106 protein-coding genes, 4 pseudogenes and 1 riboswitch (2 of these 111 running past the window's edge) are annotated in these 115343 nt (G+C 57.1%); of the genes and pseudogenes, 80 read left to right on the top strand and 30 right to left on the bottom strand.

The genetic code is table 11. The features are described 5' to 3' along the window. The 20 genes from trpB to HMPREF9162_RS06550 form a co-directional block, all read left to right on the top strand. On the top strand, nucleotides 1–433 hold the end of the coding sequence (trpB, locus tag HMPREF9162_RS06645) for a tryptophan synthase subunit beta (RefSeq protein ID WP_009438829.1). The gene continues 755 nt to the left of window position 1, outside the view; 433 of the gene's 1188 nt are visible here — the last part of the coding sequence; its start codon lies beyond the left edge, outside the window; it ends in the stop codon at nucleotides 431–433. Continuing rightward, nucleotides 430–1215 carry a tryptophan synthase subunit alpha gene (trpA, locus tag HMPREF9162_RS06640; protein WP_009438840.1) on the top strand — a complete coding sequence of 262 codons (786 nt, stop codon included), beginning with the start codon at nucleotides 430–432 and terminating at the stop codon, nucleotides 1213–1215. Before trpB ends, trpA begins: the two co-directional genes overlap by 4 nt. A 546-nt stretch (nucleotides 1216–1761) precedes the next feature. Further along, a complete protein-coding gene (locus tag HMPREF9162_RS06635; protein WP_009438621.1) occupies nucleotides 1762–2115 on the top strand; it encodes an NADH-quinone oxidoreductase subunit A in 354 nt (117 codons plus the stop codon). Beyond that, nucleotides 2106–2642 carry an NADH-quinone oxidoreductase subunit B gene (locus HMPREF9162_RS06630; protein WP_009438716.1) on the top strand — a complete coding sequence of 179 codons (537 nt, stop codon included), beginning with the start codon at nucleotides 2106–2108 and terminating at the stop codon, nucleotides 2640–2642. The genes HMPREF9162_RS06635 and HMPREF9162_RS06630 overlap by 10 nt, the downstream gene beginning before the upstream one ends. Next, nucleotides 2639–3127, top strand: coding sequence for an NADH-quinone oxidoreductase subunit C (locus HMPREF9162_RS06625; RefSeq protein ID WP_009438615.1), 489 nt, complete (start codon nucleotides 2639–2641; stop codon nucleotides 3125–3127). Before HMPREF9162_RS06630 ends, HMPREF9162_RS06625 begins: the two co-directional genes overlap by 4 nt. Beyond that, nucleotides 3127–4224 (top strand): NADH-quinone oxidoreductase subunit D, encoded by a 1098-nt coding sequence (locus HMPREF9162_RS06620; RefSeq protein WP_009438774.1) that lies wholly within the window; start codon nucleotides 3127–3129, stop codon nucleotides 4222–4224. The genes HMPREF9162_RS06625 and HMPREF9162_RS06620 overlap by 1 nt, the downstream gene beginning before the upstream one ends. 12 nt (nucleotides 4225–4236) lie before the next feature. Then, complete coding sequence (gene nuoH, locus HMPREF9162_RS06615) at nucleotides 4237–5283, top strand: NADH-quinone oxidoreductase subunit NuoH (RefSeq protein ID WP_037350329.1); 1047 nt, start codon at nucleotides 4237–4239, stop codon at nucleotides 5281–5283. A 12-nt stretch (nucleotides 5284–5295) separates the two neighbouring features. Continuing rightward, nucleotides 5296–5952: a 4Fe-4S dicluster domain-containing protein gene (locus tag HMPREF9162_RS06610; protein ID WP_009438599.1), complete on the top strand. Its 657-nt coding sequence runs from the start codon at nucleotides 5296–5298 to the stop codon at nucleotides 5950–5952. Continuing rightward, nucleotides 5949–6443, top strand: coding sequence for an NADH-quinone oxidoreductase subunit J (locus HMPREF9162_RS06605; RefSeq protein ID WP_009349176.1), 495 nt, complete (start codon nucleotides 5949–5951; stop codon nucleotides 6441–6443). The genes HMPREF9162_RS06610 and HMPREF9162_RS06605 overlap by 4 nt, the downstream gene beginning before the upstream one ends. Continuing rightward, nucleotides 6440–6745, top strand: coding sequence for an NADH-quinone oxidoreductase subunit NuoK (nuoK, locus tag HMPREF9162_RS06600; protein WP_009438809.1), 306 nt, complete (start codon nucleotides 6440–6442; stop codon nucleotides 6743–6745). The genes HMPREF9162_RS06605 and nuoK overlap by 4 nt, the downstream gene beginning before the upstream one ends. 13 nt (nucleotides 6746–6758) lie before the next feature. After that, a complete protein-coding gene (gene nuoL / locus HMPREF9162_RS06595) occupies nucleotides 6759–8663 on the top strand; it encodes an NADH-quinone oxidoreductase subunit L (protein WP_009438717.1) in 1905 nt (634 codons plus the stop codon). After that, nucleotides 8660–10192 (top strand): NuoM family protein, encoded by a 1533-nt coding sequence (locus HMPREF9162_RS06590; RefSeq protein WP_009438744.1) that lies wholly within the window; start codon nucleotides 8660–8662, stop codon nucleotides 10190–10192. The genes nuoL and HMPREF9162_RS06590 overlap by 4 nt, the downstream gene beginning before the upstream one ends. After that, nucleotides 10192–11646, top strand: coding sequence for an NADH-quinone oxidoreductase subunit N (locus HMPREF9162_RS06585; protein WP_009438629.1), 1455 nt, complete (start codon nucleotides 10192–10194; stop codon nucleotides 11644–11646). Before HMPREF9162_RS06590 ends, HMPREF9162_RS06585 begins: the two co-directional genes overlap by 1 nt. A 226-nt stretch (nucleotides 11647–11872) precedes the next feature. Then, complete coding sequence (locus HMPREF9162_RS06580; protein WP_009438846.1) at nucleotides 11873–12571, top strand: DUF2225 domain-containing protein; 699 nt, start codon at nucleotides 11873–11875, stop codon at nucleotides 12569–12571. Continuing rightward, the gene (locus HMPREF9162_RS06575; protein ID WP_009438923.1) at nucleotides 12571–13290 is read left to right on the top strand and encodes a hypothetical protein; all 720 of its coding nucleotides are present in this window, start codon (nucleotides 12571–12573) and stop codon (nucleotides 13288–13290) included. Before HMPREF9162_RS06580 ends, HMPREF9162_RS06575 begins: the two co-directional genes overlap by 1 nt. Nucleotides 13291–13298: 8 nt before the next feature. After that, nucleotides 13299–14930 (top strand): DUF4127 family protein, encoded by a 1632-nt coding sequence (locus HMPREF9162_RS06570; RefSeq protein ID WP_009438628.1) that lies wholly within the window; start codon nucleotides 13299–13301, stop codon nucleotides 14928–14930. Between the two features lies 1 nt (nucleotide 14931). Continuing rightward, the gene (locus HMPREF9162_RS06565; RefSeq protein WP_009438824.1) at nucleotides 14932–15420 is read left to right on the top strand and encodes a flavodoxin; all 489 of its coding nucleotides are present in this window, start codon (nucleotides 14932–14934) and stop codon (nucleotides 15418–15420) included. A gap of 92 nt (nucleotides 15421–15512) precedes the next feature. Next, a complete protein-coding gene (locus HMPREF9162_RS06560) occupies nucleotides 15513–16643 on the top strand; it encodes an MBL fold metallo-hydrolase (RefSeq protein ID WP_009438606.1) in 1131 nt (376 codons plus the stop codon). 124 nt (nucleotides 16644–16767) lie between these two features. Further along, a complete protein-coding gene (locus tag HMPREF9162_RS06555) occupies nucleotides 16768–17403 on the top strand; it encodes a hypothetical protein (protein ID WP_009438635.1) in 636 nt (211 codons plus the stop codon). Further along, nucleotides 17403–18053, top strand: a complete 651-nt coding sequence (locus HMPREF9162_RS06550; RefSeq protein ID WP_009438690.1) for a class I SAM-dependent methyltransferase — start codon at nucleotides 17403–17405, stop codon at nucleotides 18051–18053. The genes HMPREF9162_RS06555 and HMPREF9162_RS06550 overlap by 1 nt, the downstream gene beginning before the upstream one ends. Before the next feature lie 50 nt (nucleotides 18054–18103). On the opposite strand, the gene HMPREF9162_RS06545 is transcribed toward HMPREF9162_RS06550, so the two are convergent. Then, nucleotides 18104–18988 (bottom strand): LysR family transcriptional regulator, encoded by an 885-nt coding sequence (locus HMPREF9162_RS06545; RefSeq protein ID WP_009438801.1) that lies wholly within the window; start codon nucleotides 18986–18988, stop codon nucleotides 18104–18106. 112 nt (nucleotides 18989–19100) lie between these two features. On the opposite strand from HMPREF9162_RS06545, the gene HMPREF9162_RS06540 reads away from it, so the two are divergent. The 4 genes from HMPREF9162_RS06540 (at nucleotide 19101) to HMPREF9162_RS06525 (ending at nucleotide 21889) form a co-directional block, all read left to right on the top strand. Continuing rightward, nucleotides 19101–19616 carry a flavodoxin gene (locus tag HMPREF9162_RS06540; protein WP_009438909.1) on the top strand — a complete coding sequence of 172 codons (516 nt, stop codon included), beginning with the start codon at nucleotides 19101–19103 and terminating at the stop codon, nucleotides 19614–19616. Nucleotides 19617–19648: 32 nt separating this feature from the next. Further along, nucleotides 19649–20092 carry a nuclear transport factor 2 family protein gene (locus HMPREF9162_RS06535; protein ID WP_009438648.1) on the top strand — a complete coding sequence of 148 codons (444 nt, stop codon included), beginning with the start codon at nucleotides 19649–19651 and terminating at the stop codon, nucleotides 20090–20092. 43 nt (nucleotides 20093–20135) lie between these two features. Continuing rightward, a complete protein-coding gene (locus HMPREF9162_RS06530; protein ID WP_009438815.1) occupies nucleotides 20136–20975 on the top strand; it encodes an SDR family oxidoreductase in 840 nt (279 codons plus the stop codon). 62 nt (nucleotides 20976–21037) lie between these two features. Next, the gene (locus tag HMPREF9162_RS06525) at nucleotides 21038–21889 is read left to right on the top strand and encodes an aldo/keto reductase (protein WP_009438729.1); all 852 of its coding nucleotides are present in this window, start codon (nucleotides 21038–21040) and stop codon (nucleotides 21887–21889) included. A gap of 176 nt (nucleotides 21890–22065) precedes the next feature. Here HMPREF9162_RS06525 and HMPREF9162_RS06520 read toward each other — a convergent pair whose 3' ends face one another. Together HMPREF9162_RS06520 and HMPREF9162_RS06515 are read right to left on the bottom strand one after the other, a co-directional pair. Further along, nucleotides 22066–23259 (bottom strand): acetyl-CoA carboxylase biotin carboxylase subunit family protein, encoded by a 1194-nt coding sequence (locus HMPREF9162_RS06520; RefSeq protein WP_009438834.1) that lies wholly within the window; start codon nucleotides 23257–23259, stop codon nucleotides 22066–22068. A gap of 22 nt (nucleotides 23260–23281) precedes the next feature. After that, nucleotides 23282–24037: an esterase family protein gene (locus HMPREF9162_RS06515; RefSeq protein WP_009438672.1), complete on the bottom strand. Its 756-nt coding sequence runs from the start codon at nucleotides 24035–24037 to the stop codon at nucleotides 23282–23284. A gap of 142 nt (nucleotides 24038–24179) precedes the next feature. On the opposite strand from HMPREF9162_RS06515, the gene HMPREF9162_RS06510 reads away from it, so the two are divergent. Then, nucleotides 24180–25142, top strand: coding sequence for a type I phosphomannose isomerase catalytic subunit (locus HMPREF9162_RS06510; RefSeq protein WP_009438859.1), 963 nt, complete (start codon nucleotides 24180–24182; stop codon nucleotides 25140–25142). A gap of 129 nt (nucleotides 25143–25271) precedes the next feature. Here the strand turns inward: HMPREF9162_RS06510 and mtnA are convergent, their stop codons facing one another. Then, nucleotides 25272–26354 carry an S-methyl-5-thioribose-1-phosphate isomerase gene (gene mtnA, locus HMPREF9162_RS06505; protein WP_009438653.1) on the bottom strand — a complete coding sequence of 361 codons (1083 nt, stop codon included), beginning with the start codon at nucleotides 26352–26354 and terminating at the stop codon, nucleotides 25272–25274. Between the two features lie 232 nt (nucleotides 26355–26586). On the opposite strand from mtnA, the gene gap reads away from it, so the two are divergent. From gap to HMPREF9162_RS06480, 5 genes are all read left to right on the top strand, one after another. Beyond that, on the top strand, nucleotides 26587–27600 hold the full coding sequence (gap, locus tag HMPREF9162_RS06500) for a type I glyceraldehyde-3-phosphate dehydrogenase (RefSeq protein WP_009438793.1): 1014 nt from the start codon (nucleotides 26587–26589) through the stop codon (nucleotides 27598–27600). 86 nt (nucleotides 27601–27686) lie between these two features. After that, entirely contained in the window at nucleotides 27687–28880 is a 1194-nt protein-coding gene (pgk, locus tag HMPREF9162_RS06495) for a phosphoglycerate kinase (RefSeq protein WP_009438934.1), read from the top strand. 35 nt (nucleotides 28881–28915) lie between these two features. Continuing rightward, complete coding sequence (gene tpiA / locus HMPREF9162_RS06490) at nucleotides 28916–29665, top strand: triose-phosphate isomerase (RefSeq protein ID WP_009438656.1); 750 nt, start codon at nucleotides 28916–28918, stop codon at nucleotides 29663–29665. A gap of 40 nt (nucleotides 29666–29705) precedes the next feature. Further along, nucleotides 29706–31262, top strand: a complete 1557-nt coding sequence (gpmI, locus tag HMPREF9162_RS06485; protein WP_009438718.1) for a 2,3-bisphosphoglycerate-independent phosphoglycerate mutase — start codon at nucleotides 29706–29708, stop codon at nucleotides 31260–31262. 91 nt (nucleotides 31263–31353) lie between these two features. Then, nucleotides 31354–31839: a DUF3601 domain-containing protein gene (locus HMPREF9162_RS06480; RefSeq protein ID WP_009438856.1), complete on the top strand. Its 486-nt coding sequence runs from the start codon at nucleotides 31354–31356 to the stop codon at nucleotides 31837–31839. Here HMPREF9162_RS06480 and HMPREF9162_RS06475 read toward each other — a convergent pair. Then, complete coding sequence (locus HMPREF9162_RS06475; protein WP_009350708.1) at nucleotides 31828–32667, bottom strand: zeta toxin family protein; 840 nt, start codon at nucleotides 32665–32667, stop codon at nucleotides 31828–31830. The two genes, HMPREF9162_RS06480 and HMPREF9162_RS06475, sit on opposite strands and share 12 nt — an antisense overlap. Before the next feature lie 4 nt (nucleotides 32668–32671). After that, nucleotides 32672–32935 carry a hypothetical protein gene (locus tag HMPREF9162_RS06470; RefSeq protein ID WP_009438764.1) on the bottom strand — a complete coding sequence of 88 codons (264 nt, stop codon included), beginning with the start codon at nucleotides 32933–32935 and terminating at the stop codon, nucleotides 32672–32674. Between the two features lie 213 nt (nucleotides 32936–33148). Here HMPREF9162_RS06470 and HMPREF9162_RS06465 point away from each other — a divergent pair, with 213 nt between their 5' ends. The 12 genes and pseudogenes from HMPREF9162_RS06465 to HMPREF9162_RS06415 all read left to right on the top strand — a co-directional run bounded on the left by HMPREF9162_RS06465 (nucleotide 33149) and on the right by HMPREF9162_RS06415 (nucleotide 46520). Continuing rightward, nucleotides 33149–33508, top strand: coding sequence for a YkvA family protein (locus HMPREF9162_RS06465; RefSeq protein ID WP_009438671.1), 360 nt, complete (start codon nucleotides 33149–33151; stop codon nucleotides 33506–33508). Then, nucleotides 33505–35690 (top strand): annotated as a pseudogene (locus HMPREF9162_RS06460) (DNA topoisomerase III). Before HMPREF9162_RS06465 ends, HMPREF9162_RS06460 begins: the two are co-directional and overlap by 4 nt. A 1-nt stretch (nucleotide 35691) precedes the next feature. Beyond that, on the top strand, nucleotides 35692–36795 hold the full coding sequence (locus HMPREF9162_RS11770) for a DEAD/DEAH box helicase (RefSeq protein WP_050782883.1): 1104 nt from the start codon (nucleotides 35692–35694) through the stop codon (nucleotides 36793–36795). A gap of 33 nt (nucleotides 36796–36828) precedes the next feature. Next, nucleotides 36829–38172 (top strand): hemolysin family protein, encoded by a 1344-nt coding sequence (locus HMPREF9162_RS06455; RefSeq protein ID WP_009438666.1) that lies wholly within the window; start codon nucleotides 36829–36831, stop codon nucleotides 38170–38172. Between the two features lie 3 nt (nucleotides 38173–38175). Further along, a complete protein-coding gene (locus tag HMPREF9162_RS06450) occupies nucleotides 38176–39477 on the top strand; it encodes a hexokinase (RefSeq protein ID WP_009438749.1) in 1302 nt (433 codons plus the stop codon). 97 nt (nucleotides 39478–39574) lie between these two features. Beyond that, complete coding sequence (secG, locus tag HMPREF9162_RS06445) at nucleotides 39575–39787, top strand: preprotein translocase subunit SecG (RefSeq protein WP_009350715.1); 213 nt, start codon at nucleotides 39575–39577, stop codon at nucleotides 39785–39787. Nucleotides 39788–39963: 176 nt separating this feature from the next. Beyond that, nucleotides 39964–40716, top strand: coding sequence for a carboxylesterase (locus HMPREF9162_RS06440; RefSeq protein ID WP_009438879.1), 753 nt, complete (start codon nucleotides 39964–39966; stop codon nucleotides 40714–40716). 34 nt (nucleotides 40717–40750) lie between these two features. Beyond that, nucleotides 40751–43474 (top strand): ribonuclease R, encoded by a 2724-nt coding sequence (gene rnr / locus HMPREF9162_RS06435; RefSeq protein WP_009438686.1) that lies wholly within the window; start codon nucleotides 40751–40753, stop codon nucleotides 43472–43474. 9 nt (nucleotides 43475–43483) lie between these two features. Next, a complete protein-coding gene (smpB, locus tag HMPREF9162_RS06430) occupies nucleotides 43484–43957 on the top strand; it encodes an SsrA-binding protein SmpB (RefSeq protein ID WP_009438796.1) in 474 nt (157 codons plus the stop codon). A 20-nt stretch (nucleotides 43958–43977) separates the two neighbouring features. Next, nucleotides 43978–45330: an amino acid permease gene (locus tag HMPREF9162_RS06425; protein WP_009438890.1), complete on the top strand. Its 1353-nt coding sequence runs from the start codon at nucleotides 43978–43980 to the stop codon at nucleotides 45328–45330. Between the two features lie 159 nt (nucleotides 45331–45489). Then, nucleotides 45490–46134, top strand: coding sequence for a hypothetical protein (locus tag HMPREF9162_RS06420; protein WP_009438726.1), 645 nt, complete (start codon nucleotides 45490–45492; stop codon nucleotides 46132–46134). 5 nt (nucleotides 46135–46139) lie between these two features. After that, nucleotides 46140–46520: a DUF488 domain-containing protein gene (locus HMPREF9162_RS06415; protein ID WP_009350721.1), complete on the top strand. Its 381-nt coding sequence runs from the start codon at nucleotides 46140–46142 to the stop codon at nucleotides 46518–46520. A gap of 62 nt (nucleotides 46521–46582) precedes the next feature. On the opposite strand, the gene HMPREF9162_RS06410 is transcribed toward HMPREF9162_RS06415, so the two are convergent. The 3 genes and pseudogenes from HMPREF9162_RS06410 to HMPREF9162_RS06400 form a co-directional block, all read right to left on the bottom strand. Next, on the bottom strand, nucleotides 46583–46918 hold the full coding sequence (locus HMPREF9162_RS06410; protein ID WP_009438711.1) for a YnfA family protein: 336 nt from the start codon (nucleotides 46916–46918) through the stop codon (nucleotides 46583–46585). Between the two features lie 7 nt (nucleotides 46919–46925). Next, nucleotides 46926–47633 (bottom strand): response regulator transcription factor, encoded by a 708-nt coding sequence (locus HMPREF9162_RS06405; protein WP_009438766.1) that lies wholly within the window; start codon nucleotides 47631–47633, stop codon nucleotides 46926–46928. Then, nucleotides 47630–49134 (bottom strand): annotated as a pseudogene (locus HMPREF9162_RS06400) (ATP-binding protein). Before HMPREF9162_RS06400 ends, HMPREF9162_RS06405 begins: the two are co-directional and overlap by 4 nt. A 123-nt stretch (nucleotides 49135–49257) precedes the next feature. Between HMPREF9162_RS06400 and HMPREF9162_RS06395 the strand changes: the two are divergent. The 4 genes from HMPREF9162_RS06395 to HMPREF9162_RS06380 all read left to right on the top strand — a co-directional run bounded on the left by HMPREF9162_RS06395 (nucleotide 49258) and on the right by HMPREF9162_RS06380 (nucleotide 55553). Further along, on the top strand, nucleotides 49258–49779 hold the full coding sequence (locus HMPREF9162_RS06395) for a PepSY domain-containing protein (protein ID WP_009438830.1): 522 nt from the start codon (nucleotides 49258–49260) through the stop codon (nucleotides 49777–49779). 162 nt (nucleotides 49780–49941) lie between these two features. Then, a complete protein-coding gene (locus HMPREF9162_RS06390; RefSeq protein WP_009438607.1) occupies nucleotides 49942–52152 on the top strand; it encodes a methyl-accepting chemotaxis protein in 2211 nt (736 codons plus the stop codon). Nucleotides 52153–52310: 158 nt separating this feature from the next. Then, nucleotides 52311–52442, top strand: a riboswitch (molybdenum cofactor riboswitch). A gap of 110 nt (nucleotides 52443–52552) precedes the next feature. Further along, the gene (locus tag HMPREF9162_RS06385) at nucleotides 52553–54565 is read left to right on the top strand and encodes a TonB-dependent siderophore receptor (RefSeq protein ID WP_009438708.1); all 2013 of its coding nucleotides are present in this window, start codon (nucleotides 52553–52555) and stop codon (nucleotides 54563–54565) included. 448 nt (nucleotides 54566–55013) lie between these two features. Next, nucleotides 55014–55553, top strand: coding sequence for a transposase (locus HMPREF9162_RS06380; protein WP_009438785.1), 540 nt, complete (start codon nucleotides 55014–55016; stop codon nucleotides 55551–55553). A gap of 351 nt (nucleotides 55554–55904) precedes the next feature. On the opposite strand, the gene HMPREF9162_RS06375 is transcribed toward HMPREF9162_RS06380, so the two are convergent. After that, nucleotides 55905–56699 (bottom strand): Rossmann-like domain-containing protein, encoded by a 795-nt coding sequence (locus HMPREF9162_RS06375; RefSeq protein WP_009438943.1) that lies wholly within the window; start codon nucleotides 56697–56699, stop codon nucleotides 55905–55907. A 110-nt stretch (nucleotides 56700–56809) separates the two neighbouring features. Between HMPREF9162_RS06375 and HMPREF9162_RS06370 the strand changes: the two genes are divergently transcribed. Continuing rightward, a complete protein-coding gene (locus HMPREF9162_RS06370) occupies nucleotides 56810–57862 on the top strand; it encodes an ABC transporter substrate-binding protein (RefSeq protein ID WP_254655368.1) in 1053 nt (350 codons plus the stop codon). After that, nucleotides 57859–58872: an iron ABC transporter permease gene (locus HMPREF9162_RS06365; protein WP_009438761.1), complete on the top strand. Its 1014-nt coding sequence runs from the start codon at nucleotides 57859–57861 to the stop codon at nucleotides 58870–58872. Before HMPREF9162_RS06370 ends, HMPREF9162_RS06365 begins: the two co-directional genes overlap by 4 nt. Nucleotides 58873–58944: 72 nt before the next feature. Here the strand turns inward: HMPREF9162_RS06365 and HMPREF9162_RS06360 are convergent, their stop codons facing one another. Next, nucleotides 58945–59898, bottom strand: a complete 954-nt coding sequence (locus HMPREF9162_RS06360; RefSeq protein WP_037350382.1) for an AEC family transporter — start codon at nucleotides 59896–59898, stop codon at nucleotides 58945–58947. A 264-nt stretch (nucleotides 59899–60162) separates the two neighbouring features. Here HMPREF9162_RS06360 and HMPREF9162_RS06355 point away from each other — a divergent pair, with 264 nt between their 5' ends. The 8 genes and pseudogenes from HMPREF9162_RS06355 (at nucleotide 60163) to HMPREF9162_RS06325 (ending at nucleotide 68557) form a co-directional block, all read left to right on the top strand. Then, nucleotides 60163–61518 carry a phosphomannomutase/phosphoglucomutase gene (locus HMPREF9162_RS06355; protein WP_009438858.1) on the top strand — a complete coding sequence of 452 codons (1356 nt, stop codon included), beginning with the start codon at nucleotides 60163–60165 and terminating at the stop codon, nucleotides 61516–61518. An 18-nt stretch (nucleotides 61519–61536) separates the two neighbouring features. Next, nucleotides 61537–62985 carry a hypothetical protein gene (locus HMPREF9162_RS06350; protein WP_009438630.1) on the top strand — a complete coding sequence of 483 codons (1449 nt, stop codon included), beginning with the start codon at nucleotides 61537–61539 and terminating at the stop codon, nucleotides 62983–62985. Nucleotides 62986–63210: 225 nt separating this feature from the next. Further along, nucleotides 63211–63435 (top strand): hypothetical protein, encoded by a 225-nt coding sequence (locus tag HMPREF9162_RS06345; protein ID WP_009438737.1) that lies wholly within the window; start codon nucleotides 63211–63213, stop codon nucleotides 63433–63435. Between the two features lie 132 nt (nucleotides 63436–63567). Further along, a pseudogene (locus HMPREF9162_RS06340) lies at nucleotides 63568–64807 on the top strand (IS256 family transposase). 541 nt (nucleotides 64808–65348) lie between these two features. Then, nucleotides 65349–65522 carry a hypothetical protein gene (locus HMPREF9162_RS12765; RefSeq protein WP_254655367.1) on the top strand — a complete coding sequence of 58 codons (174 nt, stop codon included), beginning with the start codon at nucleotides 65349–65351 and terminating at the stop codon, nucleotides 65520–65522. A gap of 912 nt (nucleotides 65523–66434) precedes the next feature. Next, a complete protein-coding gene (locus HMPREF9162_RS06335) occupies nucleotides 66435–66866 on the top strand; it encodes a hypothetical protein (protein ID WP_037350325.1) in 432 nt (143 codons plus the stop codon). 116 nt (nucleotides 66867–66982) lie between these two features. After that, complete coding sequence (locus HMPREF9162_RS06330) at nucleotides 66983–67414, top strand: hypothetical protein (protein WP_037350323.1); 432 nt, start codon at nucleotides 66983–66985, stop codon at nucleotides 67412–67414. A 693-nt stretch (nucleotides 67415–68107) separates the two neighbouring features. Continuing rightward, entirely contained in the window at nucleotides 68108–68557 is a 450-nt protein-coding gene (locus HMPREF9162_RS06325) for a hypothetical protein (RefSeq protein WP_037350320.1), read from the top strand. Nucleotides 68558–68771: 214 nt separating this feature from the next. On the opposite strand, the gene HMPREF9162_RS06320 is transcribed toward HMPREF9162_RS06325, so the two are convergent. From HMPREF9162_RS06320 to uraA, 7 genes are all read right to left on the bottom strand, one after another. Continuing rightward, the gene (locus HMPREF9162_RS06320; RefSeq protein ID WP_254655366.1) at nucleotides 68772–69473 is read right to left on the bottom strand and encodes a metal-dependent transcriptional regulator; all 702 of its coding nucleotides are present in this window, start codon (nucleotides 69471–69473) and stop codon (nucleotides 68772–68774) included. 16 nt (nucleotides 69474–69489) lie between these two features. After that, entirely contained in the window at nucleotides 69490–70590 is a 1101-nt protein-coding gene (locus tag HMPREF9162_RS06315) for a metal ABC transporter permease (RefSeq protein ID WP_009438640.1), read from the bottom strand. Then, nucleotides 70583–71458: a metal ABC transporter permease gene (locus HMPREF9162_RS06310; RefSeq protein WP_009350741.1), complete on the bottom strand. Its 876-nt coding sequence runs from the start codon at nucleotides 71456–71458 to the stop codon at nucleotides 70583–70585. Before HMPREF9162_RS06310 ends, HMPREF9162_RS06315 begins: the two co-directional genes overlap by 8 nt. Before the next feature lie 3 nt (nucleotides 71459–71461). Beyond that, nucleotides 71462–72184: a metal ABC transporter ATP-binding protein gene (locus HMPREF9162_RS06305; RefSeq protein WP_009438798.1), complete on the bottom strand. Its 723-nt coding sequence runs from the start codon at nucleotides 72182–72184 to the stop codon at nucleotides 71462–71464. Nucleotides 72185–72240: 56 nt separating this feature from the next. Then, entirely contained in the window at nucleotides 72241–73197 is a 957-nt protein-coding gene (locus tag HMPREF9162_RS06300) for a metal ABC transporter solute-binding protein, Zn/Mn family (RefSeq protein WP_037350380.1), read from the bottom strand. Nucleotides 73198–73382: 185 nt separating this feature from the next. Then, complete coding sequence (locus tag HMPREF9162_RS06295; RefSeq protein WP_009438878.1) at nucleotides 73383–74276, bottom strand: RluA family pseudouridine synthase; 894 nt, start codon at nucleotides 74274–74276, stop codon at nucleotides 73383–73385. Next, the gene (gene uraA / locus HMPREF9162_RS06290; protein WP_009438898.1) at nucleotides 74273–75532 is read right to left on the bottom strand and encodes a uracil permease; all 1260 of its coding nucleotides are present in this window, start codon (nucleotides 75530–75532) and stop codon (nucleotides 74273–74275) included. The genes HMPREF9162_RS06295 and uraA overlap by 4 nt, the downstream gene beginning before the upstream one ends. 233 nt (nucleotides 75533–75765) lie before the next feature. Here uraA and dapB point away from each other — a divergent pair, with 233 nt between their 5' ends. The 24 genes and pseudogenes from dapB (at nucleotide 75766) to HMPREF9162_RS06175 (ending at nucleotide 100815) form a co-directional block, all read left to right on the top strand. Beyond that, nucleotides 75766–76554, top strand: a complete 789-nt coding sequence (dapB, locus tag HMPREF9162_RS06285; RefSeq protein WP_009438813.1) for a 4-hydroxy-tetrahydrodipicolinate reductase — start codon at nucleotides 75766–75768, stop codon at nucleotides 76552–76554. A gap of 12 nt (nucleotides 76555–76566) precedes the next feature. Then, nucleotides 76567–77598, top strand: coding sequence for an aspartate-semialdehyde dehydrogenase (locus HMPREF9162_RS06280; RefSeq protein ID WP_009438872.1), 1032 nt, complete (start codon nucleotides 76567–76569; stop codon nucleotides 77596–77598). Between the two features lie 259 nt (nucleotides 77599–77857). Further along, nucleotides 77858–78301 (top strand): division/cell wall cluster transcriptional repressor MraZ, encoded by a 444-nt coding sequence (mraZ, locus tag HMPREF9162_RS06275; protein WP_009350750.1) that lies wholly within the window; start codon nucleotides 77858–77860, stop codon nucleotides 78299–78301. Between the two features lie 12 nt (nucleotides 78302–78313). After that, the gene (rsmH, locus tag HMPREF9162_RS06270) at nucleotides 78314–79246 is read left to right on the top strand and encodes a 16S rRNA (cytosine(1402)-N(4))-methyltransferase RsmH (protein WP_009438911.1); all 933 of its coding nucleotides are present in this window, start codon (nucleotides 78314–78316) and stop codon (nucleotides 79244–79246) included. 46 nt (nucleotides 79247–79292) lie between these two features. Then, on the top strand, nucleotides 79293–79667 hold the full coding sequence (locus HMPREF9162_RS06265; RefSeq protein WP_009438673.1) for a cell division protein FtsL: 375 nt from the start codon (nucleotides 79293–79295) through the stop codon (nucleotides 79665–79667). Nucleotides 79668–79670: 3 nt separating this feature from the next. Next, on the top strand, nucleotides 79671–81158 hold the full coding sequence (locus HMPREF9162_RS06260; protein WP_009438765.1) for a UDP-N-acetylmuramoyl-L-alanyl-D-glutamate--2,6-diaminopimelate ligase: 1488 nt from the start codon (nucleotides 79671–79673) through the stop codon (nucleotides 81156–81158). Continuing rightward, nucleotides 81158–82562, top strand: a pseudogene (murF, locus tag HMPREF9162_RS06255) (UDP-N-acetylmuramoyl-tripeptide--D-alanyl-D-alanine ligase). Before HMPREF9162_RS06260 ends, murF begins: the two are co-directional and overlap by 1 nt. Beyond that, complete coding sequence (locus tag HMPREF9162_RS12760; protein ID WP_254655365.1) at nucleotides 82562–82756, top strand: hypothetical protein; 195 nt, start codon at nucleotides 82562–82564, stop codon at nucleotides 82754–82756. The pseudogene murF and the gene HMPREF9162_RS12760 overlap by 1 nt, the downstream one beginning before the upstream one ends. Continuing rightward, on the top strand, nucleotides 82681–83550 hold the full coding sequence (gene mraY, locus HMPREF9162_RS06250) for a phospho-N-acetylmuramoyl-pentapeptide-transferase (RefSeq protein WP_254655372.1): 870 nt from the start codon (nucleotides 82681–82683) through the stop codon (nucleotides 83548–83550). Before HMPREF9162_RS12760 ends, mraY begins: the two co-directional genes overlap by 76 nt. 30 nt (nucleotides 83551–83580) lie before the next feature. Then, nucleotides 83581–84960, top strand: coding sequence for a UDP-N-acetylmuramoyl-L-alanine--D-glutamate ligase (gene murD, locus HMPREF9162_RS06245; protein WP_009438901.1), 1380 nt, complete (start codon nucleotides 83581–83583; stop codon nucleotides 84958–84960). Next, on the top strand, nucleotides 84957–86072 hold the full coding sequence (murG, locus tag HMPREF9162_RS06240) for an undecaprenyldiphospho-muramoylpentapeptide beta-N-acetylglucosaminyltransferase (RefSeq protein WP_009438747.1): 1116 nt from the start codon (nucleotides 84957–84959) through the stop codon (nucleotides 86070–86072). The genes murD and murG overlap by 4 nt, the downstream gene beginning before the upstream one ends. A 5-nt stretch (nucleotides 86073–86077) precedes the next feature. Beyond that, a complete protein-coding gene (gene murC, locus HMPREF9162_RS06235; RefSeq protein ID WP_009438800.1) occupies nucleotides 86078–88408 on the top strand; it encodes a UDP-N-acetylmuramate--L-alanine ligase in 2331 nt (776 codons plus the stop codon). Continuing rightward, the gene (locus HMPREF9162_RS06230; protein WP_009438888.1) at nucleotides 88405–89133 is read left to right on the top strand and encodes a cell division protein FtsQ/DivIB; all 729 of its coding nucleotides are present in this window, start codon (nucleotides 88405–88407) and stop codon (nucleotides 89131–89133) included. The genes murC and HMPREF9162_RS06230 overlap by 4 nt, the downstream gene beginning before the upstream one ends. After that, the gene (locus tag HMPREF9162_RS06225) at nucleotides 89134–89829 is read left to right on the top strand and encodes a DUF881 domain-containing protein (RefSeq protein ID WP_009658367.1); all 696 of its coding nucleotides are present in this window, start codon (nucleotides 89134–89136) and stop codon (nucleotides 89827–89829) included. 1 nt (nucleotide 89830) lies between these two features. Further along, a complete protein-coding gene (locus HMPREF9162_RS06220; RefSeq protein WP_009350761.1) occupies nucleotides 89831–90181 on the top strand; it encodes a small basic family protein in 351 nt (116 codons plus the stop codon). A gap of 201 nt (nucleotides 90182–90382) precedes the next feature. After that, the gene (locus HMPREF9162_RS06215; protein WP_009438706.1) at nucleotides 90383–91171 is read left to right on the top strand and encodes a DeoR/GlpR family DNA-binding transcription regulator; all 789 of its coding nucleotides are present in this window, start codon (nucleotides 90383–90385) and stop codon (nucleotides 91169–91171) included. 21 nt (nucleotides 91172–91192) lie between these two features. Then, nucleotides 91193–92764, top strand: a complete 1572-nt coding sequence (locus tag HMPREF9162_RS06210; protein ID WP_009438808.1) for a PTS sugar transporter — start codon at nucleotides 91193–91195, stop codon at nucleotides 92762–92764. 21 nt (nucleotides 92765–92785) lie between these two features. Next, the gene (locus tag HMPREF9162_RS06205) at nucleotides 92786–93631 is read left to right on the top strand and encodes a HisA/HisF-related TIM barrel protein (RefSeq protein WP_009438851.1); all 846 of its coding nucleotides are present in this window, start codon (nucleotides 92786–92788) and stop codon (nucleotides 93629–93631) included. A gap of 387 nt (nucleotides 93632–94018) precedes the next feature. Beyond that, the gene (ftsZ, locus tag HMPREF9162_RS06200) at nucleotides 94019–95266 is read left to right on the top strand and encodes a cell division protein FtsZ (RefSeq protein ID WP_175282251.1); all 1248 of its coding nucleotides are present in this window, start codon (nucleotides 94019–94021) and stop codon (nucleotides 95264–95266) included. A gap of 147 nt (nucleotides 95267–95413) precedes the next feature. Then, nucleotides 95414–97333 carry a BglG family transcription antiterminator gene (locus HMPREF9162_RS06195; protein WP_009438887.1) on the top strand — a complete coding sequence of 640 codons (1920 nt, stop codon included), beginning with the start codon at nucleotides 95414–95416 and terminating at the stop codon, nucleotides 97331–97333. A gap of 190 nt (nucleotides 97334–97523) precedes the next feature. Further along, nucleotides 97524–97994 carry a PTS sugar transporter subunit IIA gene (locus tag HMPREF9162_RS06190; RefSeq protein ID WP_009438679.1) on the top strand — a complete coding sequence of 157 codons (471 nt, stop codon included), beginning with the start codon at nucleotides 97524–97526 and terminating at the stop codon, nucleotides 97992–97994. 30 nt (nucleotides 97995–98024) lie between these two features. Continuing rightward, a complete protein-coding gene (locus HMPREF9162_RS06185; RefSeq protein WP_009438702.1) occupies nucleotides 98025–98315 on the top strand; it encodes a PTS sugar transporter subunit IIB in 291 nt (96 codons plus the stop codon). A 75-nt stretch (nucleotides 98316–98390) separates the two neighbouring features. Beyond that, complete coding sequence (locus HMPREF9162_RS06180) at nucleotides 98391–99665, top strand: PTS galactitol transporter subunit IIC (protein WP_009438789.1); 1275 nt, start codon at nucleotides 98391–98393, stop codon at nucleotides 99663–99665. Between the two features lie 112 nt (nucleotides 99666–99777). Further along, nucleotides 99778–100815, top strand: a complete 1038-nt coding sequence (locus HMPREF9162_RS06175) for a zinc-binding dehydrogenase (protein WP_009438646.1) — start codon at nucleotides 99778–99780, stop codon at nucleotides 100813–100815. A 126-nt stretch (nucleotides 100816–100941) separates the two neighbouring features. Here the strand turns inward: HMPREF9162_RS06175 and HMPREF9162_RS06170 are convergent, their stop codons facing one another. The 12 genes from HMPREF9162_RS06170 to HMPREF9162_RS06115 form a co-directional block, all read right to left on the bottom strand. Next, nucleotides 100942–101817, bottom strand: a complete 876-nt coding sequence (locus tag HMPREF9162_RS06170; RefSeq protein WP_009438753.1) for a uracil-DNA glycosylase family protein — start codon at nucleotides 101815–101817, stop codon at nucleotides 100942–100944. Then, nucleotides 101733–102074 carry a helix-turn-helix transcriptional regulator gene (locus HMPREF9162_RS12950; RefSeq protein WP_071586907.1) on the bottom strand — a complete coding sequence of 114 codons (342 nt, stop codon included), beginning with the start codon at nucleotides 102072–102074 and terminating at the stop codon, nucleotides 101733–101735. Before HMPREF9162_RS12950 ends, HMPREF9162_RS06170 begins: the two co-directional genes overlap by 85 nt. A gap of 196 nt (nucleotides 102075–102270) precedes the next feature. Beyond that, nucleotides 102271–102630 carry a chorismate mutase gene (aroH, locus tag HMPREF9162_RS06160; RefSeq protein ID WP_009438707.1) on the bottom strand — a complete coding sequence of 120 codons (360 nt, stop codon included), beginning with the start codon at nucleotides 102628–102630 and terminating at the stop codon, nucleotides 102271–102273. Between the two features lie 3 nt (nucleotides 102631–102633). Further along, nucleotides 102634–104229 (bottom strand): AarF/ABC1/UbiB kinase family protein, encoded by a 1596-nt coding sequence (locus tag HMPREF9162_RS06155; protein WP_009438915.1) that lies wholly within the window; start codon nucleotides 104227–104229, stop codon nucleotides 102634–102636. Between the two features lie 32 nt (nucleotides 104230–104261). Next, nucleotides 104262–105893, bottom strand: coding sequence for an ABC-F family ATP-binding cassette domain-containing protein (locus HMPREF9162_RS06150; protein ID WP_009349324.1), 1632 nt, complete (start codon nucleotides 105891–105893; stop codon nucleotides 104262–104264). Nucleotides 105894–105911: 18 nt separating this feature from the next. Further along, nucleotides 105912–106673 carry a glucosaminidase domain-containing protein gene (locus tag HMPREF9162_RS06145; protein ID WP_009438767.1) on the bottom strand — a complete coding sequence of 254 codons (762 nt, stop codon included), beginning with the start codon at nucleotides 106671–106673 and terminating at the stop codon, nucleotides 105912–105914. Between the two features lie 13 nt (nucleotides 106674–106686). Further along, the gene (locus HMPREF9162_RS06140) at nucleotides 106687–107964 is read right to left on the bottom strand and encodes a hypothetical protein (RefSeq protein WP_009438906.1); all 1278 of its coding nucleotides are present in this window, start codon (nucleotides 107962–107964) and stop codon (nucleotides 106687–106689) included. Between the two features lie 188 nt (nucleotides 107965–108152). Further along, nucleotides 108153–109259, bottom strand: coding sequence for an alanine racemase (gene alr / locus HMPREF9162_RS06135; protein WP_009438812.1), 1107 nt, complete (start codon nucleotides 109257–109259; stop codon nucleotides 108153–108155). A 232-nt stretch (nucleotides 109260–109491) separates the two neighbouring features. Next, a complete protein-coding gene (locus tag HMPREF9162_RS06130) occupies nucleotides 109492–110871 on the bottom strand; it encodes an amino acid permease (RefSeq protein ID WP_009438688.1) in 1380 nt (459 codons plus the stop codon). 93 nt (nucleotides 110872–110964) lie between these two features. Further along, nucleotides 110965–112083, bottom strand: a complete 1119-nt coding sequence (ald, locus tag HMPREF9162_RS06125; RefSeq protein ID WP_009349319.1) for an alanine dehydrogenase — start codon at nucleotides 112081–112083, stop codon at nucleotides 110965–110967. 215 nt (nucleotides 112084–112298) lie between these two features. After that, nucleotides 112299–113708, bottom strand: a complete 1410-nt coding sequence (locus tag HMPREF9162_RS06120; protein ID WP_009438823.1) for a DHA2 family efflux MFS transporter permease subunit — start codon at nucleotides 113706–113708, stop codon at nucleotides 112299–112301. Nucleotides 113709–113803: 95 nt separating this feature from the next. Beyond that, nucleotides 113804–115343 carry the 3' portion of a malolactic enzyme gene (locus HMPREF9162_RS06115; protein ID WP_009438709.1) on the bottom strand. 92 nt of this gene lie beyond the right edge of the window, so only the last 1540 of its 1632 coding nucleotides appear in the window; its start codon lies off the right edge, out of view; the stop codon is at nucleotides 113804–113806.

Below are 115343 nucleotides of genomic sequence, written 5' to 3'. Positions count from 1 at the left end.
CTGCGTGGAGGGCGGCGGACGCGGCGATGCGGACGGCGACAACGCTAAGACGCTCAGCGGCGCTGGCACACCCGGCATCCTGCACGGCGCATACAGCTACCTCCTCCAGGACGATGACGGACAGGTCGTTGAGGCGTACAGCATCTCGGCGGGGCTGGACTACCCGGGCGTCGGCCCCGAGCATTCCTTTTTCAAGGATCAAGGTATCGTGACCTACGTCTCCGTGACGGATGAACAGGCGCTCGCGGCGTTCCAAAGGCTCTCGCGCATCGAGGGCATCATCCCCGCGCTCGAGAGTTCGCACGCGCTTGCCTATCTCGAGACGCTGATGCCGCAGACGAAGGCGGGCGAGAACGTCGTCGTCTGTCTCTCGGGACGCGGCGATAAGGACGTCCAGATGGTCGCAAAGGAGCTGGGGGAGGACATCGCATGAGCAAGCGTCTGAATGAAAAACTGGCGAAGCTGCGCAAAGAGGGGCGCAAGGGACTCTATATCTACATCACGGCGGGCTGCCCGAATGCGGAAGAGACCGTCGATATTGTCCGCCGCGCAGAGGAAGCGGGCGCGGATGTGATTGAGCTCGGTCTGCCGTTCTCCGACCCGATGGCGGACGGCCCCGTCATCCAAGAGGCGAGCGTCATGGCGCTCAAACAGGGCATGACGCTGAAAAAGGCGCTCGATATTGTCAAGGAGATTCGGAAACACTCGGAGATCCCGCTCATCGGCATGGGCTACATCAATATGGTGCACCGGTATGGCTTTGAAAAGTTCGTTGCGGATTTCAGCGCGGCGGGCATGGACGGCGTGATTCTCCCCGACGTTCCGCACGAGGAGTCCGCCGAGATGCGCGCGGTCTGTGCGGCGCATGATTTCACGCTGACCGAGTTCATCACGCCCGGCACGACCGAGGAGCGCATGGAGGAGACGTGCAGGGACGCGGCGGGGTTCGTCTACTGCGTCTCGAACTACGGCGTCACGGGGGTCAAGGAGATCGATTACTCCGTCATCGGGCGCGTCTGCGCGGCGGCGCGCCGCTATACGAATGTGCCGCTCGCGATCGGGTTCGGCATCGGTACGCCTGACGCCGCGGTGCGCGCTGCCAGGCAGGCGGACGGCGTCATTGTCGGCAGCGCAGTCGTAAAGCGCATCATCGAGGGCGATATTGACGGCGGCATCCGTCTCATCGCCGAAATGCGAAAGGCATTGGATGCATAAATAAAAATTGAAGCGGGGCTGCCGTACGAATATGGTTTAACATATTCGTACGGTAAGCCTTTTTTATTGTAAGAGCTGCACGGCTTATGGGGAAATATATCCCCTCGGATATGTTTAATGCCGCTTCGGCATCCGCCTTGCCAAAAAAGCGGGGCTTAAAAATGGCTGCGGCGGATACCAAACGGCACATCGTTTGCGGCTCAACAAGTCGTTCCGTGCGGATTTGGCATGTACATCTTTGTGATTGTATCGACTTATGCACTCCTCTTAACGATTTATGACGAAATAACGTTTGTGAAGGAATATTTACACAGTTAATATACATGAATGAGATTCATTATAAATAATACTTTCCTCGTGAATTATCCTTGTCAATATAGCTTTTTTTCGGTATATTATACATAGACTTTATTGCTGTAGCCGCCTGTTATAAATTTGATTTAGAATGAACGGTTTCAGCATAATTTTTTTCTATTGTCTATTGTTTGTGATTATTTGTTTTTCCTATGTATTTATTCTATATCTTAATACAAGGAGGCTCTGTGTATGGGAGAGTATGGGAGTCTGTTGGTGTTCCTCTTGGTGGCGCTCGCGTTTCCCGTCATGGCGCTCGGGCCTGCGTTCCTCTTGCAGCCGCGCCGTCCGTCGCCGCAGAAGTACATTCCGTATGAGTGCGGCGTCGATCCGGTCGGGTCGCCGTATGTGCAGTTCCGCGCGGGATATTTCCTCTATGCGCTGCTGTTCATCGTGTTTGATATCGAGACGGTATTCCTCTATCCGTGGGCGGTTGAGTTCCGGATGATCGGGGCGTTTGCACTCGCAGAGATGTTCGTATTCGTCGGCATTCTTGCGCTTGGCCTCGGCTATGCGTGGCGAAAGGGGGATCTGACATGGAGATAGCGGAGCGTGTACCGGAATCGCTGCGGCACAATGTATTTGTTGTAAAAATCGATCAATTATTTCGCTGGGCGCACGCAAGCTCCATCTGGCCGCTGTCCTCGGGGCTTGCCTGCTGTGCGATCGAGATGATGAGCACGGCGACGGCGCGGTTCGACCTCGCGCGCTTCGGCTACGAGGTGTTCCGTCCCTGCCCGCGGCAGGCGGATCTGCTCATTGTGGCGGGGACGCTGACGTGGAAGATGGCGGAGCCGATCGTGCGGCTCTACGAGCAGATGCCCGAGCCGAAATACGTCATCGCGATGGGCGCGTGCACGATTGCGGGCGGCCCTTTCGCCGACTCGTATTCCGTCGTCCCGGGCATCGACGACATCCTGCCCGTGGACGTCTACATCCCGGGCTGTCCGCCGCGTCCAGAGGCGCTGATGGACGGGATGCTGAAGCTGCGGGAAAAGATTCTGCATCCCGAACGCGTCGCGGCAGAGCGCGCGGCATGGGCGGCGAAGGAGAAAGCGGCGGTGACGGCATGAGAAAAGAATATGCACCCGCCGAAATGCTTGCGGCAATCAAGGAGCAATTTCCTGCGGCGGAGTACGACGCGGAAGCGGCGCGTCCCGCCGTCTATATCGGCGCGGATGAACTCATATCGTTTTTGACCTATTTGCGCAGCGATGCGGCGCTCGCTTTTACGCGCCTTGAAAACCTGACGGCGGTCGATTGGAAGGATCGCTTCGAGACGGTCTATCATCTCTTTGCCCCCGCATCGGGGCATTGGCTGACGGTGAAGGTCACGCTCCCGCACGATGCGCCGCGCGTGCCGTCCGCGACGGCGGTGTTCCCGGGTGCGGAGTTCGAAGAGCGCGAGGTCTATGATCTCATGGGCATCGCCTTCACGGGGCATCCGGATCTCAGGCGCGTGTTCCTGCCCGAGAATTTCGCGGGACATCCGCTGCGCAAGGATTTCAAGGCCCCTCCGCCGCCCGAGATTCCGCGCATTCGAAAGGAGGCGCCGTGATGCCGAGAACGGAGACCTATACGCTCAACATGGGCCCGCAGCATCCCTCGACGCACGGCGTCCTGCAGGTGCAGCTCGAGCTCGACGGCGAGCGCATCCTAAAGGCGACGCCCGTCATGGGCTATCTCCACCGCGGGATTGAAAAACTGCTTGAGGACAGGACGTACATCCAAGGGCTGCCCTATACGGATCGGCTCGACTATGTGTCCTCGATGAACAATAATTTCGGCTATGCGCTCGCAGTTGAAGAGCTGGCGGGCATCGAGACGACGCGGCGCGCGGAGTACATCCGCGTCATTATGGCGGAGCTGAACCGCATCAACAGTCACCTCATCTTCATCGGGACGCTCGCGAACGATCTCGGCGCGTCGACGGGGATGCTCTACTGTTTCCGCGACCGCGAGAAGATCCTCGACATCTTTAACCTCGTCTGCGGCGCGCGTCAGACGTTTCATTACATCCGCATCGGCGGTGTGAAGGAAGATTTAACTCCTGAGGCGGAGACGATGATTCGCGCGTTCCTCGACGAAGTGCCGATGTTCCTCGACGAGTACAATAAACTCCTCACGGGCAACGAAATCTTTGTCCGCCGCATCGTGGGCACGTCCCCGATGACGACGGAGGAAGCCCTGCGTTACAACATGACGGGGCCGAACCTGCGCGCGACGGGGCTGCCGTTCGACCTGCGCAAGGTCGACGGCTACAGCGTCTACGACGAGTTCGAGTTTGACGTTCCCGTCGGCGTCCACGGCGACAATTGGGATCGCTACCAAGTGAAGCTCGGGGAGATCGCGCAGAGTGCGCGCATCATTCGACAGGCGATCGAGGGACTCCCCGCGGGCGACTTCATGGGCAAGGTGCCGAAAGTCGTGAAACCGCCCAAAGGCGAGGTCTTTAGCCGCACGGAGGGCACGCGCGGGGAGCTCGGGTTCTACATCGTCAGCGACGGCACGCCGAAGCCCTACCGCATCCACATCCGCCGCCCCTCGTTCGTCAACATGCAGGGGCTCGACGCGATGTGCCGCGGGATGCTCATCGGCGACTCGGTCGCCGCGTATTCGTCCATCGACCCCATCATGGGCGAAGTGGACTGCTGAGAAAGGAGGGGAATGATGGAACTTTCTCTGCTTGCCGCGCTGGCGGCGTGGATGCGATCGCTCATCTATACGGTCGTGCCCGTGCCGTTCGTTGTGGATTTCGTCATGACGGTCGTCGGCGTCGCGGCGCTCCTCGGCATCATCTCGATGGCGGCGATCGTCTTTACCTATGCGGAGCGCAAAATCTGTGCGTTCATTCAGGTGCGCCTCGGCCCCAACAGGGTCGGCGGTCGCTTTGGCCTCCTCCAGCCGATCGCGGACATGCTCAAACTCATGAGCAAGGAGGACATCATGCCCGCAGGTGCGGACAAGGTCGTGTGGGCGCTCTCGCCCGCGCTCCTCTTCGTGCCGGCGGCGCTCGTCTATGCCTTTTTCCCGTTCGACGCGGGCGCGGTACTCGCCGATGTGAACGTCGGCGTGTTCCTCCTCTTCGCCGTGTCGGGACAGGCGGTACTGCCGTTCCTCATGGGCGGCTATGCGTCCAATAATAAATATTCGTTCATCGGCGGAATGCGCATCGTGGGGCAGATGCTCAGCTACGAAGCGCCGCTGCTCTTTTCGCTGCTCGGCGTCGTCATGCTGACGGGATCGCTGCGGCTCGACGACATCGTGCAGATGCAGGCGCACAACGCGTGGTTCATCTTCGTACAGCCGCTCGCGTTCGTCATCTTTTTGATTGCGGCGGTCGCGGAGACGAATCGCACGCCGTTTGACCTTGTGGAGGGCGAGTCGGAGATCATCGCGGGTCCGTTTACCGAGTATTCGGGGATGCGCTGGGCGCTGTTCTTCCTCGCCGAGTATGCGAACCTTCTGACGGCGGCGATTCTCGCGACGACGTTCTTCCTCGGCGGCTACAGCGGTCCCTCCTTCCTGCCGGGCTTCGTGTGGTTCGGGCTCAAGGCGCTCGTCATGGTGTTCCTCATCATGTGGTTTCGCTGGACGTTCCCGCGCACACGCGTGGATCAGATTCTCACCTTCGGATGGAAGGTGCTCGTGCCGCTCTCGATGATCAACGTCTTTTTGACGGGCGTCGCGATGTATGTCTTTGGGATGGTCTAGGGAGGTGCTGACATGTTTGGAAAAGGTCTGCTGACCGGAATGAGCGTCACATGGAAGCATCTCTGGGGGAAAAAGGAGACGTTCTGCTACCCCGAAGAGAAGCTGCCGATGACGGAGAATTTCCGCGGGGGCAATCTCGCGATGGACTGGCGCGTCTGCATCGGCTGTTCCATGTGCGCGAACGCGTGCCCGAACAAGGCGCTCGATCTGACGATCGTGCAGGACGCGAAGAAAAAGCGTCACATGCAATACTATATTCATAAATCCGGCCGTTGTCTCTACTGCAACCTCTGCGTGGAGGTCTGTCCCGTCAAGACGCTCGTGTGGGATAAGGACTACGCGATCTCGACGTGGAGCAAGGAAACGATGACACACGACGCGATGACGGACACGGATCGCGCCGATCTCGCGGAGTTCCTCGCACGCGTTGAGGTCGAGGCGGCGGAGGAAAAGGCGAAGAAGGAAGCCGAAGCGGCGGCAAAGGCGGCGGCGAAAGCCAAAGCGGAAGCCGAGGCAAAAGCGGCGGAGCAGAATGCTCCCGCTGCGGAAGAACCAACGGCACAGGCGAATGCGGACGCGGCGAAACAGGCTGCGCCGGCGGAAAAGCCTGCCGCGGAAAAGCCCGCGGCGCGGCCTGAAACTGCGGCACAGGAAGGGGGCGCGTCATGAGTTTCATCTTCTATGTGCTCGCGGCGATTACCGTGATCGGGGCGCTCGGCGTCGTCCTTTCGCCGAACGTCGTGCACAGCGCGCTCTTCCTCGTCGTGTCGTTCATCGGCGTGGCGTCCATGTACTTCTATATCGGTGCGGAGTTCCTCGGCGCGGTGCAGCTCATGGTCTACAGCGGTGCGGTCGCCGTGCTCATCGTCATGGCGATCATGCTGACGCGGCGGGACTCGATGGCGCATTCGAATCCGTCGCAGAAACTCTTTCGGCGCGTTGTGACGGGGCTGCTCGCGGGCGGATTCTTCTTCCTCATGGGGCTCGGCATCGTGCTTGCCCCCATGCCGGACGGGATGCTCGGCGCGCCGACGGGGGCACATGAGATCGCCGCGCTGATGCTCGGCGCGTACGTTCTGCCGTTTGAGATCGGCGCAGTGCTCCTCCTCGCGGCGATGATCGGCGCGCTGCTGCTGGCGAGAGGAGGCGATGCCGCATGATCGGACTGACCGATTTGCTCTTTGTATCGGCGCTGCTCTTTTGCATCGGCCTCTACGGACTGCTCACGCGGCGCGGTCTCATCCCCATCCTCATGTGCGTGGAGCTCATGCTGAACGCGGTCAATATCAATCTCGTGGCGTTTGACCGCTTCTATGCGCACAACGCGGAGGGGCAGCTGATGGCGCTCTTTTCCATCGCGGTGGCGGCGTCCGAGATCGCCGTCGGGCTTGCGCTCGCGTTCCGTCTGTATCAAATCCGGTTCACGACCAATGTCGACGAACTCGATACGCTGAGAGATTAGGGGAGGGAAGAATATGTTCACATTCGTACTGACCCACGCCTATCTCATTCCGCTCTTTCCCGCGATCGCGTTTCTCATCATCGCGCCCTTTACACGGTCAAAGAAGAATCTCTCGGCGGCGATTGCGATCGCGCTGATGGCGGCGGCGTTCGTGTTCTCTGTCTGCATCGCGTTTGCGGTCGTGGATTATCAAATCACGATGTCCGACCCCTATGTGATGAAAACGCTGTGGGCAAAGGTCGGTAGCGTAGCACTCGAGATGGGCGTGCTCATCGACCCGCTCACGGCGATGATGCTCGTCATCGTGACGCTCGTCTCCCTGCTCGTCTACATCTACTCCGCCGGCTACATGGAACACGACGCGGGCATGGGGCGGTTCTTCGCCTTCATGTCGCTGTTCTCGGCGGCGATGCTCGGACTCGTGGTCGCGCTCAACTTCCTCCAGCTCTATGTGTTCTGGGAGGGCGTCGGGCTTTGCTCGTACCTCTTGATCGGCTTTTACTATCAAAAGGTAGCGGCGCGCGAGGCGGCGAAAAAGGCGTTCATCACAACGCGCATCGGCGACTTCGGAATGCTGCTCGGCATTCTGCTCGTGCAGATCACATTCGGCACGATGGATTTCGTCGAGCTGCGCATGATGGTGCCGCCCTATGCGATTGCCGCAGGGACGGGGATGCTCACGCTCATCGGATTCCTGCTCTTCATGGGCGCCATCGGCAAATCCGGGCAGTTCCCCCTCCATGTGTGGCTGCTCGACGCGATGGAAGGCCCCACGCCGACCTCAGCGCTCATCCACGCAGCGACGATGGTTGCGGCGGGCGTGTTCCTCGTGGCGCGTGCATTCTTCATCTTCAGCACGTCGCCCGTCGTGATGGACTTCATCGCGGGGCTCGGGGCGTTCACGGCGCTCTTCGCCGCGGTTATTGCCGTGACGCAGCGGCGGTTCAAGGCGGTGCTCGCGTACTCGACGATCAGTCAGCTCGGCTACATGATGATGGCGGTCGGCGTCGGCGCGTTCTCCGCCTCGATGTTCCACCTCATGACGCACGCCTTCTTCAAGGCGATGCTCTTCCTCTGCGCGGGTGCGGTCATGCACGCGCTGCACGACGAGACGGACATCACGAAGATGGGCGGGCTCTATCAAAAAATGCCGCTGACCTTCGCGGCAATGGTGATCGGCGTACTTGCCATTGCGGGCATTCCGCCGTTTTCGGGATTTTTCTCCAAAGACGAGATCCTCGCGGCGGTCATGCACGCGAGCACGCCGCTCTACGTCATGGCGACGGCGACGTCCTTCCTCACGGCGTTCTACATGGCGCGCCTCCTCATCCTCGCGTTCCTCGGAGAGAATCGGAGCGAACACGAGGCGCATGAGGTCGACGCCCGCATGTGGCTGCCGATGGCGGCGCTCGCCCTGCTTACGATCGGGAGCGGGCTGTGGGGCTATTTCGGCGGATTCTCGCTGTGGGTTCACGCGGGCACGCCGCATCACGAGGCGATCGATTGGACGGTGGCGGTGGCGAGCACCGCGCTTGCGCTCCTCGCCTTTGCTGCCGCGTATCAGATCTACGGACGGCACAGCTTCCGCGCATCGATGGAGCGCAAGCGTTTCGGATTCGTTTATCGCGTCATCTACAATAAATTTTACATCGACGAGCTCTATGCGCATATCCGCACGCGCTTCGTCTACGGGACGGCGGTCGTCCTGCGTTGGATCGACGAGAAGATCTTCGACGGCACGATGTACGGACTCGGCGGCTATGCGCTCGCGACGAGCGACCTCCTCACGGAGTCCGCGAACGGACAGGCGCAGCGCTACGTCGTGGTCTTTTACACGGGTGTGCTCATACTCCTGTGCTATGCGCTCTATTGGGCGGTGCAGGTGCTTGCGTATTGGGGAGGAGGTGTCACGCGATGACGGCGGTTCCCGTTCTTTCGATCATCCTATGGCTGCCGCTCGTGGCGGCGTGCATCATTGCGCTCCTGCCGGGCGGGCTGCACAGTGCGATTCGGCGGCTTTCGGCGGCGGCGATGGTACTCACGCTGCTGCTCATCCTCCACGTCTATGCGAATTATGACCTCATGCGGGGCGGGATGCAGTTCACGGAGTACGTTCCGTGGATCACCGACCTCGGCGTCGCCTATGCGCTCGGCGTGGACGGCATCTCGCTGCCTATGCTGCTCCTCACGGGCGTCGTCGGGCTTGCGGCGGTTTTTAGCTCGTGGCACGTCGAGAAACGCGTCAAGGAGTATTTCGTCCTCCTCCTCATCGTCATCGGGGGCGTCACGGGGGCGTTCCTCGTGCGCGACATGTTCCTCTTCCTCGTGCTCTGCGAGATGGTCGTCGTGCCCGCGTATCTGATGGTGCTCATCTGGGGATCCTCGGAGCGTGTCTCGAAGGAGCACGCGGCGATGAAGATGACGATCTTCCTCCTCGTCGGCTCCGCGTTCATGCTGCTCGGCGTGCTCCTCCTCTATGTGAGTGCGTATGAGACGGGGATGCGCACGTTCGACTTCGAGGCGCTCGCCATGGCGGCGACGTCGGGGCTCATCCCGTGGGAGGTGCAGGTCACCGCATTCCTCCTCCTGCTCGTCGGCTTCGGCTCGCATCTCTCGATGTTCCCGTTTCACATTTGGTCGCCCGACGGCTACGCGGGCGCGCCCACCGCGATCTCCATGATCAACGCGGGCGTGCTGAAAAAAATTGGCGGCTACGCGCTCATCCGCATCGGCATCTTCATCCTGCCGCTCGGCGCAAAATTTTGGGCGCCCGTCATCGCTGTGCTCGCGATGATCAACGTCATTTACGCCTCCTACATCGCGCTCGCACAGCGCGACATCAAGTATATGATCGCCTATTCGTCCGTCTCCCATATGGGCTATGTCCTGCTCGGCTTTGCGGCGCTGAACGCTGTGAGCGTCAGCGGTGCGGTTGCGTATATGGTGGCGCACGGCATCATGCTCGCGCTCTTCTTCTCGCAGATCGGCTATATCTACGACAAGACCGACCTGCGCAGCATCGGCGATCTCTGGGGGCTCGCGCATCACCGCCCGCACATCACGGTCGGATTCATGCTCGCAGGTCTGTGTTCGCTCGGACTGCCGGGACTGATCGGCTTCATCCCTGAGTTCACAATCTTCGTCGGCGTGATGGAGGTCTACCCCGTCATCGCCGTCATCTCCGTGAGCGGCATCGTATTTACCGCGTTCTACGTCCTGCGGATGCTCGCGCGCGTCCTCTTCGGGCCTCGCACGGAGCGGTTCACCGCGATCCCGGACACACAGAAAATCGACCTCGCGCCGCTCTTCGTGCTCGGTGTGTTCCTCGTCGGACTCGGCGTGTTCCCGGGGCTCTTGATGAACGTCGTTGACAGCGGCGTCGCGCCGCTCGTGCCGCTCTTTGAGCTGCTGAAAGATGCGCCGACGATACTCGGAGGGGGGATGTGATGATGGCGGACATGAATTTTGCAGCGCTCTCCGTTGAGATCGGCATCGCCGTACTCATGGCGGCGGTGCTCCTCCTCGATTTGATTCTCGAAAAAAATGCGCCGCGCCGGATTCTCGGCGGCGTGACCGCCGTCGGACTGCTTGCCGTGCTCGCGGGCGCGGTGGGGATGTATCCGCCGGACGGCGGCGCGATCGCGTTCTATGCCGGACATTACATCGTGGACGGCTATTCCGTATTCTTTAAGATGCTCTTCATCGTGGGGATGCTCTCCACCGTCCTATTCTCCATGGACTACGCCGAAGAGGTTCTGCCGCACCGCGGTGAATACTATGTGTTGCTCCTCGCAGCGCTCCTCGGCATGTGCGCGCTCGCCTCGGCGAACGATCTCATGACCGCGTTCGTCGGGCTGGAGCTCATGACCGTCTCGTTCTATGCGCTCGTCGCGCTGCGGACGGATGCGCCGCGTTCGGCGGAGGCGGGGATGAAATACCTCGTCTTTGGCGCGGGCTCGACGGCGGCGCTGCTCTACGGCATGAGCCTTGTCTACGGCATGACGGGGACGATGCTCTTTCAGGGGATCGCACAGGGCTACGGGATGCTCTTTCCGCTCGGGCTCATCGGCGTCGTGCTGATGCTCGCGGGATTCTTCTTCAAACTCTCGATCATCCCGTTCCACCTATGGGCGCCCGATGTTTACGAGGGCGCGCCCGCGCCCGTCACGGGACTGCTCGCCATGTGTTCGAAGGCGGCGGGCATCGCCGTCCTCCTGCGCGTCCTCTTCGTTGCGTTCCCCGTGCTCGCCGCATATTGGGCGCACCTGATTGCCGTGCTCGCGGCGGTCTCCGTGGTCGGCGGCAATCTCATGGCGTTCCGGCAGACGAATATCAAGCGGATGCTCGCGTACTCGTCCATCGCGCAGGCAGGATACATGATGAGCGCGCTTGTCGCCACGAATGCCGCGGGCATCAAGGCGGTGCTCTTCTACGCGATGGTCTACGTCTTCGCGAACGTCGCCGCGTTTGTCACCGTTACCTATCTCGAGATGAAGCGCGGCGCGGCGGACTTTGACACCGTGCGCGGGCTTGCAAAGGAGTCGCTGCTCCCCGCGGGGCTTCTCATGGTCGCCCTACTCACGATGGCGGGACTGCCGCCGACGGCAGGCTTCGTCGGGAAGATCTATATCTTCTCCGCCGTCATCGACGCGGGCTATCTCTGGCTCGCGGGCGTCGGGTTCGTCATGTCCATGGCGTCCGTCTACTACTACCTCCTCGTCATTAAGGAAATGTACCGCGACGTAGACCCGGGAGAGAAAGAGGTCAAAAGCAAACTCGCACTGCCCCTGCCCGCATCCGCCGTCGGCGTTCTCGCCGTCCTCTGCACACTCATCGTCGGCATCTGGGCGCAGCCCCTCTCAATCCTCAGTAATATCGCGGTCTATACCTTTATGCGGTGAAACTTCATACGAAAACGGAGTCGTGGTGCATTTGTACCTCGACTCCGTTTTTGCATCCATTTTGCTTTACATTGTAAATCAAAGAATGTAAAATCCGTGCGTCTCACTTTCAGGAGTCCGGCCAATTTAATGTGGCCGGGCGTGTTTTTATGTGGAAAAATTTTCTTTTTCCCACGTTTTATGGTATCCTACATATAGTCTTTTAGACAGGGAGGAAGGGTGCATTATGTCAGAGTATACATATACGGTGGAAAAACCGTGTCCGGTCTGTGGGGAAGAGACGCACGTGACGAAGATGAAAGCGCGCCTGATCACGCTTGAGACGGATGAGGATTACTGCGTTCACTATGAGGGGGTGAACCCTTACCGCTATCGTGTATGGATGTGCGAACACTGCGGCTTTGCCGCCGATGAAAAACAGTTCACGGGCGAGCCTCTGAAGGCGCGTGACAAGGATAAGATCAAGGAGCTTCTTGCGGGGCATAAGGTCAATCTTCCGTATAAAGAGGAGCGGACAGTAGAGGAGGCAATCCGCGCGTACAAGCTCGGCATCTACTTCGCTGAGCGGCTCGGCTGGCCGCTGCAAAAACAGGCGGGCTACTGCATGGGCATGGCGTGGGTCTACCGCGATACAGACGATCGCGATAAGGAAAACGAGGCGCTGCTGCGTGCGGCGGAACTCTACGAAAAATCTGTTATGACGGAGCACTACCCGATCAATGGTATGAGCGATATGATGGCAATCTATATGACGGGAGCGGCATACTACCGTCTTGAGAATTATGAAAAGGCGACGCAGATGCTTTCGCAGATCATGAGCGATCAGGAAGTGCGTAAGAACGATGCAAAACTCTTCGAGCGCACGCAGAACCTGTGGCTCGAACTGCGCGAGAAGAAGGCCGCGGCAGAGAAAGCGAACGGTTAATGGTTATTGATATTCCGGCGCATTTCATTGAGGATTTGCGCAGTTTCGATTGGAGCACGATCCGGGAGACGGTGCAGGACTATGCACCTGTATTGACCGCACTTCGCGATACTTGGGATCGCGAGACACTAACGGAAATCGCGGACGGGCATCTCTTCGTGCGCGATGCGACGATGAACGAGGCGATCGCAAAAAATCTCGGTACAGACGGGAGCATCACGGGCATCACACTCACATCGCACGCGAACGGAACACTCGACATCGTATGCACAACGGCAAAAAAATATAAGCGTATCGAGTTGTCCGGTACGATCGAGGAAATGGTGCATGACGGTGAGAAGTCGTACGCCGTCTACCGTGTACGTAAGAAGAAAGTTCCCAATCACGGGCTTGTCTCGTGGATTTTCGCGCGTGTTTCGCTCTCTATGGTGGAGCGCATGGTCGGGCATCTCGACGTCTCGGATCGCGTCCCCGTTGATGTGCACGGCAATACGGTGCGCGTTGATTTCCACGAGGTGTTGGCGGCGTCTCGTCTTGGGCAGACAGAGTTCCGCGGGCACAGACTCATCGATATGATTGAGATTGAGGGGGCGCAGGTGCGCGACGGCGGTATCATGTTTGATACAAAACTGAACGTGCCGGATGATGTGAAGGATGCACTGAGAAACATTTTGAAGGACAAGGTGCAGCCGGGGACACCGGAAGGAGGTACAGAGTGAGAAGGAATATGCTCATTCGTATACTTTGTTTTGTTTTGGTGCTGGGATTGTTCCCGCAGATAACGGAGGCGGCAAAGTCGGCTCCCGTGACCGAGAAAATTCTCTTCATCCCGCATGACAGCCGCCCCATCTCGAGCAAACAGACGGCGGATGTCGTGGCACAGCTCGGCTACGACATTGTCGTACCGCCGAATGACCTCCTCGGCAACCGCGAGGATCTCGGTCATCCCGATGAACTGTGGGCATGGGTGCGGACGAATATCGCGCAGCCCGGGGTGAAGGGGGTTGTCATCTCCTCCGACGCTGTGATCTACGGCAGCCTTGTCGGCTCGCGTAAGCATACGTATTCGCGCGACGAGGTCATGGCACGCGCCGCGCGGTTTGCAGAGCTTCAGAAGGAGCAGCCGAAGGTACCTCTCTATGTGTTCGGCTCGATCATGCGTACGCCGCGCACCGCCGAGGCATCAGGGCACGAGGAACCGGAGTACTACCGCCGCTACGGAGCCGACATCTTCCGCTACACGGTTCTGCGCGACAAGGACGAGGTCGAGGGGCTGACACGACGCGAGAAAAAGGAATATGCTTTTCTTGAGCGGCTGATCCCGAAAGAAGCGCTCGCCGACTGGATGGGGCGCCGCGAGAAGAATTATGCGGTGAACTCATACATGATTGAGCTCATGCGAAAAAAAGGGACATTCCGGTACCTTGCGCTCGGGCGCGACGATAATGCGCCGTTTTCGCAGACCCATCTCGAGAGCCGCCACCTTACGCAGGAGGGCGCGGATCTCGGAAAGACGCGCTTTCAGACGATGGCGGGCATCGACGAGATCGCCCTTCTCATGCTCACGCGTGCCGTTAATGAGCAGCGCCATGAAATTCCCTTTGTCTATCCGCGTTACAATTGGGGGCGCGGGGAAGAAACCGTACCCGCCTACTCGGATGAAAAAATCGGTACCTCCATCAACGATGCCGTCCTCGCCGCAGGCGGCATGGTCGTGCGTGCACCCGAAAAGGCAGACGTCGTGCTTACGGTGAACACAAATCCCGACGGGCGAACCTATGAGGCAAATGCCGCCCTGAATGACGGGACACCGCGTGAGGGAACAACATATTTTGCCGATATTGTCTCCGACTACGTGGGGAAGGGCTACCCCGTTGCGATTGCCGACGTTGCATTTGCCAACGGTTCGGATAACGCACTCATGGCGGAGCTGCAAAAGCGTGGTCTGCTCTATAAGATTCGCGCCTATGCGGGCTGGAATACGCCGACAAACAGCTCCGGCTTTGCCATCGGCGAGGGGATGCTCGTCCGTCATATGAGCGGCGACGCCGCCGATCGTCTGCTCACGACACGCTATCTCGACGACTGGGCGTATCAGGCGAACGTGCGCAACACCATCGCGCGCCAGCTCACATGGCTGCGCGGCGACGGCTTCTACGGCAGTCTTGGCTCGAAGAGGGATGCCGTCAGTGCCCGCTCTACACGTATGATGAACCGCTTCATTGAGGAGAATCTGCCGCCGCTTGCGGACATTGATACCGTAGAGGTCACATTCCCGTGGAACCGCATGTTTGAGTCCGATATTCTGCGCGGTGAACGCGGTTTTGCCTATGATTTTCTTGCAAAGAGGAGTCAGTAATATGCATCGAAAATATCTGATCGCTTACTTTTCTGCCTCTCCTTCACGGCGGACAGAGAAAATTTCCGAAAAAATTGCGGATGTGATAGGGGCAGACCTTTATGAGATTGTGCCCGCCGTTCCCTATACCGAGGACGATCTCAATTGGAATAATGAAAAGAGCCGTTCGAGCGTTGAGATGAACGACCCGGCAAGCCGCCCGGAGATCGCGGGTGAACTGCCCGATATTTCGCATTATGAGACCGTCTTTGTGGGATTCCCGATTTGGTGGTATATTGCACCGCATATTATCAATACGTTCCTTGAGAGCTGTGACTTGAAGGATAAGACCGTCGTTCCGTTTTCTACCTCCGGAGGCAGCCCTATGGGACAGACCACAGCACACCTGCGTCCTTCGGCGCCGGGCGCCCTCGTCAAAGAGGGGCGGCGGTTTGAGATGGGGGAGACGCCGATGGCGATTAATTCGTGGATTGCCTCCTTGGGCATTTAGGTGACGCGGGATTTTTGCGCCCGGCGTCGTCATCTCAAACAGATTCAATTCATGCGCGCCCTTGGGGCGCGCATTATACTTATGGGGGAACTATGAAACGCAGAAACTTCCTGCTCGGCACGCTCGCGGGGATTGGCGCACTTGCAGGCGGAGCGGGACTCTTCGTCTCGCAGGAAAAATTCGGCCGCGCCCCGCAGGGCGCGCGCCTCGAGCGCATCAAGCAGTCACCGCATTATGTGAACGGGCAATTCGTCTGCCTCGAACCCGTGGAATACATGAATGACAAGCTGCCCGACGAGGAGCGCCCCGGACGTATTGAGACCCTGTGGCGTGTTCTCTTTGACACGGATGACGGCCGCATTCCAAAGGAACTTATCCCGAGCAACAAAACCGATCTCGCCGCGATTCCGCGCGAGAAGGATATTGCCGTATGGATGGGGCACTCGACCTTTTACCTTCAGATTGCGGGACGGCGCATTCTTATCGATCCTGTCTTTTCCGCATACGGATCGCCCGTCTTTTTCATCAATCGCGCCTTCCGCGGAAGCAATGTCTATACGGCGGCAGATATTCCCGAACTTGACGTCCTCCTCATGACGCACGACCACTGGGATCATCTCGACTACGCGACGGTCATGGCGCTGAAGCCCAAAATCAAGGAGATTGTCTGTCCGCTTGGTGTCGGAGAATTCTTTGAGGCATGGGGATTTGACCTTTCACATCTGCACGAAGAGGATTGGGATACGGACATTGCGCTCGCCGATGATTTCCACATTCACATCCTGCCGTCGCAGCATTTTTCCGGGCGATTCCTTACGCGCAACAACACCGAGTGGTGTGGATTTGCGATTATTACGCCTGAGCGGCGCGTCTATATGAGCGGCGACGGCGGCTATGGAAAACATTTTCGAACCATCGGCGAGCACTTCGACGGATTTGATCTCGCGCTCATGGAGAACGGGCAGTACAACATGCAGTGGCACCCGATCCACATGCTGCCTGCCGAGACGGCGCAGGCGGCGGAGGACGTGCGCGCGCGCGCCGTCCTCCCCGCACACAGCGGAAAATTCGCCCTTGCTCTGCACAAATGGCAGGAACCCTATGCGGAGCTTCTGCATGAGAGTGCAGGGCGTCCCTATCGTGTTGTGACGCCGCGTATCGGTGAGGCGGTGGATATCGCTTCTCCGGCCGACTACCCGCACTGGTGGGAGGGGATGGCGTGATACGCGATTTTGGTGCATTGTAGTTCCCGGTCTGCATCCTTTACGTATTTGTAATGTTGCACGGGAGAAATTCGCTAAGTTCCTGTAAGATCCTTCCGATAAATTAAGCAGGAGGACTTTTGTTGTGAAAAATTCTAAAATTCGATTTCCAATGATTTTCGTTGGTATTTTTACGGCGGCGATCCTTGCGGCGCTCTATGTTTCGACAATTGGGCGTATGGAGAAGGCGAGCGCCGCCGAGAGCGTCAAGCTCTACTGTGACGCGCTCGTGCGGCAGGACGAGACGGCGCAGAAACGGCTTGCGTCCTACGGCGCGCCGATGGAGTCGTTCAATATGAAGTCGGCGTTCGAGAATGCTTTGCAGACGACGGGGGCGGTGCTCTCCCCCGAGGAGGCGGCGCAGCTCGGCGACGCATATATGGAGTCACTGCGCCGCGCGACGGTCGAAACGACGACCTCGGAAGAGGGGAAGGGCGTGGCGACGGTCGAGGTGACGGTGACGCGGTTCGATATGCAGGGGGCAAAGGAAAAGGCGTCCTCGCTCCTGCGAAAGCGCATGCGTCTTGACGCATCGCCCGAGGAGATCCGCCGGGTTGCCGTGGAGGCAACGGCGGAGGCGTATCGCGATCTGCAGCCCGTCGGCACGGTGACATTCTATGTACCCGTGCGCTATAACGAAAAGACGCGTATTTGGGATCCTGCCGACCCAATGCAGTTCGGCTTTGATCTATCGAAACAGACGATGGGAGTGGCGGAATAATGGCGGAAAAAGACTGGAAAGATCTCAATCGCGAGACGGCGGAGGGAAACCCGCGCCGTCCCGAGGGTGCGGCGGGGCGCGCGATGCTCACGCGCATGAACGAGAGCCATGCGAAGCTCACGGCGTGGGGGCTGAGCCTCCTCTCCTTCGTACCGAATGATACCGTGCTCGACGTCGGCTGCGGCGGCGGCAACACACTCGCACGCATGGCAGAGCGCGTGACGGCGGGGCATCTCGTCGGCATCGATTATTCCGAGACGTCGGTCGAGGCGTCGCGGGCATTCAACAGCGCGCTCGTGGCGTCGGGACGCATGGAAATTCTCTCCGGATCGGTAGAGTCTCTGCCGTTCCCGGACGCGCACTTTGATAAAGTTGTGACCGTTGAGAGTTTCTACTTTTGGCCGAATCCTGCGGAGAGCTTGAAGGAGGTCGCGCGCGTTGTAAAGCCGGGCGGGATGTTCCTCCTGCTTGCGGAGATCTACGAGCGCCCCGATCTCCCGGCAGGCATTCGGGAAAAGGTTGAGGCATACGAGCTGACGAATCCGACGCCCGCGGAATTTGAACGGCTCTTCCGTGCGGCGGGATTCCCCGAGGTCGAGACACATTTTATGGACGGCGAATATTGGATCGCCGTTCTTGGGAAAAGATAAATAGAGAGTCGGTATGCCGGTGCATCGTACGCATCGGCATACCGGCTCTTTTATCTATGCTGCGCGAGTGTGCGGACGAATCTCTCGATGTGCGCGGGCGGATGCTGCGCATAGAGGAGTCCGTAGGGGACGGCGTACGCCCAATCGACGGGAATCGTCACGAGCGCGGGATGCACATCCTTCCAACAAGAGAGCGTCAGCAGTACGCTGCCCGTTTCGGCACAGCGGTTGAACACCGAGATATCGTAAAAATGCGCCGTGTCCTCAATGCGGACATGCAGATCCCCTTCTAATGTGCGGCGCGCGGCGTCGTTGGTCGCGGAGTCGCCCGCGGCGACCATGAGCACCGTTTCGCCGCGGAGGTCGGACGGCGCGAGCAGTTTCTTTTGGGCAAGGCGATGTCCGCGGGGCACGGCACACATAATGTCATAGCGTCCCAGCGGCAGCATATTGCATTTTTCCAGCCATGTGTCGGACTCGCATGCGGCGACGAGGAAATCGTATTTCTCGCCAATGCGCGCAATCTCTGCAAGAATGCCGTTGTGATCGTCCTCGAAGGGAACGAGATTCAGCGCGTAGTCCGGGAACGTCTCGCTCATTTGGTACCAGAGATCCATGAACGGCTTTGCCGGATTGAGCATCGAGGTTCCCACGCGAAACACCTTCGGTTCTTCGGTCATGGCGCGGCGCGCGTTTTCTATCGACTGCGCGGCATAGTCCGTCAGAAACTGTGCGTCCTTGCAGATCACCTCGCCCGCAGGAGTCAGGCGGACGCCGTGCGAGCTGCGTGTGAGGAGAGGAAACCCAAGACGGCTCTCGAGCGTATTGATCTGTTTCATCACCGCCGTGGGAGAGATGAAGAGCCGTTCGGCTGCCTTGCTGAAACTGCCGCAGTCCGCGACCGTTAAAAATACCGATACCTGTGTGCTGATCATATGATGCCTCCGGTTTGAACTTTTGGTTAAAACGACTGTAACATATCGGAGATTCAGTGTCAACGAATCTTGCTGTATGATACATACAGAAACAAGAACGGAGGCACACAGAATGAAAGCGTTGATTGCGTATTTTTCCCGCGCACACGAGAACTATGTGAGCGGAACGCTCAAGGAACTGCCGGTAGGGAATACGGAAGTCGCCGCAGGCATCATCCGAAAGTTGACGGGGGCGGATATATTCAGGATCGATCCGGTTCGGGCATATGCCGCGGATTACAACACCTGCATCGAGGAGGCGCGCGCCGATCGGCGGCGCAATGCCCGTCCCGCGCTGAAGGAATATCCGGAGAGCCTCGACGGCTATGACGTCATATATCTCGGATACCCGAACTATTGGGGGACGATGCCGATGGCGGTGTTCACGTTCCTAGAGCATTTTGATTTCAAAGGAAAGGCGATCCGACCGTTCTGCACGCACGAGGGCAGCGGCATGGGTGCGAGCGAGAAGGACATCGCCCGTCTCTGTGCGGGCGCAAAGGTGGAAAAAGGGCTGCCGATCCACGGCGGAAGCGTCGCATCGGCGGAGCCGCTCATCCGCAGTTGGCTTGAAAGCGTTTCAAAATAAAACTTATTGACCATGAAAACGGGGGAATTACAATGACGATGATCGAAGAAATTGCTGCGCGTCAAGAGCTCAAACAGCTCGTTGATACCTATGCGAACGAGTCGGACAAGAATAATCAGGATTATTATGTCAATGTCTTTACCGAGGACTGCCGGGTGCGCGTTTACTTTAACGGCGAACTTGGGATGGATCTGAAGAATGTGCACGATCTGATTGCGGCGTACAAGGGATTCGGCGCGGCGAAGGCGGCGTTCCATATGAACGGACAGCAGACGGTCGCCTTCGAGGACGAGACGCATGCCACGGGAACCTGCTATGCGCTGGCACATCTCGTCAACGAGAAGGACGGTGCCGATATGCTGACGACGCACGCCGTGCGCTATGAGGATCGCTATGTGAGGACTGCGGCGGGGTGGCGCATTGCGGCACGGGAGCAGTATTTCATGTTCTCCGATACGCACGCACTTGGAAAATAAACCGGTGACGTTTTGAATCTATCATAGGAAACGGGGAGAACATATGAAAGACGTTATGATTGTGACGGGAGCCGGTCAGCTGAGCATGGCGATTGCGCGCCGCATGGGCTATGAGATGAAGATCGTCGTGGGCGATAAGAGCCGGAAGAACGCGGACAATATCGTGGGGATTATGACGAACGCGGGCTTTGATGCGGAGGCGATGGAGATGGATCTCTCCGACCGCACCTCCATCCGCACCCTCATCGAAAAGGCACAGGAATACGGAGAGGTCAAGATGCTCGTCAACGGCGCGGGGCTCTCGCCCAGTCAGGCAAGCATCGAAGCCATCCTGAAGGTCGATCTCTACGGTACGGCGGTACTCCTCGAGGAGGTCGGCAAGGTCATCGCGCGCGGCGGCACGGGCGTGACGATCTCCAGTCAGTCCGGGCACCGCATGGCACAGCTCACGGCGGAGCAGGACAAGGCGCTCGCCGTGACGCCGACTGAGGAACTGCTCGCGCTCGATTTTTTGCAGCCCGATCGGATCGAAAACAGTCTCCATGCTTATCAGCTCTCCAAACGCGCGAATGCGAAACGCGTCATGGGCGAGGCGGCGGGGCGCTGGAGCGATCGCGGCGCACGCATCAACTCGATCTCGCCGGGGATCGTCGTGACGCCGCTCGCTATCGACGAGTTCAACGGCATTCGCGGCGACTTCTACAAGAATATGTTTGCCAAATGCCCGGCGGGGCGTCCCGGCACGGCGGACGAGATCGCGAACGTCGCCGAGCTGCTGCTGAGTCCGCAGGGCGCGTTCATTACGGGCGCGGACTTCCTCATCGACGGAGGCGCGACGGCTTCCTATTTCTACGGGAAACTCAGCGAAGATCCGCGGAGCTGAGCAGGGGGATTACCAAAGCGGGAGGCACTACCGCGCGTGTTGGGAAGCAGGAGGATTATGCCATGGAATATGTAACATTGAAGAACGGCGTTCGGATGCCGATGGAAGGATTCGGCGTCTTTCAAGTAGAGGATGCGGCACAGTGCGAGCAGGCGGTGCTGGACGCGATTGCATCGGGCTATCGTCTGATCGATACGGCAGCGGCATATTTTAACGAGGAGGCCGTCGGCACAGCGATCCGCACATCCGGCATCCCGCGCGATGAACTCTTTATCACGACGAAACTGTGGGTGCAGGATACAAGTTATGAGGGCGCAAGGAAGGCGTTCGCCGTCTCTATGGAAAAACTGGGCTTGGATTATCTGGATCTCTATCTGATCCATCAGCCCTTTAACGACTATTACGGCGCGTGGCGCGCGATGGAGGAACTCTATAAGGCGGGCAAGATTCGCGCGATCGGCGTCTCCAATTTCTATCCGGATCGGCTTGTCGATCTTTGCCTCAATGCAAAGATTCCGCCGATGGTCAATCAAGTGGAGCTGCATCCCTTCTTTGCGCAGGAGAAGGCGATTGAAACAATGAAGGCGTTCGGCGTTGTGCCGCAGGCGTGGGGACCCCTCGCAGAGGGGAAGCACGGCATCTTCACAAATGAAAAGCTCGCCGCTGTTGCGAAAAAATATGAGAAAACCGTGGCGCAGGTTGTCCTGCGCTGGAATGTGCAGCGCGGCGTCGTGATCATTCCGAAATCCGTGCGGCGGGAGCGCATGGAAGAGAACATCGATATTTGGGATTTCTCGTTGACGGATGCCGAGATGGCGGAGGTTTCGCGTCTTGACATGGGACGCAGCGAGATCGTTGATCATCGTACTGCAGAGACCGTCAAGTGGCTGAGCGGTTGGCATATCCATGACTGAAAGGCGATAGATTGACATGGACGTCTTCCGGCAAATGCTTATTTTTACGCTGTTCGTGATGGCAGGATCCGCATGAAGCCCCATCCCGGGACATTTCGCATACCGTCAAAAAGCTCCCGCCGTGGCGGGAGCTTTTGCTGTGTCTCGCATATGATGTTTGATTCCCAGCGATGTTCCTATTCGACCTGTTCGTGGACGAATTTGATAAACTCGTCCGTTGCGGCTTGGTCTTTGAGTTTTGCCGTATACATGTGGTTGCCCATCTGCGGCCACATCATCTCGGGCATCCGCTCGCACATGACGATTTTGCCGGCATAGCGTTCGAGGATTTCCTCGTGACTGTGCACATAGCGGTGGAAATCGCGGCGGCTCGCATACGCGCAGAAGCAGTGCTCGTTTCGGTCGGGGAGCAGGCGGCGGTCGGCGGTGATCATGTCCGCCCAGATCTCATAGACGTCGGTGGAGTGGGCGAAGTTCATCATGTCGGTCGTATAGCCGCCCGCAGGGCGCATATTAACCTCGAGCCCGACGAAATCGCCGATGTCCCCAAGTCCTTTCTTTGCCTTCGTCAGGCGGAAGAACTCGAGATGGACGAAGCGGCTGCGCACGCCGAACGATTTGAGCGTGGCGCGCCCCGCTTTTTTGAGCGCATCCGGTACGCGATCCGCTGTGTAGTAGGACAGATCGAGCTGATAGAGCACGATGTCCATGACGGACGGCGGCCACACGGTCATGGATTCGAAGATGGGCACGGAGTTCGAATCGACGATGGCGTCGTAGGAACAGATGTCGCCCGTCACGAACTCCTCCATGACGTAGGGGACTTCGGGCTTTGACGCGTAGAAATGGCACAGTTCGTCGTGACTGTCGATGCGGTAGGTGTCCGTCGCGCCGACGCCCGTGTCGGGCTTGACGATGACGGGATAGCCGACCTCGGCAAGGAATGCCTCGGCATCCGCGAGCGTCGTGACAGGGCGCAGACGCGCGGTCGGGATGCCCGCTTTCTTATAAAAGGGCTTCATGGCGGATTTATTCTTGATGTGATCCATGTCGCCGAACTGCCAGCCCGTGCGGATGTTGAAATCCGTACGCAGACGCGCGTCGCTCTCGAGCCAGAACTCATTATTCGATTCGAGCCAGTCGATGCGCCCGTATTTGAACGTAAAGAACGCGACGGCGCGCAGCATTTGGTCGTAGTCGCCGAGCGAGGGGACGAAGTAGTATTCGGTGAGCGATTCGCGCACCTCGTCTGCGAGCGCCTCGTAGGGCGTGTCGCCGATGCCGAGGACGTTGACGCCCTTCTTTTTCAGACGATCGCAGAAATTCCAATAGACACGCGGGAACTGCGGCGAAATGAAGATAAAATTCATACAATCACCTCATTGTTCTTGGTCAGACCTGTTCACGCAGCACGAACGGGAGGAAATACGGGAACTGCTTTTTCCACCAGTCCCAATCGTGATCGACGTCGTAGCCCCAGAAATCCACCCACGCGTGAATCCCCTTGCTGTGGAGCACGTCGCCCATGAGCGCGGTCGTGCGCCGTCCCTCCTCCTCCCAGCTGCCCTGCCCGACGCAGAGTACGATCCGCCGGTCGTTGTAGAGGTCTATGTAGGGGTGATCGGCGGGCATATTCCCGAGGAAATCGAGCGGGGAGTTGTCGTAGAGCACGCCGTCCATCCATCCGTCGGTAAAGAACTTTGCATCATAGACGCCCGAGAGGGCGAGCACGCCGTCAAAGAGATCCGGGCGGCGAAAGAACACAATGGCGGCGTGGAGTCCGCCGAGACTGCACCCCGCGGCGATGGGGAGCCGCCCGCTCGTATTTTCGCCGCGGATGAAGGGGACGACCTCGTCGACGATGTAGGCGTAGTACTGCTCTTGGCGGCGCGCACGCCACGGCTTATTGCCCCAGATGTTCGACCACGTTTCCGTGTCGACGGTATCGACGCAGAAGAGCTGAATGCGCCCGCGAGCGATGTCACCTGCCATCGCTTCGATCATGCCAAAGTTCTCGAAGTTGTCACTCATCGCGTCCTGCGTCGGGAACACGAGGATGGGGGCGGCGTTCGGGCTGCCGTAGATGCGGATGTTCATCACACGGTCGAGGCGCGCGCTGTGCCAGTTGATTTCTTTGCAGTCTATCATAAAAACCTCCGTGCATTTGTAGTTTTCAATACAATGTTACTCTATCGAATCACGCCGATTTTGTCAAATGGAACGGGAAGCCTGCTTGCTTTTTTGGAGAATATTTAGGATAATGAGACAAACGAAAAGGAGTGTATGATATTTGTCTTATATGATGAAACTTTCGCCCGTGTTCAAGGACTATCTTTGGGGCGGGCATCGTCTGCATGACGAGCTGGGGAAAGACTGCGGCGCGGGCATCACGGCGGAGAGCTGGGAGCTCTCGACGCATCCGGACGGGCTCTGCCGCATTGCGAGCGGAGCGCCGGCGGGTGAAACACTCGCCGCGTGGCTTGCGGATCATCCGGCGGCGCTCGGCACACGCGCGGGCGGACGCACGGACATGCCGATCCTCATTAAGCTCATCGACGCCGCGCAGAACCTCTCCGTGCAGGTGCATCCGGACGACGATTATGCGCGCCGCGTGGAGGGCGACGCGGGCAAGACCGAGCTGTGGTACGTCCTCGACGCGACGGAGGGCGCGGAGGTGATCTGTGGCGTTGCGGAGGAACTCTCGCGGGAGGAACTCGCGGCAAAGGCGGCGGACGGCTCAATCGTCTCCGCGCTCCGCCGCGTGCCCGTGCACCGCGGCGACGCACTGCTCGTGCGCGCTGGGACGCTGCACGGCATCGGCGCGGGCGTCCTCATCTGCGAGATACAGCAGGCGTCGAATGTCACGTACCGCGTCTACGACTACGGACGCGTCGGCGCGGACGGCAAAACGCGCGATTTGCACATCGAAAAGGCGCAGGAGGTCGCCTCGCTCGTCCCGTCGGAGATCTCCCTCGGCGGTATGACACGGCTCGGGTTCCTGTGTGGAGGAGCGGGGCGCCTGCTCGCGGCAACGGAGTATTTTACCGTCTATGAATTTATGGTCAAAGAGAACCTCTCCTTTGCGGCGGACGATGTCTCGTTCCACGCACTGGTCGTCACGGACGGCATGTGCACGCTGACGCACGGCGCGCAGCGGATCAGCCTTGCGCGCGGCGAGACGGCGTTCATCCCCGCGGGACTTGGCGCGTATGAAGTACATGGTCACGGGACGCTGCTGCTTACGCACGTTTAATCGATAGAGGGAAATGCCATGAGGAGAAGTCCATCAAGACTTATTTATTTTCTATTGTAAGGTTCATACGGCGTATTCGCTCCGTTTCAATTTCCTGTAAAAGTTTATCGGCGGCATTTGGCGTTGCTTCTATCTCCTATGAATGGGGCTGTTCCGGTGCGCCGTCCGAAGCGATTCCGCATACGGTGCGCGCAGAACGCCGTGCTCTGTGACGAATGCGGTGATGAGGCTGTGGTCGGTGACGTCGAAGGCGGGATTGTAGACGTTGATGCCTTTCGGCGCCATGCGGCTGCTGTACCACATCTCCGTGACTTCTTCGGGCGCGCGCTGCTCGATCTCGATGTCCGCGCCCGTTGGCGTCGACAGATCGATGGTCGAACGCGGCGCGCAGACATAGAACGGGATGCCGTAATGGTTGGCGAGGATGGCGACGCCCGAGGTGCCGATCTTGTTTGCCGTGTCGCCGTTCGCGGCAACGCGGTCGCAGCCGACGAAGACGGCTTGGATTTTTCCGCGCGCCATAAGGGAGGATGCCATATTGTCGCAGAGCAGAGTGACGTCCATGCCCGCGGCGCTGAGCTCGTAGGCGGTGAGGCGCGCGCCTTGGAGCAGCGGGCGCGTCTCGTCGGCGTAGATTTTGAAGTTGTAGCCCTTTGCGTGACCGAGATACATGACGGCGGTGGCGGTGCCGTACTTTGCCGTCGCGAGCCTGCCCGCGTTGCAGTGCGTGAGGAGTCCGTCGCCGGGGCGGACGAGCGGCAGAGCGTTTTCACCGATGCGTCGACAGGTGTCAATGTCCTCCGCCACGATGGCGCATGCTTCGTCACGCAGGTGGACGCGCAGCTCCGGGACGGAGGCGCCGCGATGTTCCTCCACAACGCGCTCCATGCGAGCGAGCGCCCACGAGAGGTTGACGGCAGTCGGTCGCGATGTATTGAGATAGAGCGCGGCGTCGTGCAGGCGGCGCGCGAATTCCGCGCGGTCGTCCGTATCGATCCCGCACGCGGCGAGGTAAAGTCCGATGGCGGCGGTGTCGCCGATGGCGGGCGCGCCGCGCACCTTCAGCTCCTTGATCGCATCCCAAATCTCACGCTGCGTTTTTAGATGCAGATACTCCGCCCTGTCGGGGAGCTTCGTCTGGTCGATGATGACGAGCGTGTGCGCCGCGTCGTCGAGGGCGACGGTTTCCATATCGAGAATATTTTCCGCCACGATCCTGCCTCATTTCCTATGATAGACGTTTGTTCTAACCTTATTCTATCGAATCTCGTGTGCCTTTTGCAAGGGCTTTTTGCATCTGCGCAAAACTTTGCCAAACGGCGGTAGATACGAGATAAAAAAATTGACTTTTATTGCGAATGGTTTATAATATACTTTATAAAAAGGGTGCGGCGGGGATGACCCTGCGGTGCTGAAAATGAAGGCTTTTACAGGGGGTATTTTTATGGCAGTAAAGGTTGCTATCAACGGTTTTGGTCGTATCGGCCGTCTCGCGTTCCGTCAGATGTTCGATGCGCCCGGCTATGAGGTCGTCGCCATCAACGATTTGACGAGCCCGACGATGCTCGCACATCTCCTGAAGTACGATTCCACGCAGGGGCGTTATAAGTACGCGGACTCCGTGACCGCGGGCGAGGACTCCATCACGGTCAACGGCAAGAAGATCAACATCTATGCGCAGGCGGATGCCGCACAGATTCCGTGGGGCAAGCATGACGTCGACGTTGTGCTCGAGTGCACGGGCTTCTACACGGCAAAGGCAAAGGCTGAGGCGCACCTGAAGGCGGGCGCAAAGAAGGTCGTCATCTCGGCGCCTGCGGGCAATGATCTCCCGACGGTCGTATTCAACGTCAACCACAAGGTGCTGACGAAGAATGACAAGGTCATCTCCGCGGCTTCCTGCACGACGAACTGCCTTGCTCCGATGGCAAAGGCGCTGAATGACCTCGCACCGATCAAGAGCGGCATCATGCAGACGATCCATGCCTACACGGGCGACCAGATGGTGCTCGACGGTCCGCAGCGCAAGGGCGATCTGCGCCGCAGCCGCGCCGCCGCACTCAACATCGTTCCGAACTCGACGGGCGCGGCGAAGGCAATCGGTCTCGTCATCCCCGAACTCAACGGCAAGCTCATCGGCGCGGCACAGCGCGTCCCGACCCCGACGGGCTCCACGACGCTCCTCTATGCCGTTGTCGAGGGCAAGGTCACGGTTGATCAGGTCAACGCGCAGATGAAGAAGGAAGCGACGGAGTCGTTTGCCTACAACACAGACGAGATCGTCTCGAGCGACATCATCGGCACGACCTACGGCTCGATCTTCGATGCGACACAGACGATGGTCAGCGACACGGGCGACGGCAACACGCTCGTTCAGGTCGTTTCGTGGTACGACAACGAGAACAGCTACACGAGCCAGATGGTTCGCACGATCAAGTATTTTGCTGAGCTCGGCTAAAACTTCACAATGAAATAAGCACGATCTTTCGAGGTCCGGCCGAACGTTTGGGCCGAACCTCGATTTTCATTTACGGAGGGGACAATATGAACAAAAAGACCATTCGCGACATCGACGTTAAGGGCAAGAAAGTCTTTGTCCGCGTGGATTTCAACGTGCCGATGGACGAGAACCAGAACATCACGAACGACACGCGCATCCGCGCGACGCTGCCGACGATCAATTATCTCCTCGACGGCGGCGCGGCGGTTATCCTCGCCTGCCATGTCGGGCGTCCGACCGAGGCGCGCGAGCCGAAATTCTCGACGAAGCCCATTGTCGCACGTCTCTCCGAGCTCCTCGGCAAAGAGGTACAATGGGCGCCCGACTGCGTTGGTCCCGAAGCGGAGAAAGCCGCGGGCGCGCTGAAGCCGGGCGAAGTCCTGCTCCTCGAAAACCTCCGCTACCACAAGGAGGAGAAGAAGAACGATCCCGCCTTTGCAAAGCAGCTCGCTGCGCTGGCGGATGTTGCTGTGGACGACGCGTTCGGCGTCGCACACCGCGCACACGCATCGAACGTCGGCATCACCGCCGATCTCGAGACGGTCGCGGGCTTCCTCATGGAGAAGGAGATCAACTACATCGGCAAGACGCTCGAAGCGCCGCAGCGCCCGTTCGTCGCCATCCTCGGCGGTGCGAAGGTCTCGGACAAGATCGGCGTCATCGAGAACATGATCGACAAGGTTGACACCATCATCATCGGCGGAGGCATGGCACACACTTTTGACGCGTCGAAGGGCTATCCCATCGGCGACTCGCTTGTCGAGAAGGACAAGATCGAGCTTGCAAAGAAACTGCTCGAAAAGGCGGCGAAGAAGGGCGTGAAGGTCGTCCTGCCCGTCGATCTCGTCATCGCGGATAAGTTCGCGGCGGATGCCAAGACGCAGACGGTCGACGTAGACAAGGTGCCCGACGGCTGGCAGGCGCTCGACAGCGGCGCAAAGACGTCCGAAGAGTATGTGAAGGCACTCAAGGGCGCAAAGACCGTCATCTGGAACGGCCCCATGGGCGTCTTTGAGTTCGACGCGTTCGCAAAGGGGACGGAGGCGGTTGCCCGCGCGGTTGCGCAGGCGACGAAGGAGGGCGCGACGTCCATCGTCGGCGGCGGCGATTCCATCGCGGCACTCAAGAAGACCGGACTTTCCGATCAAATTTCGCACATCTCGACGGGCGGCGGCGCAACGCTGGAGCTGCTCGAAGGCAAGGTGCTCCCGGGCATTGACGCCATCGCGAATAAGTAATTTTTTGTTTTACACTTGGAAGAGGGGATTCAAATATGGCAAGAACACCGATTATTGCAGGCAACTGGAAGATGAACAACACGATTGCCGCAGGCACGGCGCTCGTGAAGGAACTCGCGCCGCTCGTGAAGGGGGCTAAGGCGACAGTCGTCGTCTGCCCAACAGCGACGGCGCTTGCCGCCGTGACCGAGGCGGTGAAGGGAACGAAAATCGCGGTCGGCGCGCAGAACGTGCATTGGGAAAAGAGCGGTGCCTACACGGGCGAGATCTCAACCGAGATGCTTAAAGAGATCGGCGTTTCCTACTGTATCCTCGGACACAGCGAGCGCCGTGACTACTTCGGCGAGACGAACGAGGGCGTCAACAAACGAGCGCACGCGGCGTATGCGGCAGGCATCACGCCGATCATCTGCTGCGGCGAATCGCTCGAGATCCGCGAAGCGGGGACGTATCTTGCCTACGTTGCGTATCAGATCGAGGCTGCGCTCGCGGGCTTTAAGTCGAAGGAGGTCGCGAAACTCGTCATCGCCTACGAGCCGATCTGGGCGATTGGTACGGGCAAGACCGCAACCTTTGAACAGGCGGAAGAAGTCTGCGCTCATATTCGTGCGACTGTCAAAGCGAAATACGGCGCAGCTGCGGCAAATGCGATCCGCATCCAGTACGGCGGCAGCGTTAAACCCGAGACGATCGCGGGACTCATGGAGAAGCCGAACGTCGACGGCGCGCTCGTCGGCGGCGCTGCGCTTAAGGCGAAGGATTTCGCCGCGATCGTCAATTTTTGATTACCCCTGCGAGCAATTTGCTCTTAGAAAAGAGTTCATCATGGCAAAACTGAAAAATGCCCCGGTTGCCCTCATCATCATGGACGGATTCGGCGACGGCGACCCGAACGACATGAAATACAACGCCATTGCGATGGCAAAGACGCCCGTCATCGACGGACTGCTCAAGAAGTATAAACACAATGAGATCAACGCCTCCGGCGAATACGTCGGACTGCCCGACGGACAGATGGGCAACTCCGAGGTCGGTCACACGAACATCGGCGCGGGGCGCATCGTCTATCAGCAGCTCACGCGCATCACGCGCGACATCAGGAACGGCGACTTCTTTAAGAACGAAGCGCTGCTCACGATCGTGCGCGGCGTCAAGGAGAACGGCGGTGCACTGCATGTGATGGGGCTTGTCTCCCCGGGCGGCGTACACAGCCACGAAGATCATCTCTTTGCGACGCTCGAACTCGCGCATCGCGAGGGGATCAAGACCGTCTGGATCCACGCGTTCCTCGACGGGCGCGACGTGCCGCCCAAGAGCGCGAAGGAATACCTCGAAGCCGTAGAGAAGAAGGCGGCGGAAATCGGCGAAGGAAAGATTGCGACCGTCGCAGGGCGTTACTACGCGATGGATCGCGATCACCGCTGGGAGCGCGAGCAGCTTGCCTATGAGGCGATCGCGCATGCCAAGGCGAAGACAGTCGCGTCCTCGGCGGTCGCAGGACTGCTTGCCTCCTATGCGGATACGAGTGAGAAGCCCGAGGGCGTCACGGACGAATTCGTCGTTCCGTTCGTTGTGAAAGGCTATCCCGGCATGAAGAACGGCGACGGCGCGATCTTCTATAATTTCCGCCCCGACCGCGCGCGTCAGCTCACCCATGCCTTTGTGGATAAGACCTTTGACGGGTTCAAGCGCGACGAATCGCTGAAGATCCCGTTTGCCACATTCTCCCAGTACGAGGCGGGCATGAACGCGCTCGTCGCGTTTCCGCCGGAGAGCATTTCCAACACCTTCGGACAATATGTGCAGGATCTTGGCATGACGCAGCTGCGTATCGCCGAGACGGAGAAGTACGCGCATGTCACGTTCTTCTTCAACGGCGGCGTCGAGACACCATACAAAGGCGAGGATCGCATCCTCGTGCACTCACCGAAGGTCGCGACGTATGACCTCCAGCCCGAGATGAGCGCGATTGAGGTCACGGATAAAGTCGTCGAGGCGATCAAATCGCGCAAGTATGACTTCATCATCCTCAACTATGCGAACTGCGACATGGTTGGTCACACGGGCGTTGTTCCCGCCGTCGTCAAGGCGGTCGAGACCGTCGACACCTGTGTTGGACGCTTCGTTGACGCCATCCACGAGGTTGGCGGAGAGGTCTGCATCACGGCGGATCACGGCAACGCGGACAAGATGTGGGACTACGAGACGAATCAGCCGTTTACGAAGCACACGACGAACCCCGTGCCGTTCATTGTCGTCTCCGACCGCGTGAAGGAAGTCCACACCGGCGCCCTCTGCGACATCGCGCCGACCCTGCTGACGCTCGCGGGACTGCCCATTCCCAAGGAAATGACGGGCAAACCGCTTGTTACGCTCAAATAAATAAATCACCGACCATGGGATCGCCGCGCTCCGTGCGCGGCGGTCTTTTGCATTGGCGGGATTTCGGTTTCTGTGATGTGGGAGGTGCGGTATGTTCGATTTCGGTCACGTTGTGTTGGGGATATTGAGCGCGGGCATCCTTCTTGCCGTGGGCTGCGTTATCGTCACCGTCATTTATCAATGCGTACGTGACAAGCTGCGCGAGAAACGCAATGCGAAGGCGCGTGCTGCAGAGCTGAAACGTCTGCGCGAAACACTGACGCCCTACGACTATGCGCGGACAGTCGATGATGCCGTCAATAAGAGCTTTGATTTTATGCATCTCCGTGCCGGCGACCGCGTGCGCGTCCGCAAGAGTTTTACGGACTATAACGGGAGTCTTTTTGAGGCGGGCGACACATGGTACTTTGCTTGCGCATATTATCTTCCCTACGACGGGGGATATACGCTGTATATTTCCCATGATCGGGTGACAATCGGCGGTATCTATTTGCAGGTGGAAGAGCAGTCGGACATCTGCGGACACGCGGAGAAATATTTTGAGATTGTTGAGGAGGGTGCAGCTTTAGAACGATAAGTTGTGCCGTTCTTCGATTTCCGCAATCGCTTGCCGAATGACAGAGACGGGCGTTTCCGCGAGTTCGGTCAGTCCACGCTCTTCCGCGCGGGCGAGGGAATTTTTTACAAAATTAATACGTTCCTTGAGCTGTGCTGTCTCATTTTGCGTGAGGGGGCGTGTTCGTTCCCGGTCAAATTGTTGGAGGAAGTCCGCGGCGGTATCGGCCGCCAGGACTTCACTTTCACGCGTATGCACATGGTAAGAGGAGAAGAGTCCGCTTTCGGCGAGTCCCGTGAGGTTCTTCGACAGAACCTTCACGACGAGATCATGATGCTCCTTGTTTACGGCACGGCCGATGTCCTCCATACAGCCGATGAAATAACGATCCAGTGTGCCGATGTAGCTCGCATCGCTTGACACAGCGATGACATGAATCTCGGAGGCGTAATCCTTTGCCGAGAGCGCTTGTGCGAGACGGAGCGGCACCTCAAGCGTGCGGAACGTCCCCTCGACCATGATGTTATAGTGCTGTTCCAAGAGCATATCAAGCAGGCGCTCGGTGACGGCGCCGGAGAATTTTCCTGTTTCCGCAACGGCGGCGGTACCGAGCGCGCGGCAGATTGCCTTGTATTGGGGATGATAGTTTCGGTAGGTGTCCGGATTGACAAAGAACGTATTGGGATGCGCGTTCTTGAGCCGTACGCTGATGATGCTCTTTCCGGCGCCCGGCTGACCGCCGAGGAAAAATGCCTTGGGATGTGCGGCAGGCGTATGTGAGGATACGAAATCTTTCCAAATGAAATCGGCGGCGGTCTCCACATCGCGCGCGGTAAATTCGTATGCCATATCGTTATTCCTCCTCGTCCCGCAGCAGTTCTTTGAATGCTCTCAGCCGTCCTTGTATCTGAAACAGCTCGACCGGGTCGGAGGTCACGGCGAGCCGATCGATGTCGCGGATGCATTGCGCATGTATGGATTTGAGAAACGGGGTCCGTGCAGCTTCTGCCGCACTGTAATCGCGCCGAATGTTTGCGACAATCGACCATGCGAGTTCATTGAGCACCTCTTGCTTGACCGACATGCTCCATGTGTTTTCTGCGTCGATTACGATCATAGGGAGAACCTCCTTCATTTTTGTGAAGTTTTATATTTAATAAATATACACGGCTTTTCTTGATATTGCGTTATAAAGAAAGTCTTACAATGCATTCATGTTGTGGGAATACGTGCGCGAAACGACCGCGTCTTGCGTACGGTTCTTTTATTTGAAAGCATTGCGCGGGGGTGGTATACTACAAGGACAAACGATGTGTGGATGGAGGTTCTTATGATACGGTTTGTGACACTTTTGCAGGCGCTGCGGCGCGATATTGCGGTGCTGCTCTTTGCGATGCTGCGGCGGGATACGCCGACGGCGGTGAAGGTACTTTTTCCGCTTGCTCTGCTCTATCTCATCAGTCCGATCGATATCATCCCTGACGCGATTCCTGTGTTTGGGGCGCTCGATGATGCGGTGATTCTCCCTGCGGCGACGGAGTTTCTTGTGCGGATGCTGCCGCCCGCTGTGCGCGAGGAGACGGAGCGGCGCGTTACGCGTTACGGAACGATAGTGTTTATCGCGTCCATCGTGGTGCTTGTCCTTTGGATTGCTATTCTCGTTTGGGCATTGTCGAAGGTGTTTGCATGAGGCTCTATATCGCGGAGAAACCGAGCGTCGGGCGCGCGCTTGCCGCCTGTCTGCCGCAACCGCACCGCAAGGGAAACGGCTGTATCGAAACGGGCGCGGGTGTGGTGACATGGCTTTTCGGTCATGTGCTGCGGCAGGCGGAGCCGGAGGAGTACGATGCACGGCTCAAACGCTGGCGTGCGGAGGATCTGCCGATCCTGCCCGAAGAGTGGCGGCTCGTTGTGAATGAGAGTGCGGCACAGCAGTTCGCCGTCGTGAAGGGGCTGATCGAGCGTGCGGACGAGATCGTGCACGGCGGCGATCCCGACCGCGAGGGGCAGCTGCTCGTAGACGAGGTGCTCGACTATCTCCACAATGAAAAGCCCGTGCGCCGCATCCTCATCAATGCGCTTGACGATAAGAGCATACATGATGCCCTCGGCGATCTGCGCGACAACGCGGACTTCCTCCCGCTGAAACTGTCGGCGCTTGCACGTGCCCGCGCGGACTGGCTCATCGGGATGAATCTCTCGCGCGCCTATACGCTCGCGGCGCGGCGTGCGGGACATGATCGGCTCGTGCTCCCCATCGGCAGGGTTAAGACGCCGACACTCGCGCTCGTCGTACGGCGGGAGCGGGAGATCGAGAACTTCAAACCCGCGACGTACTATCTTCTCGATGCGCTCTTTCAACATGCGGGGACGGGCGAGTCTTTTCGTGTGCGGTGGAAGCCGTCGGAGGAGCGCACGCCGCTCGATCCCGAGGGGCGGCTCGTCGATGAGACGGCGGCGCGCGCGGCGCTTGCAAGCTTTGGCGATGAACCGCAGGACGGAAAGGTCGTCAAATACGAGCGCAAGAAGGTGGAGGAGCCGCCGCCGCTGCCCTTTTCGCTCTCGGCGCTTCAGGTGCTCGCAGGCAAGCGGTACGGCTACGAGCCGCAGCAGGTGCTCGACACAGCGCAGAAACTCTACGAGGAGAAGCTGACGACTTATCCGCGTTCGGACGCGGAGTATCTGCCGAAGAGTCAGCATAAGAATGCGCCGAAGATCCTCTCCAACCTCGCGGGACTCTCGGATTCTCCGCTGGCGGCGTGGGCACAGGCGGCGGACGCGGAAAAGAAGTCGCGCGCGTGGAACGATGAGAAGATCACGGCGCATCACGCGATCATCCCGACGACGGTGGCGGCGAATCCCGCACGCCTGAGCGAAATCGAGCGGCGTATCTATGAGCTCATCGCGCGCGCCTATATCGCACAGTTTCATCCGAACTACGTCTATGACCGGACGAAGGTCGAACTTTCCTATCACGGGGAGACCTTCACCGCAAGTGGGCGCACGGAGCGTGCGGCGGGCTGGCGCGCGATGTATCGCACGGGAAAGACGGCGGAGACGGACGACGCGGAGAAAGACGACGAGGAGAGCGCCGTCCTGCCGCCGATGAAGAAAGGCGACCGGGCGGATTATGTCTCCGGTGAGCTCGGGACGCGGCAGACGAAGCCGCCCGCGCGGTTCACGCCGGCGACGCTCCTGCAGGGCATGAAGGAAATCCACAAATACGTCAAGGACGAGGCGGCGAAGAAGATGCTGCGCGACGTCTCGGGCATCGGGACGGAGGCGACACGCGCGAGCATCATCGAGGATCTGATCCGGCGCAGATTCCTGCATGCGGCGGGGAAGAAAAAGGTGCTGACGCCGACGGATGCCGCCTATCTGCTTATCGACGCGCTGCCCGATACGATGACCTATCCAGACGCAACGGCGATCTGGGAGGATCAACTGCACTCCATGGCGGCGGGCGTGGGAACCCCTGAGGAGTTCCTTGCGGGGCAAGCGAATTTTGCACGCGATCTCTGCGCGGCGGCGGCACGGTCGCAGATCGCGGGCGGCGGCGGTGTGCCGTGTCCCGCGTGCGGGCGTGGAGTGATGACCAAACGCAAGGGGAAGCACGGCGATTTTTGGGGCTGCTCCGCGTACCCGCAGTGCCGCATGACGGCGAACGACAAGGGCGGTGTCCCCGATTTCACAGGGAAACGTATTCCCACCGCACAGGGCAGTGTACCGCACGATACGAATGCACCGAACTCGGCCCCTTCGTTCACCGCCCCCGCCCCGATACGCCGGCTGCGGCGCCTGTTGCGCGCCGTTTCTATACGCCGACGGCGGATGAGCAGGCGGAGATGGACGCGTTGTTTTTTGGAGGATGATATGAGTACGTTCAGAGAGCTTGGCGTTCCGCAGCAACTTGCCGCAGCGCTCGAAAAGCGCGGCATCAAAGAGCCGACGCCGATACAGGAGGCATTCATCCCCGCTGCGGGGGGCGGCGAAAACCTCGTAGGCGCTGCGCCGACGGGAACGGGCAAGACGTTTGCCTATCTCCTGCCGTCCCTCACGCGCATTGATATGAACCTGCGCGCGGTGCAGCTGCTCATCCTCGCACCGACGCACGAGCTCGCCGTACAGATTGCGGACGCGGCACGCACGCTCGTGCAGGCGGCGGAGCTGCCGCTGACGGTGCAGGCGCTCATCGGCGGCGCGAATATCAAGCGGCAGATCGAGGGACTGAAGAAAAAGCCGCAGATCGTCGTGGGCTCCGCCGCACGCATTTTGGAGCTCAGCCGCATAGGGAAGCTGCGGCTCTCGGATGTGCAGATCCTCGTCCTCGACGAGTTCGACCGCCTGCTCGGCAAACAGCTCGCGGACGATGTGCGCGCCGTTATTCGCCTCCTCCCGCAGAACCGGCAGGCGCTCCTGCTCTCCGCGACTGCCCCGACGGCGGCGATTCGCGCGGCGGACGGACTCTTTGCACCGCGCATCATTCGGGTAGAGGACGCGCAGACAACCTGTGAAAACTACTATCATCGCGCCGCGTTTCGTGATAAGATAAAAGCGGTACAGAAGCTGACGCGGCGTCTGCCGATTCGGCGGGGGATCGTCTTTGTCGGGCGCGGATTTGACGCGGAACGCGCGGTGGAAAAACTGCGCTACGAGGGCATTCGCGCCGTGTCTCTCCTCGGGCAGGAACGCCGCGATCGGCGGCGCGCCGCGCTCGATTCCATCCGTGCGGGACGCGCCGATCTCCTCATTGCGACCGATCTTGCGGCGCGGGGGCTCGACATCGAGGACGTCGACTATGTGGTCAACGTCGATCTCCCCGAGGACGTGCGCACCTATCGCCACCGCGCCGGACGGACAGCGCGCGCGGGCAAGGCGGGCGCTGTCGTAACGCTTGCGGACGATAAGGAAATGGCGCGGCTGAAGGAACTCGCCGCGCGCATGGAACTGGAACTAAAGACGCTGCCGGCGAAATAACGCGCCGCGATTTCCTGAAGGAGGACTCATCCCGTGGACATAGTGCCCACAATACTCGATTTATTGCTAGTTGTCTTTTTGATCTTCATGAACGGCTTCTTCGTTGCGGCGGAGTTCTGCTGCGTGAAGATGCGTTCCTCGCGTCTTGAGACGATGATCGCCGAGGGCAGCAGCCGTGCGAAATACGCAAAGCAGCTCACGGATCATCTTGACTCTTCGCTCTCCGTAACGCAGCTCGGCATTACGCTCGCCTCACTCGGGCTCGGCTGGGTCGGCGAACCTGCGGTTGCGCAGCTCATCCTGCCGCTGACGCGCAGCGTAGGATTGTCCGACGATGTGGGGCATACGGTCGCGCTCGCAATTGCGTTTTCGCTCATCACATCACTGCACATCGTGCTCGGCGAGCTGACGCCGAAATCCATGGCGATCGCGAACGTGGAACGCATCATGCTCGCGATTGCGTTCCCGATGGTGCTCTTTGGCAAGGTCATGAAGCCCTTCGTCTGGATACTCAATACCGTCGCGAATCACATCAGCCGACATCTCGGCTATGAGGTGACGGGGGAGAACGAGGATGCGCACACGGAGGAGGAGATCCGCCTGCTCATGAAGGAGAGCTACCGGCAGGGTCTCATCAACAGCACAGAGGCGGATTTCGTCGACAATGTATTCTCGTTCACGGAGCTGAACGCACGTGAGATCATGGTACCGCGCACGGATATGATCTGCCTCTACCTCGACGATACGCCTGCCGAGCGCATCAAGACCATCCTTGAGGAACAGCAGACGCGTTATCCCGTTTGCTACGAGGACAAGGATCACATCATCGGATTTATCCATGTGAAGGATCTCCTCCCGCCGCTCGTGCGCGGGGAAACGCTCAATCTGCGCCGCTATATAAGGAAGGCTCTGATCGTGCCGGAGAGCATGGACGGCAGCGTTCTGCTCCGCACGATGCAGGCGCAGGGATCGCAGCTTGCCATCGTTGTTGACGAGTACGGCGGGACAGCGGGGATGGTGACGGTCGAGGATATTGTTGAACAAATCGTCGGCGATATCCGCGACGAGTTTGATGAGGAGCGTGAGAGCCTCGAATGGCGCGGCGAGGATCTCGGCTCCATCGACGCCAAACTGCTGCTCGAGGAGGTAAACGATCTCCTCGGCATCCGCATCGAGGACGAGGATGTCGACAGCATCGGCGGATGGATCTACGACCGCCTTGGGGAAGCGCCGCGCGTCGGGCATATGGCGGCGCATACGGGCACATTGTTCTTTGTCGAGGAGGTGGACGGCGTACGCATTACGCGTGTGCTGGTGCGTTTGCCGCATACGGAGGCGGAGCAGGGGGAAGCAGTCGCTGCCGGTAAGGAGGAATAGGGAATGTCTTTTGATCGCAGGCACTTTGCCGACATCATCGCACAGTTTACGGTTGATGCGGAGCATCTGCGTGGGGTGGCGGCGGATTTTCGCCACGATATGCGCCTTGGCCTTGCGGGGTCGCCCGATTCGTCGCTGCGGATGCTGCCGTCCTATCTTGGACTGCCGACGGGGGAGGAGCGCGGGGACTATCTCGCGCTCGATTTCGGCGGGACGAATGTGCGCGTGCTGCTCTATCGCCTGGAGGGCAGCGGACGCTATGAGGTATTGAGTCATGTTGCGAAACCGCTCAAGGTCAGCGGAGACTACGACTATGTCGGGGGAGACGCGACGGCCGAGCAGTTGTTTGACTTCCTCGCAGGACTCGTCGAGGAGGCGGTTGGCGGCGATCAAAAGACGCCGTATCTCCTCGGGCACACCTTTTCATTTCCGTCCACACAGACGAATATCAACGATGCGCGGCTCATCATTTGGACGAAGGAATTTGCCGTGCAGGGGGTTGAGGGCGCGATTGTCAATGATCTCTTGAAGGAGGCACTCGTACGTCGGGGGCTGGCGAACGTTACGCCGAATGCCGTCATCAACGATACGGTCGCCGTGCTGCTCTCCGCTGCCTATATCAACGGGGACACACAGATCGGCGCGATCTACGCCACGGGGCACAATACCTGCTACCTTGAGCCGTACGCAGGAAGTGCGCAGCAGCCGATGATCCTCAACATGGAGTCGGGCGGCTTTCAAAAGCTGACGCCGAACCGATTTGATATCGCGCTCGACGCCGCCTCGGAAAAGCCGGGCGAGCAGCGGCTCGAAAAGATGGTCGGGGGGCGCTACATGGGCACGCTTTTTGACATGGCGCTTGCCGAACTTCTCGGAGAACAGGGGCGCCTCTATGGATTCACGAGCGTTGACATCAGCCGTATCCTTGAGGATCAGAGCGACGCTGCGGATTGTGCGTCCGGTATTGTCGAGATGATGACAGGACGCAGGCTTTCGGAAGAGGATGCGCCGCGCGTGCGGGAGCTGGCGCATGCCATCGTCGTCCGCTCTGTGCGCCTCATGACGGCGACCTTTGCGGGGACGATGTGGCAGGTTGCGGGCGCAGGGAAAATCCGCCGCCAGCACATTGCCGTGGACGGCTCCGTCTATGAGAAAATGCCGCACGTTACGGAAAACATCATGCGTGCCTTCTCGGAACTGCTCGGTGAGGACGCGGCTCTCGTCGATACGCTGCTTGCGGGCGGCGGCTCGGGACTCGGCGCGGCGCTTGCAGCGGCGATGACGGCACACGAGGCGCAGGGGTGATACATTTCCCTTGCGCGCACGGCGTTCTTTATGGTATCATGAACGCTGTATGATAACATATTGACAAAGGAGGAGCTTTTTCTTGCTCACACTCTTAATGGTGCTTGACGCGATTGTCGCGATTATTCTCATTGCGTCCGTGCTCGGACAGGAAGCAAAGTCTGCCGGCATGGGCGGTCTCGACGGCGGCGGCGATACGGTATTCTCCGGCAAGGCGCGCGGGATGGATGCGCTGCTGGCACGTGTGACCGTGGTGTTTGCCGTGCTGTTTGCCGCGATTACGATTGTGATTGCGCGGATGTCGAGCTGACGAAAAATTTGTTGCGTCGTCTGAGTTCGATGATTTGAATAGGGAGCTTCCCTGTTGCCGCAGACGCGGTGCAGGGATTTTTTCAACATGCACGGGCGCGCCTTTGTTAGGATGCTGTACCCCTGCGAGGGGCGATTGCGTGCATCTAGGCGGATGCCGGAATGGGAGGGACAGACATGCATTTGCAAGGAGCGGAGCCTTTTTTGTTCCCGGGCGGACGGCATGGCGTGCTGCTCGTTCACGGCTTTACAGGGCTGCCGGCAGAGCTGCGCCTGCTCGGGGAGTATCTGAATGCGCGCGGCTTTACAGTGCTTGCGATTCGGCTGGCAGGGCACGGGACGACGGTCGAGGATCTGAGCCGCACGGATCACGAGGACTGGATGGATTCGGTGCGGGACGGCTATGCGATCCTCAGCGGACTCTGCACACATATCTCGGCGGTCGGTCACTCGATGGGTGCGGTCTTTGCGATGCTGCTCTCGGTGGAAAAAGAGATCGCGCGCGTCGTGAGTCTCTGTGCGCCTGTCATGATCGCCCCGGAGCAGGGGCTGGAGCATCTGCCGACGCGCGATATGTGCGGCATGCGCTGCGTACCGAAGGCGCGGCGTAAACTCCGCGATGTCCCCGCGGGGGCGAACAATACCTATCGGCGGATGCCGCTCGTTGCCGTGCACGAGGTGCTGGGCGTCATCGAGCGGGTACGCGCGGAGCTGGCGCGCGTCGATGTGCCGATCCTTATCATGCACGGGGCGCGCGACCATACGGCGGATCCGCGGAGTGCGGATTATCTCTATGAGCACGTTGTGAGTGCAGTCAAGGAGAAGGTTGTCCTGCCGGATGCAGGGCATCTCCTGCCGCTCGACACGCATGTGCGGGAACGCGTTTTTGCGCGGACGGCGGAGTTCCTATCCGCCGCAGGAGAATTTTGATAAGATCAGATAAGAACGGAAAAACGAGGAAATTATGGAACAGGAACAATTGGATATTGTGAAAGAACGCATCCGCGCCTTTATGCGGGAGGACGCCTATCGCCCGCTGAAGGAGGATGAACTGGCGGCAGGACTGCGCGGCGTCGGGGAGGACGTACCGGGCTTTGCCGAGGCTCTGGCGGCACTTGAGGCGGACGGCGCCGTCATCCGCAACCGCAGCGGGCTCTACGGCGTGCCGAGTCGCATGAACCTCGTCGTAGGGCGGCTCTCCATGTCGCCGAAGGGGTTCGGGTTCATCATCCCCGACGTACGCGATACGGAGGAAGAGACGGACGTGTTCGTGCCCGGCAGCGCTCTTGCGACCGCGATGCACGGCGACCGCGTCGTGGCGCGCGTCACGCCGTCCGAGCAGCCGGGGCGCGCGAGAGAGGGAGAGATCATCCGCATCCTCGAGCGCGTGAATACGCGGATTGTCGGCACGTTCGAGCGCAGCAAGGCGTTCGGCTTCGTCACGCCCGACAGCGCGAAGATCGGGCGCGACGTATTTGTCCTGAAAAAGGATTTTAACGGCGCGAAGACGGGCAGTAAGGTCGTCGTCGAGATTACGAAATGGCCGGAGCAGCGCCGCAGCGCCGAGGGGCGCGTGGTGGAGGTGCTCGGCGCAGCGGGCGATCCGGGCGTCGATGTGCTCGCCGTGATGCGCGCCTATGACCTCGATGAGAAATTCCCCATAGAGGTCGCGGCGGCTGCGATGCGCTGTCCGAAGAACCCGCTCCCCGAGGAGTATGAGGGGCGGCGCGATCGGCGCGATTTCCCCATCGTCACGATCGACGGCGAGGACACGAAGGACATCGACGACGGCATCTATGCGTATGAGAAGGACGGCGGATTCTTCCTCGGGGTCTACATCGCGGATGTCAGTCACTATGTTCGCGCGGGCGAGCCGCTCGATGTGGAGGCGGCGCGGCGCGGAACGAGCGTTTATCTCGTCGACCGTGTCATTCCGATGCTCCCGAAGGAACTCTCTAACGGCATATGCAGTCTCAACGAGGGCGTGGATCGTCTCTCGATGGCGTGCGAAATGGAGATTGGCGCGGACGGTGAGGTAAAGAGCTACGAGATCGTGCCGTGCGTCATTCACGTTGCGCGCCGGCTCACCTACACGCTCGTCAACAAGGTGCTCGCGGGCGAAGAGCCGTTCGTCGCGGACAATGCGGACATCCGACCCATGCTCGAGACGCTGCGCCGTCTGCGCGATACGCTGCGTGCAAAGCGTCACCGCCGAGGCTCTATCGACTTTGAACTCTCGGAGATCAAGGTCAAGCTCGACGCAGAGGGGCATCCCATCGCCATCGAGAAGCGCACCGGCTCCCTCGGCGAATCCATCATCGAGGAGTGTATGCTCATCGCGAACGAGACGGTCGCGCGCCATATGGAGCTGAAGGAAGAGCCGTTTGTCTACCGTGTGCACGAGCAGCCAAACAGCGAGAAAATCGAGCGGTTCCAAAGTCTCCTCACGGCGCTCGGTCTGCGCCTGCACATCGACGAGAACGGCAAGGTCAGCTCGCGCGACATTCAGAGCGTGCTCGATAAGGTCAAGGGGAAACCCGAGGAACGTATCATCGGGGCGGTTGCCCTGCGCTCCATGCAGCAGGCACGCTACAGTACGCAAAGCCTCGGGCATTTCGGTCTTGCGGCGCGCTACTACACGCATTTCACCTCTCCCATCCGCCGCTATCCCGATCTCATGGTACACCGTCTCTTGCGCGAGACGTTCGCCACGGGGCATATCTCTGCGGAGCGGCGTGAGAAGCTGCGCGCCATCCTGCCGGAGACGGCGGAGCACTCCTCGGCGCGTGAGCGCATCGCGGTCGAGGCGGAGCGCGAGACCACGGATATGAAGAAAATCGAGTACATGGCGCAGTTCGTCGGCGAGACCTACGAAGGTGTCATCAGCGGCGTGACCGCATTCGGCATCTTCGTCGAGCTCGACAACGGCGTCGAGGGGCTCGTGCACGTCTCGACGATGGTGAACGACTACTACAGCTACGTCGAGGAACAGTACGCGATGGTCGGCGAACGCACAGGCACGCGCTACCGCCTCGGTGACACCGTGACCATCATCATCACGCGCGCGGATATACAGGCGCGGACGCTCGACTTCGTGCTGAAGGATAACGGCGTCTACGAGCCGGGCGCGGTGAAGCAGCCCGCGCAGAAACCGGCGCAAAAGCCTGCGGCAAAGGACGGCGCAAAAAAAGGAAAGCGCTCGCAGAAGAAAAAGCCAAAGGGCTCGGCAGACATCATTGCGGCAGTCCCATCCGCTCCTGAGACACGACGCAAAAAGACGCGCGGCGCCCACGGTACGGGCGGCAGCAGCGCGCAGCGTAAAGATCGCGCGGCAAAGGCAGCCGCGGACAGCGTGCCCGCTCGCGCCGGCGCACCCGCCCGGCATGCAAAAAGCGGCAAAGCACCGGCCGGGGCACAGGAGGAACGTCCCGGACGCGGCAATAGGAACGAACGCCGCCGCAGCGACGCCCCGCGCGCCGGAGCGGGCAGCGGGCGCGGTGAGGAGCGCGGTCTGCGCGACTATCACCGCGTCACCGTCACAGGGCTCAACAGCGCCGTCTGGCCGGATCCGCCGGGCTACCGCACACAGAGACCGGATGCAGAGACCACAGAAAAACCACGGCGCGCCCCGCGTCCCGCACGCCGCATGAATCGTAAAACGGAGGGCGGCACGCGGAGCGCCGACTGAGGTACCGTTATGGGAAAGAAAAACGAAAGCGTGAAGATCGCCTGCGAGAACCGCAAGGCGCGCCACGACTACTTTATCCACGAGACCTATGAAGCGGGGATGGAGCTTGTGGGGACGGAGGTCAAGTCCCTGCGTGCCGGACGCGCGAACCTGCGCGACAGCTATGCCTACATCAAGAACGGGGAAGTATTCCTCGATCACATGCACATCAGCCCCTACGAACAGGGCAACCAATTCAACCACGACCCGCTGCGCGTGCGGCGTCTGCTCATGCACAAGGCAGAGATTCTAAAGCTCTTTGGCAAGACGCGCGAGAAGGGCATGACGCTCATTCCGCTGAAAGTTTACTTTAAGCACGGGCGGGCAAAGCTCGAGCTGGCGCTTGCGAGCGGCAAGCACAATTACGATAAGCGGCAGACACTGAAGGCAAAGACCGCAAAGCGCGAGGTGGAGCAGGCACTCAAGGAGCGGCAGAGAGGATAACAGAGGACACAGGAGAAAAGATGCAGGAACAGGAAAATACGCCCGCGCTGCGGCGCGGACTGAAGAACCGACATCTACAGATGATCGCGCTCGGCGGCGCCATCGGCACGGGGCTCTTTTATGGCTCAGCGTCGACGATTGCGCTCGCAGGGCCTGCGGTCATGCTTGCCTATCTCTTAGGCGGCGTTATGATTTTCTTCATCATGCGGATGCTTGGGGAGATGGCGGTGGACGAACCCGTCTCCGGTTCGTTCAGTCACTACGCGGGCAAATTCTGGGGCGACTTTCCGGGATTCCTCTCCGGCTGGAATTACTGGTTCAACTACGTCATTGTGTCGATGGCGGAGCTTGCGGCGGTGGGCATCTATATGAATTTTTGGCTGCCTGATCTGCCGCAGTGGATCTCCGCGCTCGTCTGTCTCGTCGTCATCACCGCGCTGAACCTCATCAACGTCCGCGCGTACGGTGAGATGGAGTTCTGGATGGCGCTCGTGAAGATCACGGCGATCGTCCTCATGATCGTGCTCGGCGGCTACCTGCTCGTCGGGGGCGTGCCATTCCCTGAGAACGTGAGCAACCTATGGGCGCACGGCGGCTTCCTGCCCAACGGATGGTGGGGATTCTTCCTCGGAACGGCGGTCGTCATGTTCTCCTTCGGCGGGATCGAACTCATCGGCATCACGGCGGGCGAGGCGGAGGATCCCGACCGCACGATTCCGCAGGCGATCAATCAGGTCATTTGGCGCATCCTCATTTTCTACGTCGGCACGATGGCTGTGCTCATGGCGCTCTGGCCCTGGAACGAGGTTGGAATGGAGGCAAGTCCCTTCGTGCAGATTTTCCAAAACGTCGGAATTCCTGCCGCTGCGCATATTTTGAACTTTGTCGTGCTGACGGCGGCGATCTCCGTCTACAACTCCGCGATTTACAGCAACAGCCGGATGCTCTACGGTCTGTCGCAGCGCGGCGATGCGCCGCCTATTTTGCAAAGTCTCTCGCGGCGCGGCGTCCCCGTGCTCGGCATCCTCATTTCGTCCGGTATCACGCTCATCGTCGTGTTCCTCAACTACTTCTTTCCGGGCGACGCCTTCCTCTATCTCATCTCGATCGCGACGTGCGCTGCCGTCATCAGCTGGACGACCATCGTTGTCACACATCTGAAATTCCGGGCAAAAATGCTGCGTGAAGGCACGGCGATTAAATTTCGCGCGCCGTTTTATCCGTGGATCAACTACATTTGCCTTGTGTTCCTCGCGGGTGTCGTCTTTATGATGGCGCAGATCCCGGGGATGCAGCTTGCCGTGCCAATCCTGCCCGTATGGCTGATCGTCCTTTGGCTCGGCTACCATGTGAAGTGGCGGCAGGATTCATAAACATACGGTCTCAAAATGGAATAACCGGCGGGTATATATGCAGGAATGCATGTATACCCGTAATTTTTCGTGTTTTCATTAGACAATGAGAATAATTTTTGCTAATATATGGAAATATATATCAACGGAACTGAAATGATGAAGAAAGGAGGCAACCGAATGATATGCAAAGAATGCGGAGAAAAAATATCGGGACTGACGCGTATCTGCCCGCACTGCGGGGGACGCGCGCTGATCGACGACGAACTCGAGACATGGAGCTTTATTGCGGATACGGCGGCAAAACACCGAATGAACATGCCGGATGCGGTTGTACCGAATACACCGACCGATGTGCCGGCAGATTTGAACGCACAGATCGAGGGACTTGAGCGGCTGAAAGAATATTTTACGAGACACAGCAATCTCTATCAAGTGGTTGAGGATCTGGAGTCCATGGAGGGCGGCAAGCGGCGTCCGTCCATCGGCCTATGGGCGCTTGGCGGCGGTCTTGCGGCGGCGCTCATTTACCTGCCGCTCTCGCCGTTTCTGCCGCACTTCGTATGGACGTATTTCTTCGTCGTATGGGGCGCGGTGACGACCGTCGGCTATTTGCGCGCCGCCCGCAAATACGAGCGGCGCAAGGCGGAACACGAGCTCTTCCGGCGCCTTGCGGAGAATGAGCTGTGTGTGATGTATAATTCCTGCCCGGACTGTTTCCTGCCGCTGGCGTGGACGATGCCGCCGCGTATCACGCGCATCATCGATGCGCTGCGTATGGGTGAGGCATACTCTGTGCAGGAGTTCTTAGTGAGAGGAGTGTAAATGTGATGGCTGAGATTCGGATCAAACGTGTTTATGAAGCGCCTGCAACGGACGACGGGTTTCGTGTGTTGGTGGATCGGCTCTGGCCGCGCGGGATTTCAAAGGAGCACGCGGCGCTCGGCGCATGGTGGAAGGACATCGCGCCCTCGCCGGAGCTGCGCAAATGGTTCGGGCATAAAGCGGAGAATTTTGCCGCGTTTACGGAAAAGTACCGTGCCGAACTTGAGGCGAGTGCGGAGCTGCCCGCGCGCATCGAAGAGATCGCAGCGCATCTCGCCGCGGGGGAGAATGTCACACTGCTCTACGGTGCAAAAGATCCGGAACTGAATCAGGCGCGCGTATTATGCGACTTTCTGCATAGCTTGCCACATACGAAAAATAAATAAGAAAATGATCCAATAAAAAAGTGCCTGCAAACAGGCACTTTTTCTATGCGTGAAATATGCTGCTAACCGCGCGGAGCGTACATGATGATACATACGCCGATCAGCGCGACGGCGCCGCCCGCAAGGTCAAATACATCAGGACGTATGCCGTCAACAATGCGCCCCCATAGAATCGAGAGCGCGATAAATATGCCGCCATATGCCGCGTAGACTCTGCCGAAACTCGCCCCCTCAGGCTGGAGCGTTGGAACGACCCCGTACAGGGCGAGTACGACGGCACCCGCAAGCCCCCACAGAAGACTTTTTTCGCCGCGGAGCCAAAGCCACATGAGGTAGCCGCCGCCGATTTCGAAGATACCGGCAAGCAAGAAATAGAAGAGCGATTTCACGATATCCATACGGATATTACTCGGCTTTCTGCGCTTCACTGTTGAAGCGGTAGCCCGAGCCCCACACCGTTTGGAGCCATTGGGGATTGGAGGGATCCTCTTCGATCTTCTCCCGCAGGCGGTTCATATGCACGGAGACGGTGGAGGTGCTGCCCATCGCCTCGAGATCCCACACGCGATCGTACAGCGTTTCTTTGCTGAACACGATCTGCGGATGCTCGGCGAGGAAGAGGAGTAGCTCGAACTCACGGCTCGCCAGATGCACCTCGCGTCCCGCGACGAAGACGCGATGCGTCCACGGCTGGATCTCGAGCGTGCCGAATCGCAGCGACATCGGCTCGGTAGGTTCGCCTCCTTTGAGACGGTTATAGCGCGTGATGTGCGCCTTTACCCGTGCAGCGAGCTCGCTCGGGCTGAACGGTTTGACGATGTAATCGTCCGCACCGAGACCGAGCGCACGGATCTTGTCGATGTCCTCGAGACGTGCGGATACCATGAGGATGGGGATATCCAGTTCCTTTCGCACGGCGCGGCAGATGGCAAAGCCGTCCGCACCCGGCAGCATCACGTCGAGCAATACCAGCTGATAATCGCCGGTGAGCGCCATGCGCTGCCCTTCGTCGCCGTCGGAGGAAATATCCACGGAAAACCCGCTTGCCTCCAAATAATCCCGCTCCAGTTCGGCGATGTCCGTATCGTCCTCCACAAGCAGAATCTTCGTCATCCTGAATCACCTTGGTCTTTCTGTTTCCCTACAATGGGCATTTCTATATGGATACGCAGCCCGCCAAGCGGCGAAGCTGCGGCACGAACTGTTCCGCCGGATGCCGTCACGATTTGACGCACGACGGCAAGTCCGAGTCCGCTGCCCGCCGCAACATTTGCGCGTGCGGGGTCGGTGCGGTAAAAACTGTCAAAGAGCCGCGGCAGCTCTTCGGGCGATGCACCCATGCCGTCATCGTCGATGTCGATCGCAAGGATGTCGCCTTCCTCCGCGAGGGAGATGCGCACATGCGCGCTGTCGCCGCGCCGGTATTTGCCGCTGTTCTCCCATAGATTCCGGAGGACGCGTGTAAACTCCATGCGGTCAATGCGTATGATTGCCCGACACGGCGCATCCGTCATGGAAAGGAACACGCCCTGTTCGGCAAAATCATCCGCAGCCTCGGCAACCGCGGCGTGCACATAGGCGCGGGCATCGACGTCCTCCCATGAGAAGGGGGACTGCCCGCTCTCGAGCCGCAGGAATGTGCGCAAACGTGTCGTGAGACCTTCCATCGTCTCCGCAGCGCGGATGATGCGCTCGGTGTATTTTCGCTGTTTTTCGGGGGTCGCAGCGATGCCCTCAAGGAGACCGCTTGCGTAGCCTTTGATTGCCGTCAGCGGCGTTGCGACATCGTGGAGCACGCCGATGAACAGCTCTCTGCGGCGCTCCTCCTCCTGCTGCTCACGCGTCCGCGCACGTTTCAAATCCCTGCGCATCGCGTCGAATGCACGACAGGTCATGCCGACCTCGTCGTCGCCCGTCTCCGGGAGCGCACGGTCAAAATCGCCCTGCTGCATAGCGGCGGCAGCCGCGCGCATCTCGGCGAGCGGCGTGAGGATCTGCGCGGAGAGAATATGCGCGAGATACCTGCCGAGCAGCAGGATGCCCGCGGAGGTCACGAGGAGGATGAGGATGAGCAGGGCATTCAAAATGAAATCTCGTTCATCGTGAGAAAAGAGCGCTTCCTCCGGACTCCCGGTCATCGGTACGTCGCCCGCGCCGATGATGAGCACGCCGCTGCGCGGATTCTCCCAGCGGAAGAAAAGACCGTCTTTGTCCCATATGAGCGACGAGCCCCTCCGGCCGTGTTTTTCGAGAGCCGTGCGCTGCAGATCGCCGGGATCTGTATCCGGTGACAGATAGAGCCGTTTGCCCTGCTGCTCGACCGAGATGCGGACGCCCGCGCCCTCGAGGAGATGCAGATCACTCTCAATATTATGGAGTTTAATCTTTTTTTCGCTGCCTCGGCATGCAGAGAGCTCAGCGCGAACTGCACGGAAAGAGAGGTACCCTTCTCCGGCCAGAGGAGCGTGAGTGCCTGTTGCTGGAGTGTGCCGGCATGCCGCAGACCGCCGAGCAGCACAGTCCCCGCGGCAAGCATGAGGACGATGGGGATGATCACCATGAGCGCGTTCGTGATCAGCAGTCTCTTTTTGAGCGAAATATCCCGCAGATGCACATCCGCCCCCCCCTTTTTTTTGACTGAATCTTTGCTCTTATCCAGTGCCATTATAACCGATACAACGTAAAAAATCTGCATGGAAGTGAAGAATTTCTAAAAAGTTTTTCCGGTGTTTACATTTTGTTTAATATTTTCGTCTATGATACAGACATCGACAAGAACAAAAAGAAATGTATGCCGAAAGGCAAGGAGGAAATGATTATGGAAATGAAGAGTATCAAGGCAGCGTTTGCAAACATATTCAGCCCCGCACACATGAGGAAGATGGCGGCGGCTGCCGTACTTTGCGCGACCGTGACCGCGGGCGGTGCATATATGCACATGCAGCAGGCGGAGGCGCAGGCGCGCGCCGAGATGGTACGTGCGCAGGCGGCGGAGCAGGGCGTCGAACTCATTGATGAAGCGCAGGTGCGCGCGATCACTGCGGCAACCGTCGGTAAGGAAGAGTCGGAGCTGAGCATGTGGGAGATCAAACTCAAGACGCGCGACCATGATAAGCGGTACCGCAATGACGGGCAGACTTTTAGCCCTGTTTATAAAGTCGAGTGCCACGCGGGAACGATGGAGTACGAGCTTCGCATCGACGCCGTGACGGGCGATGTGCTCTCGTATGAGGCGGAAGTCGACGACGATAGGTTTTGAAAATAGTATACAGTGACAAGGTTTGCTGCATGAGCGTGTCGAGCGCCGTGCAGCAAGCTTTTTTATTTTCGCCAAAAATAAAGAGGATAAAGAACATTTGCGGCGAATTTATTAAATTAAAATGGAATTTCATTTATAGAAGAAACGGCTTTTGGCGGACTGTTGACGCATATCGGGGCATCACAGCATCCGTGCGGGAACGGACGCATAGGGAAGGGAGAGAATATTTTGCAGGAACAAATGCAAAAACAAGGGAGAGGGATCGGCTTCCAGCTGAATGCAATCACGCTCATCGGGGTTGTCGTCATGGTGACAATTCTCATTTCATTTGTCGGCTATAAGGCATATAAGGAACTCTTGAACGCTGGTATGGCATCGAAGTATAATGAGCTGAGCGGCATGTCTCTGCCCATCCTCAGCCGCTATGACTCGGTGAAGCAGACGGGTGACGACATCAGCGCGCGAATCCAGACCATTTTACAACAGCCGCCTGAGCAGCGCAGCCGCGAGGCGATGCTCACGATCTTCGAAGAGGCGATGCGCGCCAACAGCAACCTCATCGGTGCAGGCGTCACCTTTGAGCCCAATGCGTTTGACGGGAAAGACGCAGAGTTTGTGAATGTGCTTTACTCCGATGAGACGGGGCGTGAAATGCCGTACGCAGGACGTACTGCAAACGGCGGTATCGAGTTCGAAGAGATGACCGGATACGATACGAGCACATGGTACAGCGTTCCAAAGAGTACGGGTAAGATGATGCTCTCGCAGCCCTATTATGATGATGTGAACGGAAAGAAAACCCTGCTTGTTTCGATCGGTATGCCGATTCTTGAAAACGGCAAATTCATTGGATCTATTACACTTGACTTTGATGTCTCGAAGTTCCAAGACGATCTTGCCGCAGTGAGTACACAAGATAATTTCTATGCACTCATTGATGATAAGGGAAATATGCTCGGCAACGGCATTGATGCAAACTCTGTCATGAAGAATGCCTTTGAACTCATGCAGAGTACAGATGCTGAAAAAAAAGATATTTATGAGACAAAAGGTATTCATACCAATGAACGTAAGTCGGCGACGACGGGGCGTGAGGCGGTTTATGTATTCCGTCAAATTCATTTCCAAGGGCTTGAGAACGCAACGCCGTGGGTGATCTACTCCATCACGGATGAGAACGTATTTGTTGGTGAAGCGCGCAACATGGTGATCTTTTCTGTTGTGTTGGCGATTATCTGCGCGGCCGCCCTTGTTGTTGTGTTGGCACTCTTTGTTAAAAAGCGTCTCATCACGCCGATCAGCGACGTATGTGAGGTACTGACGCGGTTTGCGGATCTTGATCTCGATAAGGACAAGGGAGCGAAGGTGCGTATACATGCTTCTCGCAGCGATGAGATCGGCATGATGGTAACGGCGCTCTCACGTATGGCAAACAGTTTGCGAGAGATCATTGGAAAGATCAACGGTGCGTCTCAGTCCGTCGCCGCGACGAGCGAAGAGCTGACTGCGACTGCGCAGAACACCTCGCATTCGGCGGAGGAAGTGCGCAAAGGCATTCACGGCATCGCCGAGAGTGCGCGCGTACAGGTCAAGGATACGCAGGATGCCGTGGATCACACCAACGAGATTTTGCAGCTCCTCGAAGCCAACGACAAGGTCATGGAGGAGATGAACGAGGCGACCGCGAACATCGCGAAGCGCCAGACCGAGGGCGCGGAGATCTTGACCGATCTCCTCAAGAAGTCTGCCGAGACTTCCGATGCGACGCAGGAAGTCTCGCGCGTCGTCGAGGAGACGAATCAGAGCGCGGAGCGCATCGAAGAGGCGAGCGCGATGATCCAGTCCATCTCCGAGCAGACGAACCTCCTCGCGCTCAACGCGGCCATCGAGGCTGCGCGCGCGGGTGAAGCGGGACGCGGGTTTGCCGTCGTCGCCGAGGAGATCCGCAAACTCGCCGAACAGTCGCGCGGCTTTACAGATGAGATCAGCGGCATCATCGGTGAGCTCAAGACCAAAGCGCAGCAGGCGGTCGATACCATGGAAGTCTCGAAGAAACTGGTTGAAGAGAGCAACGTCAACCTTGGACGCACACAGCGGCGCTTTGACATGATCGCAGAGGCAGTCGCAGGAGCGAACAGCGTCGTCACGAAGCTGAACGAGTCCTCCAAGCGCCTCAATGAGAAGAACCAAGCGATCGCCGCAGTCTCCGCGAAACTTATGGACATGGCGCACGAGAACGATGTCACGACTGACGAAGCTGAGGCATCCGTCGATACGCAGACGCAGGCGCTCGCCGACATCGCCGAGGCAAGCGAAAGCCTCGCACAGATCGCAACCGATCTGCAGAATGAGGTGGGGCGGTTTAACGTCTAAAAGGAAAGCAGCCATTTCATCAATAAAAAGGGCGGCACATCAACGTATATTTGTACCGATGTGCCGTCCTTTTGATGTAGTCGTTCATATATGGGGAAGGTGTGAAAAAAGTCATTGACACTTGTTAATTCTCTTTGATAAAATTAATTATAAATTGTAAAATAAACGAGTTCCGAGCAAAGATACCTACGGGGAGCACCTATGGTATCGCGCCTGAGCAATCTGCTCACAGGGGAACGGCGGAAACGCCGCGCCCTTCCGTACTGAAAAGGAAATCGGCAGCGACCGCTGTGACGGAGCATGAAACCGGCAGGGGAACTGTTTGCTGTGCCGACGGTACGGGAAACGGTTCTTTTTTATTATATGCGGTTCATAGCTGTAAAGAGAAAGGGAGATTGGTATGAAGAAAAAGAGCGCGTATCGGTTGGCTCTTGCCGCAGCGGTTACGGCGGGACTGGGCTTTGCGTTCCTGCCTCAGGCGCAGGCGGCGCCGACGGTCGAGCCGTATGAGACGAGCGACGTTGTCGTTGAGGCGGACGGCGTGGATAAGTACCTCGTCACGACGAATACCATCACGGCGGAGGAGATCAAGGATCGCGGCTACCGCGACCTCTCGGAGATCCTTTCACAGGTGCCGGGGCTTTACATGGCACCTGCCGACAAGAACAGCAAGATGGTGCGCATCCGCGGCGCGGAGGTCGGTCAGACAAAAGTTTTTATTGACGGAGTACCCGCATTCCCGCTGAACGGTATTGCCTCGAATGCGGCAGCTGATCTTTCTACAATTCCCGCAGACAGGATTGCGAAGGTTGAGATCGTTAAGGGTCCCGGACCCGTACGCTACGGGACGGATTATAAGGGCGGCGTGATCCTCGTCACAACGAAGGACGGCGAAGGCGCAGGAAGATTGCATTTGCATATTGGCGGAGGTTCTCATCATGCTTATGATATGCGTATCGGCTACAGCGGCAGCGATAGGAACGTCAGCTACGCCGTGAATGTCTCGCGCCGCCATACGAATGGCTATCAGCCGAATGAAGAGAATACGAAAACCTATTTCGACGGAAAGATCAAGGTCAAGACGGCGGAAAAATCTACGCTGACACTCAGCGGCTACTATTCCAATATGGATGCCGAGATTGCCAATAATATTGATCCGGTGACAGGAGCGGTGCTCAATAACGGAACAAACTGGTCTGTTGCAGCAGGGAACGGCATCACGAGGCCGATGAAACAGAATAACAAAACACGGGATTGGCATTATGACGGCTTTAAGCAGTCGAATATTGCCCTTCAGTTCGAGAGCCGCCCGAGTGATAAGTGGCAGTATGATGTGCAGTATTATCATTTGGTTGATGATAATAATTTATGGGTGCGGAACCTGTTGACCAGAGAAGGCGGGAGTCTCACACACTTTACCGCAGGCGCACCTCAGTGGTATCGCAGCGGGTGGTTTTCGAAGGGAAACGGTATTGAGACCAATGCCTCCGCGGCACTTGGAGCAAAACATCAGCTCGGCTTTGGTGCGAAATATATAAAGATTGACTGGCATACGGACGAGAATAATACCGGTTACAGCGAGCGTGGTGCGGATAAGAGGCAAGCGTTCTATGTGGAGGATGCATGGAGTTTTGACGCACGTACCCGCATGACGCTGGGGCTCCGTTATGAGAGCGTAGCGCAGGATCACGCGAGTTCAAGTGAAACAAAACAAGAAAGTAAAGAACACGCAACTGACCCTGTGCTTAATATTACACACGATCTGACGAAGGATGATACTGTTCGATTTTCAGCCGGGCGTACGCATTTCTTTGTTCAGGCAAAGAGTGCAGCGACGAATATCCGTCAAGGCATTCCTATACCGAAACCGGAACGCAACCGAAACTATGAGATCGGCTGGAAGCATCGGTTCGGATCGCAGGCATCGCTCGATCTTTCTATATTCCGGACGGACGTAACGGATCGCATCACGCGCATTGTTCGGGGAGGTCCATACTATAATGTCGACCGGACGCGTATCCATGGTCTGGAACTTGGCTATCGGCAAACCTTTAGCAGCCGTTGGCATGGTTTTGCCAACTATACATGGATGAAAGCTGAAGACATAACGGGCGGAAACACAACAGGTGCGACGGGGCTGCCGAAACAGATGTTCAATCTTGGTGCGACCTATCGTATGGGCAAATGGCGCTCGACACTTTTGGGGCGCGCTGTCAGCGGGTGGACAAACGGCAGCGGCAGACCGAACAGCAAGGGATACCTCACAATGGATCTCGACCTGCGATATCGCCCGCAGACCGATTTAGAGTGCTTCCTACGCGTGAATAATATCTTTAATACGGACTACCAAGACAAGCTCTATCATGATGCACAGGGCGCAAACGTCATGCTTGGCGTCGAGATGGATTTCTAAGCATTTAGGTCACAAAAGAAACGCAATCCTATCGTTCCGTGGTGGACGAGGGATTGCGTTCTTTCGTAGCATGAAGTATTTTTAGTATATGAACATGGGGACATAGAAGCGCGGAATGGTACGCCGTCGTCTATCGAAGGAAGGAGAATTTATCCATCTGTCTCGATGTTGTTCAGCCGCCATGCATCGGGGGAGGGCGGCATAATATGGGGGATGTTTATGTTCTAATGTCAATGGGCAGCTCTTCAAAACGACGGCATACAATTTTGTACCATCTTGGATAAATGGTTCGATTCGCGTGCACCTAACATCGTGTGCAAACATCATGATATACGCGCGCCCCGTAGGGGCACGGCGGTGCCGTGCCCTTGGACAACATACACGCGCCATGCAATAGGACGAAAGCCGATACACATACACTTTACATGATAGGAGCAGGAGGAAAGCCGTGTCGTATGATTCCTCCGTACATCATCGCCGCAGCATTCGCATAAAAGGATACGATTATACACAAAACGGCGCATATTTTATTACTGTATGCACCTACCGGCATCGTCCTTTGTTTGGAAAAATAAAACAGGGGGAAATGATATGCAACCCGTTTGGCGATATTGTGGTGGATGAATGGCTAAAGACCGGGCTTTTACGATCATATGTCCTGATAGACGAATGGGTTGTGATGCCAAATCACTTTCATGGGATATTGTTTTTGGATACGCGGCAACCACGTGCCGATAAGGAACATACCGGCAGAGTGGGAGAGCAGTTCGGTAAGCCGACAGTTGGTTCGTTGCCGACGATCGTACGCTCCTTTAAGGCGATTGTTACACGACGTATCAATGAGCTTCGTGGAACAAACGGTGCCGTACTCCGGCAGGAAAATTATTATGAACGTGTGATTCGCCAAGAGGAGGAATATCAAAATATTGTCGCATACATTCGAAATAATCCTGTAAAATGGGAGGAGGATGAGCTGTATATCAGATAAACAATTGTATCGGGAACGCAAGTGTCGCGCCGTATCGGAGGAAGGGGGAACTTGGTCGTCTGCATTGATGTTGTTCAGCCGCGATACATTGGAGGAGGGCACGGCAGCGCCGTGCCCCTACCGAGGCGGCATAAACGGGGGGGCGATTCCATGTCAACCGATGGAAGGCGTAGAACAGTTCGATATATGAGAACATGTTGATTGAATGTGCGACAGATTCGTTCGCCTCGTTGTGTGCAAACATCACGATATACACGCGTCCTGTAGGGGCACGGCGCTGCCGTGCCCTCAAACTCTTTATGCGTGCCATGCAATAGAAACGAGAATGCATCGATACACGCGACCCGCGTGTTATAAAAGCGTCCCCGGCGGCAACAGATCCGCCATCTTGCCGCAGGGGGAGATGCCCTGCCACGAGCTGCGATGTACGAGATCGGCGGCAAGGTCGGGCTCGGTGACGGTGAAGCCGGAGAGTGCGTCCGCGCCGTAGTCAAAGAGGCACGGGTGCATGGGGACGGAGGGACCGACGATGACGGTCACCGCGTTTTGCGACAGCTCCAAGAGGCGCGGCATGGTTTTATTCGTAAAGGTCGCGCCTGTCATAAAGACGAAATCCTGCCGCGGGATGACGTACTCGGCGGCCTCGGCGGGATAATCTCCGTCGTGCGGATTCTGCTCGAGGATGGAGAGCTCGCAGATGGGCGACCATTCCTTTTCAAAATTGGGGAAATGCCCGACGACGGCGACCTTCTTCCCGCGAATGCGCTCCTTGTAGAGTGCGAACGCTTCGAATTTGCGCCGCTCGGCGAGCGTCTCGGCGTGCTCGTCCTCGTTGTGGAACCCGCGCAGTGCGGCGACTTTCTTCGGACGGTTGATCCACGCGTTGATTGCCGCAGTTGCGATGGATGCCTCGTGTCCGTTCCACGACATGACGCATTCCGCCGCCTCGCGCAGCGAACACCCGATAAAGCTCTCGTCACGCATGTGAGGGCGCGTGTCGCTGCGGATCGTCATGGCGACGCCGGTAAAGCCGCCGGTGCGGACGAACGTCCAAGGGACGCCGACCGCGTAGTCGTCGATGCAGACGTCGTCCGGTATATCTGCGAGGATTTCGTCGTAGAGATGCCAATAGTTCAAGAAAAACACGCCCTTTCCGCTGAGGTGTTTATTTCATTATCAGGATAGCAGAAATTTGAAAAAACGCAACCACGGAAATTCGGAGATATGATACAATGAGGGAAAATGAGGTGAGCAATATGCCGTGTAAAAAGAATCTCTTCCTTGCCGTGCTGTTTCTCCTAACCTGTGTCCTCGTGGGATGCAGCACGGAGCGGCAGGAGAATGACGACACCTATCCGTTCACGGATTCCGCGGGGCGAACGGTAGAGCTGCCGAAGCACATTGAGCGCATCGCGCCGTCGGGCGGGCTCGCGCAGGTCGCGCTCTTTGCGGTTGCGCCGGATGCGCTCGTCGGCGTCGCGGGCAAATGGAAGGATGCCGCGCTCCCCTATATTGGGACGAAGTACGCCGATCTTCCCGTATTCGGACAGTTTTACGGGATGAAGAATCTGAATAAGGAGGCGATCCTTTCTGCGAATCCGCAGGTCATCATCGATGTCGGGGAGAAAAAGCCGACAATTGCGGAGGATATGGACGGGATCCAAGCGGCGCTCGGCATTCCTGTGATCTTTGTGGAGGCGCGGCTCGACAATACGGACGAGGCGTACCGCACGCTTGGCAAGGTGCTCGGGCGGGAGCAGGAAGGTCTTGAACTTGCGGGTTACTGCTCCGACATTTACCATCGGACGATGACGCTTGCCTCGCAGATCGAAAAAAAACCGCGTCTGCTCTACGTCGCGGGGGCAAATGGGAATATGGCAGTTGTCCGCGGCTCGTTCCACGCACAGGTGCTCGACCTGCTCGCGGATAACGTCGCGGATGCCGAGCAGCCGACGAACGGCGCGATGTCGCAGGTGTCCTATGAACAGATCCTCGCGTGGAACCCCGACGTCCTTCTCATTGGCGCGGAGACGGAGATTGATCCTGCGGCGCTCCCGTGGCGGGAGCTCTCCGCGGTGAAAAACGGGAAGGTACTGCGCGTTCCCGCCGAGCCCTATGACTGGATGGGACGCCCGCCGTCGGTCAATCGTTTTATGGGCATGATATGGCTCGCTGTACGGCTCTATCCGCAGGAGTCCGGTTTTGATCTGCGCGCAGAGACGAAGAGGTACTACCGGCTGTTCTATCACTATGAGCTCGACGATGCGGGCGTGGACGTACTGCTTGCAAAGGAGCGGGTACTGCGATGACGGGCGCGGCACTGCGCATTCGATTTGCTCTCCTCGTCGGTCTGCTCGCAGCAGTGTTTCTCTGCTCATTCCTCATCGGACGCTACGACCTTTTCGTGGGGGACATGCTGTATGCGCTTGCGGGGCAGATGGGGATCGTTCCCGTGACGCACAGCCCCGCCTCCACTGTGCTCGCGCTGCGGATGCCGCGCATCGTCGGGGCAATGCTCGTCGGAGCGGCGCTCTCGGTCTCGGGGGCAGCGTATCAGTTCATGTTCCGCAATCCGATGGTGTCGCCGGGGATCCTCGGCGTCTCGGCGGGCGCGGGATTCGGCGCGGCGATTGCGATCCTGTGGAGCGCGCCGATATGGCTGCTCCAAGGCGTGACCTTTGCGGGCGGCATGTGCGCGGTCGCGGTCACCTACATCGTTGGGGTGAAGCTCTGTCGGGGCGGGGATACGACGCTCTCGATCATTCTCGCCGGTATTATCGTCAGCACACTCTTTACCTCGCTGCTCTCCATGACGAAATACCTTGCCGATCCGTATGATAAGCTGCCCGTCATCGTCTACTGGCTGATGGGGAGTCTGGCGGCGATCCGCCCGGAGGATCTGCCCCTGCCCGCTGTGCTCATCGCGGGCGGGATGCTGCCGCTCGTGCTGCTGCGCCGCAGGATCAATCTGCTCTCGTTCGGCGACGAGACGGCGCAAACGCTCGGCATCGATGTGGAGCGCGTGCGGTTCATCGTTATTCTTTGTGCGACGCTCATGACGGCGACTGCCGTGTCGCTCAGCGGCATCATCGGCATGGTGGGGCTCGTTGTGCCGCATCTCGCGCGCTTCCTCGTGGGGGCGGATGCGCGCCGCCTGCTGCCCGCGTCGGCGCTCCTCGGCGCGCTGCTCCTCCTGCTTGCGGACGACTTTTCCCGGAGCCTTTGGACGATGGAACTGCCGATCGGCATTTTGACCTCGCTCGTCGGCGTGCCGTTTTTCCTGTATCTCTTGATACGGCATCACCGCAGATTACGTTGATTCATAAAAAATACGGCGGTAACGACATCGCGTTTTTGACGCGTTCGTTACCGCCTTTTTATGGATACGTTCCTATCGCAGGAAAAAGTACAGCGCTGGATAGACGACGAAGAAGAATGCGACGCTCGTGGTGAGGAAGCCCGCGATGGTATAGTCGACATTGAGCCTATAGAGCTTTGCCGCGGTGACGGAGTTGATCGCACCCGGCGTCACGGAGAATACGAGGATGGCACCGAGGAGAACAGGATCGCGGACGAATGGATAGCTGATTGCCATCATAAAGGCGGGCAGGATGAAAAAACGCAGCGGGAAGAGGTCGAGCGTATATCGTGCATAACGGCGCGTACGGTGGAGGTTGACGAGCGCCCCGACGGGCAGCATCCCGAACCACGCGCCGAAGTGGACAAGTCCCTCGAATACGTCCCCGAGGACGGGCGGACGCGCGATGCCCGCTGCGTTTAGCGCGAGCCCTGCCGCCATACCGATGATGCTGAGCTGGTTCCGGGAGAGGAAGATGCTGAGGAAATGCATTTGTATCTTGCCGGGCTTGCCGTGATTTTTGTGCTGCAAATAATAATACTGCGCCATGGGGAAGACGGCGAGGACGAGCATAAGCGTTTGAAAGATACCCATGATCTGCGCGTAGGCAAATCCCTGTTCGCCATAGAGGATGAAGGCGCAGACGCCGCCGAGGGTCGTAATGTTCGACATCATCGCGTTCGCGAGGAACGCGCCGCGGTCGAGAGGGCTGTGATAGCGCCGAATGAAAAATGCCTTGCCGACGAGTGCGGGGAAGAGGACGATGAGAATCCCGTAGATAGGGATGAGTGCGAGATCCCATGAGATCGGCAGCGTCCAGCAGCTCATGAACGCGAGGATCGTGTAGATGACGATGACATTGCCCCGGAGAATCTTGTTGATGAGAGCGTCCGAGATTTTGCCGTGCCGGTAGAGCAGATAGCCGACGATCATCGGCAGGAGGAGGTCGGTGAAAAGATAGATGATACGGTAATCCGATGTGTCCACGAGAATCGCCTTTCCTTTGCGCTGCGCCGTCTGTGCCGGAGGATCCGGCTGCTTGTATTCTACCTCCAAGTCGCAATTAAAATCAATGGAAATGCAAAGGAAAACTTCTTTATATTTATCAAAATAGACAGGAAAAGAGACGCGCGGCGGCGAATATTTTCATTATATAATATGATATTTGCGCCGTGTTTTGTTCCTGCGGCGCACAGTGAATCAACTGTTTTGAGAGGCGCCGGGCGGCATCTCTCAGGAGGAGGGGACGTTATGGCAGTGACGGACAAAGGTTTTGGCGCATACGATGTACGCGGTGTCTACCCGGACGAAGTCAACGAGGAGCTTGCCTACCGTGTCGGGCGCAGTTTCCCCACGCTGTTTGGCGCGAAGAAAGTGGCGGTCGGTCATGATATACGGCTCTCGGGACCCGCGATCCGTGATGCGCTCGCAAAGGGGCTGACCGAGGCGGGCTGCGACGTCGTGGATCTCGGGCAGTGCGGCACGGAGATGATCTACTTCGCAACGGCGCACCTCGGGCTCGGCGGCGGCATCATGATCACGGCGAGTCATAATCCGAAGCAGTACAACGGCATGAAGTTCGTGCGCGCGGAGTCGCGCCCCATCTCGAGCGACACGGGGCTGAAGGACATCGCGGCGATGGCGGTCGGTGAGACCTATCCCGCGCCTGCGGCGACACCGGGGAAAATCGAGCAGGTGGACATCCTCGACGAATACGTCAAGCACATCGTTTCCTATGTCGATGTGAGCAAGCTGAAGCCGTATAAAATCGTCGTCAACACGGGCAACGGCGCGGCGGGTCCCATCATCAACGCGATGGAGAAACTGCTCCCATTCGAGCTGGTAAAGGTATTCAACGAGCCGGACGGCAACTTCCCGAACGGCGTGCCGAACCCCATCCTGCAGGAGAACCGCGAGGCGACGGCGAAGGTCGTGCGCGAATCGGGCGCGGACTTTGGCGTGGCGTGGGACGGCGACTTCGACCGCTGCTTCCTCTTCGACGAGAAGGGCGGCTTCATCGAGGGCTACTACATGGTCGGCTTCCTTTCCGAAGCCTTCCTCAAGAAGAACAAAGGCGCGAGCATCATCTACGATCCGCGGCTCATTTGGAACACGATCGAGATCGCCGAGAGTCTCGGCGGCAAGCCCGTCATGTGCAAGAGCGGGCACGCGTTCATCAAGGACAAGATGCGCGAGGTCAACGCCATCTACGGCGGCGAGATGAGCGCGCATCATTATTTCCGCGACTTCTCCTACTGCGACAGCGGTCAGATTCCGTGGCTGCTCGTCGCCGAGCTCATGAGCGCATCGGGCGGCAAGACGCTCTCGGAACTCATGCAGGCGCGCATCGATAAATTCCCGACCTCGGGCGAGATCAACAGCAAGGTCACGGACGCGAAGGCGGTCATGGATCGTATCGAGGCGAAATACGGCAAAGCGGGCAAGGTGACGAAGGTCGACGGACTGTCCATTGAGTTCGACAAATGGCGGTTCAACCTGCGCATGTCCAACACGGAGCCGGTCATTCGCCTGAACGTCGAGACGCGCGCCGATCACGCGCTGCTGAAGGAAAAGACGGACGAACTGCTGAAAGAGATTCGCGGCTGAGCGGGAAGGAGTGTTTCGATGAGTCTTGTACTGAAATCCGGGTTTACCTTTGACTATGACAATCTCTACGGCGAGGGGAAGGTGACGGACGCCGACCTCGCGGCCTATGCGGACGCCCTCAAAAAGGCGCATGAGGCGATGAAGGTTATGCGCGCCACGGGCTTCATCCGCGCGCATCTTTCCAAAGACGGCGAGCCGGAGAAAGTATTGTTCTCGCAGACGCCGTACATCGAGGAGGGGCATATCAACTCCCCGTCGTCCATCGCGCGGCTGAAGGAACTCGGCAAGCACGCGCAGGAGCATACGGATGTCCTCATCTCGCTCGGCATCGGCGGATCGTTCCTCGGGAACAAGGTGCTGTTCGACGTGCACTGCGGCGAGCTGTGGAACTCACTCTCGAACCAGCAGCGCGAGAACTACCCGCGCATCTATTTCAGCGGGAACAACATCGACCCGCGGCGCACGGGCGACATTATCAATCACCTCAAGGATGTCGCACAGATCAAGAAAAAGAACGGCGCGGGGGCACTCCGCATCATGCTGCTCGTCATCTCGAAGTCGGGCGGCACACTCGACACGATGTCGAACTTCATGGTCATGTACGATGAATTTATGAAGGCGGACAACGTCGAGGTCGAGGTCGTCGCCGTCACCGACCCGAACGAAGAGAAGCCGACGCTCCTCAAAAAGCTCGCGATGGAGATGGGCTGGCAGCAGTTCGCCGTGCCGGACGGCGTCGGCGGGCGGTTCACCGTCTTTACCGAGGTCGGGCTGACGCTCGCCGCGTGCATCGGCTTTGACATCGAGCAGTTCCTTGCGGGCGCGCGCGATATGGATGCGGCGTGTCAAAATGACGACCTCTGGCAGAACCCTGCGATGCTCAACGCCGCGCTGAAATTCGCCGCCTCGGAGAAGCATGGGCGCGACATCGAGGTCATGATGCCGTACGGCGACTATCTGAAATCCGTCTCCGAGTGGTATATCCAGCTCCTCGCCGAATCCCTCGGCAAGCAGTTCAACAAGGATGGAAAGGAAGTTTGCTACGGACGCACGCCCGTCGTCGCCGTCGGCACGACGGATATGCACGCGCAGACGCAGCAGCATCAGGAGGGGCGGCTGAACAAGGTCGTGCAGTTCATCCGCATCGACAAATGGGCGGACGACATCACGATTCCGAACGCGTTCCCCACAGTGCAAAAACTCGCGGACATCGCGGGCGTCACGATGGGCGCGGCGCTCGAGGTTGCGCGCCAGTCGAACGCGGATGCACTCGCCTCGAATAAGCGGTACAGCGCAGTGTTCGCACTGCCGGAGCTGACGCCGTATCATCTCGGCGAACTGCTCTACATGCTCTCCATGTCGATCGCCTACGAGGGCGAGCTCGCGAACGTGGATGCGTTCGACCAGCCCGGCGTCGAGGCGTACAAGCGCATCATGGGACCGAAACTCGCCGCACTGAAAAAGTAAAGCGGTACAACTAAAAACCGACGCTGCTGCACACAGCCGTGCAGCAGCGTCGGTTTTTTGAGTACATTGTATCCTAAAAAATATAGAAATTATATGATGCTCTCGAATAGAATAGAAGAAAGAACCAATATCTTTTAAGACGAAAATAACAATCCTTATTATCTTTTGTAATAATAAAGGGGGAAAATAAATCTATACAGTACTACTGACAAGGGAGGAGATGATGTGACGACAGAGGACAAGGCTGCCGCAATAGATACTGTTGCCGCTGTGGCAAGTGGCGGAGTAGGCATAGAGTCGGTGCAGTACTCATTGCAGCAGCAGCCCCGGAAATTCTTGCCGTTGGAGCAGGCATCGTATTGGGAAGTATCATTGGAGAGTGTATTGATAAAGCTGCGGACTCAGCAAAAGATAAATATTGTGGAAAACCAAATGAAGGAAACTAAATAATATGAAGAAAGATATTAGCCTTCTTGTAGGAGTTGGCGGTGTATTAGGGAGTGTATAATAAACTGTGTAAGTAGGAAGACAGCTTAGGAACACTCCCGGTGAGGGGAAGTCAAAAACTAAGGAGGAACCCTTATGTCAAAGAGGCTCCCACGGCGCGGTGCAACGCTCGCTAAGGCAATTATCGAAGAGTATCAGCCCAAGAGTGTAGAAGACATGCAAAACGCCCTCAAAGAAATCTTCGGTCCCATGTTTGAAGCCATGCTCAACGGCGAGATGGAAAACCATCTCGGTTACATGAGCAACGAGCGCAGCGAAAGGGATACAGCAAATCGCCGCAACGGATATACCCCCAAAGTCCTCAAAACCTCGGCAGGCGAGGTTCCCATCAGCGTCCCAAGAGACCGTGACGGCTCTTTTACACCGCAAAATCGTTCCCAAAAGACAGACGGACGTTTCGTCCATTGAAGGAAAAGTCCTCGCGATGTATGCCAGAGGAATGAGTCAGCGAGACATCTCCTCCACCATCGATGACATCTATGGCTTTATGCTCAGTGCTGAGCAAATCTCGCATATTACAGACAGTGTGCTTGACGAGCTGCATGAATGGCAAAATCGACCGCTCAAGGCATTTTATCCGTTTGTCTTCGTTGACTGTATCTATGTTTCAATGCGCGGTGACAAAGGCGTATCTGATCAAGCGGTATATGTGATCCTCGGATATGACCTAAAAGGCAAGAAAGACGTTCTAGGGCTATGGATGGGAGATACGGAAAGCAAACATCACTGGATGCAGGTATTTGACGAGATCAAAGCACGCGGCGTACAGGACATCGGCTTCATATCAATGGACGGAGTGAGCGGCCTGGAAGACGGCGCAAAGTCGATCTTTAAGAACGTGGTGGTACAGCGGTGCATTGTTCACCTGATACGCAATTCTCTTAAATACGTTCCGAGCAAGGATTACAAGGCATTTACGGCACAACTTAAAAAGATCTATGGGGCAGTTAGCCTTCGGGCTGCACAGAGCGAATTTGAGAAATTCTGTGAGACTTGGAGCAAGTATCCGGGCGCAATTCGCGTATGGAAGGACAACTTCCGGCATGTTGAACAACTTTACCAATATGGCAGTGATGTCCGTCGTGTCATGTACACAACAAATGCGATAGAGAGTGTCAATGCAAGTTTTCGCAAAGTAACGAAGCAGGGGGCATTTCAAAGCGAGACGGCTGTGTTCAAGGTGCTTTACTTACGGATCAAGGAGCTGTACAAGAAATGGAAGGGACACTCCATTCAGAACTGGGCGATTGTGATGAATCAACTCTGTATTGATGAGCGGGTCGGACAGATGATCCGAAAATATTCCGCTCTATAAGAAACTTACACACTTTACTTGACAAACCCGTGTATTAGCCGGTCGCGCATTATCAAGACAGGGAAATACGGAGTTAGAGATCGTTGTATCGTCTTTATCGGCATTGGTCGCAATCTTTTTCGGCATCTACATCTATAAAAAACATCATAATTGGATATTTCTTTTGGGGTGTATACTGCTGGTTGTAAGTCAGCTGTTTCTCTATGTTCTACAGGACAGCATAGGAACCTCTCAAATTAAACTTTGGGGATTTATTAGTGGGGTGCTCTTTTTTACCTTCCTCGGATTGGCTTGTCTGATTACCGGCAGTCACCAAATATCGCCGCACATTATATCCCGTAGGCAATGGAAATATTGGATGCTGACTTTGGCCGGGTTCTGGCTCTTATCGTGCGGCGCTCTGGCTGCGCTGACATTTCTATGAGAAAATACTCAATTAACTTTATGGACAAGGTTTATATGGAAAGCCTTCCGATGGTTCTCTGGAATGATCTTTCATTATAATATTTTGCAGCAAACCAAATGAAGAGTGGTAAGCAATATGAAGAAAAATATCAGTATTCTTGTGGCTGTCATTGGCATATTTGCCGGTCGAGCTTTATCAAGATGGGGCGATGAGGGTATAGAGCTTGTATTTGTATCTTTTGCTGCCTTGGGTGTACTTTTTTCGGCGGGTATGTCTATAAGAAAACCCATAATCGATTATTCCCTTTAGGATGCATACTGTTGATTGCTTGCCTGCCCCTTCTTGGGGTTCTGAAAGATAGTATAAACTCCTCAAATCTTATGTTCTGGGGAATATCTAGTGGAATATTGTTCCTTGGTTGTTTGGCTCTTGGATGCATGATCACCGGCGGATACCAAATGGCACCACAAAATTTATCCCGTAACCAATGGAAACACTATCTAGTAGGTCTGGCTGCGGTTTGGATTGTATGTTGCGGCGGTCTAGCTGTGCTGGCATTTTTATGAGGATTATAGATAGAGAATGAGATAAAATTCATCCGAGATGTTTATGTAGAAAGAAGATTAAGGGGAGAGCGCTTCTTTTGGCAAGCCGAATGAAGGTTGATAAGCTATCATGAAAATAACAAATAGAACCCTTTTAGTTATCGGCGGTATATTTATCGCCCGAGCCTTAGCAAGATGGGGAGGGGCAGATATAGGAACCATAGTGTTGTCTTTATCTGCCTTAGGCATTCTTTATTTTGGTATCTGCATCTACAAGAAAACGCGTAATTGGCTCTTCCTTCTGGGGTGCATTTTACTCGTTACTTGCTTCCCTTTCCTTGGGGTACTGGAGAGTAACGCAACGTCTTCTCACGTTATATTTTGGGAGATCTCCGGTATATTACTCTTTGTTTTCTGTTTAGCCTTCGGCTGTATGATCACCGGCGGTCATCAAATAGCGCCACACATTATATCCCGCAGGCAATGGAAATACTGGCTGATAGGATTATCCGGATCTTGGTTAGTATACTGTGGCGGTCTATCAGCTCTGACATTTCTATGAGAATATAGGTGTAAGGGAGAGAATTGTAATAACCGTCACAACAAATTTATGTGAAAAGCTGTATAGAGGATTTCGAGCACAATTTTCGTTACCAAATGAAGAGTGGCAAACAATATGAAGAAAGATATTAGCATTCTTGTAGGAGTTGGCGGCGTATTGGCCGGTCGCGCATTATCAAGACAGGGAAATACGGAGTTAGAGATCGTTGTATCGTCTTTATCGGCATTGGTCGCAATCTTTTTCGGCATCTACATCTATAAAAAACATCATAATTGGATATTTCTTTTAGGGTGTATACTGTTGGTTGCAAGTCTGCCGTTTCTCTATATCCTAGAGGATGACATAAACACCTCTCAAATTAAACTTTTGGGAGTTATTAGTGGGTTGTTCTTTTTTATCTTCCTCGGATTGGCTTGTATGATTACCGGTAGTCACCAAATATCGCCGCACATCATCTCTTATAAACAATGGAAATACTGGATGATGACTTTAGCCGGGTTCTGGCTCGTATGCTGTGGTGGTCTAGCTGCGCTGACATTTCTATGAGAAAATACTTATGATAAAGGCTGAGATAAAATTTCATCAAAGGGACGTACAGAAATAATTTTAAGGAAATTCTGTGGGGATTCTTTCGGTAAAACAAACGGCGGGAGATCAACAATATGAAGAAAGAAAATAGGATACTTTTGCTTGTCGGCGGGCTGATTGCCGGTCGAGCCTTAGCGAGATGGGGCAATACGGATCTGCAGGTCGTAATATTGTCTTTGTCTTCCTTGGTTGTACTGGCTTTTGCTGCCTATATCTATAAGAAGACACATAATCTATTATTCCCCCTGGGATGTGTACTGTTGCTTTCCGGGGTGCCACTTCTCAATGTGCTGCAGGATAGTGTAAACTCCTCGAACCTTATGTTTTTGGGAGTGTTTAGCGGGGTGTCCTCCCTTGGCTGTCTTGCTTTTGCCTGTATGATTACCGGCGTTCACCAGATGACGCCGCAAAATATATCTCGCAAACAATGGAAATACTGGATAATGACTTTAGCTGGGGTCTGGCTCGTATGCTGCGGCGGTCTGGCGGTGCTGATATTTCTATGAGGTATTGCTCAGCAAGAGGATAGATCGGTGGGGATAACAATAAACTTCATGAATCGGTTTATACGGAAAGACTTCCAATGGTTCTCCGGAATGATCTTTCGTTATAATATTTTGCAGCAAACCAAATGAAGAGTGGTAAGCAATATAAAGAAAAATATCAGTATTCTTGTGGCTGTCATTGGCGTATTTGCCGGTCGAGCTTTGGCGAGGCAGGGAAATGCTGATATAGAAATCGTAGTGATGTCTTTGGCATCCTTATTCATACTAGCTTTTAGTCTGTATGTTTATAAAAAAACACATAATCTATTATTTCCTTTAGGGTGTGTACTTCTAATTATTTGCCTGCCACTTCTCGGAGTGCTGCATGACAATATAATGTCTTCTCGATTTGTATTTTGGGAGATATTCAGTGGCCTATTCTTTCTTGTTTGCTTGGCAGTTGCTTGTATGATCACCGGAAGCCACCAAATAGCGCCGCAAAGTATATCTCGTCAGAAATGGAAATACTGGTTGATGATCTTAGCCGGATTTTGGATTATATGCTGCGGAGGTGTAGCAGCTATGTTGTTCCTACTGGAACCGCCGCATAGATAGAGTGTAGAGTAAACTTTATTGATAGGGTTACTCAGATCGATCTTAAGGAGGTTTTGGAACAACTCTTTCGATAATCTAAACGGAGGAGAATAGGGAATTGTGAAAAGAAATATCAGTATTTTTCTCGCTGTCATCGGCGTATTTATTGGTCGATCCGTATCGAGACGGGGAGATGCAGAGCTGCAGCTCATAGTAATTTCTTTAGCATTATTATGTGTACTTTTTTTCGGTCTTTATGTTTATAAGAAGTACCATAATTACCTTCTGCCATTAGGTTGCTTACTATTAATTTTATGGTTTCCTGCCTTTGAGGTAGTGCATAACACTGTAAAAACGCCGAACGCGGAGTTTTGGGCTGTTTTTAGCGTACTGCTCTTTATGTTCTTTCTGGCTTTCGGATGCATGTTTACCGGTGCCCATCAGATCGCGCCGCAAAATATATCTTGCAAACAATGGAAATACTGGATAATGACTTTAGCCGGGTTCTGGCTCGTATGCTGCGGCGGTCTGGCTGCGCTGACATTTCTATGCCAAAATACTTATAAATAAAGGTCGAGATAAATTTCGTCAAAGGGGGCATACAGAAGTTTTCCTGTTTTGCTTTTGCCTGCATGATCACCGGCGGCATCAAATGGCGCCTTAAAAAACATCTCGCTTGAGTGAACGAAAAAATGAAGTAAAGGGCATCCGTCAGAAAATCACATCTGCCGGATGCCCTGTCTTTATCATATAAGAAAATAACTGTAATGGAACCGTGAAAACATTATTTCGTTACGGCGTTGTCATTTTTTACTATGATGGTTTTTTGTTCTTCAGATACCGTCGCTTCAAGATAGATATCGACGCATGCCTTCGGCGAGACACGCACCTCTGTGCCTGCGAGGTCGATGATCGCCGTATGGTCGAACGACTCAAAGCCCTTGACAGTGAACGTTTGACCCAGCGCGAGACCAATGTGTTCGACGTATTCGAGGAGCGCCGTATTGTCCGGGATGCGCCGCATGGTATAGGTGATGCCGGGCGTACTCTCTGAGAGCGGTACGAGCCCTGCAAGTTCCTCGGCTCGGTTGGCGAAGATCGCACCGCCGTGCGGACATGCTGCGGGGCGGTGGAGGAAGTCGTTGAGCTTTTCAAAGAGCTCGTCGCTCGTGACGCTCTGGAGGGCACTTGCCTGTGCGTGGACGTCCTTCCAGTTGAAGTTCAGTGTTTCGGTGAGAAAGTATTCCCACAAGCGGTGTTTTGAGATGATACGCTTGGCCGCAGCTTCCCCCGCGTCCGTGAGTGCAATGATATTCTTGCCGGGCGCGAGAATGCCCTCCGTCTGCATCTTTTTGATGAGTTCGGTGACGAGCGAGGGTGAGACAGAGAGCCATTGACTCAGCTCCTTGTTCGTTGCCTTCCCTTGACGCCGGTTCATCTTAAAAATCGCAATGATGAACTCTTCCCACTGCGGTTGTATTTCCATACCCATGTTGATTCCCCTAAATATAATATCTGCTGCACAGCATCCGGTAAGTCTCCGCGCCGCGCTCGGTCAGGAGGTAATAGTCGCCCTCACGTTCCAGCTCCCCTTTTGAAAGCAGTGCGTTTGTGACCGCTCGGACACGCGCCGCTCCCCATTTGAGGTGATTTCCGATCTGGGCGGCGTGGTTCTCGGGACTGTGCAGATCCTCCGCCGTATGCTTGCCGATATGGAGGATGAACAGTTCTTCGCGGAGCAATTTCCTGTTCCGTGCGCGGCGGATGTATGTCGTGATAAATCCCTTCGGATTGACGAGCAGAGCGAGCATATAGACGAGCGTGTTGACGACCGCACACAGACCCGCAATAGAGGCGTTCGTATGTACGGCGATTTCATAGCCTATGATACTGTTTATCATACTAAAAATCACAGAAATAATCAAAGTCTGTGTTAAATTTTTTGTGAAAAGAAGTGCCGTCGCCGCAGGCGCGATGAAAAATGAGATGACGAGGATCGAGCCGACCGCGTCGAATGCGGCGACCGTTGTGAGCGACGTAAGGGACATGAAAGCGTAAAAGAGAATGCCCGTCGGGACGCCGATGAGTTTTGCATATTCCGTGTCAAAGGTGGAGACTTTCATTTCTTTGTAGAATACGGCAATAAAGGCGATGATGCCGACGAGCAGCCCGCCCATTTTGAGCGCGGCTTTCGGAACCTCAATGCCGCCGATCTGTACGGTGTTCAGCCCCGAGTAAATGACTTCGCCCATGAGCACCATATCGGTGTCGAGATGAGCGTTGCCCGCAAATTTACTGATGAGAATGACCGCGATGGCGAAGAGCAGCGGGAAGACGACGCCGATGGCATCGTCGTATTTGACGAGGTTCGTCTTGCCGAGCAGCTCGACGAGCGAGACGGTTACAACGCCCATAATGGCGGCGCCCAATAAGAGCCATGGAGAACCGAGGTCATAGGTTACAAAGAATGCGAGCACGATGCCGAGCAGGACGGTGTGACTGATTGCATCCGACATCATCGACAGGCGGCGCAGGATGAGGAACGTGCCGAGCGCGGAACACGCGGCGGCGGTAAGGAGCAGTACGAGCAATGCGTCATCCATGATCTTCCCTCCGATTGAGCAGACTGCCAAGGATGCCTTTGGAGCCGAGCAGTATGGAAAAAAATGCGATGAGACATGCGACGAGAATGATGCATGGGCCTGTGGACATCCCCTGCTGTGCCGTACTGATATAGGTTCCGATAAAGGCGGAGGCTGCGCCGATACCGCTGCTGATGAGGAGGACATGTAAGAAGTTGTTGGACCATTGATTTGCGGCGACACAAGGAATGATGAGGAAAGAGCTGATGAGAATCGCACCGACCGCCTTGATGCCGATGCCGATGACCGAGATTGTCATGACGAGCAGGAGGACGTTCAGCAGGCGGCAGGGAAGTCCTGCGACACGCGCATATTCAGCATCAAAGACAAAGAGTTTTAATTCCTTATAGAATGCGAGGAGGATGAGGAGGCAGAGGAGCGATACGCCGGTAATGAGCATGACATCGACCTCGAGCATATATGCCGCCTGTCCAAAGATATAGGTGCCGAGCCCTGCCTGTGATGCGCCCGCATAGTCCGGATTGCCCTGAATGAAGCTCTTGAGCGCCATGCCGAGACCAAAGAAACCGGAGAGAAAGATCGCAAGGTTCGCATCAAGACCGAGACGCTTATCCTCATGGGCAAGCTGGATCAGCGCATAGCTCGCCGCGCCCGCTGCGATCGCCCCGCAGAGGAGGACGACGGGACTGCGTGTGGCAAAGACCATATAGGCGAGAATGATGCCGGGAAATGTTGAGTGTCCGATGGCATCGCCGATGAGACTTTGACCCTTGTAGACACTGAACGCACCGACAGAACCGGCGGTAACGGCGAGAACAACGCTGCCGAGTGCGATGATTTGAAAGGTGTAATTGAATAGAATGTCCATCGTTTACTCCTTCATCCGATAGGCGCGGGCGAGGGCGTCATCCTTATCAAGATGCGCCATATAGTCACATGCCTTGACCGTGCGGTTGAGGACGATGAGAAAGTCGAAATAGCTGTCGAGCGTGCCGAGGTCATGGTGTACGGCGATAACGGTTTTGTGCGCGCGCTGCAGATCCAAAAATTTGTCCATGATGATGCGTTCCGTCGTCTCGTCGACGCCTGCAAGCGGCTCGTCCATGATGTAGAGATCTGCATCCTGCGCGAGGGCGCGCGCGATAAAGACGCGCTGTTTCTGCCCTCCGGAGAGCTCCGAGATTTGGCGGCCGGCGTAATCAACCATCTTCATCTTTTCCAGGGCGTCGAGGGCAAGCTCTTTGTCCAGTTTTCCGGGGCGCCGCATCAGACCGATATGCGCGTAACGTCCCATCAGCACGACATCAAAGACCGTTGTCGGGAAGTCCCAGTGTACCGAGCCTCGTTGGGGAACATAGGCGATGCGCTTGCGTACCTCATCAAGAGGATGCCCCCATAGACGCACCTCGCCTGAAACCGGAGCGAGGAGCCCTAGAATGCCGCTGAGCAGCGTGGACTTGCCTGCGCCGTTGGGCCCCACGATTGCACAGCGTACCTCTCCCGGAATATCAAGATCGATGTCCCAAAGTACGGGCGTCTCACGATACGCCATCGTAAGATCTTCCACATGGACGACACTTTTATTTTTATCCATCGCGTTCCTCCTTGAACAAAAAGAGGCGGGATCTTTCCCGCCTCCGGCAAAAATTCTTACTTCAGATGGCTGACGATCAGATCGACATTGCTCTTATACATATCGATGTAAGTGTCGCCCTTCTGTCCGGCGGGTGCGAGTGAATCGGAGAAAAGTTCGTTGCCTTCGCCGCCCACGATCTCAACGTCAAAGCCCTTCGTTTTGCAGACCTCCTGCAGTTTCTTCATGCGCTCCGGATTCGTCGTGCTCTCTGCGAACACCGCCTTGACCTTGTGCTCGACGATGAAGTTCGCCGTCTTTTCAACGTCCGCGTTCGCAACCTCGGAATCGGTGCTGACGCCCTGCGGGGCAACGACGTTCATGTGGTAGCGATGCGAGAAATAATTGAACGCGTCATGCGGCGTGACGAGATTGCGCTGTCCCTCCGGGATGGTCGCAATCTTTTCCTTGATCTCATTGTCGAGCGCATCGAGCTGACCAAGGTACTTCTTGAGATTTGCCTCGATGTCCGCCTTATGATCGGGGAGGAGCTTTTCAAGCTGTGCGGCGGCTTCTTCCGTCGCCTTTTTATAGAGTGCGACGTCGAACCAGAAATGGGGGTCGACAATGCGCTTGCCGTCCTCCTCCATGTAGTTGATTTCGCTGTCCGTGAAATTCTTTGTCACGGCGGCGCCCTTCTTTTCGAGCACTTCCGCCATCTTGCCCTCGAAGTGCAGACCGTGATAGAGGAGGAGATCCGCTTTTTTGATCTTCTCGAGGTCGGCAGGCTGCGCCACATAGAGATGCGGATCCTCGCCCGCAGGGATGATGAGTTCGATGTTCACATAGTCGCCTGCGAGCTGCTTCGTCATATCCTCAAGGAACGAGGTCGTGACGGTCACCGTTTTCTTTGCATCCGCCGGCTTATCTCCGGCGCTTTTATCCGCAGAAGTTCCGCCGCATCCGCTCACAAGGGACGCGAGGAGAAAACAACATGCGAGAAGTACATAAACAAAACTTTTTTTGTGCTGCATGGGCTGCACCGTCCTTTCTTTTTTCAGATTATAGCGATATTTTTTTGATTTGTAAATAAGAAATTCATATTTATGAAAAATATTTTTTACAATAGAAAAATACGGGAGAGAAGCAAGCCGACATACATAAAATTGGGGCAGGACGTGAAAAGAATCATGTCCTGCCCCAATTTGAGTATGCAGTGTCATTTAGATGATGAAACGGGAGAGCGTGTCCCTGCAATCCGTGCTATATCCTTCGGCAGGGGAGATGCGACGGTGAGCAATTCCCCCGTGTGCGGCAGGCGCAGGGAGAGCCATGCGGCGTGGAGGGCGTGACGTGCGATCTCGTCCGTGTTGCCGCCGTAGAGGTCGTCGCCGAGCAGGGGGTGTCCGAGATGCGCGAGATGCACGCGAATCTGATGCGTGCGCCCGGTCTCAAGGGTCAACCGCAGGAGACTGTACCTGCCGTCCGACGCGACGGTCTCATAATGCGTCCGCGCGGGCTTCCCCTCGGGGGCGACGCGGCGCAGGATGATGCTCGGCAGGGCGCGCGCAATGGGCGCGTCGATGATGTCCGACGCAGGCGTTAATCGCCCCTCGATGAGCGCGAGGTATTCGCGCCGCACGGCGTCCCGATGCTTCGTAAAGTAATACTGCACTTCGGGACATTTTGCGATGAGGAGCAGTCCCGTCGTATTGCGGTCGAGCCGGTGACACGGGTGAAAATCAAGCGTGTCGCCGCGCGACGCATAGAGTCCGCGCACGGCGTTTGCGATCGTGCCGCGTGTTTCCTGCGTCGTCGGATGAACGAGCATTCCGGCTGGCTTATCGATGATGAGCAGATCGTCGTCCTCGTATGCAATCGCGAGTGGGAGGTCTTCGGGGACAACGCTAGAAACGATAGGAAGCGCATAGGAAAGCATATCCCCGTCCCGGACGGCGGTGCGCGCCGCGATGGCGGGGACGCCGTTGTGCGAGAATGTGCCGCTGTGCTTGATGCGCTTCCAGAGACCGCCGGAGACGCCGCATTTTTTCGTGAGATATGCTTTTGCAGGCATCTCTTCACCGGGCGGCAGGGAGATGTGAATCTCCGTCATTCGCCTGAGATTTGCCGCGATCGGCGCAGTGCGAAGATGATGCGGAAGGAGACGGAGAGGATGATGGCGATGACCGTTGCGAGCGACATGCCGCGCAGGGTGACGGTGCCGATCGTCAGGCTTGCCGTCGAGACGCCGACGCCCATGACGATGGAGGTGAGGAGGAGGTTCATCGGATTGTTGTAGTCCACCTTTGCCTCGACGAGAATGCGGATGCCCGAGGCGGCGATGACGCCGAAGAGCAGCATCGAGACGCCGCCCATGACGGGCGTCGGGATGCTCTGGATGAGCGCGGCGAGTTTGCCGAGACACGAGAGCAGGATGGCAAAGACAGCGGCGCCGCCGATGACCCATGTGGAGTAGACTTTCGTGATGGCGAGGACGCCGATGTTTTCCCCGTACGTTGTGTTCGGCGTCGAGCCGAAGAACCCGGAGAACACGGTCGAGATGCCGTTGCCGAGGAGCGAACGGTCAAGCCCGGGGTCTTTTGTGAGATTGTGCCCGACGATATTGCCCGTGACGATGAGGTGACCGATGTGCTCCACGACGACGACGATGGAGGCGGGCAGGATGATGAGGATGGCGCGCAGATCAAATTCCGGTGTGTAGAGCGTCGGGATGGCGAACCACGGCGCGCTTTCGACATTCGAAAGATCGACGATCCCCGCGGCGAAGGCGATCACATAGCCGAGTACGACGCCGATCAGGATGGGGATGATGGAGAGAAAGCCGCGGAACGCGATGGATGCGAAGATGGTAATGGCAAGCGTGGCGATGGAGACAAAGATGACGGTCGGGTCGGTCTTGTCCCCCGTGAGTCCCGCCATGCCCGCCGCCGTGGGCATCAGCTCCAGCCCGATGACCGCGACGATCGCGCCCATCGACGCGGGCGGGAAGATGACGTCGATCCAGCTTGTTCCCGCCGTATGCACGAGGAGGCTCACAAGACAGAACACGGCGCCGACGACGATGAAGCCGCCGAGCGCGGCTTCGTAGCTGTATTCCGAGAGCACGAGAAAGACCGGCGAGAGGAACGCGAAGCTCGAACCGAGATACGCGGGGATTTTCCCTTTGCAGAGAATCAGATAGAAGAGCGTGCCGATGCCGTTGAAGAGCAGTACCGTTGCCGGGTTCACGTGAAAGAGAATCGGGACGAGCACCGTCGAGCCGAACATCGCGAACAGATGCTGCAGGGACAGTGGGATCGTTTGGAGGAGCGGCGGGCGCTCCGTCGTATCGATGGCTTTTTGTGACATGTGGGAATCCTCCGTTTTCGATGAAGCATAGGACGAGTATCATATATGTTTCCAACCAAATAATTTAACACAGAACCCGTCGCTTGTCGAATTTATTTTATAATATTATGGAAGGGGGGATCCCCCCGATTTTCAGGCAAGCGGGCATGTATCCAAGCTCCTTTTCCTTGACGCGCGGGGGCGGCGCTTGTATAATGAATGCTGCAAACATTGAGAACTGAGGAGGAATTTCCTTGACAAAAGTTTTGGTCAGCGGCGCATGCGGCCGCATGGGATGCGCAGTACTGAAAGCGGTTATTGATGACACCGATCTTGAGCTCGTCGGTGCGGTTGACATCAGCGGCGGCGCGGATACAGGAGAACTGGCGGGCACGGGGAAAAACGGAGTACTTGTGGAGACCAATCTGGCGGCGGCGCTGAAGCGCCTGAAACCTGAGGTCATGATCGACTTTACACGTCCGGACGTCGTCTATGGGAACGTCCTCACAGCGCTCTCGCATAAGGTCTCGCCTGTGGTCGGAACCACGGGGCTGTCAGATGCCCAAAAGGCGGAGATTAAGGCGGCGGCAGAGGCGAATGATACGCCTGCGTTTATCGCACCGAATTTTGCGATCGGCGCCGTGCTGATGATGCTGATGAGCCGTATGGCGGCAAAATATATGCCCGATGTGGAGATCATAGAGCTCCACCATGACAACAAACTCGATGCGCCGTCGGGGACGGCGGTGCAGACGGCTGCCATGATCGCCGAGGTGCGCGCCCCCCATGTGCAGGGACATCCGGATGAGGAAGAAAAGATTGCAGGCGCGCGCGGTGCGGCATACGAGGGGATGCGGATTCACAGTGTTCGTCTGCCGGGCTATGTGGCGCATCAAGAGGTCATCTTTGGCGGTCTCGGGCAGACGCTTTCGATCCGCCACGATTCTCTGAATCGCGAATCGTTCATGCCGGGGGTTGTGCTCGCGGCAAAGAAGGTGCGCGGACTCAAGTCGCTTACCGTTGGACTTGATAAATTGCTGTAAGGGGATATGGTCATGAAGAAATATCGCGTGGCAATTCTCGGCGCGACAGGCGCCGTCGGTCAGGAGTTTCTGAATCTCATCGAAGAGCGCAAATTTCCATTTTCGGAGCTGTGCCTCCTCGCATCCAGCCGCTCGGCAGGCAAGAAAATCGCCTTTATGGGCGAGGAGTATACAGTACAGGAGGCAGCGGCAGAGTCCTTTGCAGGGATTGACATCGCCCTCTTTGCAGGCGGGGCGGCGAGCGCAGAGTTCGCACCGCATGCGGTAAAGGCGGGCGCAGTCGTCATCGACAATTCGAGCACATTCCGGATGGATCCTGAGGTGCCGCTTGTCGTTCCCGAGGTCAACCCGCAGGCAATCGCACGCCACAAGGGCATCATCGCAAATCCGAACTGCTCGACCATCATTATGGTAATGGGGCTGAAGCCTCTTTACGACCTCGCCAAGATCCGCCGCATCGTCGTTTCCACCTATCAGGCAGTCTCGGGCGCGGGCAAAGAGGGGATGGCGGAGCTCAAGGAACAGGTCGCCGCGCTCGCTGAGGGGAAGGAAGCCGTTGCAAATATCCTGCCCGTCGGCAAGCTGCCAAAGCACTATCCAATCGCATTTAATCTCATCCCGCAGATCGATGTTTTTAAGGATAATCTCTATACCAAAGAAGAGATGAAGATGATCGATGAGACGAAGAAGATCATGGAGGATGATACGCTGCGCATCACGGCAACAACGGTGCGTGTCCCGGTCTATCGCAGTCATGCCGAATCCGTCAATGTTGAATTCAAAGAGCCCATCTCAATCGATGCGGCGCGCAGTGCGCTTGCGGCATTTCCGGGCGTTGTCCTGCATGATGATCCGAGCGCGCAGGAGTATCCCATGCCGCTTTACACCTCCGGCAGGAACGATGTTGAGGTCGGGCGGCTGCGCGTCGACGAGTCTGCGGACAACGCGCTGAATTTCTGGATCTGCGGCGATCAGATCCGCAAGGGGGCGGCGCTGAATGCGCTCCAAATCGCAGAGTATATGATTGCACATGATCAAATCTAAATAACGATATTTTCGCAGCCGTCGCGTTGGAACAAAAATGCGGCGGTTTTTTTATGCAAAGGCGCGGGATGTTAAATTGCGCTCCACGCCTTTTATCATGCGCTTTTTGAGGATTTTTTATAAATTGTATACGAGAAAAAAGAATATCTGTTTTCTTGAAAAACTCCTTTATTTTTGCTATAACTGTAAGGAAAGTGGTGAATTGTGGTGGAAAGTGCCATAATGTGGTAGAAGAATCCTGAAAGGTGGTGCGGCTCGGATGTTCATGGGGGAATACGCCCACAGCATTGATGCAAAGGGCCGCGTCATTCTGCCTGCCGACTTTCGGCAGGAACTCGGGGTTTCATTCATCATCACAAAGGGTCTCGACGGCAGTCTCTTCCTGTTCCCGCAGGCGGCGTGGGACGAGTTCGCGGCAAAGCTGCGCACGCTCTCGATCGCCGATCCGAACGCACGTGCATTCGCGCGCTTCTTTATTGCCGGCGCACGCACGCTTGAATGCGATAAGCAGGGGCGGTTCCTCGTTCCCGCGAATCTGCGCACCTATGCGAACATCGGGCTGAAGCAGGACGTGATCCTCACGGGTGCCGATGCGCGCATCGAGGTGTGGGACAAGGAGAAGTGGCTCAGCTACGCGGGCGAGGTGGATCCGAACATCACGGAGATCTCAAAGCAGCTCTCGAGCTACGGCATTTCGATTTAGGGGAACGGCATCGTGGAGTTTCATCATGTGAGCGTTCTCCCCGCCGAGACGGTCGCGGCGCTCGCCGTCGTGCCGGAAGGCACCTATGTGGACTGCACGCTCGGCGGTGCGGGACATGCGGGGCGCATCGCGGCACAGCTCTCGCCCGCAGGGCGCCTCATCGGTATCGATCAGGACGAAACGGCGATCGCGGCGGCGCAGGTGCGGCTCGCATCCGCTGCGTGCCGGGTGTCGCTCGTGCACGATAATTTTCGCAATCTGACGGCGATCCTCACGGCGGAGGGCGTTTCGGCAGTCGACGGCATTCTCTTCGATCTCGGCGTCTCCTCGCCGCAGATCGATACGGCGGCGCGCGGCTTCTCCTACATGCAGGATGCGCCGCTCGACATGCGCATGGATCGGCGGGCGGTGCGCTCGGCACACACGGTTGTCAACGAGTACAGCGCGGCGCGTCTCACGGAGATCTTTTACACCTACGGTGAGGAGCGCTGGGCAAAGCGCATCGCCGCGTTCATCGAGGCAGCGCGCAAAGAACGTCCCATCGAGACGACAGGCGAACTTGTCGAGATCATCGACCGTGCCGTGCCGAAGAAGGTGCGCGCAAAGGGCGGGCATCCCGCCAAGCGCGTCTTTCAGGCGATCCGCATCGAGGTCAACGAGGAACTGACGATTCTATCGGATGCGGTGACGGCTGCTGTGCACGCGCTGAAACCGGGCGGGCGGCTCGCGGTGATCACGTTCCACTCGCTCGAGGATCGCATTGTAAAGCGCACGATGCAGCAGCTCGCACGCGGTTGTATCTGCCCTCCGCATACGCCTGCCTGTATCTGCGGACATACGCCGGAACTGCGGCTCATCGGCAAGGCGCAGACGGCAAGCCTCGCGGAGTGCGCGGTGAATGCGCGGGCGAAGAGTGCAAAGCTGCGCGTCGCGGAGAAGTTATAGCAATTATTTTTTGAATTAAAGTTTGACCGGAAAGAAGGTGACGCAGATGCCGGCACACAAATACGATCCTTATGTATACGACATACCGACAGAGCCGGTGCCCGAACCTCAGATTGAGGTGCCGCGCGAACCGCTTTTGCGCCGTAAACTGAATACGAACCTGCGGAATTGTCTGCGCGCCATCTTCTTTCTCATCGCACTCGGGGCGATGGTCGTGACACTGCTCGGCGGCATCGGGGCGAAGAACGGTTACACGCTCCTTGAGACGCAGCAAAAGGCGGAGCAGCTCGAGCAGGAGAACGAGCGGCTGAAAATCGAGATTGCACAGCTCAAATCCCCCGCACGCATCGAGGCGATCGCAGTGCAGGAGCTGAACATGCAGATTCCGCAAAAAATGTATTTTTCGCATGAAGGGGAATGATTGATGATGAAGCGACTCAGTGAACTCGCTGCGCTCGTTCCGGGCGCGCGGATCACGGGCGACCCTGCAGTTGAGATTTTGTCGGTGGAGCGTGACTCGCGCAGAATAGAACCGGGCGCGCTCTTTGTATGCATCAGCGGCGCGCATGTGGATGCGCATACCTTCATACCAAATACGGCGCGGGCGGGAGCTCGCGCTGTTTTGACGCAGCGGGAAAACGTCGATGTTCCCGCGGGCATCTCTGTGCTCCGGGTGCCGGATCTGAACGCGGCGCTTGATATCATTGTGCCGTATTTCTACGACTATCCGGCACGGTCGATGCGCGTTGTCGGCATCACGGGAACGAACGGGAAGACGACGACGAGCTATCTCGTGCGTGCGATTCTGCGCGCTGCGGGGCGGCGCGTGGGGCTCGTTGGGACGATCCGGGTAATGATGGAGGACGAGGTGTTCCCCACGGCGAACACGACGCCCGACGTGGTCGTCATGCAGCAGATGCTCGCGGAGATGCGGGCGCGCGGCATGGATACGGTCGTGATGGAGGTTTCCTCTCATGCGCTCGATCAGGGGCGTGTGGCGGGCATCGAGTTCGATACCGCCGTCTTTACGAACCTGACGCAGGATCATCTCGACTATCATAAAACGATGGAAAACTATGCGCGCGCAAAGGCGCGGCTTTTTGAGCTTGTTTCCGCACCCGGTGTAAAGGCGGGCAAGACCGCCGTCATCAACGCGGACGATGCGGCGGGGCCAGTCATGCGCGCGCATACGACCTGTCCCGTGCTCTCCTACGGCGTGACGCAGCAGGCGGCGCTGACGGCGCGGGACATCCGGCTCGCGCAGGACGGCATGACGATGCGGCTCGTGCACGGAGATGAGGAATGTGCGCTCACGCTCCATATCACGGGCGAATTCAACGTCTACAACGTGCTCGCGGCAGCGGGGGCGGCACGTGCGGAGGGCATCGGATACGATGTGATACGCGCGGCGCTCGAGGGATTTACGGGCGTACCGGGGCGGTTCGAGCTCGTGCGCGCGGGGCAGGATTTCTCCGTCATCGTAGACTATGCACACACGCCGGACGGGATGGAGAACGTCCTGCGGACGGCGCGCGCCGTGACGCGGGGGCGCATCATCGTCGTCTTTGGCTGCGGCGGCGACCGCGACCGGACAAAGCGCCCCATCATGGGACGGATCGGCGCGGAGATGGCAGATCTCGTCTACATCACGTCCGATAATCCGCGCACGGAAGATCCCGCGGCGATCCTTGACGAGGTGGAGTCGGGCGCGCTGCCCGTGCTCGGCGGGAAACCGTACGAAAAACTCGTCGATCGGCGCACCGCCATCTTTGACGCGGTACGCGCGGCGCGCCCGGGCGACAGCGTCGTGATCCTTGGCAAGGGACACGAGACCTATCAGATTCTCAAAGAGGGGACGATTCATTTTGACGACCGCGAGACTGCGGCGGAAGCGATAAGGAGTGTACGCTAGTGGCTTTCATGACATGGGATGAGATCCGCGCGGCGACGGGCGGTCGGCTTCTGCTTGGGAAAATGAGAGGAAACGACGCGTTTGCCGGCATCACGACGGACACACGCAAGGTGCAGGCGGGCGATCTCTTTGTCGCGCTGCGCGGGGAGAAGTTCGACGGCGCGGATTTTGCCGCCGGCGCACTCCGCGCGGGGGCTGTTGCCGTGATGCTCCCGGAGCCCGTTTCGGACGCGCATCGCAAGGAGCTCGACCGGACGCCGGGGGCGGTGATCGGCGTAACTGATACACTCGCCGCATATCAGCAGATCGCCCATGCGTGGCGCATGAAGTTCGATATCCCCGTTGTTGCCGTCACGGGGTCGAACGGCAAGACGACGACGAAGGAGCTGACGGCGGCGGCGCTCTCCGGGCGCGGCGCGGTGTGCCGTACGGCGGCGAATTACAACAACGAAATCGGCCTGCCGCTGACGCTCCTCGGCATGACGGGGGAGGATACCGCCGCCGTTGTCGAGATGGGAATGCGCGGGCGCGGTCAGATCGCGGCACTCGCCGCCATCGCCGCGCCGACGGTCGGTATCGTGACGAACGTCGGCGAGACGCATATGGAGCTCCTCGGGTCGATCGAGAATATCGCACGGGCAAAATCGGAGCTCGTGGAGGCGATCGCGCCCGGCGGCATAGTGATCCTGAATGCGGACGATGCGCGCGTTGCGGCGATGCGCGCACAGGCAGCGGACGGTGTGCGCATTCTGACGTACGGCATCCGTGCGAAAGCGGATATCCGCGCACAGGCGCTCCGTTCCGCGTGTAATGAGACACGGTTCATGGTGACGTACGGCGGTGAGCGGCATGACTATGCCGTGCCGCTCCTTGGACGGCACAATGTCTACAACACTCGCGGCGCTTGCGGCGGGCTTTGCGCTCGGCCTTTCCCCGCAGGAGATGCAGGCGGGACTTTCCCGTCTCGCGCCGCCGAAGATGCGCTATGAGGTGCATCACATCGGCGCGTGGACGTTCATTAACGACGCCTACAATGCAAGTCCTGCCTCGATGCGCGCCGCGCTGGAGACAACGGCGCGGCTCTATCCGGGGCGCAGGATCGCCGTGCTCGGCGATATGCTCGAACTCGGCGCTGCATCCGCAGAGGGGCATCGGAGCGTTGGGCGCACGGCGGCGGCAGAGGGCTTTGCCGTCGTTATTACCTATGGGGACGAGGCGCGGCGCATTTACGAAGCCGCCGCGGCGGCAGGCTGCCTTTGCCGTCATGCCGCGACGCACGAGGAGGCGGCAAATCTGCTGCGCGGGATGCTCGCGGACGGCGATACCGTGCTCTTTAAGGGATCGCGCGGCATGCGGATGGAGCATATCATGGAGCTCGCCGCGGGGGAAGGAGCGAAACACTGATGGCGCAGATTTTTGACTTCCTCCCGCCGGCAATGGCACTCCTGCTGGCCACGCTCACAGCGTTCTTTTTTGTGATTCTCAGCGGCTTCTTCTTTCTGCCGTTTCTGCACCGGCTGAAATACGGGCAGAGCATCCGCGAGGAAGGTCCCGCGAGTCATCAAAAAAGAGCGGGACGCCGACCATGGGCGGCGTGATGATCGTCCTCGGCGTGACGCTTGCGGCGCTTCTCTTTGCGCCGCTGACGGCGACGACGCTGCTCGCGTTGTTCATCTTCCTCGGGCATTTCGCGCTTGGCTTTGCGGATGATTATATTAAGGTCGTCAAAAAGCGCAACCTTGGTCTGCGCGCTTATCAAAAACTCGCCGGGCAGATTCTCATTGCGGGCGTGACCATCGCGATCGCGCGCACCGTGCTCGGGCACGATACGAGCCTGTGGATTCCGGTGGTCGGGACGTTCGTGGACATCGGAGCGCTCTATTACGTCCTTATTGTGTTTGTGCTCGTCGGTACGTCCAATGCCGTTAATCTGACGGACGGGCTCGACGGACTCGCGGCGGGGACGGTCGCCGTCGCGGCGTTGTTTTACGCGGCGCTGACCTATGGCACAGACGGCGGACTTACGGTGTTTTCAACTGCAATAATTGGTGCATGTATCGGCTTTTTGTGGTATAATCATCATCCGGCGCGCATCTTTATGGGAGATACAGGATCGCTCGCGCTCGGCGGGGCGCTCGCGGCAGTCGCGATTCTCTCGCGGACGGAACTGCTGCTGCCCGTTGTGGGATTCGTTTTCTTCTGCGAGGCGCTGTCGGTGATCCTGCAGGTCGTATCATTTCAAACACGTGGCAAGCGTATTTTCCGCATGAGCCCGATTCATCATCATTTTGAGCTTGGCGGGTGGAGCGAAACGCGCGTCGTCTATACGTTTTGGGCGGTCGGCGCGGCGGCGGCGCTCCTCGCGTGGGGACTTGCGGCGCCGCTCTTATAAAAACTAACGGAGTTAAGGGGGACACAGGGATTGTCCTATCGGGGAAAAACTGCGCTCATCATCGGCGCGGGCATCAGCGGCTATGCCGCGGCAAAATATCTTGCGCGCGAAGGGGCGCGCGTGACGCTCTCGGATGCGAAATCCGAGCCGGAGCTTGAAAAGGACGCGGAAACGCGCACACATATCGCATCGCTGAGGGCGCAGGGAATCTCCTGCGTCTTTGGCGCACAGGGGGAAGAACAGCTCGCGGGCGTCGATCTGCTCGTCCTCTCGCCCGCCGTTCCGGATCGCATTCCGCTCGTCCGGTCGGCGCGCACGCGCGGCATCCGCGTGACAACCGAGGTGGAACTCGCGGGGGAGGTTGCCTGCGCTCCCATCTGCGCCGTTACGGGAACGAACGGAAAGACGACGACGACAACGCTCCTCGGCGAGCTCCTGCGCGCGCATTTCCCCGCCGTGGGCGTCGGCGGCAATATCGGCGTACCGCTCATCGACGAGGCTCTTAGAATCCCGGCGGAGGGAGCAATCGCCGCGGAGATCTCGAGCTACCAGATGGAGGCAACGCAGTATTTCCATGTTCATATCGCGGCGGAGCTGAACGTGACGCCCGATCACATCGTGCGGCACGGCTCGATGGAGGTCTATCAAGCGATGAAGGAAAAGCTCTTCGCATGGCAGACCCCCGATGATTTCCTCGTGCTGAACGACGATGATCCGCATACGCGCGGCATGGCGGCGCGCGCGAAGGGGCGCGTCTGTCTCTTCAGCCGCCGGCACGCGCTCGCGGAGGGCGCGTACATCGACGGCGGGATGATCGTGATCGTTTGGGACGGCGTGCGGCATGAACTCGTTCCTATTGCGGAACTCGGCATTCGCGGCGGTCACAATGTGGAAAACGCACTCGCCGCGGCGGCGTCGGCGTTCCTCGCCGGGGTGACGCCGGAGGAGATGCGCCCCGTCCTGCGCAGCTTCCGGGGCGTGGAGCACCGCATCGAGCCGGTGCGCGAGATCGGCGGAGTGCCATACTACAACGACTCCAAGGCGACGAATACGGATGCCGCAATCAAAGCGCTCGAGGCGTTTGACGGTCACATTGTCCTCATTGCGGGCGGCGATGATAAGATGACCGATCTCACGGACTTCATGCGGCTTGTGCGGGAGCGCACGGACGAGCTGATCCTCGTCGGGGCGGCGGCGGAGCGGTTCGCGGCGGCGGCGGCGGACGCGGGGATTGCCCCCGCGCACATACACCGCGTCGGCTACGATATGGAAGCGGCGGTGCATCTGGCGCATACACTTGCACGTCCGCCGCAGACGGTGCTGCTTTCGCCCGCGTGCGCGAGCTTTGACATGTACGGCGGCTATGAGGAGCGCGGACGGGACTTTAAGAGGATCGTGAACGGACTATGAACATCATCGTATCGGGCGGTGGCACGGGCGGGCATATCTATCCCGCGCTTACGATCATCCGTGCGATCGAAAAAAGAGTTCTGGGCGTGCGCATTCTCTACGTCGGGACGCCGCACGGGCTTGAGGCGGACATCGTGCCGCGCGAGGGCATCGACTTCGCGGCGATTGATCTTGCGGGATTTGAGCGGCGGCTCTCGTTTGAGAACGTCCTGCGCGCGGGGCGTGCGCTGCGTGCGCTCGTGCGTGCGCGCGGCATTGTCCGGGCGTTTCGTCCCGACGTCGCGATCGGCACAGGCGGGTATGTCGCGGGACCGATTCTGCTTGCGGCGAGCCTTGCGGGCGTGCCGACGCTCGTGCAGGAGCAAAATGTGTGCGCGGGCGTGACGAACCGTCTGCTTGCGCATTTTGCGGCGGCGATTGCCGTGGGCATGGAGGATGCCAGGCGTGTGTTCCCGCAGGAAAAAACCGTCGTGACGGGCAATCCCATTCGCCCGGAGGTGCTGACGGCGACGCGCGCGGAGGGGGCGGCGTCCTTCGGCTTTGATCCTGGAAAAAAGACGGTGCTCATCTCGGGCGGCAGCCGCGGCGCGCGCTCCATCAATCGAGCGATGGTCGAGGTACTCGCGCACGCGGCGGCGCAGCGGGAGGTACAGTACCTCCATGTGACGGGCGCGGACGAGCACGCGGATATGCTCACACGTCTGAGGGAATTGGGCGTGCGGCTCGAGGATGCGCCGCACATCCGCGTCCTGCCGTATCTCTACAACATGCCGCAGGCGATGGCGGCGGCGGACATCGCCGTGTTCCGCGCGGGGGCGACGGGGCTTGCGGAGCTGGCGGCGCGCGGCGTGCCCGCGATTCTCATCCCGTATCCGTATGCGGCGGAGAATCATCAGGAAAAGAATGCTCGCGCGCTTGAAGCGGTGGGCGCGGCAGAGGTCATTTTGAACCGCGACATCAGCGCCGCGGCACTGGAAGAAGCTCTTTCGGCACTGCTCGCGGACGATGCGCGCCGTGCGGGGATGGCGGCGGCAATGCACCGGCTCGGGAAGCCGGACGCGGCGGATGAGATCGCAGCGCTCGCGCTGCGGATTTGTAAAAAAGAAGGGTGAAAGAATTGCTCAAGGATTTGCACGGTATTCGGCGGATACATTTTGTCGGCATCGGCGGGGCGGGCATGAGTCCGCTCGCGAAAATTCTCCTGCTCCTTGGCTACGAGGTGTCCGGCTCGGATCAGGGCACGTCGCCCATCATCGAGGAACTCGTGCGCCTCGGCGCGCACATCCGGACGGACGGACAGCGTGCGGAGAACGTGCGCGGGGCGGACGCCATCGTTGTCTCGACCGCGATCCCCTACGACAATCCGGAGGTGATCGCGGCGTGGGATCTGCGCATCCCAAAGCTCCACCGCTCGGACATCAATGCGGCGCTCGTCAACGAGTACGACGGCATCGCCGTCGCGGGATCGCACGGCAAGACCACGACAACCTCAATGATCGGCGTGACGCTCGACCGCGCGAGCGTATCGCCGACCGTCATCGTCGGCGGCGAAGTCCCCGACCTCGGGACGAACGCAAAGCTCGGCACGAGCCGCTATCTCGTCTCCGAGGCGGACGAGAGCGACGGTTCCTTCCTTAAGCTCCGCCCGCATATCGCCGTCGTGACCAATGTGGAGGACGACCACATGGATCACTACGGCACGATGGAGAAAATCATCGAGGCATTCCGTACGTTCATCTCTCAGATCGACGCGGACGGTACGGCGGTGCTCTGCTACGAGAACGAGATTCTGCGCCGTCTCGGGGCGGAGACCGACCGCACGGTCGTCTCCTATGCCATCGATGCGGCGGCGGATTACCGCGCTGCGGATATCGAGACGTGCGGTTCCGTGATTTCCTTCACCGTCTTTGAGCGCGGCACGGCGCTCGGACGCATCTCCCTCCACATTCCCGGGCGGCACAATGTCCTCAACGCGCTCGCCTGCGTCGCCGTCGCGCGTCTTGCGGGGCTCGATTTTGACCGCATCGCGGATGCTCTCGCGCATTTTCATGGAGCGAAGCGGCGATTCCAGACGAAGGGAAAGGAACGCGGCATTTGGGTGGTTGACGACTATGCGCATCACCCGACCGAGATCGCGGCGACGCTTGCGGCGGCGCGGCAGACGGAGCCGGGACGGCTTGTCTGCGTGTTCCAGCCGCACCGTTACTCGCGCACACAGCTCCTGCGCGCGGAATTCGGCGGATGCTTTGCCGCGGCGGATCTCCTGCTGCTGACGGATGTGTACGCGGCGGGCGAAGCGCCGATTCCGGGCATCAGCGGTGAAACGCTGATGGAGGAGGTCGCGCGCCAAACAGGGCAGGATGCGGTCTATCTGCCGGAGCGCGCCGATCTCGTGCAGTATCTCGCGGAGCATGTGCGTCCCGGCGATCTCGTCATCACGATGGGCGCGGGCAATATCCTCGAGGTGGGGGAAGAGCTCGTCGCGCGTCTGAAAGAAGGGACGGCGGGCAGTTCCGAGGGACTGATCGCCGTCGTCATGGGCGGACCCTCGACCGAGGCGGAGGTCTCGCGCCGTTCGGGCGCGGCGATTTTGCACGCCCTGCACGAAAAGAATTATCCTGCGGTCGGGATCGAACTGAATCCCGCGACCTTTGCTGAGGAGATCAAAAAACTGCGTCCCGCACTCGTCTTTAACGCGCTGCATGGGAAATACGGCGAGGACGGCGTTCTGCAAGGCACGCTCGATATGCTCGGCATTCCCTATACCGGTTCGGGCGTGCGTGCGGCGGCGCTCACGATGGATAAGACCTCGGCGAAACGCATCTTTGCCGCCGAGGGGATTGCGACACCGCGGTTCCGCAGTTTCTATGCCGGAACGGATACGGGGAAAATCGCGGAGGAGATTCTCGCGGCGTTTTCTCTGCCCGTCGTGGTCAAAGCGCCCGAACAGGGCTCGAGCATCGGCGTCTATATCGTCACAGAGGAGGACGATCTGCGCAGCTCCTTGGACGAGGCATTTTCCTACGGCGGCGAGGTGCTGGTCGAGGAGTTCATCGCGGGGCGCGAGCTGACCGTCGTCGTGTGGGGGGAGACCGGACATGCGGAAGCCTTGCCTGTCATTGAAATCACAACGACCTCAGGACGGTATGACTATGAAAGTAAATACACGCCGGGTGCGTCTGCGCATCTCGTGCCTGCGCCGATCTCCCCGGAATGTACGGCAGAGGTGCAGGAACTTGCGGTGCGTGCATTCAATGCGTGCGGATGCACAGGTGTGGCACGTCTCGACGTCATGCTGAGCGAGACAGAAAAACCCTATGCCATCGAGGTGAACTCCGTGCCGGGCATGACCGAGACCTCGCTCGTGCCGGACGCGGCGCGTGCCGTCGGGCTCTCCTTCCCCGATCTCTGTGAGAAAATACTAGAGATGGCAGGGTATCAACGATGAAGTCACGCCGTATCATCAGGGCGGCGCTCTATCTCCTTGCTATCGGGGGGATTCTCGCGGCACTCATCTATTCGCCGCTCTTTACGTTCCGGCAGCTTGTTGTGCATGGAAACGTCAACCTCGATGAGCAAGAGCTCTGCCGGATTGCTCGCATACAGTATGGTCAGCGCCTTTTCGAGTTGAAAACGGACGCCATCACGATCAACCTCCTGCACGATCTGCGCATCGAGTCGGCGGTGGTGCGGCGGCAGCTCCCGAACAAGATCGAGATGGACATCGTGGAGCGGGTGCCCGTGGCGACCGTCGCGTGCGACTATGGATATCTCGATTTTGATCGGCAGGGAAAAGTCATCGCGAGCTACCGGACACTCAAGGGGGCGGACATCCCCATTATCACGGGCATCAAGCTGCGCGATCTCTTTATCGGGGACGACAATACCGATGCGCAGGTAGCGCAGGTGCTTGGGTTCCTCGGTAAGATTGCGCCGACGGAGGTGGGGCAGATCTCCGAGGTCAATATCACTGTGCCGGACGCCGTCGTCGCGTATACGAAGAGCGCGCTGCCGATCCGGCTCGGACGGCTTGATGGAATCGGGGACAAAGCAGGGCTCACCCAGGATTTTTTACAGGATCAAAAGACGACGCGCCATACGATCGAGTATGTCGATTTCAGCTATGACGCGCCGTCCATCAAACTTGCGGACAAGACCACAGAGGGGAAATAAATGAAACAATTCCGGCAAGGCGGGTGGATGATTGCACTCGTCTGCGTATTGATCGGATTTATGATTGCCGTGCAGTTCCGCACGGTGCAGGATACGAAGGGGAGTATATCGCAGCAGCGTATCGAGGAGCTTTCCGACCGCCTGCTCCAGACGGAGCATGAGCGCGACGAGCTTGGCGAGGAGCTGCGCAAGGTACAGACGGCAGTCGCCGATGCGCAGAGCAGCGTGGATCAGGAGATGCTGCGCTACCGTGCCGCGCTCCTCCCGCTCACGGGGGAGGGCGTTATCGTGCGCATGGATGACAGCACGAAGAAGGTGAAGTCCGGCGAGAATCCGAACCTCTACATCATTCACGACGACGATCTCCTGCGCGTCATCAACGAGCTGCGCTCGGCGGGGGCGGAGGCAATCTCTGTCAACGGACAGAGGCTCGTCGGCACGTCGGAGATCCGGTGTGCGGGACCGACGCTCTCGGTCAATAACGTGCGCTCTTCCGCACCCTTTGAGATCCGTGCCATCGGGGACAAGAAATCCCTCGAGAACTCGCTCAAGATGCGCGGCGGCGTCGTCGAGACCCTTAGTGTGTGGGGGATTCAGCTCGACATCACGGTGAGCGACGACGTTTACATTCCTCCCTATCGCGGGAGTGTTCATCAGACCTATGCACATGAGACAGAAGAGAGGACGGAGGAATAAAATGATCTACATCGTTTTGGTCAGCGTCCTCATCGGGCTCTTCATCGGCTATATGAGCCCCATTGTGATCCCGCTCGCCTATACAAAGCTGTTCTCCGTCGCGCTTGTCGCTGCGCTTGACGCTGCGTTCGGCGGACTGCGCTCGGCGATCTCGGAACGGTTCGACAAGCACGTCTTCGTCACGGGCTTTTTCTCCAACACACTGCTCGCCGCGGCGCTTGTCTTTATCGGCGACCGTCTCGGCATCGACCTCTACTACGTTGCTCTGCTCGCGTTTGGTTTTCGTATCTTCAAAAACCTTGCGGTCATCCGCCGCTACCTGCTCAGGGACTATCGGGACGGCGCAAAGTAACACATTCCTAGACATATTCTCAAAAATTCTTGTATCACAGAAGGGAATATGTATTTCGTGCCATCAGTCATGGAACGACTGGTGGCTTTTTATATGCAAATTTGCCGTAGAATTTATGTAAGGATTATTTTGATAAAATTTTAGAAAATACACTATTCATTTTCTAACTAGTATGCTATAATATTTTTGAGGTGAACAAAAATGAGCGAAATTGAACGAATAGATGCTATAATGAACATATTATATCAAAAAAGCATAGTTAAGAATGAAGAGTTAGAGGAAAAATTTAATGCTTCCTCTGTTACGATTCGCCGTGATTTAGGAAAATTACAGAAAGAGGGGTTGATTGTTCGGTTTCGCGGCGGAGCGATGCTGGCAAAATCTAAACTAGGACATGAGCCCTCCCTAGATGAACGTGAATGTGAAAATTTACAGCAAAAAAGAATGATTGGCATAACAGCTGCCAATCTCGTAGAAAAAGGAGATATTGTCGCGTTGGACATTGGCAGCACGACGATGGAAATTGCGAAAGCATTGCGTTCCCATGAAAACATTACGGTTTTCACGTCGAGTTTGCCGATAGCGAACATATTCTATAACACAAATGTAAAAGTGTATTTGGTGGGAGGTTTGTTAAAACAAAAGGAATTGTGCCTAGGAGGTCCTATTGCGAGAAGTGTCATTCGGCAATATCATTTTGATAAATTCTTTCTAGGGGCTGCGGGAATTGATCAGAATGGAAGCATTACAGATTTTGACATAGATGAAGTCGAAACGAAAAAAGTGTTTATTGAGCGGTCGGAAAAAGTAATTTTGGCGGCAGATTCCGGTAAAATGGGCAAAACGTCGTTTATCGAAGTTGCCTCTTATCCTGCAGTCTGCACACTGATTACAGATGGTGAAGCGAATTTTCCGATGCGGAAAAAATTGCAGGAAAGGGGGATGGAGGTTATCATTGCAGATGCATTCAGAAAATCGCCCCATAAATAAATTTATTTAGGAGGGTGCATAATGCAAAAGAAAGTTGTCATACTGGGAAGCAGCGGCGGAAATTTGTATAATCTGGGCGGCAAAGATCCGAATGCGCTGCTGGGAGAGCTAATCCGACAAATACAAAAAGCGGATATGACAGTCAGCGCAATACAGTTTATTGCCGCCGAGGCATCCATGGATCATGTTCATCCTACGACAAAAGCCAGCCTTTGGACATGGGATGGAGGAAGCGCCGGAAAAGTATTCAGCGGCACCTTGGAAGAGGTGAATGCGGAGGCGGTAAAAGAGGATGAGAGAATCGCCGCGTGCATCGAAAACGACGGCATTGACGGGGTGATCCTAGTCAGCGCCGATCCCGAAGGGGCAAACCGACAGGCGCTGCATGCTGCTGCTGCAAAGAAACTAGCTGCGACCGGTACGGGAGGCACATCGATGGCAAAAGCCCAGGCAATGGGGCTGAATGTTGTGGCTGTTTCCGGAACGACGGGGACGACAAACCGGACGCGTGCTATTGCCAACGTATTCGCTTTGTCGAAACATTGGGGCTTGAAATATCAGCCTGCGATCGGAGGTTCGGTCTCCTTACCAGAAGCCTCACAGGGGAGCGTTTGGTCGAGAATCAGCGTGCGGGGCGTTTTGATGGCCTCGCTGCCGGGATTCATCGCCATGGCGCTTACTTTGATTCTGAGCAAGATTCCCGGACTGGAGTCTTTTGAGAACGTATTCAATCTTATGATTGAAGCGCTGCCTGTTATTGTTGCGGCCGTTGCGGCAAAACAGGTCTCAGGATTGGAAGAAGTGGCTGTCGTTGCCGGTGTGATCACGGGCGTGTTGTCTGTGAAAGGAGGGTTGATCGGCGGGATCATCGGAGGAATCTTGGCAGGCGTCCTGGTGCAGTATCTGCTCATGAAATGTCTGAAGCTGGGATTTCCTACAACAACTGCCAATATTGTGTCCGGAGGAATTTCGGGGCTCCTGGCGGGGCTTGCGATCTATCTCTTTATTGGTCCATTGGCGATTATGCTGGGGGATGCCGTCCGCTATGTGATCAATACGGCTTTGGAGATCAATTCGGTACTTTGCGGCGGTATTGCCGGGCTTCTCATTTGGCCGGCAATCATGGGCGGCATGTACCATGGAGCGATTTTGCCGATTATTTTGCTTGAGATGGAAAAGACCGGAAACAGTTTTTTGGGTGCGATCGATATGGTGGGACTGGTGATGGTGTCAGCAGGCATCATGCTGGCAAATGTGGTCTATCCCCGTGTGAAGGACGACCGCACATTGGCTGCACCCGGGCTTTTTATCAACATGGTGTTTGGGACGTTTGTTGAAGCCGCCTATCCGTTCATGTTTTCCAGTAAGTTCGTTTTGGGCGGGGCATTGGCTTCGGCCTGTATCGGCGGGCTTTTTGTCGGTTTTTTCAATGTTCGCGGAACAGCATATGTGCCGAGCATCGTTGCACCGACGCTTTCCTCGGATTGGCTCGGGTTTTTGATCAGCATGGCGGTTTCGATGTTCAGCGCTTTTTTGTTCACTGTTTTGGCGAATAAAATTGCACGTTCCAGAAATCGTACGTCTGATCAGTGATTTTAATGGAGGACCATAGTGATGATAACAGCGGATATGCAAAGAAAAATGAAAATTGCACGCAAGAAAGTTTGGGATGCGATTGAGCAGCATGGCGGAACCACACTGCTGTCTACGGGGATTACCGGTGACGACGCGCGTATGGCGAAGGCCGCGGTAGATGCGGGAGCCAGGCTTTTAGAGCCGAATCATCCGGCGGTGGCGCTTGCTCGCGGACTTCGTGGGGTCAATAATATGCATGCGGCAGAAGCGATTCGGCACGAGGTTCCCTTGGCAGAAATGGCTTCTGTGGTTTCCGGCGTTCGTGCGGTTGTGGGAGAAGATATTTACATTACGGTAGGCGTACCCGGTGGGTTTACTGAGGTAAAGCCTGTCATCCTTTGCGATGCCGACTTTCAAATGCTTTCTTTGGCGGGAACAGACGGGCTGCATATACATAAAACGTCTTTGGAAGATCTGTCCGAAGTGATTGAACGTGCACATCGTTATGGACTGCTCGTTGATGCGTATATTGGGCGTTCATCGGATCTGCACCCCTTTGGACTGCCTGCCGATACGCCGGAAGATGTCGCCAAAACGGCAAAAGAGATGGAATCTGCAGGTGCCGATATGATCGGTTTAATGACAGGTATGAGTTATGAAGGAACGAAAGCGGGAGAAATTCCATCCGTTATGAAGGAACGCATCCAGGCGCTTGTCGAATCTGTGAAAGTTCCCACATTGGCTGAGGGGGGCATCAATAGTGTTAACCAGAAAGCATTTCGCAATACGGGGATCAACATCATCGTGGTCGGTACTGCATTTGACGACTGTGCTGCGCAGGCGATTCACAGCAGCGTCAAATGCTTCCTGCCCGAAGAGAAGTAAAGGGGAACGTTTTGGCGAAATATCAAAAAGAGCTTAAATTGAAGCCGCTGGCAGCGAACATACAAAAATAAGCTCTTAGGAGAGGAAAACCGACATTTTCCTCTCCTTTTTGTATTATAGCATGAATGTCCAGCAGAATAAAATAATCATTAACTATAGAAGTTTTTACACTGATAAAAACGAGGGCACGGAAGTAGATCATACTGGTGGCGCAGTAAGCATAGATTGGAATAGCAGTGTACGAGACACAGCGCATTTGAAAAACTATGATGGTATGGATATATACCGTAAAAATTTTTCTGTCCTATGGAAATATGACTTGATTCATGGTAAAATAGGCAAGGAAAATCATTACTTATTGATAGATGAAAACGATATGACTACGATATGGAGGCTGAAGCTGTGTTCGAAATGGACGATAACTTTGAGGAACTCGCAAAGATCATCGTTGTCGGTGTCGGCGGCGGCGGCGGCAATGCCGTCAATAATATGATCGACTCCGGGCTGCAGGGCGTGGAGTTTGTCGCGATCAATACGGACGCACAGGCACTGCTCCAGTCCAAGGCGTCGACGCGTATTCAGATCGGGGAAAAGCGTACGCGTGGACTCGGCGCAGGTGCGCGTCCTGAGATCGGAGAGGCAGCCGCAACGGAGAGTCGCGAGGCGATCATCGAGGCACTGCGCGGGGCGGATATGGTATTTATCACGGCAGGTATGGGCGGCGGTACGGGAACGGGCGCCGCGCCTGTCGTGGCGGAGTGCGCGCGTGAACTCGGCGCGCTCACGGTTGCTGTTGTCACGCGCCCCTTCTCTTACGAGGGAATGACGCGCGCACGCAATGCGGATTCCGGCATTGAGAATTTGCAGGCTCATGTCGATACCATCATCACGATTCCGAATGATCGGCTCATGAAAATCATCGACAAGAACACGCCCGTCACCGAGGCATTCAGCAAGGTTGACAATGTCCTTTGGCAGGGCGTCAAGGGCATTACCGATCTTATCACAAATCAGGGCATCGTGAACCTCGACTTTGCCGACGTCAATACGACCATGGCAAACGGCGGCAGTGCGATCATGGGGATCGGCGAAGCGCGCGGGGAGGGCGCGTCCGTTGCGGCGGCAAAGGCGGCGATCGAGTCTCCGCTGCTCGAGACGAGCATCGAGGGCGCGACTTCCGTCATCCTGAACTTCACAGGATCGCGCAACCTCAGCATGTTTGAAGTCAACGAGGCATCCGAGTGGCTCAACAGCATGATTGTCAACTCTGCGAACGGGCGCCGTGCGAATATCATCTGGGGTATTGGTGTGGATGATGCACTTGAGGATACCGTGCGCGTCACCGTCGTTGCCACGGGCTTCGGCATGACTGAACAGGGACTTTCAGATACCGGAACGGGCTTTACCGACGATTGGGCGATTCCCCTGCCGGGAGCAAATACCGCGAAGCAGGCTGCCCCCGCATCGACACCTGCTGCAGCCCCGCCGCAGGCGCAAGCGCGCCCCGCATCCGCCGTTGTCCCACCGCATCCGAATACGAACCGCGGCAGCGGACGCATGAATGTCGTCGAGCCGAATACGGGATCTGCCGGAACCGATATCATTGATATTCCGGCGTGGATGCGTCAGCGCTGATATCCCTTCGATAACGATAAAGTACCGCGTCTTAGAGAAAAGATATAGATTTAGAAAAGCTGAGAACGAGCATTTGAGAGCGTTCTCAGCTTTTTTGCAAAAACATGAAAATATCCCGCTGACTGAATAAATTAGGGGTGAAATGAGATGCGGAAGCAGGAGCGATGCACGAAGATTTTAGAAATACTCTTACATCATCGGGATGGGATGACAGGAGCAGATCTTGCGCACAGGCTGGATGTCTCTTCCCGTACCGTCCGTGCCGATATCAAATATTTGCAGGAATGTCTTGCAAAGAGCTGCTGTACACTTCTTGCAATACCCAACCGCGGCTATAAGCTGCAAGGTGCGGAGTACGGGGAAGATCTCCTGCGGCTCGTAGACGGCAATAATGCTGCCGTCGGCGTTTTACATCCGAAAGAGCGGCAGAACTATATCGTCAGCCGCTTTTTAGAATGCTGTCTAACGAACGCCTCGATCACACAGATGAGCCTTGCTGATGAGATGTACATTGGACTGTCTACCGTCAAGAATTACCTGACCGCGGTGCGCGAGCGATTTGCTGCATACGATCTCAAAATCGTTCAGTATAAGGCGGAAGGGCTGCGTCTCGAAGGTACGGAGGGAGATCTGCGTGCCTTTATTGTCAATTATCTGCATGAAGTGACCGATGAGAAATTGTGCGGTCTGCTCTTTGACCGTATCGGCAACGAGGCGATGGAGCAGATTCTCACGCAGACGGCGAGCGTGCGGCATCTTCAGCTCACTGACACTGCGCGCAGGGATCTTTCCGTACAAACGGCGCTTGCGATACAGCGATCAACCGGGGGCCATGCGGCCGACTGCCTTTCCAGCATGGCGCAGAAACTGGAAGAAACCTTCGAATATGGCGCGGCGAAAGAGATTGCCAATGAGATTTTCCGCTATACGGGGATTGATATCCCTTACAGCGAGGTGTTCTACATCACGCAGTGCCTTTTGGCGGGCAAGAAACTCATGGATATTGGAAGTACGGTCAACGATACGCACATAAAGGAACTCGTCGAGAAGGTGCTGGATGCCGTCGACCGGAAATTCGGACTCGATTTTACAGCGGATGAGTATCTCAAAGACGGTTTGATGCTGCACCTGCGTATTGCAATTGCACGCGTCCGGTTCCGTATGAACATCCGCAACGAGCTCCTTGCATCTGTAAAGCAGGACTATCCTCTGGCCTTTCAGATCGCCGTCTATGCAGCGAAAATGGTCTGTGAGATCGATCATATCGACTTCGATGAGAACGAGATCGGCTATATTGCACTGCATTTCGGTGCGTCTATGAGCCGCAACAGTATGGACGAAGATGAACAGCCGAAGAGCGTCTACATCGTTTGTTCGGCGGGGCTTGGTGTCTCCGTTCTTATGAAGGCGAAGATCGAGGAGCATTTCCGCAGCAGCATCCATGTCATCAGCGTATTGCCTGCGTACAAACTGACCGAGGACATGCTGGAAGAGGCCGACTATATTATCTCCACCGTATCGCTGCATATGTCGTCTCCGAAGATCATCCGTGTGAACCATATGCTGCGCGGTGAAGATGTCGATAAAATCCGACGCGTTATGTTCCGGAAGCAGGATGTGCTGGATGCGGAAACTGTTCGGCAGTTCTTTCGGAAAAAGGGATTCTATGCAGACATGGCTTTCAAAACACGGAACGAGTGCCTTGAGTTCCTTACGGATGAGGCCGTCGCAGCAGGATGGATGGACGCGGAGGGGAAGGCCTCTGTCTTTGAGCGTGAACGGATGTCTTCGACCGCGATCGGTGCACTTGCGGCGATTCCGCATGCGCTTTCTGCCGAGTGCAAGGTGTCGAACATATCGGTACTCATTTTAAGGCGGCCGATTCAGTGGGAGGATATGCCCGTACGTGTCGTCTTTCTTATGAATATTGAACAAGAAAAGGCGGCACTTTGGGAAAAGATATTCTTGAAACTCTATGAGTACATCAAGACGGAGCATGGGATTGACTCCCTTTTGAAGCATCAGTCCTACGAGAGGTTTCTTGAGGAATTTACGGCGGTTTTATAACCGCTTTTTTGTGCTTTTCCAATGAGAGGGAAAGTGCTTCCGCTTTGGGTAATTGCGGAAACAGAAATAATGAATGAAGGTGTATTTTTTCCGCATTTTGGGAAGCAGATATGCCTATGAAAGACAACACAGATTGTCTATAATAGAAAATATCTTAAGCTATCTGAAATGGATGAAAGGAGGGAAAAAGATGAACGTTGCACTCGATGAAGCGCTTGTACTTTTGGATGTGGAAGCAGAGGATCGCTTCGATCTCCTGAGGCAGGCGGCACAGCGGCTGCAGGAACAGGGACATGTGAAGGAAAGCTACGCGGATGCCGTTATTGCGCGGGAGAAAATTTTTGCGACCGGTCTGCCGACTGTCCTTGGCGGCGTTGCAATTCCGCATACGGATGTGGAGCATGTGAATACGCCGGCTGTTTGTATTGCGCGCCTTAAGAAGCCCGTGGATTTTATTGTCATGGGAGATGACACAGAAACCGTCTCCGTCGATTGTATCTTCATGTTGGCAATGAAGGAAGCGCATGCGCAGTTGACGCTGCTGCAGAACTTGATGGGAATCCTGCAGGATGCGGACGCCCTGCAGCTGATTAAGACGGGGGCATCGGCACGAGAAATCTGCAGTTTCGTCAAAGAACGTCTTTCGAAAGTTGAAGCTTAGTGGTTGTAGTACTGAGAGGAGAGCATCATTATGAACGATAAGAAGGTTGTATTGGTCGCATGCGGGACAGGTATTGCCACATCGACGGTTGTGAACAACGCGCTGGAAGAGTTGGCAAAGGCCAACGGGCTGCAGCTTGAAATCATCCAGTGTAAAATGATGGAGGTACCGGCCTACGCAGATCGCGCCGACTTGCTGATCACGACGACCGTCGTGGATAAGGATAAGTATAACTTCCCCGTTATCAACGGGCGCACATTCCTCACCGGCATAGGGCTTGACAAGACAAAAGAGGAAATCCTTGCCGAGCTTCAAAAGTAATGGATACGGTCGACAGCGTTCCGCATCGTCCTTTGTGTGCGGAATGTCGTCGGCCCGGCGAAAGGAGCTGTTTTTATGGAAAGTTTAACTCCCTTGGTTCAGGCATTCCTGGCCCTTGGCCCAACGGTCATCTTACCGGTATTTATTTTCCTCATCGGACTGGCATTCGGCCTCGGTCCGGCCAAATCTTTCCGCTCAGGGCTGACGATCGGTGTCGGCTTTGTTGGTATCGGTCTTGTCGTTGCATTGCTCGTCGACAACCTCGGACCCGCTGCGCAGGCAATGGTTGCTCGTTTTGGCATTAACTTGACGATCATCGACATCGGCTGGCCGGGGTCGGCAAGTCTCGCATGGGCGTCACCGATTGCCGCGCTCATCCTGCCGATCGGTCTCTTGGTCAACTTCATCATGCTGATCACAAAGACGACCAAGACGATGGACGTCGATATTTGGAACTACTGGCACTTCACCTTCTGCGGGGCGTGTGTCTATGCCATTAACGGCAGCATTCCTCTTGCGATTGCGGCTGCGGTTCTGTTTGAGATCGCAATGCTGAAACTCGCGGATTGGACGGCGCCGTATATGGAGAAATACTATGATCTGCCGGGGGTCTCCGTCCCTACGGGCTCCACGATGGCGAACTCCCTCATCGGAATTCCTCTCGTTTGGCTGATCCAAAAAATTCCCGTCATCAAGGATCTCAAGGCAGACCCTGAAACCATTCAGAAGCGCTTCGGCATCTTTGGCGAACCTATTTTTATGGGGCTTATTCTTGGGTGTATCCTCGGTGCGCTGGCCGGCTACGATGTTGGTCAAATCGTACAGATCGGCATGGCGATGGCCGGCGTTATGGTGCTCATGCCCCGCATGGTCAAGCTGCTCATGGAGGGGCTTATCCCGATCTCCGAGGCCGCGCGCAACTTCCTTCAAAAGCGCTTCGGCGAAGACTCCGAGAATGCTAAGCTCTACATCGGCCTTGACGCGGCCGTGACGACAGGGCATCCTGCCGTCATTGCCACCGCGCTGATTCTTGTTCCGCTCACCTTGCTGCTTGCCGTTATCCTGCCGGGCAACAACATGCTGCCGTTCGGCGACCTGGCGACCATTCCCTTCTTCGTTGCGATGATCGTTGCCGCTGCACGCGGCAATATCATTCACTCGGTCATCAGCGGTCTGATCGTAATCGGCGTCTGCCTCATCATCGGCACGACGCTTGCCGAGTTCCAGACATCGATGGGGGTGACTGCGAACTTTAAAATGCCGGAAGGAGCGGCGCTCATTTCCAGCATCGACCAGGCGGGTAATATCGTCAACTTCGTTATCTTCAAGATCCTTGCGCTGTTCGCTTGAACAGCCGCAGCTTTACGAGTCGGGGAGCGCATTCATGAGAAGGCGTTCCCTGCTTTTTTGGAGGTTTTGCCGCATACGGTGAAACCGATCGTCGGGGATAGGAGGAATTCTTATGAAGGCATTGGTAAAGATGGAGAAAGGCGCGGGACACTGGGAAGTTATCGACAAACCGGAACCCGTCGTAGGAGAACGTCAGGTTAAAATCCGCGTGGAGTACATCGGTATCTGCGGCAGTGATCTTCATACGTTCGAAGGTCATTATAACGCAGATGCTGCGGGGCTCACCATTGGACATGAATTCGCCGGAGTCGTTGCCGAAGTCGGTTCGGGTGTCACGAATGTCAAAGTTGGCGATCGTGTGACATCAGAGACAACGTTTAAGATCTGCGGACACTGCCGTTACTGCAAAAGCGGGGAGTACAATCTCTGCTCCAGCCGCAAGGGGCTTGGCACGCAGCAGGACGGCGCGATGGCGCAATTCGTACTCGCCCGCGCAAAGAGTGTGCACGTCCTGCCCGAGAACGTGACGACGCGGCAGGCTTCCATCACAGAGGCTGCGGCATGCGCATACCACAGCGTCAACAAGGCTAAATTTCCCCCGGGATCGATCGTACTCGTCTTAGGACCGGGACCCATCGGCCTCCTCGTCGCGCAGGTCGTTATGGCGCAGGGGGGACGAGTCGTCATGACAGGGCTCACACAGGATCTGCCGCGCCTCACAATCGCCAAAGAGAAATTTGGTGTCGAACACATTGTGGACGTGCAGAAGGATGATGTTAAGGAGCTCGTCGACCGGTTGACGGACGGCTACGGTGCGGACGTCTGCTATGACTGCACGGGCGCTGTGCCGTCTATGCATCTCGGCATGGATCTTCTTAAAAAGGGCGGACAGTACGTACAGGTTGGGCTCTTTGCGCAAAACGAAGTGACTGTAGATTTCTCCAAGATCATTCAGAAGGAGCTGACCGTCGTCGGCAGCCGTAGTCAGAATACGCACGACTGGGAGCCGACGCTGAAGCTCATGAGCGAGCGGAAGATCGACGCGGATAAGATGATTACGCACGAGGTCGGCATCGACGAGTGGGACAAGGCCTATCATCTGCTTAAGAGCGGTGAAGCGACGAAGATCGTCATGCACCCGATCGGGTAATACCGCATAAAAATCTCTAAAAAATCCCCCTAAGATAACGGTTCATATGAATCCGTCATTTTAGGGGGATTCTATCTGTCTGCAGCTGAGCGCTTTATACTTATTGTGCGTCCGATCAAAAAACACTCAAACATCCGTCGGTCTTATAACGCGGGGCATCCATCTAAAAGGACCGAGCGGGCGTCCTGCGTCAGCTAGTTTCTCTGCGATTTTCCGCCAATCTGCTTTTTGAAGGGATAACCCATCTTTTTCTGAGGTTCCCCTTTTACGATTGCTCGTTCCCAAGCTGCCCGGATGTGCCAAAGGATATACCGCTGATTTTACACTACCGATTTCTATCTCAACCGCACCGTTTTCTATTACTTTGTTATAGCCGCCGCGCTTATGACTCTTTCCGCCGACTTTTAATACGGCAATAAAGATCTCCTGACCAAGACAAAGAATTATTTTTGGTTCGATGATTTCAACCAAGCACTTAAAGAAGGGGAGGCTCGGGGCTATCCATTTGGGGTTAAAACCGCCCGAATTCCTTTCCATATTCTTCCGGTACCATGGAACAAAATTCGTGAAGAAGAGTTGCCTATATGTATTGCGGTTGTTGCGCAGATCGGGGAAACCGAGTTCGGCGAACAGCTCGCAGAGGTTGTTATCCGTTGTAGAATACCCGGCGATGTCTTTCAAATAGTCGAATCGATCTTTTTGATAGTCCAATATGGGATTGTCCCCCTCAAGTCCAGAAAAATCCTGCCCAACAAGAAGTATATCGGCATCCAAATGACTGCGGCCGCCCTGCCAATAGCTCCACAGATTGATTTCTTTCAGATTGATTTGCCTCAGATCGTCGCTATAATGCTCCGAAAATGTTTCTAAATTTATTTCCGACAGCGCTTTGGCATCGAAATGATCCACATCATAGACTAATTGATTATATCGTTTGATTTTCTCTTCGGCTTTATCACGAGAGAGATCGCAGATCGCAATAACTTTTGTATCCTTATGCATAGTATGATGCTCCTTCGCGTCTTTGTGTACGATATTGTGTTCCTCTCTATCCTTCTCTCAGGGGAATTTTCAGTAAGAATGCCCAATGAAAGATCAAGGATTTTTGCCAACCTGAGCAGTTTGTCTTGTTCGGGAAAATACACGTTTCGTTCCCATCCGCTAATGGTCTGGGGAGATACGGACAGCAGCTCTGACAACCGGATCTGTGTGAGTTTTTTATGCGTGCGCGCCTGTTTTAATATTAAACCAAAACTCATAAATGTACTCCCTTTAGTCTATGCGATATTTTAATATAATTATATCATATGAAATTTAGCACGTACAGCAAGCAAAACTTGAATTGTTAAATTTATAACTCAAACATAGCTTGAGCACGGAGAAAATAAAAAGAACTCTTGGCAGTAAGAGTTCTTCGAACGGGGTAATATCTTATATTTTCACTACCGGTGGAGATTACCCCTCCAAATCCGGGCGCAGTCCCGCGGCGCCGCGCAGGTAGATGTGGTGCATCTCTTTTTGTGAACAATTCGTATCGACGAGGAGGAGGGCGCGGATGCAGCGGGGGAGGCTGGCCTCGACAGCGCATTGGCGCGCGTCGAATAGGGGAACGAGGTCAAATCCCGGGAGGCGGCGCGCGCCGGTCGACGGGAATGCCACGGTGAGATCCTCGGTGACGCTGAAGATGGCGGCGCCGATGTCCTCGGGGGCGATGCCGTTGGCGTCGACGAGGGCGCGGACGAGTTCCTGTGCCGCCTGCCAAATCTCTTCTTTGTCGTTGCGCTCCACAGTTGTGGCGCCGCGTATGCCGCGCATAGACTACACTCCCTTATGAACGTCCCAGATGAGACGCATACTCAGCATGAAGGCGATGAGATACCCAAGCAGTCCGATAACGGGAATGCCTGCGACCTGCGGCTGCATATTCGTCGTGCAGAGGGTGCTCGAGGCGATGAGACTTGCCGCGCACAGGAGCGCGAGGATGAGCTTGTTGATCATCTTGTCAAGCCGCTGCACGGGCTCTTCGGAGCCGGTGAGGTCGATGTTGAGCTTCGCCTGTCCGCTCATGGTCATCTTGAGGAGGTCGGCGAGCTGTTCGGGGATCTGCACGGATTTGCGCAGGAGCATGACGCCTTCCTGCTTTGCCTTATTCAGACCTTCTTTCCACGACATGCCGCTCACGATCCCGAGGGATAGACTGCGGGCGAAAATTTCGAGGAAGCTGACCTCCGGGGCGCACCGGCGCATGACGATCTCGACGGTCATGACGCCGCGCGCGAACATGGCAAGCCCGCTTGGGCAGCCGATGTGATGCACGCGCAGGATGCCTAAAATTTGGTTCGTGAGGACGCCCATGTGAACGTCGGTGAAGTCGAGACTGCCGTACTGCTCCATCATGACGTCGATGTCCTGATAGAGCTGCGCGTGGTTGATGCGCCCCTTGACGATGCCGAGGGAGAGCACGGCGGATTTCATCTCGAATGTATCGTGCGTGGCAAGCGCGAGGATCGCACGGCGCAGGGCGGTACGGTCGCGGTTGCTGAGGCGTCCCATCATGCCGAGATCGAGCCATACGATCGTGCCGCCCCGCACGCGGATGTTGCCGGGGTGCGGGTCGCCGTGGAAGAATCCGTCCTCAATGATCTGCTTTGCGTAGTTCTCGCCGAGCCGCCGTCCGATCTGCGTGACGTCGATGCCCGCCGCATGAAGTGCTTCCGCTTGGTCGAGCGGGATGCCGTCGATGTACTCCATGACGAGGATGTGCTGGGTGGAGAGGTCGCGCATGACGCGCGGACAGGCGATGAAGGGATTTTCACGGTTGAGATGGGCGAACTCCTCAATGTGACTTGCCTCGATGAGGAAATCCATCTCCTGTTTTGCGATGTTCCACATCTCGTCCATGAGCGTGCGAAAATCCACGACCTCGTCGCGGCTGACGAGCCGGATGATGGTTGCGGCGCGCTTCATGAGCATGAGATCCATGCGCATGATGTCGTGGATGCCGGGGCGCTGCACCTTGATGACAACCTCTTCGCCCGAGGCGAGCCGTGCACGGTGCGCCTGCGCGATGCTTGCGGATCCGAGCGGTGTACTGTCGATTTCGCGAAACACCTTGTTCCAGTCTTTATTGTATTCCTGCTCGACGACGGAGAGGATGACGGAGAAGGGGAGGGGGTTCGCACCCGTTTGGAGCTTCATCAGCTCGTCACAGTATTCGGTCGGCAAAAAGTCCGGGCGCATACTCATGATCTGCCCGAACTTTACAAAGGTGGGACCAAGATCCTCGAAGATAGCGCGCAGCTTCGAGGGCGTCAGTCCGTGCACAATATCGTGGCGGCGCAGGACGGTGACCATCTCGCGCAGACGCAGGGCGGCATTTTTATTTTCAGCGCCCGGCAAAAATCCCGTGAACATGATCGCCACCTCCTGTGCGGCATTTTTGAAACTTAGTTTGCGCCCGCGGCTTTGTATTTCTCTGCGAGCTGCTGTTTGACGGTCTCGTTGGAGAGGTATTCGTCGTAGGTCGAGATGCGGTCGACGACGCCGACGGGGGTGATCTCGATGATGCGGTTTGCGACGGTCTGCGTGAACTCGTGGTCGCGCGATGCGAAGAGGATCGTGCCGCCGAACGACATCAGCCCATTGTTGAGGGCGGTGATGGACTCGAGGTCGAGGTGATCCGTCGGCTCGTCAAAGAGGAGGACGTTCGCACCCGAGAGCATCATGCGCGAGAGCATACAGCGGACGCGCTCGCCGCCGGAGAGCACCTCGGCGCGTTTTTGACTCTCCTCGCCGGAAAAGAGCATCCGCCCGAGGAAGCCGCGGACGAAGGTCTCGTCCGGATCCTTGGAATACTGGCGCAGCCAGTCCACGAGGTTCAGCTTTACGCCGTCAAAATACGCGTTGTTGTCGGCGGGCAGGTAGGTCTGCGTCGTTGTGACGCCCCATTTGAACGTGCCCTCGTCTGCAGTCTCTTCGCCCATGAGGATCTTGAACAGCATGGTCTTTGCCGCGCCGTTCGGTCCGACAAAGGCGACCTTGTCGCCCTTTTTGAGGGTAAAGCTGACGTTCTTGAAGAGCTGACGCCCGTCGAGCTCCTTGGAGAGCCCCTCGACGGTCAGCAGCTGATCGCCCGCCTCGCGGTCGGGTGTAAATGCGATGTAGGGGTAGCGGCGTGCCGACGGCTTGATGTCCTCCAGCGTGATGCGTTCGAGGAGCTTCTTGCGCGAGGTTGCCTGCCGGGATTTTGCGGCGTTCGCGGCAAAGCGCTGGATGAAGGTTTGGAGCTCTTTGATCTTCTCCTCTTTCTTCTTGTTTGCGTCTTTCGCCATCTGGAGCGCGAGCTGACTCGACTGATACCAGAAATCGTAGTTGCCCGCATACAGTTCGATTTTCCCAAAATCCACGTCGCAGATATAGGTGCAGACTTGGTTGAGGAAGTGGCGGTCATGCGAAACGACGATGACCGTGTTCGGGAAGTCCGCGAGGAAGTTTTCGAGCCAGTTGATGGACGAGACGTCGAGATGGTTCGTCGGCTCGTCGAGCAGGAGGATGTCGGGCGCGCCGAAGAGCGCCTGTGCGAGCAGGACGCGCACCTTTTCCGCCGCCGCGAGTTCGTTCATCTTGAGGTGATGCTTCGCGTCGGGGATGCCGAGTCCGTTGAGGAGCTGTGCCGCCTCGGTCTCCGCGTTCCAGCCGTCGAGCTCGGCGAACTCCGCCTCTAGCTCGGAGGCGCGCATTCCGTCCTCGTCGGAGAAATCCGCCTTTTCGTAAAGCGCGTCCTTCTCGTCCATGATCTCCACGAGACGCGCGTGTCCCATGATGACGGTGCGCAGCACCTCCACCTCGTCGAACGCGTAGTGATCCTGTTGGAGCACGGCGAGACGGTCACCCGCGGTGATGTCCACGATGCCGCCCGTCGGCTCGATCTCGCCCGAGAGGAGCTTGAGGAATGTCGATTTGCCCGCGCCGTTTGCGCCAATGATACCGTAGCAGTTGCCGGGCGTGAATTTCAGGTTGACATCCTTATAGAGGACGCGTTTGCCGAATTGTAAGCTCAGATTGTTGACTGTGATCATGTATGCCGTGCTCCTTCTCTATTTTTGCAGGATCGCGCGGAACATTGAGAGGATGCTCTGTCCGTAAGAGTCGCCGGGGACTGCCCAGCGTCCGTTGAGATCCTGCCAATGATCGAGTGTGCTTGTGCCGTAGACGTTCCGTACGAGTGTGTAGCGCGGGTCTATGACAGGGTGGACGGGTTTGCGGGTCGATGCGTAGGCGAGCAGATGTTGGATGTGTGCGCGCACGCCCATCTTCGAGGTAGGGAAATAAGCTCCCTTCACCGCCGTGCTCGTCGTCCCGAGCCCGCAGTAATTATTCTGATCCGGGGACACCGTGCCGCCGTAGCGGAAAAATCCCGTCTCCTTGAGTGCCTGAGCAAAGGCGACGTCCGGGCGGATGCCCTCGCGCGCACCTTCCTCATAGTAGTAGGAGACAAGCTCGCGCGGCGAGACGGAGATGGCGGGATGCGGGTTCACGCTTAGGAGATAGTCGACGCATTGTTCCTCCGTCGCGAGCGGCGTGCCAATGATCGCGGTGTCGTACGCTGAGAGGGTACGCGGCACGCTGAATACCGGTTCCCCCTCTGCAGGTGCGGGCGGCGCCGTCTCCTGCAGGAGCGCGTTGATACGCGCGCGAAAATCTGCCTTTTTCGGTGCGTCGGCCGTGCGCTCCGTATGTACCTTTGTCGCGGTCGCAGGATCGTGGGCACGGCGCGCGTCCGCCGTGACGGACGCGGTGAGGAGTGAGATACTGAGAGCTGCGGCAGTGACGCCGCACAGAACAATTTCCTTTCGCAAAGAAGTGAACCCCCTATATCGATGAGAATTTAACCAAGAAAAAGAAGAGCAGCAACGCGGCGAGGACGATCGTTCCCCGGCGCGTTTTGAGCCATGTGCCGCGCGCGATGCCGAGCAGGACGCAGACGAGCAGAGAATCCATCAGGGATACTCTGATGTCGTAGCTCGCGAGGAAGAAGATCGCGAGCACGAGGGCATCGCCCCATGTGAGCGGCTCCGGCGACGCCTGCAGGAGGCGCAGACCGCGCGTAAAGAGCATCAGTCCAAAGCAAAAGAGCGCGGCGGCAGGCATCGCGGGGAAATCCGCAATCGCCTGCACGAGCGGCGCGCACGGCAGCAGCAGGAAGAGCAATAGGGCAAAGGCACACGCCGTGAGCGGGATGCCCCCGATGCGCCCTTCCTCCCGCGCGGGAAGCACCGCCGAGAGCGGCGCGATCGTCAGCGGGAACGCCCCGAGGAGCGCCGCGCCGAAATTCGCGCCGATCAGCCGCGTCAGAACACGGTAGAAGCCGCGTTCCGACAACGACTCCACCGCGGCGAGCGATGCACCGCTCTCCACCATGAGCGCAAAAAGGAGCGTCACACCAACCGTGACAGCGGCTTCGATGCGCATGGGGAACGTGAACGCCCCGAGCGTTTGATCGAGTCCCTCCGGCAGGAGGAACGGCGCGGCGGGAATTTCCCAAAAGCCTTCGAGCAGCGTGAGCGCGCCGACGACCGCCATGCCGATGAGCACGGCGCCGCGCACGTGCATCGTATGCAGCACGAGCGTGAGCACGATGCCGACGATCGTGTAGTACATCAGCGGATCGGAGAGTGCGCCGCCCATTGTAAGCGCCCACGGCGAGGGGAGCAGGATGCGCGCGTAGAGGCACGCCGTCACGAGCATGGAGAATCCGAGCCCGAGGACGAGCCCCGTCCGGACAATCGGCGGCAGGAGATCGATCGGATGCGTCTCGCGCTCTGCATGAAAGAGCAGTGCGTAGAGCAGGGAAACAACGGCGACGATGCCGAGCGCTTCCTGCCACGCGAGCCCGCGCGCGATGATCTCCTCGTAGATGAGCCATGCCGCAATCGCGGGAGAGGGGAGCGCAATCAGCGTCCGCCCGCCGCGCGATATGAGCAGCGTGCCGAGCGCGGCGGAGACAATGCTCACCGCATATGCCGCCGGCAGCGGCACGCCCGCGCGCGCGAGCAAGGAAGCAACGAGGACGAGCGTGAGCGCGGCGACGAGGGCAAGCGGAAGCATCGCGCAGCACGCGCGCAGCATCGCTTTTTTGTCGCTGCTCATCACCGTTCTCCTAGCTTATCTGCCGTTGTCTAAAAAACATTTCTATTTTACCATAAAGAAAGAATTTGCACAAATAAGAATGGACAGACGCGGGGAAGTGCTGAAAAATGAGCGCGGAGCAACGAACAAGACCGATATGCTTGCGCTTGGTGCGGAAGCATATCGGTCTTGTTTTTTTGGGAAAAATTTTACTTCATGTAAATCCGCGAGACGTGTTTCGAGACGAGGCAAAGCACCTCATAGCTGATCGTACCCGCGCGTGCGGCGACTTCGTCGGCGGTGAGCGTCTCCGAACCGAAGAGCGTCACCACATCGCCGATCGCCGCCTCCGGGATGTCCGTCACGTCGATCATACACTGATCCATGCAGATGCGCCCCGCGATGGGGGCACGTCTCCCGTGCAGCTCTACCGAACCGCCCGCATATGCGCGCAGGAAACCGTCTGCGTAGCCGACCGAGATCGTCGCGATGCGCGTCTCCCGCGGGGCGATGAATGCTCGCCCGTAACCGACGGAGTCACCCGGCGCGACGGTCTTGATATAGACGATGCGCGCACAGAACTTCATCGCAGGGTGCAGCGTGATGGGGCGGGTGACTTCGTTCGACGGCCAGATGCCGTACTGGATGATGCCCGCACGCACCATATCAAAATGTACGTCCGGCAGATCGAGAATCGCCGCCGATTCTGCGATGTGCCGGATGGGGATGTGGATGCCCGCGCGCTCGATGGCATCGCATGCCTCTGCAAAGAGACGAACTTGCTGCATCGCAAAGGACTTGTCCGCAGTGTCGGCGAGGGCGAAATGGGAGAACACTCCTTCGAGCTCCACGTTCGGGAGGGAGATGATCGCCCGCGCCATTGACGCCGCATCTTCGGGACGGACGCCAATGCGCCCAAGCCCCGTGTCGACCGCGAGATGCACCTTGACCGTTTTATTCTGACAGACGGCTTCCGCAGAGAGCGCCTCTGCAAGATCAAGACGGCAGACGGTCTGTGTGATGTCCGCGTCGACGATGTCAAAGGAGTTTTCCGCCTTCGTCAGTCCTAGGATGAGGAGCGGCGTTGTAAAGCCCGCCTCGCGCAGCTTCAGCGCCTCAGAAATTGTAGCGAGCGCCAGATATTCTGCGCCGGCGGCAATCGCCTTGCGTGCCACGGCGATCGCACCGTGCCCGTAAGCGTCTGCCTTGACGACTGCACAGAGTTTTGCATCCTTTTGAATATGTTTACGTATTTCGCTGTAGTTATGTGCGATTGCACCGAGATTGATCTCGACCCATGCCGCGCGACTGGGCATAGATGCACTCCCTTTCAAAAATCATTGTATGATTGCGGTTTCTTTGTGGTTCCTGCCTATTCTACCGTACGTTGCGCCATTATGCAATGTATTCATCTCGTGATGAAAGATTTTTGCACGAAAAAAGTGCGCGGGTGTTTCTAAAAGGCAGCGTGATGCGGTGAACAATTAAAAAACCGGGATGCCGACGCGTATGCGAGGGTATCCCGGCCATGAGGAATATCAACGGGGATTATTTTTTCTCCCAGCAGCGATGCTTTTCAGCGTAGGTGTAATAGAACCCAAGCCCGAGCAGCAGCAGGACGAAGAAGATGACGTTTGTCGTAACGGACAGCGCGTAGATCAGGTAGATGCAGACTACGATGCCGATCGGGGCAAGGACGTAGAGCATCGGGAACCGGAACGTGCGCGGCAGTTCGGGCGCATTGCGGCGCAGGGCGATGAGCCCGACAAAGACGAGCAGGAACGCCGTCAAAACGCCCGTATTCGCCAGCTCGACGATGTAGAGCATCGGAACGCAGCCCGCAATGATCGCAATTGAGAGCGAGCCGACGAGCGTGATGACGTACGGTGTGCCATAGTCCTCATGGATTTTGCAGAGAGCCATGGGCAGGAAGCCGTCGCGCGACATTGCGAAGAAGACGCGTGCCTGTCCGAAGATGTAGACGATGAGTGTCGTGATCATGCCCGCGAGGATGCCAACGGTGACGAAGTTCGCAAGCCCCGTATAGCCGATGAGCCGCAGACAGTACGCGACGGGATCTGCACGATCGAGATCTGTGTAGTTGATGGTTGCCGTGAGGACGAGCGCGACGGCGGCATAGAGGCAGATGCAGACGAAGATAGAGAGCACAATGCCAATCGGCAGACTCTTCTCCGGTGTCTTGCATTCTTCCGCCGAGGTTGCTACGGTGTCAAATCCCATAAAGGAGAAGAATACGACGGCAGCTCCTGCCATGATCCCTCCGGGGCCAAACGGCAGGAAGGGATCCAGATTATCCGCAACAGCATGGGGGGCGGTGACGGCGACAAAAGCAACGATCGCGCAGAGTGTAATGAGGATCAGCGCCATGTTGAGCTTTGCACTTTCCTTTGTGCCGTGCGCCAGGATCAGCCCCAGTACGAGCGTGATGACCACGGCGGGGAGATTGATGAGACCGCCCTCCGGCATGGTTGTCGTCAGCGCTTTTGGGATCTCCATCCCGAGCGACGCCATCATGCCTGAGAAATAGGCGGAGAATCCAACGGCAACTGCACTCGCCGTGACGATGTAGCCGATGATGAGCGACCATCCGCAGAGGAACGCCATGCCCTCGCCGAGCGAGGCAAAGGTATAGGCATACGCGCTGCCCGCGACGGGGATCAGTGAGGCCAGCTCCGCATATGCAAGACCGACCAGCATACAGAGAAGTCCTGCGGCAATGAACGATAGGACAATGCCAGGACCGGCGTATTTCGCGGCACCAATACCTGTCAGGACGAAGACGCCTGCGCCGATGATGCCGCCGATGCCAAGGAAGGTGAGATCAAGAGTGCTGAGCGTGCGGATCAGCTTACTGCCCTCACGCTGCGCACTGAAGTCCTCCAGTGTTTTCTTTTTCCAGAAATGCATAAAACTCTCCCACTTTTTTTACAAAAGGAGCTGTTTCACGGAGCACGGAGATGCACGGTGAAACAGCTCTTCAGGATTCAATCGTTCAAGGGATTAGAGGAACTTGTCAATTTCCTCGAACGGAATGTTCAGCGCCTCGGAGACGGCTTTGTTCGTCAGATGGCCGTCCACGGTGTTGAGACCGGATTTGAGTCCCGGCACTTCCTTAAGCGCAGCCTTGTAGCCCTTCGATGCGATAGCGACCGCATAGGGAATGGTTGCGTTCGTGATGCCGAGCGTGGAGGTGCGGGAAACGGCACCCGGGATGTTTGCGACGGAGTAGTGAATGACGCCGTGCTTCTCGAACGTCGGATCCTCATGCGTCGTCACATGATCGCAGGTCTCGATGGAGCCGCCCTGATCGATGGCGACGTCAACGATGACGGAACCCTTCTTCATGGTCTTGACCATATCCTCGGTGACGAGGGTCGGGGTACGGCCGCCCGGAACGAGTACGGAGCCGATGAGCAGGTCTGCCTCGCGCACCCACTTTGCGATGTTGTAGCTCGAGGAGTACTCTGTGATCACGCGGCCGCCAAAGATCTCGTCGAGATAACGCAGACGCTCAATGGAGAGGTCGATGATGGTGACGCGTGCACCGAGACCGACGGCGATCTTCGCCGCGTTCGTGCCGACGTTGCCGCCGCCGATGATGACGACCTGTCCCGCCGCAACGCCTGCGATGCCGCCGAGGAGAACGCCGCTGCCGCCGTAACGGCTCTCAAGGAACTGTGCACCGATCTGTACGGACATACGCCCTGCGATCTCGCTCATCGGAGCGAGGAGGGGGAGTCCGACGCCGTTTCTGCCGAGGACGGTTTCATAAGCAATGCCGACAACCTTCTTCTTGAGGAGCGCTTCGGTCAGCGCCGGCTCTGCCGCGAGGTGAAGGTAGGTGAAGAGGATCTGTCCCTCGTGGAAGAGATCGTATTCGGATTCGAGCGGCTCTTTGACCTTGACGATCATTTCTGATTTATCGAAGAGCGCCTTCTTATCCGAGATGATTTCTGCTCCAACTGCCTTGTAATCGGCATCGGTGAACCCGCTGCCGACCCCGGCGCCCTCTTCGATCAGTACCGTGTGACCGGCACGGCGCATTGCCTCGACACCCGCAGGGGTCATACCGACGCGGAACTCATTGTTCTTGATTTCCTTCGAAACGCCAACAATCATGCTTTTTCCTCCTACACATACATAACAGAAGGTTTACACGGCAGGTAAACGTTGCAAATTACCCTAGTTAGCATTTTATTATAATTCAGATAGTTTTGTCAAGTAAAAAGAATCGCATTTACTTTTGTATACATAAGATTCTTTTGGCGGTATTGGGTCAAACTTGGACACAACAACCGGCACAAGCTGCTGCGCCGGTTGTTCGTATTCGGTGATTAATTTTGTCGTGTCGTTCCCTTTAATGCGATGAACATTGCGATAAGGGCAAAGACGGCGCAGGCGAAGAGGAAATAGAGGGCGTTCAGGCTTCCGGTCATGGTACCGTCCGGGAGCGACGCGGGGACGGTTTGCTGTCCTGCCGCGACGATGCTCGAGACGACGGCGGTTCCGACTGCACCTGCGAGCTGCTGGAGCGTGTTGCAGACGGCATTTCCGTCACTTTGGCGTGCGGACGTAAGCAAGCGCACACCGTTCGTCATAATGTTGCCTGCTGCAAATCCTTGTCCAATTGTATAGACAACATAGATCACCGTGAGGGAGAGCGTTGTCGATGCAGGGAGGGCGAGTGCGAAGGACAGTGCGGCGAGGGCAATCAGCGTGCAGCCGAAGAGGATGGGGCGGCGTGCTCCGTACGTGTCGAGCATACGACCGCCGAACGGGGCGAGAATCGCGCCGACAATACACCCCGGCAGGAGGATACAGCCTGCGGTGAAGGGGGATTCTCCATGTACGAGCTGAGAAAAGTTCGGCAGGAGAAAACCGAGTCCGAGTGTGATGAACTGAACGAGGAGGAGCGCGAGAACGCTGAGTGTAAAGCGGGCGTCGCCAAAGATGGAGAGCCGGATGAGCGGTGATTTGCTCCCGCTTGACCGCCGGGCGAATGCGGCGAGGAGCAGGATAAATGCAGCGAGGAGGGCAAGAATTTTTGGATCGCTCCAGCCGTCGTCTCCTGCGAAACTCGTTGCGAGAATGAGTGCGATAAATCCCAATGAGAGGAAAACGTAAGACAACGCATCAAAGGAGGGACGATTGAGCGCAGACGATTGGCGAATCGCATACATGCCCGCGATAAATGAAAGCATGAGGACGGGGAGCAGCGAGAGAAAGATTTCGCGCCATCCAAAGGTCTCGACAACCCACCCGCCGAAGGACGGCCCCACGGCAGGAGCAAGCGCACAGATGAGCGAGGCGACGCCCATCATCATTCCCGTACGGTCGAGCGGTGCCTGCTCGAGCACAATATTGAACATGAGAGGGAGGGCAATGCCCGTTCCCACACCTTGCAGCAGGCGTCCGACGAGGAGCATGGCGAAACTGTTCGCGGATGCTCCCAGCAGCGTGCCGATGAGAAAGAGGAGACTCGCCGTGAAGAACAGCCGCCGCATTGCGTATCGTGCCTTGAGAAAAGCCGAGAGCGGGATGATCACGGCAAGCATGAGCAGATAGACCGTCGTGATCCACTGAACGACGGAGATACCGATGTCAAATTCCTGCATCAGCGTCGGGAAGGTGACGTTCATTGCCGTCTCAATGACGACGCCTGTAAAGGACATCAGACCCGCCACGAGGAGGGAGAGCAGGAGCTTTGCGTCAATACGGCGTTCGAATTGAAATTCCGATGACATAGGTGATCCTTTCTGAAAATATATGCTGTGTGAGATGAAATAAAGAAACAGAGCAAAGACATATGCTCTGTTTCTTTATTTATTCAATCGAAGTTTTAGATATTCAGCGGACGATATTCGGGTGTCCAGCGGATCGCGTCGATTGCCTTGCCGATGTCTGTTTGTTCGGCGAGTCCTTCTTCGACGGCACATGCGGCGACCTTCTCTGCGACAGTGCGCGAGAATTCGGTGAGACGCGAGACGGGCGGCAGCACGGCGGCGCCGGGGGCGTCAGGGTCAACGAGTCCGCCAAGTGCGTGTGCGGCGGCGGAGATCATGCGGTCGCTGAGCCGTTTTGCCCGCACAGCAAGCACGCCGAGACCGACGCCCGGGTAGATGAGCGCGTTGTTCGCCTGTCCGATGCGGTAGGTGACGCCGCCAAAGTCAATGGGATCGTACGGGATGCCCGTTGCAATCAGTGCCTTTCCGTCCGTCCATCGGAGAAGATCCTGCGCAGTCGCTTCGGCGAGTTTGGTCGGGTTGCTGAGCGGGAAGATGATGGGGCGCGCGGTATGTGACGCCATTTCCTTCACAACCGCTTCGCTGAATGTGCCGGGGGCAGTGGAAGTGCCGACGAGAATCGTCGGATGTACCGCCCGCACGGCACCGAGGAGATCGGCGCTCGGCGCTCCCTGCGGGAACTCGCTGCGGCTGCGGGCAAAGGGGCGCTGCTCCTCGGTGAGATCGTTCATATCGTCAAAGAGCAGCCCCTGCCGATCCACAAGGTAGAATCTCCTGCGCGCCTCCTCCGGGGAAAGCCCCTGCGCGATCATTTCGCTCATGATAAGATTTGCGATGCCGACGCCCGCCGTACCCGCGCCAAAGCACATGTAGGTCTGATCCGTCAGTTTTTCCTTGCTGATGCGCAGGGCACCGAGGATGCCCGCAAGCGAGATGATGCCCGTTCCCTGCACGTCATCGTTGAACGTGGCAATGCGCGGGCGGTATTCGCGCAGGAGGGCGGTCGCGTGATCGCGCCCAAAGTCTTCAAAATGCAGGTAGAGATCGGGAAAGAGGCTCTCCGCGGCGTCCACAAAGGAGGCAACGACGCGGTGATAGGCATCGCCCGTGAGTCGATTCTTTCGCACGCCGAGATAGAGCGGATCATCCAGAAGAGTCTTGCGATTCGTGCCGACGTCGAGCACAACGGGGAGTACGCAGGCGGGATCGATGCCCGCAGCCGCAGTGTAGACCATGAGCTTGCCGACGGAGATATCGACGCCGTTTGTTCCCCAGTCGCCGATGCCCAGAATCTCCTCGGCATCCGTGACGACGATCAGACGGATTTTGCGATCGCCCGCAGCACGGCGGAGGATATCCTTGAACTGTGCTTCATCATTCTCGGTGAGGTAGACGGCGTACTCCGGATCAATAAATTCGTGGCTGTACCCTTCGATGCTCTCGGCGATGACGGGATCGTAGACGATGGGCATCATCTCTTCGACGTGCTCCGCAAACACCTTGAAGAAGAGCGTGCGGTTGATGGAGAAGATGCGCATGAGGTACTCGCGTTTTTGCAGGGGCGACGCTTTCTTTTGATAGAGTTCATACGCCTGCGCCGCCTGCTCCTCGAGCGTCTGCACGGCGGGCGGCAGG

This window comes from Selenomonas sp. oral taxon 137 str. F0430 (assembly GCF_000183625.1).
Taxonomy (GTDB): Bacteria; Bacillota; Negativicutes; order Selenomonadales; family Selenomonadaceae; genus Centipeda; species Centipeda artemidis.
Note: the sequence above shows the minus strand (reverse complement) of the source record. Positions and strands in the feature narration are given on the sequence as shown.

What these genes read in the sequence shown, in the direction of transcription:
- HMPREF9162_RS06405 (WP_009438766.1), bottom strand. Translation starts at nt 47,633, where the DNA reads ATGACGAAGATTCTGCTTGTGGAGGACGATACGGACATCGCCGAACTG.
- HMPREF9162_RS06215 (WP_009438706.1), top strand. Translation starts at nt 90,383, where the DNA reads ATGAGCGAAATTGAACGAATAGATGCTATAATGAACATATTATATCAA.
- HMPREF9162_RS06195 (WP_009438887.1), top strand. Translation starts at nt 95,414, where the DNA reads ATGCGGAAGCAGGAGCGATGCACGAAGATTTTAGAAATACTCTTACAT.
- HMPREF9162_RS06470 (WP_009438764.1), bottom strand. Translation starts at nt 32,935, where the DNA reads ATGATCGTAATCGACGCAGAAAACACATGGAGCATGTCGGTCAAGCAA.
- gap (WP_009438793.1), top strand. Translation starts at nt 26,587, where the DNA reads ATGGCAGTAAAGGTTGCTATCAACGGTTTTGGTCGTATCGGCCGTCTC.
- HMPREF9162_RS06185 (WP_009438702.1), top strand. Translation starts at nt 98,025, where the DNA reads ATGAACGATAAGAAGGTTGTATTGGTCGCATGCGGGACAGGTATTGCC.
- HMPREF9162_RS06365 (WP_009438761.1), top strand. Translation starts at nt 57,859, where the DNA reads ATGACGGGCGCGGCACTGCGCATTCGATTTGCTCTCCTCGTCGGTCTG.
- tpiA (WP_009438656.1), top strand. Translation starts at nt 28,916, where the DNA reads ATGGCAAGAACACCGATTATTGCAGGCAACTGGAAGATGAACAACACG.
- HMPREF9162_RS06150 (WP_009349324.1), bottom strand. Translation starts at nt 105,893, where the DNA reads ATGATCACAGTCAACAATCTGAGCTTACAATTCGGCAAACGCGTCCTC.
- HMPREF9162_RS06120 (WP_009438823.1), bottom strand. Translation starts at nt 113,708, where the DNA reads ATGTCATCGGAATTTCAATTCGAACGCCGTATTGACGCAAAGCTCCTG.
- HMPREF9162_RS06230 (WP_009438888.1), top strand. Translation starts at nt 88,405, where the DNA reads ATGAAGTCACGCCGTATCATCAGGGCGGCGCTCTATCTCCTTGCTATC.
- HMPREF9162_RS06465 (WP_009438671.1), top strand. Translation starts at nt 33,149, where the DNA reads ATGATACGGTTTGTGACACTTTTGCAGGCGCTGCGGCGCGATATTGCG.
- HMPREF9162_RS06545 (WP_009438801.1), bottom strand. Translation starts at nt 18,988, where the DNA reads ATGATCAGCACACAGGTATCGGTATTTTTAACGGTCGCGGACTGCGGC.
- HMPREF9162_RS06205 (WP_009438851.1), top strand. Translation starts at nt 92,786, where the DNA reads ATGATAACAGCGGATATGCAAAGAAAAATGAAAATTGCACGCAAGAAA.
- HMPREF9162_RS06635 (WP_009438621.1), top strand. Translation starts at nt 1,762, where the DNA reads ATGGGAGAGTATGGGAGTCTGTTGGTGTTCCTCTTGGTGGCGCTCGCG.
- HMPREF9162_RS06415 (WP_009350721.1), top strand. Translation starts at nt 46,140, where the DNA reads ATGGCTGAGATTCGGATCAAACGTGTTTATGAAGCGCCTGCAACGGAC.
- HMPREF9162_RS06335 (WP_037350325.1), top strand. Translation starts at nt 66,435, where the DNA reads ATGAAGAAAGATATTAGCATTCTTGTAGGAGTTGGCGGCGTATTGGCC.
- HMPREF9162_RS06450 (WP_009438749.1), top strand. Translation starts at nt 38,176, where the DNA reads ATGTCTTTTGATCGCAGGCACTTTGCCGACATCATCGCACAGTTTACG.
- HMPREF9162_RS06260 (WP_009438765.1), top strand. Translation starts at nt 79,671, where the DNA reads ATGATGAAGCGACTCAGTGAACTCGCTGCGCTCGTTCCGGGCGCGCGG.
- ald (WP_009349319.1), bottom strand. Translation starts at nt 112,083, where the DNA reads ATGATTGTTGGCGTTTCGAAGGAAATCAAGAACAATGAGTTCCGCGTC.
- HMPREF9162_RS06295 (WP_009438878.1), bottom strand. Translation starts at nt 74,276, where the DNA reads ATGACGGAGATTCACATCTCCCTGCCGCCCGGTGAAGAGATGCCTGCA.
- HMPREF9162_RS06315 (WP_009438640.1), bottom strand. Translation starts at nt 70,590, where the DNA reads ATGGATGACGCATTGCTCGTACTGCTCCTTACCGCCGCCGCGTGTTCC.
- HMPREF9162_RS06190 (WP_009438679.1), top strand. Translation starts at nt 97,524, where the DNA reads ATGAACGTTGCACTCGATGAAGCGCTTGTACTTTTGGATGTGGAAGCA.
- alr (WP_009438812.1), bottom strand. Translation starts at nt 109,259, where the DNA reads ATGCCCAGTCGCGCGGCATGGGTCGAGATCAATCTCGGTGCAATCGCA.
- HMPREF9162_RS06220 (WP_009350761.1), top strand. Translation starts at nt 89,831, where the DNA reads ATGATCTACATCGTTTTGGTCAGCGTCCTCATCGGGCTCTTCATCGGC.
- HMPREF9162_RS06560 (WP_009438606.1), top strand. Translation starts at nt 15,513, where the DNA reads ATGAAACGCAGAAACTTCCTGCTCGGCACGCTCGCGGGGATTGGCGCA.
- pgk (WP_009438934.1), top strand. Translation starts at nt 27,687, where the DNA reads ATGAACAAAAAGACCATTCGCGACATCGACGTTAAGGGCAAGAAAGTC.
- HMPREF9162_RS06280 (WP_009438872.1), top strand. Translation starts at nt 76,567, where the DNA reads ATGAAGAAATATCGCGTGGCAATTCTCGGCGCGACAGGCGCCGTCGGT.
- HMPREF9162_RS06180 (WP_009438789.1), top strand. Translation starts at nt 98,391, where the DNA reads ATGGAAAGTTTAACTCCCTTGGTTCAGGCATTCCTGGCCCTTGGCCCA.
- HMPREF9162_RS06530 (WP_009438815.1), top strand. Translation starts at nt 20,136, where the DNA reads ATGAAAGACGTTATGATTGTGACGGGAGCCGGTCAGCTGAGCATGGCG.
- HMPREF9162_RS06575 (WP_009438923.1), top strand. Translation starts at nt 12,571, where the DNA reads ATGGTTATTGATATTCCGGCGCATTTCATTGAGGATTTGCGCAGTTTC.
- HMPREF9162_RS06570 (WP_009438628.1), top strand. Translation starts at nt 13,299, where the DNA reads ATGCTCATTCGTATACTTTGTTTTGTTTTGGTGCTGGGATTGTTCCCG.
- HMPREF9162_RS06355 (WP_009438858.1), top strand. Translation starts at nt 60,163, where the DNA reads ATGGCAGTGACGGACAAAGGTTTTGGCGCATACGATGTACGCGGTGTC.
- HMPREF9162_RS06155 (WP_009438915.1), bottom strand. Translation starts at nt 104,229, where the DNA reads ATGTTCACGGGATTTTTGCCGGGCGCTGAAAATAAAAATGCCGCCCTG.
- HMPREF9162_RS06610 (WP_009438599.1), top strand. Translation starts at nt 5,296, where the DNA reads ATGTTTGGAAAAGGTCTGCTGACCGGAATGAGCGTCACATGGAAGCAT.
- smpB (WP_009438796.1), top strand. Translation starts at nt 43,484, where the DNA reads ATGGGAAAGAAAAACGAAAGCGTGAAGATCGCCTGCGAGAACCGCAAG.
- HMPREF9162_RS06350 (WP_009438630.1), top strand. Translation starts at nt 61,537, where the DNA reads ATGAGTCTTGTACTGAAATCCGGGTTTACCTTTGACTATGACAATCTC.
- nuoH (WP_037350329.1), top strand. Translation starts at nt 4,237, where the DNA reads ATGATGGAACTTTCTCTGCTTGCCGCGCTGGCGGCGTGGATGCGATCG.
- HMPREF9162_RS06420 (WP_009438726.1), top strand. Translation starts at nt 45,490, where the DNA reads ATGATATGCAAAGAATGCGGAGAAAAAATATCGGGACTGACGCGTATC.
- HMPREF9162_RS06475 (WP_009350708.1), bottom strand. Translation starts at nt 32,667, where the DNA reads ATGGCATACGAATTTACCGCGCGCGATGTGGAGACCGCCGCCGATTTC.
- secG (WP_009350715.1), top strand. Translation starts at nt 39,575, where the DNA reads ATGGTGCTTGACGCGATTGTCGCGATTATTCTCATTGCGTCCGTGCTC.
- HMPREF9162_RS06140 (WP_009438906.1), bottom strand. Translation starts at nt 107,964, where the DNA reads ATGAGCAGCGACAAAAAAGCGATGCTGCGCGCGTGCTGCGCGATGCTT.
- HMPREF9162_RS12765 (WP_254655367.1), top strand. Translation starts at nt 65,349, where the DNA reads ATGAAGAAAAATATCAGTATTCTTGTGGCTGTCATTGGCATATTTGCC.
- murG (WP_009438747.1), top strand. Translation starts at nt 84,957, where the DNA reads ATGAACATCATCGTATCGGGCGGTGGCACGGGCGGGCATATCTATCCC.
- HMPREF9162_RS12760 (WP_254655365.1), top strand. Translation starts at nt 82,562, where the DNA reads ATGGCGCAGATTTTTGACTTCCTCCCGCCGGCAATGGCACTCCTGCTG.
- HMPREF9162_RS06550 (WP_009438690.1), top strand. Translation starts at nt 17,403, where the DNA reads ATGGCGGAAAAAGACTGGAAAGATCTCAATCGCGAGACGGCGGAGGGA.
- HMPREF9162_RS11770 (WP_050782883.1), top strand. Translation starts at nt 35,692, where the DNA reads ATGAGTACGTTCAGAGAGCTTGGCGTTCCGCAGCAACTTGCCGCAGCG.
- HMPREF9162_RS06170 (WP_009438753.1), bottom strand. Translation starts at nt 101,817, where the DNA reads ATGCATAAGGATACAAAAGTTATTGCGATCTGCGATCTCTCTCGTGAT.
- HMPREF9162_RS06300 (WP_037350380.1), bottom strand. Translation starts at nt 73,197, where the DNA reads ATGCAGCACAAAAAAAGTTTTGTTTATGTACTTCTCGCATGTTGTTTT.
- HMPREF9162_RS06210 (WP_009438808.1), top strand. Translation starts at nt 91,193, where the DNA reads ATGCAAAAGAAAGTTGTCATACTGGGAAGCAGCGGCGGAAATTTGTAT.
- gpmI (WP_009438718.1), top strand. Translation starts at nt 29,706, where the DNA reads ATGGCAAAACTGAAAAATGCCCCGGTTGCCCTCATCATCATGGACGGA.
- HMPREF9162_RS06525 (WP_009438729.1), top strand. Translation starts at nt 21,038, where the DNA reads ATGGAATATGTAACATTGAAGAACGGCGTTCGGATGCCGATGGAAGGA.
- HMPREF9162_RS06225 (WP_009658367.1), top strand. Translation starts at nt 89,134, where the DNA reads ATGAAACAATTCCGGCAAGGCGGGTGGATGATTGCACTCGTCTGCGTA.
- rnr (WP_009438686.1), top strand. Translation starts at nt 40,751, where the DNA reads ATGGAACAGGAACAATTGGATATTGTGAAAGAACGCATCCGCGCCTTT.
- HMPREF9162_RS06330 (WP_037350323.1), top strand. Translation starts at nt 66,983, where the DNA reads ATGAAGAAAGAAAATAGGATACTTTTGCTTGTCGGCGGGCTGATTGCC.
- mraZ (WP_009350750.1), top strand. Translation starts at nt 77,858, where the DNA reads ATGTTCATGGGGGAATACGCCCACAGCATTGATGCAAAGGGCCGCGTC.
- HMPREF9162_RS12950 (WP_071586907.1), bottom strand. Translation starts at nt 102,074, where the DNA reads ATGAGTTTTGGTTTAATATTAAAACAGGCGCGCACGCATAAAAAACTC.
- HMPREF9162_RS06305 (WP_009438798.1), bottom strand. Translation starts at nt 72,184, where the DNA reads ATGGATAAAAATAAAAGTGTCGTCCATGTGGAAGATCTTACGATGGCG.
- uraA (WP_009438898.1), bottom strand. Translation starts at nt 75,532, where the DNA reads ATGTCACAAAAAGCCATCGATACGACGGAGCGCCCGCCGCTCCTCCAA.
- nuoL (WP_009438717.1), top strand. Translation starts at nt 6,759, where the DNA reads ATGTTCACATTCGTACTGACCCACGCCTATCTCATTCCGCTCTTTCCC.
- HMPREF9162_RS06370 (WP_254655368.1), top strand. Translation starts at nt 56,810, where the DNA reads ATGCCGTGTAAAAAGAATCTCTTCCTTGCCGTGCTGTTTCTCCTAACC.
- HMPREF9162_RS06310 (WP_009350741.1), bottom strand. Translation starts at nt 71,458, where the DNA reads ATGGACATTCTATTCAATTACACCTTTCAAATCATCGCACTCGGCAGC.
- HMPREF9162_RS06565 (WP_009438824.1), top strand. Translation starts at nt 14,932, where the DNA reads ATGCATCGAAAATATCTGATCGCTTACTTTTCTGCCTCTCCTTCACGG.
- HMPREF9162_RS06410 (WP_009438711.1), bottom strand. Translation starts at nt 46,918, where the DNA reads ATGGATATCGTGAAATCGCTCTTCTATTTCTTGCTTGCCGGTATCTTC.
- HMPREF9162_RS06385 (WP_009438708.1), top strand. Translation starts at nt 52,553, where the DNA reads ATGAAGAAAAAGAGCGCGTATCGGTTGGCTCTTGCCGCAGCGGTTACG.
- HMPREF9162_RS06515 (WP_009438672.1), bottom strand. Translation starts at nt 24,037, where the DNA reads ATGATAGACTGCAAAGAAATCAACTGGCACAGCGCGCGCCTCGACCGT.
- HMPREF9162_RS06625 (WP_009438615.1), top strand. Translation starts at nt 2,639, where the DNA reads ATGAGAAAAGAATATGCACCCGCCGAAATGCTTGCGGCAATCAAGGAG.
- HMPREF9162_RS06320 (WP_254655366.1), bottom strand. Translation starts at nt 69,473, where the DNA reads ATGGAAATACAACCGCAGTGGGAAGAGTTCATCATTGCGATTTTTAAG.
- HMPREF9162_RS06540 (WP_009438909.1), top strand. Translation starts at nt 19,101, where the DNA reads ATGAAAGCGTTGATTGCGTATTTTTCCCGCGCACACGAGAACTATGTG.
- HMPREF9162_RS06175 (WP_009438646.1), top strand. Translation starts at nt 99,778, where the DNA reads ATGAAGGCATTGGTAAAGATGGAGAAAGGCGCGGGACACTGGGAAGTT.
- HMPREF9162_RS06580 (WP_009438846.1), top strand. Translation starts at nt 11,873, where the DNA reads ATGTCAGAGTATACATATACGGTGGAAAAACCGTGTCCGGTCTGTGGG.
- HMPREF9162_RS06130 (WP_009438688.1), bottom strand. Translation starts at nt 110,871, where the DNA reads ATGCATTTCTGGAAAAAGAAAACACTGGAGGACTTCAGTGCGCAGCGT.
- HMPREF9162_RS06520 (WP_009438834.1), bottom strand. Translation starts at nt 23,259, where the DNA reads ATGAATTTTATCTTCATTTCGCCGCAGTTCCCGCGTGTCTATTGGAAT.
- HMPREF9162_RS06265 (WP_009438673.1), top strand. Translation starts at nt 79,293, where the DNA reads ATGCCGGCACACAAATACGATCCTTATGTATACGACATACCGACAGAG.
- HMPREF9162_RS06425 (WP_009438890.1), top strand. Translation starts at nt 43,978, where the DNA reads ATGCAGGAACAGGAAAATACGCCCGCGCTGCGGCGCGGACTGAAGAAC.
- trpA (WP_009438840.1), top strand. Translation starts at nt 430, where the DNA reads ATGAGCAAGCGTCTGAATGAAAAACTGGCGAAGCTGCGCAAAGAGGGG.
- ftsZ (WP_175282251.1), top strand. Translation starts at nt 94,019, where the DNA reads ATGGAGGCTGAAGCTGTGTTCGAAATGGACGATAACTTTGAGGAACTC.
- HMPREF9162_RS06480 (WP_009438856.1), top strand. Translation starts at nt 31,354, where the DNA reads ATGTTCGATTTCGGTCACGTTGTGTTGGGGATATTGAGCGCGGGCATC.
- nuoK (WP_009438809.1), top strand. Translation starts at nt 6,440, where the DNA reads ATGATCGGACTGACCGATTTGCTCTTTGTATCGGCGCTGCTCTTTTGC.
- aroH (WP_009438707.1), bottom strand. Translation starts at nt 102,630, where the DNA reads ATGCGCGGCATACGCGGCGCCACAACTGTGGAGCGCAACGACAAAGAA.
- HMPREF9162_RS06585 (WP_009438629.1), top strand. Translation starts at nt 10,192, where the DNA reads ATGATGGCGGACATGAATTTTGCAGCGCTCTCCGTTGAGATCGGCATC.
- HMPREF9162_RS06630 (WP_009438716.1), top strand. Translation starts at nt 2,106, where the DNA reads ATGGAGATAGCGGAGCGTGTACCGGAATCGCTGCGGCACAATGTATTT.
- HMPREF9162_RS06620 (WP_009438774.1), top strand. Translation starts at nt 3,127, where the DNA reads ATGCCGAGAACGGAGACCTATACGCTCAACATGGGCCCGCAGCATCCC.
- HMPREF9162_RS06535 (WP_009438648.1), top strand. Translation starts at nt 19,649, where the DNA reads ATGACGATGATCGAAGAAATTGCTGCGCGTCAAGAGCTCAAACAGCTC.
- HMPREF9162_RS06605 (WP_009349176.1), top strand. Translation starts at nt 5,949, where the DNA reads ATGAGTTTCATCTTCTATGTGCTCGCGGCGATTACCGTGATCGGGGCG.
- HMPREF9162_RS06440 (WP_009438879.1), top strand. Translation starts at nt 39,964, where the DNA reads ATGCATTTGCAAGGAGCGGAGCCTTTTTTGTTCCCGGGCGGACGGCAT.
- HMPREF9162_RS06590 (WP_009438744.1), top strand. Translation starts at nt 8,660, where the DNA reads ATGACGGCGGTTCCCGTTCTTTCGATCATCCTATGGCTGCCGCTCGTG.